Consider the following 115,343-nt stretch of genomic DNA (forward strand, 5'->3'; position numbering starts at 1 on the left):
TGCCGCCTGCTTCAAAGCAGATCAAACGAAAGACAAATACTTGGCCAATATTTACGCCTTGGCGCGCATTGCCCTTAACAATGTGGGAATTGTGAATGTTGAAGGCGGTGATCTGGATACCCTTACGGATTCCCGCTGGTTTTCTCATCGGCGGGGGCAGCATCAGGGGGTTCCATCTGGCCGTTTTGCGACGCTAATTCGGCTTCTTCCCTCGCAAGTCGCTTGATCCGCCTCGATTTTGTTCCCATCAAATAAGCCAGCACACCACAGGGAAAAGCCCCGTAAAACAGGAAAGTGACCACACCTGCAACGAAGTTTGTTTCGGTGGCAGCCATCAGGGTGACTACGTACATCCAACCAATGATAACTATGTACATCTTTGCTAACTCAAGGGTGAAGCGAATACACTGGGATGGTGCATGATATTTTCGGCTTCAGCAAACGGTAAGGGTCAGAGGCATACAATTATTTGACAACTGAAAATGTTGCAATGCACAATATAAGGATAAGGCCGACGAGCCAAGGGTGCACAAAGCACCCAAAAAGGAGAGGAAGGTGAACAAACAAATACCAGACTTCAATGAAGTCTTCGGTCAGCTATTGCCTGTTGCTGAACAAATGCAACAGCAGATGCAGGCCCAGTTTCAACAAGCCATGGGCGCATTTGGGCAGCCAGCTCCTATGCCTTCAATGGGTCAGTTTCCAGGCTTCCGGTCCATGGCCCCGCTTCAAAATGCGGCCATGGGTGCAATTCAGCCGTTTATGAATTCGATCATGGGTGCCTGTCAGTCTGCACTCAGCCAAATACCCATGCATTCCCTCACGCAGATTCAAACCGAGTACACAGCAGAATTGTCTGCATTGATGGCATCTGCATTTTCTGCAATACCCAACCCGGATGGCAAACCCACTCAGCCAGTTCCGCTTGAAACCTGGATTCAGGGCGACAAACGATTCGCCGCACCCGACTGGCACGATCACGGTGTGTATGAATTTACAGCCGCCATGTATTCCTTGAATGCGAGATTCACCAAACGCATCGTTGAGTTGGTGCCTTCTGAAAACCCGGACAAGCGCAAGGTGGCCTACGCCGTTGAACAAATGGTCGATGCGCTAAGCCCTTCGAACTTTTTTGTGACCAATCCCGAGGCGCAAAAAAAGCTTCTTGAAACCAAGGGTGAAAGCCTGACCCAGGCCATGCAAAACCTGATGGCCGACATGCAAAAAGGCCGCATTTCGCAAACCGACGAAAGTGCTTTTGAGGTCGGTGTGAATGTGGCGACTACGCCCGGTGATGTGGTGTTCGAATGTGAGTACTTTCAACTGTTGCAATACAAACCCACCACCGAGAAAGTGGGCAAACAGCCCATGTTGTTCGTGCCACCGTGTATTAACAAGTACTACATCCTTGATTTACAGCCTGCCAATTCGCTGGTGAATTTTGTGGTTGGGCAAGGCCACACGTTGTTTCTTGTTTCATGGAAAAACCCCACCGAAGCCGAAGGCCATTTTAGTTGGGACGGCTATGTGGAAGAGGGCGTGATCAAGGCCATCGAGGTGGCAAAGGCCATTTCCAAACAACCTAAGTTAAATGTGTTGGGCTTCTGCGTGGGTGGCACTTTGCTGGCCACGGCGTTGTCTACATTGGCCAATCGCGGAGATGACAGCGTTAACAGCGTTACTTTCTTGACTACATTGCTTGATTTTACCGACACCGGTGCGCTTGGCGTGTTCGTGGATGAATCTCAGGTCAAAGCCCGCGAAGAAAGCATAGGCAAGGGCGGCGTGATGCCGGGCAAGGATTTGTCGAGTGCGTTTTCTTCCCTGCGGCCAAACGACTTGATCTGGAATTACGTGGTGAACAATTACCTGAAAGGTGAAAAGCCACCCGTGTTCGACCTGCTGTACTGGAACAGCGACAGCACCAATTTGCCTGGTCCCATGTTCGCTTGGTACCTGCGCAATACCTACCTTGAAAACAAGGTGTGCCAGCCCGGTAAATCGGTGGTGTGCGGCATTCCGGTGGATTTGGGTTTGATTGATGTGCCTGTTTACATTTTGGCCACCCGTGAAGACCACATTGTGCCGTGGACCAGTGCATTTCAAACCAGTCATTTGGTCAGCGGTGATTCACGGTTTGTATTGGGTGCCAGTGGTCACATTGCAGGGGTAATTAACCCGGCCAGCAAGAACAAACGCAATTATTGGGTGTGCGAAGGGGACATTCCCGACACGCCGGAAGCCTGGTTTAAGAAAGCCAAGGAAGTACCGGGAAGCTGGTGGAATGATTGGGCACAGTGGCTAGAGCCAATGAAGGGCGGCGAGGTAAAAGCACCCGCCAAACCTGGCAATGCCAAGTTCAAACCGATTGAACCTGCACCCGGACGATATGTAAAACAACGTGCTGTATAAAAACTTAAAATAGGAGAGTCGACATGACTGAAGTTGTAATTGTTGCTGCGGGACGTACCGCACTTGGAAAATTTGGTGGTTCTCTGGCCAAAATTCCAGCCCCTGAACTGGGCGCCCATGTCATCAAAGGTTTGCTTGAAAAAACCGGCGTCAAAGGCGAGCAAATTTCTGAGGTTATTCTGGGCCAGGTATTGACTGCCGGTTCAGGTCAAAACCCAGCGCGTCAAGCCGTGATCAAAGCCGGGTTACCCGTGGGTGTTCCAGCCATGACCATCAACAAGGTGTGTGGTTCAGGCTTGAAGGCAGTGATGCTGGGCGCACAAGCCATTGCCTGTGGCGATGCTGAAATCGTGATTGCTGGTGGCCAGGAAAACATGAGTGCTTCCCCGCACGTCATGATGGGTAGCCGCGATGGTGTTCGCATGGGCGACGCCAAGCTTGTAGACAGCATGATTGTTGATGGTTTGTGGGACGTCTACAACCAGTACCACATGGGCATTACCGCCGAAAACGTGGCCGAAAAGTACAGTATCAACCGCGCAGAGCAAGATGAATTTGCAGTGAAAAGCCAGAACAAAGCGGAAGCTGCAATTCAGGCCGGAAAGTTCAAAGACGAAATTTTTCCGCTGACCATTCCCCAACGCAAGGGCGACCCGGTTGTGTTTGACACCGATGAATTTCCACGCCTTGGCGCCACTCTGGATAACATGACCGCGTTGAAGCCCGCCTTCAAAAAAGACGGCAGTGTAACCGCAGCCAATGCGTCTGGTTTGAACGATGGCGCAGCGGCAGTCATGTTGATGAGCGCCGCGAAAGCCAAAGAATTGGGCTTGCCTGTGCTGGCCAAAATTCAGGCCTATGCCAGTGCTGGCCTGGACCCGACCATCATGGGCATGGGTCCGGTGCCTGCATCGAAGAAGTGTTTGGAAAAAGCAGGCTGGACTGCTTCTGAGCTTGACCTGATGGAAATCAACGAAGCCTTCGCAGCTCAAGCGTGCGCGGTTAACAAGGAAATGGGTTGGGACACATCGAAAATCAATGTGAATGGCGGTGCAATTGCGCTGGGCCATCCAATTGGTGCTTCGGGTTGTCGTGTGCTGGTAAGCTTGATTCATGAAATGAACAAGCGCGATGCCAAGAAGGGTTTGGCTTCCTTGTGTATCGGCGGTGGTATGGGCGTGGCTTTGGCCGTGTCGCGGTAAGTTTGAATTTATATAAATAAAGAAGGGATGTGAATCATGAGTGAACCAAAAGTAGCGTATGTAACAGGTGGTATGGGTGGCATTGGAACGGCCATTTGCAAGAAGTTGTGTGAGTCTGGTTACCGCGTAATCGCGGGCTGTGGCCCCAATTCACCACGCAAGGAAAAATGGCTGGGCGAAATGCGCAGCGCAGGCTACGAAGTGTATGCCAGCGAAGGCAATGTGGCCGATTGGGACAGCACAGTAACCGCGTTCGAGAAAGTGCGCGCCGAGCACGGCACTGTTTCAATTCTTGTGAACAACGCGGGTATTACCCGCGACGGCACCTTTGTAAAAATGAGCCGTGACGATTGGTCTGCCGTGATCGACACCAACCTGAACTCATTGTTCAATGTGACCAAGCAGGTTATTGGTGGCATGGTTGAGCAAGGCTTTGGCCGCATCATCAACATTTCCTCGGTAAATGGGCAAAAGGGTCAGTTTGGTCAAACCAACTACTCCACAGCCAAAGCGGGCTTGCGCGGTTTCACCATGGCATTGGCACAAGAAGTGGCGTCAAAAGGCGTGACAGTGAACACCGTTTCCCCCGGCTACATTGGTACAGACATGGTTCGCGCCATTCGTCCCGATGTACTGGAAAAAATTGTCAGCACCATTCCGGTAAAACGTTTGGGCACGCCTGAGGAAATCGCTTCCATTTGCGCATGGTTGGCTTCTGAAGACTCTGGTTTTTCAACCGGCGCTGACTTCTCGTTGAACGGCGGCTTGCACATGGGTTAACACCCGGCGCATTTTTGGCAACGAAACGCCAAAAAGACGGTATGATGTTGCACTGCACGTTGAAAAGCGTGCAGTGCTTTGTTTTTTGTAAGTGCTTGTTTGTGCAAGATTGTTTGCTAGTCTTTGGAACAGGTAAGCACCTGCAACCAGACCGCACACCCACGCAGGTGCGGCGGCGTACAACACCATAAAAAAGAGATGAGAGGCATGGCTGAAGCAACACGACTGATCAAAAAGTACCCGAATCGACGTTTGTACGACACCCAGACCAGCAGTTACATCACCTTGGGCGATGTCAAAGTACTGGTGCTTGAAAACGAAGGCTTTCAGGTCGTGGATGCGAAAAGCGGTGACGATTTAACCCGCAGTATTTTGCTCCAGATTATTCTGGAAGAAGAAACTGCTGGCGTGCCAATTTTCACCTCACCCATGCTGTCGCAGATCATTCGGTTTTATGGCAATGCGATGCAGGGCATCATGGGCACGTTTCTGGAAAAGAATTTGCAAGCTTTCATGGACATTCAGAACAGCTTTCAAGACCAGGGCAAAAATGTGGCCGACGGCAGCCAGTTTGCCAACCCGGAATTGTGGTCACAGTTCATGAGTGTACAAACGCCTGTCATTCAAAGCATGATGAGCAATTACATTGAGCAAAGCAAAAACATGTTTGTGCAAATGCAGGACCAGTTTCAAAACCAGACCCGCAGTATGTTTACAAACTTTGGATTTCCAAACCCGGGCGAATTTCCCGGCATGACGGGTATGCCAGGCATGCCCGGAACCCCCGGCGCTTCGAAAGACAAACCGGACCCCACCAAAAAATAACACTGAACATGCAAGACGACACCTTTACTGCCAAGCGCCCACCGAGTGTGGGCTTTGTTTCTTTGGGTTGCCCAAAGGCCCTTGTGGATTCCGAGCGAATTCTGACCCAGTTGAAGGTAGAGGGGTACCACGTGTCCGCTTCCTACGAAGGAGCAGACTTGATCGTGGTGAACACCTGCGGTTTTATTGACAGCGCCGTGCAGGAAAGCCTGGACGCAATTGGCGAGGCCATGCACGCCAATGGCAAAGTGATCGTAACGGGTTGCCTGGGTGCCAAAAACGGCAACGAAGGCAAAGAGCTGATTACCAACCTGCACCCCAAGGTGCTGGCGGTAACTGGCCCGCATGCCACCGAAGAAGTGATGCAGGCAGTGCATATTCACCTGCCCAAGCCACACGATCCCTTTATTGATTTGGTGCCCGACCATGGCGTGAAGTTGACGCCCAAACACTATGCTTACTTGAAAATATCGGAAGGCTGCAACCACCGTTGTACTTTCTGCATTATCCCGAGCATGCGTGGCGATTTGGTCTCTCGCCCAATTGGTGAAGTCATTCGCGAAGCGGAAAGCCTGAAGAAATCAGGCGTGAAGGAACTGCTGGTTGTAAGCCAAGACACGTCTGCCTATGGCGTTGATTTGAAATACCGCACCGATTTCGTGAATGGCCGCCCTGTAAAAACACAGTTTCAGCAACTGGCTGAAGAACTGGGCGAGTTGGGCATTTGGGTGCGCATGCACTACGTGTACCCATACCCCCATGTAGACCGTGTGGTGCCGCTGATGGCCGAAGGCAAAATTTTGCCGTACCTTGACATTCCCTTTCAGCATTCACACCCCGATGTTCTGAAGCGCATGAAGCGCCCCGCCAGTGGCGAGCGCAACATTGAACGTATTCGTGCCTGGCGCGAAACCTGCCCCGATATCACTTTGCGCAGCACCTTTATTTCTGGCTTTCCCGGTGAAACGGAAGATGAGTTCAAGCACCTGCTCGACTTCATTGAAGAGGCGCAGCTTGACCGCGTCGGCGTGTTTGCCTATTCCCCTGTAGATGGTGCAGTGGCCAACGCATTGGACAACCCGGTGCCTGAAGAAGTGAAGGAAGAGCGCCGCGCACGCTTGATGGAATTGCAAGAAAAAATTTCACTGAGCCGGAACGTTGCCAAGTTGGGCAAGGTGATGCAAGTGTTGGTTGATGAAACCGACGAAGAGGGCATTGTGGCGCGCAGCAAAGCCGATGCGCCTGAAATTGACGGCAATGTGTTCATACCCATGCCAGAAAACCCAGCCCAGCAGCCTAAGCCGGGCGATTTTGTGAATGTGCTGATTGACGATTGTGACGAGCACGACCTGTGGGGTCAGATCGTTCCTTGAAATATAAGCCAAGAGTTTCTAATTAAAATATGGAGATAGAGCAATGACACGTGAAGTCGTGGTTGTAGCCGGTGTACGCACCGCAGTAGGTGACTTTGGTGGAAGTTTGAAAGACTTTTCCCCAACGCAGTTGGGCGCCATGGTTGTGAAAGAAGTGGTGGCCCGCGCAGGCGTTAGCGCCGACCAGGTGGGCCATGTGGTGTTCGGCCATGTGGTGAATTCCGAGCCGCGCGACATGTACTTGTCTCGTGTAGCTGCCATTGAAGGTGGTTTGGACAAATCCACACCAGCACTTACGCTGAACCGCCTTTGTGGTTCTGGCCTGCAAGCGATTGTGACTGCTGCGCAAAGCATTATGCTGGGCGACGCCGATGTGGCCATTGGTGGCGGTGCTGAAAGCATGAGCAAAGCCCCTTACATTTTGCCCGCCGCCCGCTGGGGTGCACGCATGGGCGACATGAAAGGCATTGACATGATGGTGGGTGCACTGCACGACCCGTTCCATGTGATTCACATGGGCGTGACCGCTGAAAACGTGGCCAAAGAATTCAATGTAAGCCGCGAAGACCAAGACAACCTGGCTGTTGAAAGCCACAAGCGCGCGGCCAACGCCATTGCAAATGGTTATTTCAAAGAGCAAATACTGCCGATCGAAGTAAAAACCCGCAAAGGCCCAGTGGTGTTCGATACGGATGAACACGTGCGCGGCGATGCTACAGTGGAAGGCATGGCCAAACTAAAAACCGTGTTTCAGAAAGACGGCACGGTGACCGCAGGCAATGCTTCAGGTTTGAATGATGGTGCCGGTGCAGTGCTGTTGATGGAACGTGGGGCTGCCGAGAAGGCTGGAAAGAAGCCCATGGCGCGTTTGGTGGCTTATGCCAACACGGGTGTTGAGCCCACCATCATGGGAATTGGCCCTGTGTCTGCAACCAAAAAAGCTTTGGCAAAAGCTGGCTTGAAGATTGAAGACATGGACGTGATTGAAGCCAACGAGGCTTTTGCTGCGCAAGCTTGCGCAGTAACCAAGGAACTGGGCATGGACCCCGCCAAGGTAAACCCCAATGGCTCAGGCATTTCAATTGGTCACCCCATTGGTGCAACTGGCGCCATTATCACTGTGAAGGCGCTGTATGAATTACAGCGTGTTCAGGGCCGCTATGCGCTGGTCACCATGTGTATTGGTGGTGGTCAGGGTATTGCCGCGATTTTTGAGCGGATGTAAAAATGAAAAGGGCATTTGAATTTCAAATGCCCTTTTGTTTGTCCGCAATACCAACCCAGCCTCACCAGCGCAGTACCGCCGGCCTAGTACAACCAACGGTCGTTTTCCCAGCGACCAAAGTAGGGGTAGTCATGGGACCAGTAACGCTGCGCATTTTTGCGCCAGTACTGCTCGTTTTTCCATTTTATTTGTTTAGCCCGTTTGGCTCTGCGTGCTTCCATGGCAAGTGCCGCTGATTCTTTGTCGCCTGTAGATGCAGCAATTTTCAGCCATTTTTCCGCTTCAGCAGGATTCGCGGCTATTTCACTCAGGCCCGTAAGGTAAAGAAGTCCCAAGGCTTTTCGCGCTTCAAGTTGCCCCTGTTCGCCTGCCTGGCGCATCCACTTTAAAGATGTCTGGGAGCTTTGCACAACGCCGTCCCCCCTGAAATACCTTAGCGCCAAATCGTAGGCTGCTTTGGGATTGGTGCGAGCCAAACCCTCAAGGGCATCAATTTTGTTTGGAATTTGAACAGGCACTGGCTCGGCGATCGGAATGCTGGTTTGGGCTGCTGACGGTTCTTCACAGCCCTGGCGTTCGCATGAATCAGCAACTTCCTCCTTGGGCGTAAGTAAGGCGCAGGAGGCCAGGGTAGCAAGTGCTGCAAAAGAAATGAAAAATTTGAAAATCACGACACGATTGCCTTTGATTAGAAAGCAATCAGTTTATGTGTTTGATTTCCATGGTGAGAACGCCGCTGGCAATGTGTTTTCACTGGGTCGGTTCTGGGAGATTTAACCGCATTTTTACGTGAAAATACCTCTAGGCGGAGTGATACCACCCCTTGCCCTAGGTAGCAGAATGTAAGGGGTGTGCTGCTAATGTTGAGTATTAATTGCGAGCGTCAAACCACTTGCAAATCGTATCCAGCCCGCCATGGTTAATGCAGAAATCAGTTTTCTCCTGCACCACTGGCTTGGCATAAAATGCCACGCTGGCGCCCGCAATTTCCATCATCTTCAAGTCGTTGGAACCATCGCCGACAACGATTGCTCGGGCTGGGTCGCAGCCCAACAGTTCGCAGGTTTCCAGCACGGTTTCACGCTTTACATCGGCGTCAACAATGGTGCCCAGCACCCGGCCTGTTAAATGACCATCAACAATTTCAAGCGTGTTTGATCGGGTGTAATCCAGTCCCAGCACTTCTTTCATTTTGTCGGTGAAGAACGTGAACCCACCGCTGACCAGCAAGGTTTTCCACTTGTTTGCCTTGGCGTATGCAATCAATTCTTCAGCGCCGGGCGACAAGCGCAAGCGTTCTTCAAACACAGCATTCAAGGCACTTTCAGGAACACCTTTAAGCAATGCAACCCGGCGATTCAAGCTTTCAGAGAAATCTTTGATTTCGCCACGCATGGCTGCTTCGGTAATTTCAGACACCTCTTTTTTTTTGCCTGCGAAATCAGCAATTTCATCGATGCACTCAATGGTGATCAAGGTGCTGTCCATGTCCATGGCCAATAGCTTGAATTCGCTGGCTTGAAACTCACTTTCCAGAATGGCGAAATCAAAGTGGTGCGTGTGGCTCAATGGGCGAAGCACATCGGTAATGGCCGCCTTTGGCAATGTGTAGGCTTCTGGAATTTCAGCGCAATATTGACAATCAATCACCTCTACACCCAGCGTAGGCAAATTCAGGGCTTCCATTGCGGAGTGCACCTGTGCGGTGGTCAATGATCTGGAAGAAAAAAACAGTTGGCTCATGGTGTGCTCTCGGGTTCTGGATTGCTTTCGGCGGGCGATTGAATCTCTGCCAAAAGTTGCTTTGACGGTTCATAACCGCGGTTTGCTGCAAGGTTAAGCCATTGTAAGCCCAGTGGCTTGTTGACTGGAAAGCGGGTGCCCTCATGCAGCAAAGTACCCAGCATGTGCATTGCTTCGACAACTTCCTGCTGTGCCGCCGAGCTTAATAAGGCAAGTATTGCGGGGTCTTCCGGCAGTAGGGCGGCTTCGTTGTTGAGCACTGAATCAGCCAGTTCATAGCTGGCCTGGGGGTGGGCAAGCCGGGCGGCACGGCGAAGCCAAAACATTCGGTCTTCACCCTCAAATTTGCTCAAGCGGTATCGGGCGTTTGCGTCTTCTGCATTCGCCAAGGTGTACAGCAGTCGCTTCTTTTGTTCGCACAAATCGGTTGTGGGGCAATACACTTCAATCTTCCCTTCATCGAGTCGATTCAACGCGTACTGCGTGCAGGGCAAATGAATTTCTGCGCACGCATCCAAATGCTGCTGGGCTTCAACTTTACTGTGCCCAAAAGGGCTCTCCATTTGGCTTTCCAGCACTGTTTTGGCATACAAAAACTGCGAGGGCTGATGTTGGTCGCGGGAAGCGCGGCGAAGCCAGCCCATGCCTTCCATCAGTTGTTTATTTAAGTCGGCCTTGTTGGCATCAAATACATCAAGTAGCAGGAGTTGCCCCAGGTAGTACTGCGCAGGGGTGTGGTTTTGAACGGCGGCCTTGCCAAGCCAAATACGTGCAATTTTAAGATCACGCTCAACCGCATCGCCGCGAAGTCGCATCAAGCCCAATGTGGTTTGAACTTCAGCATTGCCCGCTTCAGCCTGCGGTAGCAAGGCTTTGTAAACAGGCAATCCTTCGCTTTTTTTGTCGATGGGCAATGCCTGCGTTTGAGCAATGGCGTTTGAGGCTAGGCAAGCGCAGCCCAGCACCCACAATGTGATTGTGAAGAACTGGCGAGTCCGTGTGTTCAATGCGCTTGCTGCTTGCTTCATGGATTTAAGCGAGTTGTTTTATTAAGCCTTTCAAGAACTGTACACGGTCGCTGACTTTCGGGAAACTACGCGTAATTCTTAAGCGCTCAGCTCCAGCCAGTTTCATGTCTTTTTCTTTTTGAATCATCAAAATGATTTTGCCTGCATCCACATTCGGTTGCGCATCGAACTGCACTACCGTGGCATCGGTTGAGCTGTCAATTTTGGCAATGCCCAAGGGTTTGGCCAGAATGCGCAGCCGGTGTGTTTCAAGCAGCGCTGTGGCTGCTTCCGGCAGCTTTCCAAAGCGATCAATCAACTCTTCTTGTACTTCTGAAATGAAGTCCATTTCTTCGGTGCTGGCCAGGCGTTTGTACAGGGTCAGGCGTTCATGCACATCAGGGCAATAATCTTCAGGCAATAGCGCTGGCGTGTGCAGGTTGATTTCCACTGTGGCATTTAGCGGTGCAGTTAAATCGGGTTCTTTGCCTGCCCGCAAACTGCGCACGGCGTGGTTCAGCATGTCGGTGTACATTTGAAAGCCCACTTCGTGCACATTGCCGCTTTGGTTCGCGCCCAGTACTTCGCCTGCGCCGCGAATTTCAAGGTCGTGCATGGCCAGGTAAAAACCGCTGCCCAAGTCTTCCATCATGGTAATCGCTTCAAGGCGGCGTTCTGCATTCTTGCTCAAGCCGTCTTCGTTGTTCACCATCATGTAGGCATAGGCCTGGTGGTGCGAACGGCCTACGCGGCCTCGCAATTGGTGCAACTGCGCCAAGCCGAATTTGTCGGCGCGGTGAATCACAATGGTGTTCGCGGTGGGCACATCAATGCCAGTTTCAATAATGGTGGTACACAGCAGTACATTGAAACGCTGCTGGTAAAAATCGCGCATGACGCGTTCCAGATCACGTTCATTCATTTGCCCATGGGCAATGCCGATGCGTGCTTCCGGCAGAATTTTTTCAAGTGCTTCGCGTCGGTTTTGAATGGTGTCGACTTCGTTGTGCAGGTAGTACACCTGCCCGCCACGCTTCAGTTCACGCAACACAGCTTCACGAATTACGCTGTCTGTTTCGCGGCGAACGAATGTTTTAATCGACAAGCGGCGTTGTGGCGCGGTAGCAATTACCGAGAAATCGCGAATGCCTTCCATGCTCATGGCCAGTGTGCGTGGAATGGGTGTGGCCGTTAAGGTCAGCACATCCACTTCAGCACGCAGGTTTTTTAGGGCTTCTTTCTGGCGCACACCAAAACGGTGTTCTTCATCAATAATCACCAAGCCCAGGCGCGAAAATTCAACATCTGAACTAAGCACTTTGTGTGTGCCAATAATTATGTCGGCTCGCCCGGTGTTGATTAATTCAACTGCGTCACGAATTTCCTTCGGCGATTTGAATCGCGACAACTCAACCACCTTCACCGGCCAGTCTGAAAAGCGGTCCGAGAAGGTTTGAAAGTGCTGTTCGGCCAGCAAGGTGGTGGGGGCCAACAGCACCACCTGTTTGCCGTCCATGACACTGACAAAAGCTGCACGCAACGCCACTTCGGTTTTACCAAAGCCCACATCGCCGCACACCAGGCGGTCCATGGGGCGGGGTGATGTCATGTCGGCAATCACTGCCCGAATGGCAGCAGCCTGGTCTGCAGTTTCTTCGAAACCGAACTTTTCAACAAAGGCTTCGTAGTCGCCAATGCTTAGTTTGAATTCATGGCCTTTGCGTAGCGCGCGGCGGGCATACAGATTCAACAATTCTGCAGCAGTGTCGCGCACCATCTTGGCGGCTTTTTTCTTGGCCTTTTCCCACTGGCCGGAACCCAATGCATGCACGGGCGCGCTTTCAGGGTCGGAACCGCTGTAGCGTGCAATCACATGAAGTTGAGCTACAGGCACGAATAGGTTGGAACCATTGGCATATTCAAGATGCAGGAATTCAGAGGCACCTTCGCCAAGGTCCATGCTAATCAACCCTTTGTAGCGGCCAATGCCGTGCTGTTGGTGTACCACTGGGTCGCCAATTTTCAGTTCAGACAAATCGCGAATCATTGATTCAACGTTGCTTTGCCTTTCCTGCTGCCTGCGTGCGCCACGGCGGCGTGGCGACAATGAAAACAATTCAGCTTCAGTTACAAATGCAACTTGGGCCTCAAGCCCGCGGTGCACGCCAAAACCTTGGTCCAGAATGGCGGTGCACAGCACGAACCGCTCACCGCTTTCCAATGCACCTTGCAACGTTTCGGTTTGGTGGGGCTTTAATTTGTGTTCCAGGAAATACTGGTTCAGTGTTTCTCGACGGCCATCGCTAGGCGCCACCATAATCACTTGCTTGTAGCTACCTGCACCGCTGCGTTCAACCAGATTGCGGAACTTGAAAATTGGGTCGTCCGCCTTGCGGTCTGCTGCCAGATCGGGTAGCAATGCACCGCTGTATTCAGGCACCAATGCATTTTTGGATGCAGACAAACTTACGCGTGCAGCATTCTCAAAACTGCTGAAAAACTCAGTTGCATTCAGGTAAATTTCAGAGGGCCGAAGAATAGGGCGCTGAATGTCTTTCGATAAAAAATCAAAGCGGCTTTGCGTGTCGGCGGCAAATGTTTGCAGGGCTTGGTCGACGTCGCCATGTTGAATAAAAACCATGTCCTTATTGGGCAGGTAGTCGACCAGGCTTGCGGTGTTTTCGAAAAACAGTGGCAAATAATATTCAATGCCTGCGCTTGCTACACCCGTGCCCATGTCTCGATAAATGGATACCTTTGATGGGTCGCCTTCAAAACGTTCGCGCCATTTGCTTCGGAACTGCGCGCGGCTTTGTTCGTCCATCGGGTATTCACGGCCGGGCAGCAAGCGCATTTCTCGCACCGGGTATAGGCTGCGCTGGGTATCCACATCGAATGTTTTAATGGATTCAATTTCATTGTCAAACAAATCAATGCGGAATGGCAGAGTGGTGCCGGTGGCAAACAGATCGATAATACCGCCGCGAATGCAGTATTCGCCGGGGGTCATCACCTGCGAAACATGGCTGTAACCGGCAATGGTTAATTGCTCGCGCAGCTTTTTCTCATTCAGCTTGTCGCCGGTTTTGAAGAAAAAGGTGCTGCCCGCCAAAAACGAGGGCGGTGCCAGTTTTTGAATCGCGGTGCTGGCAGCTGTAATTAACACGTCGAGGTCGCCTTGCTGGGTTTGGTACAGCGTGGCCAAGCGTTCAGACACCAAATCCTGGTGGGCCGACAAACTGTCGTAAGGCAGTGTTTCCCAGTCGGGTAGGTAGTGCACTTTCAGGGTGGGTGCAAACAAAGCAATTTCTTCTTGCAAACGGGTGGCGTCGTGCGGGTTGGCGCAGGTAATCAGGCACAGGCGGTCCTGTTGCTGGGCCTGGGAACACAGCTGGGCCAGTAAAAAGGCATCGGCGCTGCCGGGCGGGTGCGCCAAGCTGAGCCTGTGGCCACCGGTTAACTGAAAAGAAGAAGTAAAATATGACAGCATAAAGTTTGCCCGCTTGGATACTGCAACCATGCTGGTTTTCCAGTGGGCGTCAAGTTCGGGTTGTGGGTCGGTGAATCAAGGCCCGTATTATACGGCGGCAAGTGCCCGCATAGGAACAGGCTTTCATGGCAAGAACTGCCAAGTATTTTGGATTGGTGCCCGCTGGCGGTGCCGGGCGTCGTTTTGGGGGCAAAACTCCGAAGCAGTACGCCATATTGGGTGCGCACACTGTGCTTGAGCACAGTGTGCAGGCTTTGCTGGCTGATCCACGTGTGGAGAAAGTGTTTGTTGTGGTGGCCCAAGGCGATTCAACCGCTGAAAGTCTGTTTGAAGGCAACTTGCAAGTGAAATGTTTGCCTGTGGCTGGCGCTGAGCGAGCCAACACTGTGCTGAATGCCTTGAACCACCTGCTTCAAAATTTTATGGTAAATGAAACCGATTGGATTTTGGTGCACGATGCGGCACGCCCCGGTTTAAGCCCCATTGCACTTAAAACCTTGATGGACCAAGCCAGTGAACATGTGGTGGGTGGCTTGTTGGCTGTGCCGGTTGCAGACACTTTGAAGAGAGTAGTTGTGGCGGAAGAAGGTGAAGTGATCGCCCAGCACACGGTGCCACGAGACCAACTTTGGGCAGCACAAACGCCGCAAATGTTTCGGGCACAGGCCTTGAACATGGCAATTTCTGAATGCCTGTACAAAGGATTGGCACTGACTGACGATGCCAGTGCCATTGAGACCATGGGAATTGGCCCCTTGATTGTGCCGGGGCATGTCGAGAATATGAAGATTACACAGGCCGATGATTTGCGGATTGTTGCCAAATTGTTGGGGTTGAATCAGGAGAATCCACAATGACCGACAATATGACGCGCTTGCGCGTGGGGCAGGGCTACGATGTGCACCGCCTGGTTGAAGGCCGCAAGCTGATTTTGGGTGGGGTACACATTCCCTCTGAACTGGGCTTGTTGGGCCATTCGGATGCAGACGCCCTGTTGCATGCGGTTACCGATGCTGTATTGGGTGCTTGCGCCATGGGCGACATTGGCACTCATTTTTCCGACACCGACCCGCAGTTCGAAGGGGCGGATAGTGGCTTATTGCTGAAGAATGTAATCGAAAAAGCGCGTGTCAAAGGATTCAAGCTTCTGAATGTGGATTCAACCCTGATTTGCCAAAGCCCAAAGCTTGCACCGCACATGGCGGCCATGCATCAAAGCTTGAGTACTTTGTGTGGCTTGCCGCTGGATGCCGTCAACATCAAAGCCAAAACCAATGAGAAGTTAGGATACCTGGGTCGCAAAGAAGCGATCGAAGCGCAGGCTGTGGTGTTGATGGTGAAGGGCGCTTGATGACAGCACGTTTTATTTTGGCAATCAGCACCAGTTCAGGCGTTGCCAAAGTGGCTGCCGTATCTCAAGAGGGCGCTGAGCTGTTCAGCTTCGACATTGTGGATTACAAAAGCCAGTCGGCGCAGTTGTTGCCGCTGATTCAGCAGCACATGCAAAAAGCGAATGTCGACCCAAGCCTATGCGCCGCAATTGCAGTCGACATTGGCCCGGGCGGATTCACCAGTTTGCGCACGGCCTGCGGCATTGCGCAAGGCTTGGCGGTAGGCTGGAGTGTTCCTACAGTGCCCCTGACCAGTTTTGAGTGCATGCTGCCCGCGCTGATGCAGGCCGAGCCAATTACGGTGTTGATGGACGCACGCTTGAATGAGATTTATGCCGCAAAAGTTCACCGCACTGGTCAGGGCACACAGTGGGACTTACCGCCTTATTTGTTGCCAATCACCGAATTGCAAAACGTGAGTGGTCTGGCAGTGTGCGATGCGCATTTGCACCCGCAGTTTCCTGTGCCACGGGCAGGCGTTTTTTTGGGGGCAGTGTCTGCAGTCCGCTTGGCGCAATTGGCGTGGCAAGAATTTGAAGCGGGGCGTGTATCTGCGCCATTTGATTGCCAACCCCTTTATGTACGCGACAAAGTTGCACAAACCACTTCTGAACGGCAGGCGTTGAAACATGGCGCTTTTTAGTATTCGACCCATGACCGAGGCCGATGTGCCCGCTGTTATTCTGGTCGAGAACCAGATCTATGAATTCCCCTGGACCGATCGAAATTTTTTGGACTCCCTGCGCGCCGGGTACCACATGCATTGCATGTGGCTGGATGAACAACTTGCCGGTTACATTGTGATGATGCATGTGGTGGACGAGTTTCACCTGTTGAACATTTCAATACGAACAGACCTTCAAGGTTATGGACACGGAAAGCACTTGCTGGAATGGGGAATTGGGCAGGCAAAAATGGCCAATGCCACGGGCATGTTGCTGGAGGTTCGGCCCAGCAACACCTCGGCAAAAGCCCTGTATGAGAAAGAGGGGTTCAAGTTGATTGGCGCGCGCAAGAATTATTACCCCTCGCACATGGGTCGAGAAGATGCGTTGGTGATGTTAAAAAAATTTACAGGCAGTTTGGAATGACACAATCAAAAAGCAAGGCTGAACTGTTCACTGCCATGGGCATTGGGCCTGTGTGGGAATTGAAAAATTCGCCCCTGGCGCAGGCCGATTCTCATTCTGATTCACATATCAAGCCAACCAGCGCGCAGCCTTCGCTTGAAAGTTTGCGCAGCACTGTGGCCAGCTGCCGAGCTTGCGACCTTTGCGAAACAAGAAAGCAAACTGTGTTTTCGGATGGTGTGGCGCAGTCGCATTTGATGATTGTGGGTGAAGCGCCGGGCGCAGAAGAAGATGAAACCGGCATGCCTTTTGTGGGCCGAGCCGGGCAGTTGCTGGATCGCATGCTGAATGCAGTGGACCGCAGTCGAAAAAGCAATGTGTACATTGCCAACGTGTTGAAATGCCGCCCGCCGGGTAATCGGGATCCACATGTGGGCGAAATCGAAAAGTGTTCTGACCATCTGTTTCAACAGATTGCACTGAATAATCCGAAGGTACTCTTGTTGGTGGGCCGATTCTCAATTCAAACCCTGTTGAATACCAAGAAATCCGTGGGCGAACTGCGCGGGAAGGTACACCACGTTACTTTGAATGGGCTGAACATTCCTGCAATTGTGACTTACCACCCTGCATATTTGCTGCGGCGACCGGAAGAAAAATCAAAGGCCTGGGACGATCTATTGTTGCTAAAAAAACTGGGTATTCAATGAAACAAACTGGGACGTGCTTACTGAGGCATTCCCACTGGGCGGTCCTCACCAATGCGGGCTTCAACGTTGTACAGGCGCTGATTGCGACGGTGCCACACAATCACCAGGAACATGGTGGCCATCACAAATCCGCCAAACATCAAGATCACATTGTTCACATGCACGTCAAAGCTGATCAGCACAGCGTAAACCGTCAACATGGTAAGCACTGATATATTTTCATTGAAGTTTTGAATGGCAATTGAACGCCCGGCGCTCATCAGCACGTGGCCCCGGTGTTGAAGCAATGCATTCATGGGTACCACGAAAAATCCGCTGAGTGCGCCAATCACAGTAATCAGCACATAGGCCATGCCCTGGTTGTTTACCAGCACCATCGCCATGCACACCAAGCCCATCATGATGCCCATGGGCAATACCAACATTGATTTTTTAAGGGGAATCATCTTTGCTGCCGCCACGGCACCCGCTGCCACACCAAAGGCGCATACACCTTGCAAAATTGCACCTTTGTCCAAAGGTAAGCCCAAAGCACTTTCAGCCCATTTCAGGACAATGAATTGCAGCGTAGCGCCAGCACCCCAGAACAGGGTGGTCACAGCCAACGAAATTTGGCCTAACTTGTCGCTCCACAGTTGCTTCACACACCCGTAGAACTTGCGGGTCATAACAATCGGGTGGTTTAATTGGGGTTCATAGCGTGCGCCAGTATCGGGAATCTTGAAGTTGAAAATGGCCGCTATCAAGTAGCCGAAGGTAATCACGAAAATTGCAGCCTCGGCAGCGGTACTGTTTTCATCAAGCACCCCGGGGACCCGCATTTGCATCAGGTATTCGCTGGTGCCAGGCGCTATCAAGACACCACCTAACACTGTTCCCAGAATAATTGACAACACAGTCAGGCCTTCAATCCAACCGTTGGCTTCAACCAGACGATCATGCGGAAGAAGCTCAGTCAGTATTCCGTATTTGGCTGGTGAGTATGCCGCCGCGCCCAAGCCCACCACTGCGTAAGATAGCAGCGGGTGAATGCCCGCGAACATCATTAGGCAACCGACCACCTTGATGGAGTTGGTGATCAGCATCACTCTACCCTTGGGCAAAGTATCGGCAAATCCGCCCACAAAAGGGGCCAGCACCACATACGACACCACAAAAAATAGTTTGAGCAGGGGCGTCATCCAGTCGGGCGACTGAATTTGAAATAGCAATGCGATTGCCGCAATCAATAGTGCGTTGTCTGCGAGCGACGAGAAAAACTGCGCCGCCATGATGGTGTAAAAGCCGGGTTTCATTCAACTGTGAATTGAGCGAAATCCATTTTCTGCGATTTCGCCGTTTCGCTGCTCGTTCAACGGTGTTGTGGCGTTATATCATATCCAGGCGCTTGGCGTATAAAGCAATGTCCTTTTTACGACCTTCAAGCCAACCCTTCAACCACCATTCTTAAGCCCATGCCACGACCCATACGTGCAGTGGTTAATCCCACCGCAATTTTAGGCAATGTTAACAAAATCAAGCAGTTACTGGGTGCAGGTCAAGTTATGCCCGTGGTGAAAGCCAATGCCTACGGGCATGGTCTGGAGCGTGTTCTGGAAGGTTTGAAGAATTCAGATGCATTGGCCATTCTTGAAATCGATGGAGCAGCGCGTTTACGGCAACTGGGCTGGACCAAGCCAATCGTCTTGCTGGAAGGCTGTTTTGACGAAGCCGATTTACACAAAGCCACTGAACTGCATTGCGACTGGGTGGTACACAACCAGGCTCAGCTTGAAGATCTTGAAAAGTTGGCGGCGCTCAATAATTCTTTCAAACCCAGAATTTTTTTGAAAATGAACACTGGCATGAATCGATTGGGTCTTCAAGCGCCTGAAATGCCTGCTGCGATCACTTGGCTTGATGAGTTCACAAGCCGGCTTGGCTGGCCCACCCCAGTGTTGATGACCCACTTTGCCAATGCTGATGAAGCCGAGCCGCGTACGCGCCAGCCAATGGCCCAGGCTCAATTCAATAACTTGATGCGCTTTAAACCTGCCCACTGGCAAAGCAGCTTGGGTAATTCTGCGGGCAGCCTGAATTTTCCTGAACTGGCTGGCGACATTGCGCGCCCCGGTATTGCGGTTTACGGCGCTACACCCGGTCCCCATGCGGCAGCCAATTATGGTTTGAAACCAGCCATGACCTTTATCAGCCAGATTATCGCCATTCAACACATCGAGGCTGGTGATCGGGTTGGTTATGGTTCTCGCTGGCAGGCCGATCGTGCGGGTCGAATCGCAGTGGTGGCCTGTGGCTATGCCGATGGTTACCCACGCCATGCCCCCGACGGCACCCCAACGTTTGTCGAAGGGCATGTCGCCCCCGTCGTAGGCCGGGTGTCCATGGACATGATGACCATCGACATTACCAGTATCCCCGATGCGCGCGTGGGTAGCGCCGTTGAATTGTGGGGCGAACACATTCCAGTGGATGTCGTGGCCGACCGCTGCGGCACGATAGGCTACGAGTTGTTGTGTGCCATTGCGCCCCGCGTGCCTTTTCAAGTTGTTTCAAAGGACTAGCCGTTTTGGCCAAAAGTAAAAGTCAGTATCAATGCACCGAATGCGGTTCTGTATTCCCCAAGTGGCAGGGGCAGTGCACCGATTGCAACAACTGGAACACACTGGTTGAATCTGCTGTTTCCACCACCGCACCGCCCAAGCACAGCCGCTTTGCTGCACTTGCTGCGCAAAGCAGCAGCGTGATCAAGCTTGCCGACATTCAGGCGCAAGACCACCCGCGTTTTAGCAGTGGCGTGCCTGAATTCGACCGCGTGCTGGGCGGTGGCATGGTGCCCGGCATGGTGGTGCTGTTGGGTGGCGACCCCGGTATTGGAAAATCCACTTTGTTATTGCAGTCCATGGTCACTTTGGCCAAAACCACTTCAGCCTTGTATGTCAGTGGTGAAGAATCTGCCGGGCAAATTGCACTGCGCGCTCAGCGCATGGGGCTGGAGCACACCAATTTAAATGTACTCACTGAAATTCAGCTTGAGCAAATCGTCGCCCAGCTGGAAATACTCAAGCCCGAAGTGCTGGTCATCGATTCCATTCAAACCCTCTACACCAGTGAATTGAGTGCGGCACCAGGCTCGGTTAGCCAGGTGCGTGAATGTGCAAGCCAACTGACCCGGCTTGCCAAAGCCTTGGGCATCACCACGATTCTGGTAGGCCATGTCACCAAAGAAGGTACCCTGGCAGGCCCGCGCGTGCTTGAACATATTGTGGACACCGTGCTGTACTTTGAAGGCGATTCGCAATCGTCGTTTCGCTTGGTTCGCGCATTCAAAAACCGTTTTGGCGCGGTGAATGAATTGGGCGTGTTCGCCATGACCGATCGCGGATTAAAAGGAGTGAACAATCCCTCGGCCCTCTTTTTGTCGCAAACTGCTGAATGGGTGGCGGGGTCTTGTGTCATGTGTACTCAGGAAGGTGCCCGGCCTTTGCTGGTTGAAATTCAGGCCTTGGTTGATGCCTCACATTCGCCAGCACCCCGCCGCTTGTCAGTGGGTCTGGAACAAAACCGCCTGGCCATGTTGCTGGCCGTGATGCATCGCCATGCAGGTTTGCAGTTTTTTGATCAAGATATTTTCATCAACGCAGTGGGTGGTGTTCGAATTTCCGAGCCAGCCGCCGACTTGGCGATTGTATTGGCCATGGTGTCTTCCTTGCGAAACAAACGCCTGCCCAAAGAACTGGTGGTGTTTGGTGAAATTGGTTTGTCTGGTGAACTACGACCAGCACCCCGAGGGCAGGAAAGGCTGCGAGAAGCTGCCAAGCTGGGGTTCACGCACGCCATAGTTCCTGCCAGCAATGCGCCCAAACAGCCAATCGAAGGCATCGAAGTGATTGGCGTGGATCGAGTCGAGAAGGCTTTGGCTGCGCTGCGCGACAAGCTGGATTGTTTTTGACTGATTTTTGACTTCCCGTTTGTTTGCACCGACAATTGCGCTGATAACAAAAAACTCACTCCTTCGAGCGATCCATGTCCAAAAGCCGTTTGTTAATGCCTGTTGTTTGGGCTGCCCTAGGGTCGCTCTTGCTCGCGTCGTGTTCCCGCCCCGAAATTGACACTTCAGAAATTATTCGCCCGGTTCGAGTTATTGAACTTCAATCCAGCAACAGTACTTTCGAGGAAAGTTTTCCGGGCCAAATTGAACCTCGCTTTCAGGCCAACTTGAGTTTTCAGGTGGGAGGCAAGCTGGTTAATCGTTTGGTCGATGTGGGTGATCGGGTGCAAAAAGGGCAGGTGCTCGCCAAGCTCGATCCTCAAGATCTAAGTTTGGCTCTTCAAGCCGCGCAGGCCCAGTTCAATGCAGCCAGCACTGAACAGGCCCAGTTGAAAACTGACCTGGAGCGTGCAAAAACCCTTAAGCAGCAAAATTTTATCAGCCAGGCGGAACTCGATCGCCGCCAGCTCGCCATGGACGCGGCAACAAGCCGGCTTTCACAAGCCCGTTCCCAACTCAATACACAATCAAACCAGCGTCAGTATGGCGATTTGCGCGCACCCGACAATGGTGTTGTGTCCATGGTGTATGCCCAGGCGGGGCAGGTACTTTCCGCTGGGCAACCCGTTGTGCAATGGGCCAACGAGAATGAGGTCCAGGTTCGAATGGCGGTGCCGGAAAGCCGGGTGTCCGACATCAACGTGGGGCAGCCTGCTTCGGTGTTGTTGTGGTCGGGCAAAGAAAGCTTGAAGGCTGAAGTGCGTGAAGTATCGCCTGTGGCCGACCCCGTTACGCGAACATTCGATGTGCTGCTGGATGTTAGCGACAACAACAAACTGTCACGCTTTGGCATGAGCGCCACCGTCCAATTCAGCAAGGCAGCGCAAACCGATGTATTCAAACTGCCTATTCAAGCTTTGGTGGCCGAGCAAATAGGCGCATTTGTTTGGGTGTTCGACGAAACCAAAGGTGTTGTCACCAAGCGCATGGTGCAACCTTACGAGGTATCAGAAAGCAATTTTCTGGTGAAAGAAGGTCTAAACAACGGCGAGTTGATCGTAACTGCTGGCACCCATGTGCTGAACGACGGGCAAAAAGTGCGCCGCTTCATTGAAACAAGCGACTTGGCTCAATGAACAAAATCAATTTATCCCGCTGGGCGCTGGAAAACCAGCCGCTGGTTCGCTACCTGTTGGCGGTGTTCATTTTCGCAGGCGTAGCCGCCTTCTTTTCTTTAGGGCAAGAAGAAGACCCGCCATTTGTGTTTCGTGGCATGGTGGTTCGTGCTTATTGGCCTGGTGCCACGGCCATGCAAATGGGGCAACAGGTTGCCGACCCCATCGAAAAAACCATTCAGGAAATTCCATACGCTTACAAAATTCGCTCGTATTCCAAGCCGGGCGAAACAGTGATCTTCCTGCAACTCGACGACAGTGCTCCGCCGCAACAAGTGGCTGACATTTGGTACACCACACGAAAACGGGTGGGCGACATGGCAGGTGCCTTGCCGCGCGGGGTGGTGGGCCCGTTCTTCAACGATGAGTTTGGTGACACGTTCGGCGTGTTACTGGCCTTCTCGGCCGATGGTTTTAAATACGCTGAGCTGAAAGACTTTGTAACCCAGGTTCGACAGGAAATGCTGAAAGTGCCAGATGTTGCAAAAGTGCAATTGTTTGGCGTGCAGCCCGAAAAAATATTCATCGATGTATCGCATTACAGGCTTGCGCAGCTTGGTATTTCAGCGCAAGACATATTCAACCAAATCAATAGCCAGAACGCAGTCACATCCCAGGGCGTACTCAGCCTTGAAGATCAAAAAGTGTGGTCACGTGTGGAGGGCCAGTTTGAATCACTGGAAGAAATTGCCAACACGCCCATACGTGCAGGCAACAACACTTTGTTGCTGAAAGACATCGCCACCGTGCACCGCGGCTACCTTGACCCGCCGGTCTCGAAAATGCGCTTCAACGGCAAGGAAGTAATTGGCCTGGGCATTTCAATGGTGAATGGTGGCGACATTATTCGCCTGGGTGAAGAGCTCGCCAAAGTTGAGCGCCGGGTGCTGGCGGAATTACCGGTTGGCATTGAACTCCAGCGCGTGGCCGATCAACCCGAATCGGTTCGAACTTCCGTAAATGAATTCGTGAAGGTGCTGATCGAAGCTATTGTCATTGTACTGGCTGTCAGCTTCTTAAGCCTTGGTCTGCACAGTAAGCCGTTCCGTGTTGACACACGGCCTGGCCTGGTGGTTGCGCTTACCATTCCCCTGGTGCTGGCGCTCACGTTTCTGGCCATGTCGTTTTTCAATATCAACCTGCATAAAATTTCACTGGGGGCTTTGATCATCGCCTTGGGTTTGTTGGTGGACGACGCCATCATCGCAGTGGAAATGATGGTGCGAAAGCTTGAAGAGGGCTATTCACGCTTCGACGCTGCTATTTTTGCTTACGACTCCACAGCCATTCCCATGCTGACAGGCACACTGATTACGGCGGCCGGCTTTTTGCCGATTGCACTGGCTCAATCAGCGGCGGGTGAATACACCTATTCAATTTTCGCAGTCACTGCACTTGCACTTATTTTGTCGTGGTTTGTTGCGGTTATTTTCGTGCCCTACATTGGTTACTGGCTGCTGAAAAAACCCAAGGATGGGGAAGGGCATGCAGAGGTGTTTGACACACCTTTTTACCAGCGTTTTCGCCGTTGGATTGAGGTGTGCGTGAACCACCGCTGGATTACGATTGCAGTCACTGTGGTGGCTTTCGTCGGTGGCGGGTATTCATTCAAGTTCATTGAACAGCAGTTTTTCCCCGATTCCAACCGACTGGAAATCATGGTCAATCTGTGGCTGCCTGAGGGCACTGCATTCGAGGAAACGGAGAAGCAAGCCATCAAACTTGAGCAATGGCTGGCGCAGCAGCCTGAAGTGGCGGGCTATGCCAGTTTTGTGGGTGATGGTGCACCACGCTTTTATTTGTCGCTTGATCAAAAATTTGTGCAAAGCAATCTGGCTGAATTGATCGTAATTCCCAAAACATTCAACGACCGCGAAATTCTTCGTATCAAGTTGAAAACTCACCTTGAAGGCAATTTCCCCGACATACGCCCCCGTATCACCTTGTTGCCAAATGGTCCACCTGTCACCTATCCAGTTCAGTTTGTGGTGCAAGGGCCAGACCCCCGAGTGGTGCGTGTGGTGGCCGACAAAGTAAAAGAAGCAGTGGCTTCCAGTGAATACACACGCGGCACGCACGACAATTGGAATGAAAACATCAAGGTGATGAAGGTTGAAGTGGACCAGGCCCGGGCGCGTGCCTTGGGAGTGAGTAGCCAAAGCATAGCCGAGTCTTCACAGGTCATTTTGTCGGGTGCAACTATTGGCCAATACCGCGAGAACAATCGCCTGATCGACATAGTTTTTCGCAACCCGGAAAGCGAACGCGATACGCTGGCCGAGCTCATGAATGCAAACGTGCCAACAGCCAGTGGGGCTTATGTGCCTTTGTCTCAGGTGGGCAAGGTGAACATGACCTTCGAGCCGGGCGTTATTTGGCGCGAGGGCGGTGAATTTGGCATTACGGTCAAGGCTGATGTGGTGTCTGGTATTCAAGGCACTACAGTGGCTTTGGCGATGGACAAGGCACTTGATGAGTTGCGCAGCCAGCTTCCTTTGGGCGTCAGTGTGAATCTTGATGGCTTGGCGGCCGATTCCGGCAAGGCGCAAGAGTCGATTATGGCCAATGTGCCTTTGATGCTGTTTATTGTGCTCACCTTGCTGATGCTTCAGCTGAAAAGCTTTGGTAGAACACTGTTGGTGTATTTCACAGGCCCCTTGGGAATTATCGGCGCTGCCTTGGCGTTGATTATTACTGCACGACCATTCGGTTTTGTGGCGCAGTTGGGGGTTATTGCCCTGTTCGGCATGATTATTCGGAACTCGGTCATTCTGGTGGATCAAATTGAGCAAGATCGTGCTGCGGGAGTTGATCCGTTTGAAGCCATCATAGGTTCTACTATTCGCCGTTCTCGCCCAATTTTGCTGACTGCCGCGGCGGCGGTGTTGGCCATGATCCCCCTGATGCGTTCCCAGTTCTGGGGACCCATGGCGGTGGCCATTATGGGTGGCTTGATTGTGGCAACCTTGTTAACCCTGTTTTTCCTGCCAGCCTTGTACGCTGCGGCTTATCGAATCCGAAAACCAAAGCACTGATCTCGCCTGCGTGTTACCACCGTAATACCTGCGTGGTCCATGCGGTACTGAACTTTCGAAATGGAGTCACCAGCTTTTGTTCAGTCAGTAACTTGTAATGGCTGGCCTTGTGCAAATGAAGTTCAACCGCCCGCATACGGAACAGGGCCCTCAATGGCCGGGCAAACAGGCGCTGTTCCAGTGGAACTGTTGCCCAAGCTTGCTCCGCATGTGCCACCAGCAAGGCACTGGTTTGAGTGAATAAGGCGTGGCTGGCGTCGTTGTGTTGCCGTTGCTTGATTTGCTCTGCAGTGACTCCATGTTGGCTCAACAATTCGATAGGCAACGGCTGAAAGCCTTGGTCAAGGTATTTCGCCAGCCTCAACAGTTGGCAAAGCCGGGTTGATTCTGTCCAGAAATTCAACAAGCCATTAAAATCATTGCTGGCCTCGCCAAAACGCGCCTTGATCAGCTTTACCCACGGCTCTGCTTCGGCGCGCACATCGTTGTGCCAATCGTTCATGGTGTTGTAGCGTTTGGGCTCGCAACTGCTGGCCACACAGTTGATCAACTCAATCCAATGCTCGGCGGGAATTTTTGCCAGCACTGGTTTGGAAATGGCTGTGACCACCGGGTGCGCATTGGTTTCCTGGGTCGCATTCGCCAGCGTGTTGCGCCACCAGCCCAGTTTCACCTGGGTAAGCCCGGCTTCCATCTGTTTCAGGCAGGCCTGGCGTAGCTCGTGATTTAGCGTGAAGCAACCTAGCCAGAATGCCTTGAATTCATCGGTCAGAAACAGGGTCGCGTAATGCAGCGAAGCGGTTTCACCGCTGACTTTTTCGCGGCAATAGGCCAGCGGGTTTTCCAGAGATACGAGCATGTCACCTTCAAAATTTGGGGCAGAGCGTACAATAAGTAATATTGTACGGGCTGCGCGAGCAAAATCACGCTATAATGCGCCCCTGCATGCGGATGTGGCGAAATTGGTAGACGCACCAGATTTAGGTTCTGGCGTAGCAATACGTGAAGGTTCGAGTCCTTTCATCCGCACCACCATTCCAATGCCCTGAAGTGAATCGCTTCCGGGGCTGCCTAGTTTTACCAAACCCCCGCCAAAGCACCTTCATACTTGTGTAAGATATCGGCAATTGTAGAACCTTTGCGGCATTGCACTGCACAAAGATTTCTCACCCATTAACCACCCCTTGGGCCGCATGTCCAAGGCAACTAGTTCAAGAGTTACAAATGACTGAAACAACCACCACTGCAAGCTCGCTAGAGAAAACGATTTCCCTGAAGCTTTCAGTTGAAAAAATCAATGCTGAAGTTGAAAAGCGCCTGCAAAAGGTTGCCCGTACAGCTCGCATGCCCGGTTTCCGCCCAGGTAAAGTGCCCATGAAAATGGTGGTGCAGAACTACGGTCCTCAAGTGCATTCTGAAGTATTGAGCGACGAAATCGGCCGCACTTTCAGTGAAGAAGTTCAAAAGCAAGACCTGCGTGTGGCTGGCCAGCCCCGCATTGAAGCTGCGAAAGACGCGGCTGATGACGCTTTTGAATTCAATGCAATTTTCGAAGTGTTCCCAGAAGTTAAATTCGGCGACTTCGCCACTCTGGAAATCGAAAAAACAGTGGTTGAGGTTTCTGACGCCGAAGTTGACAAAACAATCGAAATTTTGCGCAAGCAACGCGCAAGCTTTGCTGAAACTGATCGTGCTGCCGCTGAAGAAGACAAAGTAACGCTGGATTTCGCTGGCAAAATCGACGACGTGCCTTTTGATGGTGGCTCAGCCGAAGACTTCTCATTTGTAATTGGCAAAGGCCAAATGCTGCCGGAGTTTGAAGCAGCAGCGAAAGGCTTGAAGAAAGGCGAAGAGAAAACCTTCGACCTGGCATTCCCTGCTGACTACCACGGTAAGGATGTGGCGGGTAAAACTGCCCAGTTCACGATCACCATCAAGAAAGTTGAAGGCCCTCAACTGCCTGAATTGAATGAAGAGTTTGCCAAGTCCATGGGCATTGGCGAAGGTTCGCTGGAAAAGCTGCGTGAAGACGTTCGCGTTAACCTGAGCCGAGAAGTCAGCAACCGCACCAAGGCACAAACCAAAGAATCTGTGATGAACGGCTTGTTGAAAGTGACCGAGTTTGATGTTCCCAAGTCGCTGATTCAGTCTGAAACAACCGAGTTGGCATCGCGCGCCCGTCAAGATTTGAAAGCACGTGGCATGCAAAATGTTGAAGAAATTCAATTGCCTGAAGACATTTTTGCGGCGCAAGCAGAGCGTCGTGTTCGTTTGGGTTTGATTGTGTCTGACCTGGTTAAGACAAATAACTTGCAGGCCAAGCCCGAGCAAGTGCGTGCCTTCATTGAAGAGCAAGCGCAGAGCTATGAAAACCCCGCTGAAGTAATGCAGTGGTATTTTCAGGATCGCGCCCGTTTGGCGGATGTAGAAGCGGTTATTCTGGAAGACAATGTGGTTGAATTTGCTTTGGCCAAATCCAAAGTGATCGAAAAGAAATTGTCCTTTGACGAACTGATGGGAAATAAATAAATGATGTGGAACCCTCGCTCTATGACTAGCAATATGAACAATTCTGGCGCTCAAGACACACAGGGCAATATGTATGTACCCATGGTGATTGAGCAAAGTGGTCGGGGCGAGCGGGCCTATGACATTTATTCGCGCTTGCTAAAAGAGCGTGTGATTTTCCTTGTTGGCCCCATTAACGACCAAATGGCCAACGTGATTGTTGCCCAAATGTTGTTTCTGGAAAGTGAAAACCCTGACAAAGACATCGCGCTGTACATCAACAGCCCCGGTGGCTCAGTGTCCGCCGGTATGGCCATTTACGACACCATGCAGTTCATCAAGCCCGATGTGTCTACGTTGTGTACAGGTCTGGCGGCCAGCATGGGCGCGTTCTTGTTGTCATCTGGCACCAAAGGCAAGCGCTTTTCTTTGCCCAATAGCCGCATCATGATTCACCAGCCTTTGGGTGGTGTGCAGGGTCAGGCTTCTGACATCGAAATTCATGCTAAGGAAATCTTGTATCTGCGTGAGAAATTAAACGGAATACTTGCTGAGAACACAGGTAAGTCGATTGAAGAGATTGCGCGTGACACAGATCGTGATAACTTTATGGGTGCAGACTCGGCAAAGAACTACGGCTTGATCGACGATGTGCTGAAGCACCGTGTGGCACCTGCAGACAAGAAGTAACGGTAGTAACAACCTGGATTGCTTGATTGCCCCCTAAGGGGCTTTCCAGAGGAAAAATAATGTCAGAAAAGAAAGGCTCCAGCGAAAAGCTGCTTTATTGCTCCTTCTGCGGCAAAAGCCAGCATGAGGTGAAGAAATTGATCGCAGGGCCCTCTGTGTTCATCTGCGATGAATGCATTGAGTTGTGCAACGACATCATTCGAGACGAAGCCGCAGAAGCCACGGCAACGGGGGGCGGTGACAAACTGCCAACTCCACAAGAAATTCGTTCTATTCTTGACCAGTATGTGATTGGTCAAGACAAAGCCAAGCGTGTGCTGGCAGTAGCGGTGTACAACCACTACAAACGCCTGCGCCACATGGGCAAAAAAGACGACATCGAACTGACGAAAAGCAATATTTTGCTGGTGGGCCCAACAGGTTCAGGCAAAACTTTGCTGGCGCAAACACTTGCCCGTTTGTTGAACGTGCCATTTGTTATTGCAGATGCAACCACTTTGACTGAAGCGGGTTATGTGGGTGAAGACGTAGAAAACATCATTCAGAAATTGCTGCAAAGTTGCAACTATGAAGTGGACAAGGCCCAGCGCGGCATTGTTTACATCGATGAAATTGATAAAATTTCGCGCAAATCCGACAACCCATCAATTACGCGTGACGTATCGGGTGAGGGTGTACAGCAGGCCTTGTTGAAGTTGATTGAAGGTACAGTTGCTTCTGTTCCCCCGCAAGGTGGTCGCAAGCACCCCAATCAGGATTTTGTCCAAATCGACACTACCAATGTACTGTTTATCGTGGGTGGAGCTTTTGAAGGTCTTGATAAAGTAATTCGCAACCGCTCAGAGCGTTCCGGTATTGGCTTTGGCGCAACCGTGAAAAGCAAGCAGGATGAAAACGTTGGTACATTGTTGGCCGATGTAGAACCTGAAGATTTGATCAAGTTCGGCATTATTCCTGAATTGGTTGGTCGTTTGCCGGTTATCGCTACGCTGGAAGAACTCGACGAGCCAGCATTGATCGAAATTTTGACCAAGCCCAAGAACGCCATGGTGAAGCAGTTTGAAAAGCTGCTTGAAATGGACGGTGCTGAATTGGAAGTTCGCCCATCGGCCCTTAGCGCAATCGCCAAAAAAGCGATACAAAGAAAAACTGGTGCTCGTGGTTTGCGTACCATTCTTGAGCAGGCATTGTTGGGCATCATGTACGACCTGCCAGGCGACACCAACGTGAAGAAAGTGGTGGTGGATGAAAATGCAATCACCGGTGTGGGTCAGCCTTTGCTGATCTATGAAGACCAGCCCAAGGTGGCAGGCAGCAAAGACAAGTCCTGACACCAATTTGCAAATCAAAACAGATTGCAAAATGATTAAAAAAGCCCAACTCCACGGTTGGGCTTTTTCTTTTAAGTGGTATTGTTAAATTGGTTAGGAAATAAAGCTTGAATAAGCGCGTTTTAGCCCCACTGTAGGGTTATGCATTTAATAGGTGATTCATATGTCAGCAACTAACGTGCTTCCGGAACAACCCATCGAATTGTCATTGCTTCCATTGCGAGATGTCGTCGTGTTCCCGCACATGGTCATTCCATTGTTTGTGGGTCGTCCAAAATCGATCAAAGCGCTGGAAATCGCGATGGAGACAGGCAAAAGTATTCTTCTAGTGGCACAAAAGTCAGCCACTAAAGATGAACCCAGCGACAAAGACATTTACAACATCGGCTGTGTGGCCAATGTGCTGCAAATGCTGAAACTGCCCGACGGCACTGTAAAGGTGTTGGTTGAAGGTGTTCAGCGTGCGCGCCTGACCCAGGTTACAGACGAAGGCAGCCACTTCGCAGCCACCGCCATGCCCCTGTTGCCCGATCCTTCGCAAAGCCCGGAAACTGAGGCGATGAAGCGCGCCGTAATGGCGCAGTTCGATTCCTATGTGAAACTGAACAAGAAGATTCCACCGGAGATTCTTACTTCACTGGCCAGCATTGAAGACACCGGTCGCTTGGCCGACACCATTGTTAGCCACCTGCCCCTGAAGCTGGAGCAGAAGCAATCCATTTTGGAAACCTTCAGCATTTCCCAGCGTCTTGAAGCATTGCTGTCGCAACTCGAAACCGAAATCGACATTCTTCAGGTTGAAAAGCGCATTCGTGGCCGCGTGAAGCGCCAGATGGAAAAAAGCCAGCGCGAGTACTACTTGAATGAGCAAGTTAAAGCCATCCAGAAAGAATTGGGTGAAGGCGAAGACGGCGCAGACATGGAAGAGCTCGAAAAACGCATCAAGGCCGCACGCATGCCCAAGGAAGCGTTAAAGAAAGCAGAGGCCGAGTTGAAAAAACTCAAGCTGATGTCGCCAATGTCGGCTGAAGCCACGGTAATTCGTAACTACATCGATGTGCTGGCGACACTGCCTTGGAAAAAGAAAACCAAAATCAACAATGATTTGGCGAATGCAGACAAAGTGCTTGATGAAGACCATTACGGTCTTGAGAAGGTCAAAGAACGCATCGTTGAGTATCTCGCTGTGCAACAGCGCGTGGACAAATTGAAGGCGCCAATACTTTGTTTGGTTGGCCCTCCCGGGGTTGGTAAAACATCGCTGGGTCAATCTGTGGCCAAGGCCACGAATCGCAAGTTTGTGCGCATGGCTTTGGGGGGTGTGCGTGATGAAGCCGAAATTCGCGGCCATCGCAAAACCTACATTGGTTCCATGCCGGGCAAGGTGCTAAACAGCATTACCAAGGTGGGTGTTCGCAACCCGCTGTTCTTGCTTGATGAAATCGACAAGATGGGGCAAGACTTCCGCGGCGACCCTGCGTCAGCTCTGCTTGAGGTGCTTGATCCTGAACAAAACAGCACATTCGTTGACCACTATGTCGAGGTGGAATACGACCTGAGTGACGTGATGTTCGTGGCCACTGCGAACTCTTTGAACATTCCACATGCCTTGCTGGATCGGATGGAAGTCATTCGCTTGAGTGGTTACACGGAAGATGAAAAAGTAAACATCACGCAAAAGTATTTGTTGCCCAAGCAGTTGAAAAACAATGGTGTGAAGGACGAAGAACTCAGCGTTTCTGAAGCTGCTGTGCGTGATGTGATTCGCTTCTACACCCGTGAAGCAGGTGTGCGTGGTCTTGAGCGTGAAATGTCCAAAATCTGCCGCAAGGTAGTGCGCCAAATGGTGTTGGGCAAGAACGAAAAGAAAGTCGTTGTAACACCCAAAAATCTGGACAAATTTTTGGGTGTACGCCGGTTCAATTTCGGTATGGCTGAAAAAGAGAATCAGGTCGGGCAGGTTACCGGTTTGGCATGGACGGAGGTGGGGGGTGAATTACTGACCATTGAAACTGTTTCAATGCCAGGCAAGGGCAATGTAATACGTACGGGTTCGCTTGGCGATGTCATGAAGGAATCGGTTGAGGCAGCCAGGTCGGTTGTGCGTGCGCGTGCAAACCGGCTGGGTATTCGAAACGACGCTTTCGAGAAGCGCGACATTCACGTGCACGTTCCAGAAGGCGCAACACCCAAAGATGGACCGTCTGCGGGCATTGCAATGACCACCGCATTGGTGTCTACATTGACCAATATTCCAGTGAAATCGGAAGTGGCCATGACTGGTGAAATAACACTTCGCGGCGAGGTTTTGGGCATTGGCGGTTTGAAAGAAAAGCTGTTGGCTGCGCACCGTGGCGGCATTAAAACTGTGCTGATTCCCGAGGAAAACGTGAAGGATTTGGCGGAAATTCCAGCCAATGTGAAGAACAGTTTGGAGATTATTCCGGTGAAATGGATCGATCAGGTGCTTCAACATGCGCTGGAATCGCTTCCAGAGCCGGTTTCCGAGCCTGCAGAAGTGATTGCAGGCAAAGCTGATGAGACGGCTGCAAACCCAAGTGTAAAGCACTGATATCAATCGTTATTTTTAAAGAGCCCTTGATGGAAATATCAGGGGCTTTTTTTTGTGCATCGCGGAAAGCCTTAGCTGGCTTGAATAATAAGGGTTATCCACCCGCAAAATGTGTTGACAGCTAGGTTTCAGGCATGTCTAAATTAATAACTGGAAGCAACGTGGTGCCTGATCTTGGGCACTTTTTATTTGTCACCATGAGGGGGCTTTTTACATGAATAAAACTGAACTGATCGATCAAATTGCTGAGTCAGCAGAAATTTCCAAAGCGGCCGCTGGTCGCGCACTGGACGCAATGATTGCTGCTGTAAAAACTACTTTGAAAAAAGGTGGTTCAGTAACTTTGGTTGGTTTTGGAACCTTTGCTGTTGGTAAGCGCGCTGCACGTAGCGGTCGCAACCCACGCACTGGCGCAACAATCAAAATCAAGGCAGCCAAGGTGCCCAAGTTCCGTCCAGGCAAAGCCCTGAAAGACGCTTTAAATTAAATTTAAAAAGTTTTTTGGCAAAAGGTATTGCAGGCCGCGCTTATTTGTATATAATTGCGGTCTTGGCTGATTCGCATCAAGACAATCACTAGAAAAACAGTGAACGTTGGGTGCTTAGCTCAGTTGGTAGAGCGGAGCCCTTACAAGGCTTAGGTCGGGAGTTCGAGCCTCTCAGCACCCACCAACAATGCGAAACAGCAACCAACTTTGGAGTGGTAGTTCAGTTGGTTAGAATACCGGCCTGTCACGCCGGGGGTCGCGGGTTCGAGCCCCGTCCACTCCGCCAGCAGTAAAAAAAGCCCTTGAAATTTTAACGTTTCAAGGGCTTTTTTCTTTTCTTATCTGTGTTGTGTTTCACCTCAAGCCGCGCGCCAGCAAGCTCTGTACAACGCTCTCAAACTGGCCGTACACCGGCATTCAAGCTTGTTCATTCAGGTATAGTAATCGCTTGTTGTTTAACACCTAAGCCAACCACACACCATGTTTGAATTCATCCGTAACAATCAGAAGATCATGCAGTTCGTGTTGCTGCTGTTTATTGCACCAGCTTTTGCCCTGTTTGGACTTGAGGGATACAGTACAGCCAGTGCAGATGCAAATGCATTGGCCATTGTGGGTGATTATCCGATCAGTCAGGAAGAGTTTGATCAAGTGAAGCGTGAGCGCATTGAAGAGGCACGTGCGCAGTCTGGCGATAACTTTGACCCCAAGGTGTTCGAGTCGCCTGAAATCAACCGGCAGCTGTTGGATACGCTGGTGTTGCAATATCTCTTGCAGCAATCCGTACAAAAGCAGTACTTGACCGCGTCTGACAAAGCCTTGGCGGAGGACATTGCTCGCACTCCATTGTTCCAGGTGGATGGTAAATTCGATCTGGATACCTACAAGCGTGAATTGGCGGCTCGGGGTTTGACTCCGAATCAGCACGAGGCCAATGTGCGTTTTGGTTTGGCACGCAATCAGGTATTAGACCCGGTGTTGCGCGCATCCTTTTTCCCGGAAACATTAAAAACCCAACTGGATGATGTGCAGTTGGCGGGTCGTGTCGTACGGGTAAAAAGCATAGACTTGGCCCCGTATGCTGCGAAAGTAGACATTACGGATGAACAGATTGCAGCGTATTACGATGCCAACAAATCGCAGTTCATGGCGGCACAACAAGCAGATGTTGAATACGTGGTGCTGTCACCAGAAACCATCAAGTCAAAAATTGTAGTTGGCGATGCCGACATTGCGTCTTACTACGAGCAAAACAAGGCACGCTTTTCAACGCCAGAGGAGCGCCGTGCACGTCATATTCTGATGGATGCCGAGAAAGAAGGTGCTTCAGAAACTGAGTTGAAAGCCGCTGCCGAAAAGGTGCTTGCTGAGTTGAAAGCCAATCCTGGCAAGTTTGCAGAGTTGGCGAAACAATATTCTATTGATCCGGGTTCTGCCGCGCAGGGCGGTGATTTGGGTTTTTTCAACAAAGGTGCCATGGTGCCCGAGTTTGAACAGGCCGTGTTCAGTCAAAAGACTGGTGCATTGAGTGATTTAGTGAAAAGCCAGTTCGGTTATCACATCATTGAAGTCACCGACATTCGTGGTGGCGAGGTACAAAGTCTGGATGAAGTGAAAGACCAAATCGCCAATGAGATCAAAGGCCAGAAAATGACTGCGCAATACGCAGATGCGCAAGGCCGCTTCGCTGAACTGGTTTATGAGGGCGGCCAATCGTTTGACAATGTGGTGCAGGCGTTGGGTGTGAGTACCTCGAGTTTCAATGGTCTTACCCAGGCGGCACCCAACGCACCAGACATATTGAAAGATGCGAAAGTGATGGCTGAGATTTTCTCTGCCGACTCAATCGAAAGCAAGAACAACACCAAAGCTGTGCAGGTTGGTGAGTCCATGGTATCCGCCCGCATTGTGAATTTCACTCCTGCGACCGCCCGACCTATCGAGGAAGTTCGCAACGGCATTGTGACCCGTTTAACTCAGGATGAGGCCACTAGGGCGGCCTTGAAAGATGCGGACGCGCTGGCTGCGAAGCTGGATGCTGACAAGCCAGCAGAAGGATCGGAAGTTTTGGCTGATTTCTCCGATGCCAAAACGGTGTCTGCCCTGGGCGCAGAAGGTTTGCCGGGCTTGGTGGCGCAATCGGTGTTGAACACAGGTGTATCGGAGTTACCAAAAGCCAAGGTGATTGGTTTGGGCGCGGCTGGATATGCTGTGGCTTGGGTGCAAAACAGTGCGCCATCATCTGAAATTAAAGCCAAGGCCGATCCGCAAGTGGTGCAATACTACGAAAACATTGCCGGGCAGGTTTACCAGGAAGCGCTGCTGTTGGCTGCACGTGACGCGATGAAGAAGCGAGTTGAAGTCGAGATCAAGAAGACGTTCTAATGTGAATCGGTGTTGCGTTTGCAGAATGCAACACCACTTTGCCTTGCTCAAGGCGAAATCCCCGTTGTTGATTCTGGCTTTAGGGCCTGCGAAACGCTCACGCGTCTTCGCATCGACCTGCGGTCGCCCCTCGCTTCGAATCAAACCGGGCGCCTTGACCTTGAATCGGCAAAGTGACGTTGCAATTCTGCAAACCTGAAATACGCCAGCCGAGTTTTAGCATTGCGAAGTTCGTTTTGCCGTCTCTTCACCTTCAAGAAAGCCTGCCCGTTTGTTTAATTCCCGTCCGTTCGGCACAGCCGAAAGCGCGCCCCGCCGCTGTATTAGCGGGTGCGCTTAGGATGGTGAATTCAACAAAAAGGGAGTTTTCAGGTTTTCGGGTGAAGGAGGGCATGCGACTTCGCAGATGCTTCTGAACCAGGCATGCGACTTCGCCAACATCACGAAGTTGCGTATCACTCACTTCAAAGTCGCTGAAAAAGTTGGCCAAATGTTTTCAAGAATCTTTGGTTGTGCACCTGCATTTGGATGAATGCCGTCCGCTTGAAATGCAGTGGGGTCCAGTGCAAATCCATCGAGCATGAAGGGCACCAAAGGTACCTTTTGTTTGCGGGCCACGTCAGCGAAGGTGTCGCTGAATCGGCGTGCGTAGGCTGGGCCGTAGTTCGATGGAATCATCATGCCGATCAGTACTGCCTGGGTTTCATTTCTACGGGCAGCCACCAGCATATTGGTCAGGTTGTCTTTCATGGTGTCGAGTGACAAACCACGCAATCCATCATTCGCACCCAGTTCCAGAATCATGTGGGTGGGTTTGTGTTGTTTAAGCAAGGCTGGCAGGCGGGTTTTGCCACCTGCCGTGGTTTCGCCTGACACCGATGCATTCACCACCGCGCAGTGCGGGAACTTTTGGTCCAAACGGGTCTCCATCAACGTAACCCAGCCTTGTTCTTTGGCCAAGCCGTATGCGGCAGAAAGGCTGTCGCCCATCACCAGAATTTTGCACTCCTTCGTGGAGGTAGCGGCAAAGCTGGATACACTGGTGAACGTTCCCATTGCGATCAGGCCAAGTGCCAAGGCGTTTTTAATTTTTTTTGCAGTAAAGGCAAACATGAGTCGTGCAATCCTCGAAGTCGAAGGTTTAAATCAGTTGGTTCAAGACGGGCAAAGCAGTTTGTCCATTCTTGAAAACATTTCGTTCACTATAAATCAAGGTGAAGCGGTTGCCATTGTGGGGGCGTCCGGTTCGGGCAAGTCCACCTTATTGGGCATGCTTGCAGGGTTGGACATCCCTTCTGGCGGAGCAGTTCGCTTTTTGGGGCAAGACTTAACACAACTTAACGAAGACAAGCGCGCAACGCTTCGCGCTGAGCATGTCGGTTTTGTTTTCCAGTCGTTTCAATTGCTCGACCATTTAAGTGCGCTGGAAAATGTAATGTTGGCCACAGAGCTAACCCCCATGCAGAATCGCGAGAAAGCGTGTAAAGACATGTTGCAGCGGGTGGGGCTGGGTGATCGCCTTAACCACACCCCCAAAACCTTGTCGGGTGGCGAACAGCAACGCGTGGCTTTGGCCCGCGCCTTCGTGCGCAAACCCACCATCGTGTTTGCTGACGAACCTACCGGCAGCTTAGACTTCGCAACGGGTCAGCGCATTATCGACCTGATGTTCGATCTGCAAAACGAGCAGGGCACCACCTTGATATTGGTTACCCACGATGAAAAGCTGGCCACGCGTTGTTCACGGCAACTGACGATTGCGGCGGGCGCTTTGGTTCAAGAGATGGTTTAAGCAGGTTTTCATGCGCTGGGCTATTTCGCTGGCGTGTGAAATGAACAGCTCATCGCGTTCACTGGGGCGTGGCTCAACAGCCATGCCGTGAAGATGCACCGCGAAAGCTGCGGCATCAATTCCGGCCAAGCCTTGCCCCAGCATGGCGGCGATGGCACCGGCCAACACATCGCCGCTGCCTGCGGTGCCCAAGGCGGGGCCACCGGTGGTGTTAATTTCCATGTGGTTGGCATTGCACACAAGGCTACCTGTGCCTTTTAACACCACTGTGCACTCAAACTGCGTGGCGATTGAAAGTGCGGCACGGGGGCGATCGGCCTGAACCATTTCCGTGGTGCTTTGAAGCAGTCGGGCTGCTTCAAGTGGATGCGGTGTCAGCACCATGGCCTTGGCGGGGTGTTTTGCGCGGTACTGTTTGAAACGGGCACGCAAGGCTGAATTGCTGGCCAGCAGGTTCAATGCGTCTGCATCCCACACCATGTTCAATCCCTTGTCATGTTCCAGCAGCTGGAACAGCATTTGCAATGCGCTGTCGCTTTGACCCAGGCCGGGGCCCACAATGGCGGTGTCTGCAAACTCCAGATTGTTTTCAATTCCCTTGTTCATGATTTCAGGAAACAGGGTGTCAAGAAAGGGCGTTTGGCCTTGCATTTGAACATCGGGCAGGTGCATGTCGATCTCGCAGAGCAAACTCAAGGCCACTCGACCGCAACCCAGCATCAAGGCTGTTCTGGCACTTAGCACACAGGCCCCCACCATGCCTTGCTGCCCGCCCAGAACTGCAATGCTGCCAAAGCTGCCTTTGTGGTGTTCATGGCTGCGGGTAGGCAAGCGCTTTAACTGGTCTGGTTTCGAAACCGCCTGAATGATGGCCCCAATTTCCGTTTCATTGATCAAGGTCCCACAGTTCAAGTCATCGATCCACAATTCACCCGCCAAGGTTTTACCCAGCCCGGTTAGCAAACCATGTTTGCACGACAGGTAACTGAAGGTGGTGTGCGCCTGAATGGCCGCGCCGGGCGCACGCCCGGTGTCGCAATCCAGTCCGCTTGGGCAGTCCAGTGAATACACACGCACTTGCCTGTGCTGGGTGTGCGTGTTGATACGCGCTACGGACTCATTCACATGATTAATCAGCAATTCGATTGGCCCAGTGGGTGCACGGTCGCAGGCAATGCCCAACAAGCCATCAATCACCACGGTGTTGGGTGAAATGTCGGGCAAGTCTTCACCTTCCTCGAACTCAACAGGTTGAACCCCATGGGCCAGCGCCCACAACACCGCTTGCATGCGATCTTTAGACCCGCTTTTTCCTTCAGTAATTTGAAACAACTCAACGCGCAGGCCTTGGCGCTTTAATTCACCAGCCACAATGCAGGCGTCGCCACCATTGTTCCCCGGGCCTGCAAGTACCAGGCAATGGTGGTTGTGGGGTTCGCTGTGCACGATTTGATCCACAATTTTTAATGCAGACCGAACGCCGGCCGCTTGCATCAGCAGGAATGAGTCAGTTTGTCCAAATGCCTTGTTTTCAACGGCGCGTGTTTGCTTGACTGTAAGCACTGCAACGGTGTTTTGGCCGGGCTGCTGCCAGTTGGCACAGTTCAGGTTGTCGTGGTTCAGGGCATTCAATTCAGGCATGTGAAATCCATGGAAATTCAAGGTGGTTTATCAAGACTTTGGCGGTAGTTTGAGGGCTATAGCACTTATAATTCAAGATTACCTCAACCACCCCCGCTGCTGTTATGTCTCTTGCCCTGTCTTCGGCTGATCAATTCGATGTGAATACCTTCAACGGCGCCTCAGCCCTTTCTGCATTCCGTGCTGAAGGTCTGCTAAAACGCCTGCAAGCACTCGATTCGAATGTGTCGGCTGTCCGCGCACATTTTGTTCACTATGTGGCCACGCGCGGTGCCTTGGAAGGTGCGCAGCGCACAGTGATGGAAGGGCTGCTTGATTATGGTCACGCCGCGCCAGCGCTGGATCGGGTTGACGTAAGCTGCGTGGTGGTCCCCCGCTTGGGTACGGTTAGCCCATGGGCCAGCAAGGCCACTGACATTGCACACAATGCAGGCCTTGCACAGGTGGTACGCATGGAACGCGGCATTGAATTTCAGCTCACTTTCAAGAAAGGTTTGCTGGGTGGCAGCAAATTGCCTGAAGGGCAGGCTTTACAAGCCTTGAAGGCCGCGCTTTACGACCGCATGACAGAAACCGTATTGCCCGATGGATTTGACGTGAAAGGCTTGTTTTTGCCACTGCAAGGCAAAACTCTGCAAATTGTGGAGCTGAGCGAAGGGCGCAATTCACTGGTGAAGGCCAATACCGAACTGGGCCTGGCCTTGAGTGAGGATGAAATTGATTACCTGTTGGACGCCTACACGGCCATGGGCCGTTCCCCCACTGATGTAGAGCTGATGATGTTTGCGCAGGCCAACAGCGAACACTGCCGCCATAAAATTTTCAATGCCACCTGGACCATCGACGGGCAAGCGCAAAGCGAGACCCTGTTTAGCATGATCCGCAACACCCACAAAACCACACCGCAGGGCACAGTGGTGGCTTATTCAGACAATGCCGCTGTAATAGCGGGTGGCAAAGCCGAACGATTTTTTGCAGATGAAGATGGCGTCTACCGCCCGCATGAAGAAGCCACACACTTCGTAATCAAAGTTGAAACTCACAACCATCCCACTGCCATTTCACCCTACGCGGGCGCGGCCACGGGTTCGGGTGGTGAAATTCGCGATGAAGGTGCAACTGGCCGTGGTGCCAAGCCCAAGGCGGGCCTGTGTGGCTTTACCACATCGCACTTGCGTTTTGATGGTGGCAGCGAAAGTTGGGAAAGTGGGCAAGATGCATTGGTGCCTTTGGAACAACGCGCTGAGCAACCTCAAGCCGTAGGCATTCCGACGCGAATTGCAACGCCTGAACAAATCATGATTGATGGCCCGATTGGTGCGGCTGCTTTCAACAATGAATTTGGGCGCCCGAATCTGGGAGGTTATTTCCGCACTTTCGAGCAGCGTGTGGGTGACAGGGTTTATGGCTATCACAAGCCCATCATGATTGCGGGTGGCTTGGGCAATATTCGTGAAGTGCACACGCACAAATGCGATTTGCCCGCTGGCAGCTTGCTGATTCAACTCGGTGGCCCCGGCATGCGAATTGGCATGGGTGGAGGTGCGGCGTCATCAATGAACGCCGGTACCAACACCGAGTCACTCGACTTTGATTCCGTGCAGCGCGCCAACCCTGAAATGGAACGCCGCGCACAGGAAGTGCTGGACCGTTGCTGGACCTTGGGTGAAGCCAACCCGATTCTAAGTATTCATGATGTGGGCGCAGGTGGCATTTCAAATGCATTCCCTGAGCTTGCTGATGCATCGAACAAGGGTGCTGAATTTGATTTGCGCAAAGTGAATCTGGATGAGAGTGGATTAAGCCCAGCTGAAATTTGGTGCAATGAATCGCAAGAACGCTATGTGATGGGCATTGCGCCAGAATCGTTGGAACTGTTCACGCAATTGTGTGAACGTGAACGTTGCCCTTTCTGTGTGGTGGGTGTGGTCACTGACGTGCGCCAGTTGAAAGTACTGGACGCTGAAAGTGCAAGCAGCCCTGTAGACATGCCGATGGAAGTGTTGTTGGGCAAGCCACCCCGCATGGAACGCGACGACACCCGCGTTGAGACGGTAAAGTCAGAAATGGATTTGACCCAAACTGAGTTGGGTGAAGCCATTGAACAAGTGTTGAAATTCCCCGCTGTGGCCTCCAAGCGTTTTCTGATTACGATTGGCGACCGCACAGTGGGTGGTTTCACTGCGCGCGACCAAATGGTGGGCCCGCACCAGGTACCCGTGGCCGATGTGGCTGTAACCATTGACGATTACACCGGTTACGCAGGTCAGGCCATGGCCATGGGCGAACGCACTCCACTGGCGGTGTTGAACGCACCCGCTTCAGGCCGCATGGCAATTGCCGAAAGCCTGACCAACCTGTTGGCTGCCCCGGTTGAAAAACTTGAAGACGTGAAGCTAAGTGCGAACTGGATGGCCGCATGCGGCACGCCAGGGCAAGACGCTGCGCTGTTTGACACGGTAAAAGCCATTGGAATGGAACTGTGCCCGCAGTTGGGCTTGGGCATTCCAGTGGGCAAAGATTCTTTGTCCATGCGCACGCGCTGGAATGAAGGCGATGTGCAAAAGGAAGTGTTGTCGCCAGTTAGCCTGATCGTAACAGCGTTCTCAAAAATTAATGATGTACGCGGTACGCTGACACCGGTGTTGAACACAGCAGAAGACACTGTGCTGGTACTGGTTGATTTGGCACGCGGCAAAATGCGCATGGGCGCCAGTGTGCTTGCGCAAGTGACCAACCAGCTGGGCACAGAAGTGCCTGATGTGGAAGACGCCAGCGACTTGAAAAACTTCGCGCAGGCGATGAATGCACTGCGCGAGAAAGGTTTGGTGCATGCTTACCATGATCGTTCCGACGGTGGCTTGCTGGCTGCCCTGGCAGAAATGAGTTTTGCAAGCCGAAGTGGTTTGTCAATTAATCTGGATTTGATCACCATCGACCCTTATTCAGCCGATTGGGGCGACTTCAAAATTCGCCCAGAGCAGGTTAGCGTTCAGCGTGGTGAACTTACACTGAAAGCCCTGTTCAACGAAGAACTGGGTGTGGTGCTGCAAGTGCCAGCGGCCCAGAAAAGCGAAGCCATGCAAGTGCTGCGCGATTTCAATTTGAGCAAACACAGCAACATCATCGGCAAACCCAACGACCGTGATGTCATTGAGTTTTACCGCGACGCCAAATGCATTTACACGGAAAGCCGCGCCAAGCTGCAAAGCATTTGGGACGACACCAGTTACCAAATCGCCAAGCGTCGAGACAACCCGGCTTGCGCTGAAAGTGAACACAAGGCGGCGGCTGAATTGCCCAACGCATTGGTGTGGCAACCCAGTTTTGACATTACTGAAAACCCGGTAGCGCCATTTATTGCAAAGGGCGTAAAGCCACGCGTTGCAGTGTTGCGAGAGCAGGGTGTGAATGGTCAGCTTGAAATGGCGGGTGCGTTTACATTGGCAGGGTTCGATGCCGTGGATGTGCACATGAGCGACCTGCTGAACGGCAAGCGCAAGCTGGCTGATTTCCAAGGTTTGGCAGCCTGCGGTGGTTTCAGTTATGGCGACGTGTTGGGTGCGGGTGAAGGCTGGGCCAAAACCATTCGTTACAACGGTGTGCTGGCTGACCAGTTTGCAGAATTTTTTGCCCGCGAAGATGTATTCGGTTTGGGCGTGTGCAATGGTTGCCAGATGATGGCCACGCTGGCTGATTTAATTCCAGGCGCTGGGCACTGGCCCAAGTTGATGCGCAACGAAAGCGAGCAATACGAGGCCCGTTTGGTGAATGTGAAAATCAACAAGACACCGTCTATTTTGTTAAGCGGTATGGAGGGCTCGGTGGTGCCTGTGGTGGTTGCGCACGGTGAAGGCCGCGCAGACTTTTCACGTCAGGGTAATCACGGCAAGTTGAGTTCTGAAGGTTTGGTGGCCGTGCAGTATGTGAACTCGCAAGGCGAGCCCACACAGCAATACCCCTACAACCCCAATGGCAGCCCTGAAGCGCTGGCGGGTTTCACCACGCCCGACGGTCGTTTCACGATCATGATGCCGCACCCTGAACGCGTGTTCCGTAATGTGCAAATGAGCTGGGCACCGAAAGACGCTGGCGAGTTTTCACCCTGGATGCGTTTGTTCTACAACGCACGCAAGGCCTTGGCTTGATGAGTACACACAGTACTCGAAAAGAATGGGAAGACAAATCCGTTTTGGTGTTGCAAGGTGGCGGAGCCTTGGGGTCGTATCAAGCCGGTGCCTACGCGGCTTTACACAAGGCGGGGTACGATCCCGATTGGTTGGCTGGCATTTCGATTGGATCGATCAACGCTGCAATTATTGCGGGCAATGCTTCTGAGGATCGCGTTGAAAAGTTGCGCGAATTTTGGGAGCTGGTTTCATCAAGTCCGCAAATGCCCCAAATGTTTGTGGGCACTCGCGGTCGGGAAGTGTACAACCGGGTCAATGCCGGTTTGGTGGCCGCTTGGGGTGTGCCTGGCTTTTTCAAGCCACACAGCCCGCTGACTTTTTTAAATCCTTTCCACACTGAAAGTCATCACAAAATCAGCGTTTACGACACGTCACCATTGAAAAAGACCTTGCTTGATTTGATTGATTTTGATCGACTCAACAACGGCGACATTCGATTGAGCGTTGGCGCGGTCAACGTAAAAAGTGGCAACTTCATTTATTTCGATTCGGACAAAATCGAAATCAAGCCTGAGCACATCATGGCCAGTGGCGCACTGCCAGAAGGCTTTCCACCGATTGAAATTGATGGTGAATTTTATTGGGATGGTGGCCTGGTTTCCAACACGCCTTTGCAGTACGTGATCGATGAACAGCACCAAGGCGGTATGTGTATTTTTCAGGTGGATTTGTTCAGTGCGGAAGGCAACATGCCGGAAGATCTTTTTGATGTTGCACAGCGGGTCAGCGACATTCGCTATTCAAGCCGAACCCGTTTGAACACCGAAGTGTTCAAGCAAACGCAAAAGGTGCGACACACCATTGCACGCCTTTTGAAGGCGCACCCAGACCAAACATTTTTAAGCGATGCCGAACTGGAGTTGCTTGAGCATTGGAGTTGCGATTCCGCTGTAACCATTGCGCATTTGATTTACCGCCAACGAGAATATGAAGCGCATTCTAAGGGTTATGAGTTTTCGAGATTGTCTGTGAATGAACATTGGCAGTCGGGTGTAGACGATGTGGAATTCACAATTCGTCAACAAGAGTGGCTTGAACGTGCTAAGCCAGTGGGTGGGGCGCAAGTGTTCGATTTCAAGCACAAAAGAACAGCCTGCTCGGGAAAAATGAAATGAGCAAAGCACAGAAAGGCTTGGCGTTCATCGACCCTACCCAGCAATGGGAACCCTTGAAAATGGACCAACACTGGCCTGCCCAGGTGTTCGATGTGCAATGCACGGCTTGCCCGCGTTTGTATGCATTTCATGAACAGAACCGGCGGAAGTTTCCAGACCATTTCAATGGCCCGGTGCCACCGTTTGGTTCTGCAAACGCAGAGTTGTTGATTGTGGGTTTGGCCCCAGGCTTGCACGGTGCAAACCGAACGGGCAGGCCGTTCACTGGCGACTATTGTGGTGACCTGCTGTACAGCACATTGCACAAATATGGATTTGCAAACAAGCCGGTTTCAATGGCCGTGGGCGACGGCATGGCCTTGGTGAACGCGCGGGTAAGCAATGCGGTGAAATGTGTACCACCCGAGAACAAACCCACACCTGCCGAAATTAAAACCTGCAATGTCTACATTGCGCATGAATTCAAAATCCACCCGCCCAAAGCGGTGTTGGCGCTGGGTTTGGTGGGGCACCAAGCTGTATTGAAAGCCATGGATCAAAAACAGAGTGCATTCAAGTTTGGCCATGCGGCCGAACATGATCTGGGCGCGTTTCGCTTGTTCGACAGCTACCACGTTAGCCGCTACAACACGCAAACTGGCCGCCTGACCACGCCCATGTTTGAATCGGTGCTTGAATCCATCCGTCATTTCCTGAAGGCTTGAGGGCAGGGCGATGACGGAACACGAACAGCCGCAAGAGACCTTCGATATTTCGGCTTTTCTGAAAGACCTGACCACACGACCTGGTGTGTACCGCATGATTGATGCGAATGGCACTGTGATGTATGTGGGCAAGGCGAAAAATCTGAAAAAGCGTGTGTCATCGTACTTTCAGAAAACCCACAGCAGTCCCCGCACCGGGCACATGGTTGAACGCATCGTGCGCGTCGATGTTACGCCCACACGTACGGAAGCCGAAGCGCTGCTTCTTGAAAACAACCTGATCAAGTCACTTAGTCCACGCTACAACATTTTGTTTCGCGATGACAAAAGCTACCCTTACCTTCGGCTGACCAATCACACTTATCCGCGTGTGGCCTACTACCGCGGCGCAGTGGATAAAAAATCCCAGTTCTTTGGGCCTTTCCCGAACGCTTGGGCGGTGAAGGAAAGTATTCAGGTATTACAACGCGTGTTTTTACTGCGCACCTGTGAAGACACCGTATTTGCGCACCGTTCTAGGCCTTGCCTGCAGGCGCAGATTCAGCGCTGCAGTGCACCGTGTGTGAAGTGGATTAGCCCGGAAGATTATGCAAAAGATGTTGAAGCGGCATCGCGATTTTTGCGGGGCGATCACAAATCGGTGCTGGCCAATCTGGAAGATAAAATGCTGGAAGCCAGTGGCCTGCTGGAATTCGAAAAAGCCGCAATGTACCGCAACCAGTTGGGCGCATTAAGCCGTGTGCTGCAAAAGCAATCTGTGGACACCACCGGTGGCGACGACGATGCAGACATTGTTGCGGTGGTAATACAAGGCGGTGCTGTGTGTGTGAACGTGGCCATGGTGCGGGGCGGGCGGCATTTGGGCGACAAACCCATGTTTCCCACCGTGGCACAAGCTTCAGAGGACATTGGCCCTGAAGTGCTTGAGGCGTTCTTGAGCCAGGCCTATGTAGACCGGCCCATTCCGAATTTGCTGATCGTGAATCAAGACCTGGATGCACCTGAATTGATGATGGCTTTAAGCCAGCAAGCGGGCAAGAAAATCAATTTGATTCGTCAGCCGCAAAGCGAGCGGCGTAAATGGCTGGACATGGCCGTGGACAACGCACAGATTGCCATTTTGCGTCGAATTGCAGAGCAGGGTTCCGCCCAGTTCCGTACCCGTGCCCTTGTTGAAACCCTGGTACTAGAGCCGCGCCTAGAAGAAGCCTTTCAGGCAGGCGAGGCCAGCAGCATGTTGGGTGGCACGATCAAGCCATCGACTGACTCTACAAGTGATTCAGCCTTGCCACCCGGCACTGAACAGGCGGTTGAAACACCGCCTGAAGAAATTGATTTGCTGGCCACCTTGCGCGTGGAATGCTTTGACATTTCACACACAGCGGGCGAGGCCACACAGGCTTCCTGCGTGGTGTTTCATAACCACGACATGCAAAGCCGCGAATACCGGCGTTACAACATTGAAGGCATTACACCGGGCGACGATTACGCGGCCATGCGCCAAGCCGTTACGCGCCGTTACCAGCGCGAGGGCAAAACCCCGATTGTGATGCCCCATGTGGTGTTGATCGACGGTGGCAAGGGGCAAATTGAAGTGGCGCGGCAGGTGTTTGAGCAATTGGGTTTGGACATCAGCCTGATTGTGGGTGTAAAGAAAGGCGAGAACCGCAAAGTGGGCCTTGAAACACTGGTGTTTCCCGATGGCCGCCCCAGCCTGGAACTGGGCCCAGGCCACCCGGCGCTGATGTTGATTGCACAAATTCGAGATGAAGCCCACCGCTTTGCCATTACCGGCATGCGTGCCAAGCGCGCCAAGGCTCGGCAGGCTTCTGAACTGGATGAAATTGAAGGCATTGGCGCAAGGCGAAAACAAAAACTCCTGACCCGGTTTGGTGGATTGCGGGGTGTTAAAGCGGCGAGTATTGAAGACCTGCAAACCGTGGAAGGCATTTCAAAAACGTTGGCCGAAGAAATTTATCGGCGCTTGCACTGAAAAAGGGCGCCTCAATTGGCGCTCACGCTGATATATTCTGTACCTCTATCGAGTGTAATTTTTACTTAACAGAAGAACAACAACCATGCCAATGAACCTCCCCATGATCCTGACCTGGATCCGGATTGTTTTAATTCCTTTGGTTGTCGGCATCTATTTTCTGCCAGAAACCGTAATGTCCCTTTCCATGCAGAACTGGGTGGGCGCCTGGGTTTTTGTGTTTGCAGCAACTACTGATTTTGTAGATGGCTATTTGGCACGGCGTTGGAATCAAATGTCGGCTTTCGGCGCTTTTCTTGACCCAGTGGCAGACAAGCTTATGGTGGGTGCAGCGCTAATTGTTCTGGTTGACCTCGGCCGAATCGGCCCATTCATTGCGCTAATCATTATTGGCCGTGAAATCACCATTTCGGCCCTGCGTGAATGGATGGCCAGTATTGGCGCACGCAACAGCGTGGCGGTGAATTGGCTGGGCAAATTCAAAACCATTGCGCAAATGGTAGCCATTCCGATGCTGCTTGCGCATGAAACCTGGATGGGGATTAATTTTCAGCTGCTCGGCACACTCGCCATTTATGTAGCCGCCGTATTGACCGTGTGGTCCATGTGCTACTACCTGATGAAAGCTTGGCCTGAACTTCGTGACCGAAGTTGAAGGCACTGCAACCCCGCGCATTTCAATTCCGTACTATGAACAAAAGCAATCTATTGCCCGAGCCTTACCCATTGCGGCAGGCGCTGAACGACGAAGTCCATTCACGACCCACCGAAGCACTGTGGCCTCAGGAGCGTGTTTCTCATATTGCCTTGCTGGTGCAGGGCAATGTGACGCCCGACTTGGTTGCGCAATTGCAGGTCCTGGTGGACTACTGCGGATCCAAACCAGTTTTAAACGATGAGCTGGCAGCTCCGCAGGTCAGCTTGAGCCTGTGTGGTGGTGAATCTGCGTTGCGCCTGCGGGTTGAACGCCACAATGAATTCATTACCCTGACATTTTTCGAACGTGCCGACCACGCCATTGTGTTCGACAGGCCAGTTACCCGCCGTTTGCCGCCCAGCTGGATGGCATCGCTGCCGGGCATCATGCTGGTGGCGATTGAACTGTTTGTTCAGAAAACCGACAGCCCCCGCGAGCCACGCAGCGTGGCAGGTTATTTCGATGGCAATACCTTGATTGGCGGCATGATCGCCAACGGGGCAGGGCAAGTATTTTCTGATCTTCGAATTGCTGACCGGGGAGCAACCCGCATTCTGATTTGCAATCTGAAAATGGGTTCGCGTCAGTTGGGCCGAGTGGTACAACGCACCATCGAGATGGAAACATACCGCATGATGGCGCTGCTGAGCTTTCCGGTGGCGCGTGCCACCTTACCCAAGCTTTCCTCGTATGAAGACCGCTTGGTCAAATTGGCCACGGAAATGGCCGCGACCAGCAAATCTGAGGATTTGGCTGAAGTCACGAACGAAGATGTGGAACTGGATCGAAAATTATTAAGCCACTTAACCGACCTGGCTGCCAAGGTAGAACAACTCAGCGCTGAAAACCGGGTGCGATTCACCGCGGCTGAAGCCTACACCGACCTGGTGAAAAAGCGCATCACTGAACTCAAAGAAATTCCCATGGTGGGCATGCAAACTTTTGGTGAATTTATGGATCGCCGGTTGGGCCCAGCGATGAAAACCTGTACCTGGACTGCGCGCAGGCAAGATGAATTGGCCGCGCGTATTTCACGCGTGACGCAGTTGTTGCGAACACGTGTTGAAATTGAACGCGAAAGCCAAAATCAGCGCTTGTTGACCAGTATGGACAAGCGGGCCAAGGTGCAGCTGCGCCTGCAAGAGACCGTGGAAGGTCTTTCAATAGTTGCTATTTCCTATTACGGTGCCAGTCTGATTGGCTATTTGGCCAAGGGAGCCAAAGAACTTGGCGTGGCTGTGTCGCCCGATTTGGCTATTGCAGTGGCCATACCGACCATTGCAGTGTTTGCTTATTTCAGCATGCAAGCCATGAAAAAGCGCATGGGCTTGAAAGCCTGAAATGAAAGCAAATGCAAATATTGCACCCGGGTTCCCAAAACCCGGGGTTTGTGGTTATAATTGCGGGCTCGGAAGCTTGGCAGAGCGGTTGAATGCACCGGTCTTGAAAACCGGCGAAGGTGAAAGCCTTCCGTGAGTTCGAATCTCACAGCTTCCGCCAAAAACATTGAAACCCGCCCTAGTGGCGGGTTTTTTGTTTTTCCGAGTTAGGCGAAGAATTGACATGACAATACCCTTGAATACCGGCGAATGGCGCATACACTGATTTGTTAAGGTATGTTGACTATAAAAAGAAAGCTTTTTCGCCTTCACAAGGGTTTGACCATGAGCAACAAGTTCGACGCTATTTTGCAGACAGCACATCTAATTCCAGCCATACCCAAAGCAGTTCAAGATGTGTTGCTGCTATTGAATCAAAATGATTTAAGCATCAATGACCTTGCTGATGCAGTGAGGCTTGACCCGGTTATCTCTGCCCAGGTATTAAAGATGGCCAACTCGGCTTATTTCGGTCGTCCGAAACAAGTTGACTGTATTGAAGACGCTGCGTTGATTATTGGCATTGATGCTATTCGAACGATGGTGCTTGCCTGCGGCTTGATGGGTTCTTGGGAAAACACAAAGAACTTTGATTTGCAGCGATTCTGGCGTTTGTCGCTTTTGTCGGCTTACATCGCCAAAGACATTGCATGGTTGTACGGGCATGATGCGAACAGGGCTTACACCGCTGCCTTGATTCACGGATTGGGCGTGCTGGCCATACACAGGGCTGTACCCGAAATTGCATCTGAAATTGACCAAGCCTGTGGTGATCATTTCCCTTATGACAGGGCCGATGCGGAAAGTCAGTTGTTGGGTTTTGACCATGCAGAGGTTAGCGCAGCAATTGCACATGAATGGAATTTGCCGTCGGTGATTGGCGATTCAATTCGAAACTATCCACATCCCGGAAACAATCATTCCCGTGAGTTGAGTGCCTTGATTCATTTAAGCGTGGCTTTGGCCATTAACCTTTCGGACGATATTCCCAGTGATGAGTGGAAATACAATCTGGATGTGGATGTGGAAGATTCGCTCGAAATTTTGATGGTGGAACTTCCTGAATTACAACCGAAATTTGACACCGCCCTGAGGTTCGTGAACATGATGGTGACTGGTCGTTAGCGGCAAGTGTCCAAAATACAATAGCTGCGGTTCTAATTTGCTTGAACTTAACTTGCGCCAGGGTTACCTAATTCTCCTTAACTGTGCACGAAGTGTCGGTAATTCCGGAGTTTTAAATGATTCACGAGCTGTCAGGTTCAAACACGGGTTCGAGTAGCCACTCGGCCAGCACCGGCTTGCAAAATCAGCCCCAAAGTCAACAAGCCGCTATTTTGCCAGCTGTGAAAAACGCAGTTGAAGAACTTGCAGGTGCGTTGAAGAGGACCAAGTTACCAGCCCCGTGTACCGTAATTGACAAGTCAGATTTACTGCGACTTGTTGGGTTGAAATTTGCCGACTTTCACATTTACAACCCGCTGATGCAAAGCCTTGGCTGTAGTTTGAAAGAGGCTTGTCGTGCCCCGCTAAGCCAATTTTATGCAGCAAAAACCATTGATGAACTTCCAGAAGTTGGCGAGTTAATGCAACACATCAAGCCAATGCTTACACGCCGAGCGATGCTTCAGCGCGTCGTCAAAAACAGTTACGTGGACTTGATGCAGCATGTGGTCGATGTTTTTGTAATTCCTCGCCCCGTTAAGTTAGGTGCCAATCTTGCCAAATCAAACCAAAAACTGGCTAACTTTTGTAAGCAATTGCTGGCCATGGGCCACACTGAAATTCAGCCCCGCCACTTGGCGATGTTACGTGCTAACACCTTTAACCCGCTCAGGTCATTTTTGATTACGGCTGAAGTTGATCCCGAAACGCAAATTGAAAATATTGCTGCCATCGTCACCGCATTTCAAAAAGCAGGCATGATAATCGGGATTGAAGACGGCGAAGTTGATTTCCATGAGCATTTGTCAATCAGTGACAGAGTCGATCCAGATTTTCAACTGGCGGTCATCAATCCTGAATATCAAAGGGATGTTACTCCCTTGGACCACACACCTGTCTCGCTTCTAGACAATGAAGTGTTCATGATGGAAGCTTGCCAGCGCAACGGCTTTTCACTGGCGCGCGCAAGTGCACGCCTTCGAAATATGCCAGCCGTAGTGCGCTGCGCTTTGGTGGTAGAAGCTCGTGCACTTGAATTTGCCAGCGACGAATTGAAGGATCGACGTGACATTGTGGAGTTTGCGCTAGAACAGAATTGCGGTGAGGCTTTGCAATTTGCAAGTGAGCGACTGCGGGAAATGGCAGATGTCGTCGAACTGGCCGAGGAAAACAACAATGGAGAGGAAATAATTCAGTATGCCGGGCCGCGTTTGCGGGATAACTTTGATTATATGGTGGAGGGATGTCAGGACGGTGGTTTTGATTATTACGAACATGCCAGTGAGCGACTCAAGAACGATATTGAGTTTGCAACCTTGGCGATGAGTAGTGTTCCAGCTGACGTATTTCGCCGATTGCCAGAGGTTTTCAGAAACCGTTTCGATTTCGCCTTCGCAGCAGTCACTGAGAGGGGGGAAAACCTGAGGTATGTTGGGCCAGAGTTAAAAAATAACGAAGACATCACACTTGCGGCGGTAATGGAAACGCCACACGCAATTACTCATGCAGGTTCCGAATTAATGGCTAATCAAGCCTTTTTACTAAAAGCGATTCAGCAATCACCCAATGTTTTTGGATCCTTGCCCGAAGCCCTGAAAAGCGATGTTGTTTTCGTAAGCCAAGTGCTTGAATTGAATCTTGAACCGTCTCAGCGTGCTCGTGTGGTTTACCACTTGCAAAATATGGGAAATATGGATCTAACGCAAATCTTCTAAGCAAAAAAAACCCGCACCAATGGGCAGGAGTGCGGGCAGTGCAGTGTGGGCTGCAAATTGCAGAATGCCAGTTAGGTAAAGTATCCTCTGTCTGCTAGCCCACATTGAATGTACGAAAAAAAAGCACCCCTTAGGGTGCTTTTTTCTTGTTGTGGCTGTTGATGTTATCTGTACAACACACTTGGCAGCCACATGCCGATTTGTGGGAACACATATAACACAAACATCGCGAAGATCTGGATGAACATGAAGGGGATCATGCCCATGAAAATCTGGTTCAATGTAACACCGGGTGGCGATACACCTTTCAGGTAGAAAGCTGCCATGGCCACAGGTGGCGACAGGAACGCGGTTTGCAAGTTCAACGCAACCAGCAATCCGAAGAACAATGGATCTATGTCAAAGTAGGGCAGCAGTGGAATGAAGATTGGCATGAAAATTACGATGATCTCTGTCCATTCCAAAGGCCAGCCCAACAGGAAAATGATGACCTGCGACAGCAAGAGGAATTCAATGGGGGTCAAGCCCAGTGACAGCACCCAGGTTTCCACAAGTTCCTGGCCACCCAACAATGCAAACGCTGCCGAGAAAATGGATGAACCCACGAACAACCAGCACACCATGGCAGTGGTTTTGGAAGTGAGGAAGGCGGATTCACGCAGCACAGGGAAGCTCAGCTGGCGATAACCGGCAGCAAGCAACAAACCACCAAATGCGCCCAATGCAGCTGCTTCCGAAGGTGTGGCCAAACCCATCACAATACTGCCCAACACAGCGGCAATCAAAAACGCCAGAGGGAAGAATGAAGTGAGCAGCATTTTGAACACTTCAAGGCGCTCAAAGCTGAGGCGTGAATAGTAATACCCCAATACAGCCACAATCGCCAGTAACCAGATCCAGAAGTTCATGGGTGCTGGAGTTGATTCAGGCTCCGCAACAGCTTCTTCTGCTACAGGTTCTTCCAAAGCAGGTGCTGGTGCAGCTTCAATGGTTTCTGCACCCGCTGGTTCTTCCAATCCAAAATCGTAATTGCTGCTGCCTGAGCTTTCATAGCTGGAGCCGAAGGATACCAAGCCAGACGTATCAAATGCTTTTTCGGGGGGCGCAGTCACTGAGGAGTACACCAAACCCAAAATAAAGGCAGCGAAGATGGCGGGGATCATCGCCACGAACAACTGGCCGGCAACTTGTCCACTGGTCAGGTTGCCTTCACGGCGCCCTTTCAAGCCATTCACCAAGGCAGACACCGCACGGCTACTGCCGTACGTACGCTTCAATGAATCAAGAACAGGGCTTAGTGGCACACGGCGTTCTTCTTCCGACAACGGGGGCGCACATTTTGGATTAATCTTGGCGCGAATGATAATGTAAGCAATGTACATTGACGTCAACATCAAGCCAGGAAACAAAGCGCCTGCGTACAATTGCACCACTGAAACACCGGCAGTTGCGCCGTAAACGATCAACAACACGGAAGGTGGAATCAAAATACCCAAACAGCCGCCCGCAGTAATTGCGCCAGCAGCAATTTTTGTGTCGTAACCAGCTTTCAACATGCTGGGCATGGCCAGCAAGCCCATCAAGGTCACGACTGCACCCACAATGCCTGTTGCAGTCGCAAAGATTGCACAGGTGATCAAGGTTGCAACACCCAGCGCACCTGGCAAGCGTGCCATGGCCAAGTGCAGTGACTTGAACAGTTTCCCAATCAAGTTAGCGCGTTCCACCAAGTAGCCCATGAACACAAACAATGGCACCGAGATCAGCACATCATTGGTCATCACCTTGTAGGTGGATTGCACCATCAGATCAAGGGTTTTTTGTATGTCTTGATCGTAAGCGAAGAAAGTGAAAATCACACCCATGCCCATCAGGGTAAAGGCGGTTGGAAAGCCCAGCATGATGGCTACAACCACCAGTGATAGCATCAACAAACCCAAGTGACCGTTGGTCATCTCGGAAGGTGCGGGCATTGCAATGGCGACTCCGATCAGGATCATCGCCATGATGGCAATACCAAAATACAGTTCTTTTTTCATGATGAATCCTGTTAATTCTTGCCAAGCGAAGCTTTCAGCTTCTCTACGTCCACTTCTTCCACGTCGTCTTCACGCTTGGGCCATACACCGTCTTTGATGCACATCACGCAGCGAATAACTTCCACAATGCCTTGAAGCAGCAGAAAGAAACCAGCCAGTGGAATGAAGGCTTTGAACGGGTAAATGGGCGGGCCATCTGCAGTGATGGACGACATTTCCTTGATGGCCCAGGCTTCGTCTGCGAATGTGTAACCTGCGTAGGTCAATGCGATGATGCCGGGGAAGAAGAAAACAAAGTACAAAATCAAATCAAGAATGGCCTGTGTTCTGGGCTCTAAAAAGCCGTACAGAATGTCGCCACGCACATGGCCATTGGTGGCCAATGTGTAAGCACCTGCCATCATGAACAGGATGCCGTAAAGAATGTAGGATGCGTCGAAAACCCATGGGTTTGGGCTGTTTAGCACGTACCGTGTAAACACTTCGTACACGATAACTCCGGTCAACAACACGATGGTCCAAGCAAACAGGTGACCAATCTTGGTTGAAATTTTGTCGACCAAATGAAGAAAAGCTAACATGGGGTGAACCTCTGGTTCGGTTAAAAAAAAGCCAACACCCGTTGTGCAGGTGCTGGCTTTTTGTCTTGGGGTTAATTACTTCTTTTGTGCGTAGAATGCCTGTGCCATCTTGAAGTCGACTGAAGTGTCGGCTTGCCACTTGGCAGCACGTGCGGCAAATGCACGCTGTGATTCAAACACTTTCTTGAACATGGGGTTGGCCGCCGATTTTTCTTTGGTGACTTCATCCCATGCTTTCAACTGCGCCTTCAAAATGCTGTCAGGTGTCTTGAAGAATTTGACACCGTCTTTGCTCTGCATTTCAGCGTAGTCTTTGGAGTAACGATCAACTGCTTTCCAGCTCATGTCGGCAGACGAAGCTTCGGCCGCGTTTGCAATAATCGCCTTGATTTCAGCTGGCAGCTTGTTGTACTTGGTCTTGTTGAACATGATTTCAAACTGTTCTGAAGACTGGTGGAAGCTTTGCAACATGCACACTTTGGATACATCGGGGAAGCCAAGCAAACGATCAGAAGATGCGTTGTTGAATTCAGCAGCGTCCAGCAGGCCACGGTCCATCGCTGGAACGATTTCACCACCTGGCAACGCGTTAACCGCAACACCCATTTTCGTGAACATGTCTACAGACAATCCAACGGTACGGAACTTCAACCCTTTCAGGTCCTCTGCCTTGGTGACAGGCTTCTTGAACCAGCCCAGTGGCTGTGTTGGCATTGGGCCGCTCATGAACGAAACCACGTCCATTTTTAGATCACCGTAGATTTCATCCAGCAATTCCTTGCCGCCACCGTATTTGTGCCATGCCAGCAACATGTTGGCGTCCATGCCGAAAGAGGGGCCTGAACCCCACAATGCCACGGCTGCATTTTTGCCGTACCAGTAAGCGATCACACCGTGACCACCGTCAAGTGTGCCCTTGCTTACTGCGTCCAGCAGGTCAAATGCCTTAACCACGGAGCCAGCTGGCAGCACTTCAATTTTCAGGCGGCCACCAGTCATGCTGTTCACTTTGTCTGCGAAGTCAACGGCGTATTCGTGGAAGATGTCTTTTTGTGGCCATGTGCTCTGGAAGCGCATGCTCACGGTCTGCGCTGTAGAGATCATGGGGAACGCCATGGCGCCAGCACCTACTGCAGCCACTGATGTGCCCTTGATAAAATCACGGCGCTTTTGGTTGTTCACTGAGTCAGTCATTTTGCCTCCTTAAATTGATGTAGCTTTCGACTGTTGTTATTCGTTTTACTTTTCGAACCTGCATTGTGATGGGGTACCAAGGCTAACTAAATAGGAGCAAACCCTTATGACTCGGTACTATCCCTAGGCTCGAAAAAAAACCGCCAGATGTTGGTCTGGCGGCTTTTCAGGGGTGGGGAAGGTAGGTCAGGCGTTTGCGCTAACCTTGCTTGCCAATTTGGCTTTGACTTGGCGGTGTTTGTCGATGGCTTCCACCTTGCGTTGTTTCTCATGCAGAAAGCTGAGCACTTCGTGGCGGTAATGGTTGTAGGTGGGGTTATCGGCCAAAGCGAGCCGATCGCGAGGCCGGGGCAGGTCGATCTCAAGAATTTGCCCGATGGTTGCGGAAGGGCCATTGGTCATCATCACGATTCGGTCTGAAAGCAGCACCGCTTCGTCCACATCGTGAGTAATCATCACTACCGTGTTCTTTAACTCGCCCTGAATTCGCATTACCTCGTCCTGAAGGTGCGCGCGGGTGAGCGCATCCAAGGCGCCAAAGGGCTCGTCGAGTAGCAGCACTTTCGGTTCCATGGCTAGCGCACGGGCAATACCCACGCGCTGTTTCATGCCACCGGAAATTTCAGAGGGAAGGCGATCAAGCGCGTGGCTCATATTGACCATGTCGAGATTGTACAAAATCCATTCACGTTGTTCAGCCTTGCTTTTTTTGCCACGGAAAATCTTTTCTACTGCCAACTCAACGTTTTGGTAAACAGTAAGCCAGGGCAGCAGGGAATGATTTTGAAACACCAATGCGCGGTCCGGCCCCGGTGCATTGACCTCTTTGTTGTCCACAATCACCACGCCTTCGCTGGCGGTTAGAAGGCCGGCAATAATATTTAACACCGTGGACTTGCCGCAACCCGAGTGCCCAATCAACGAAATGTATTCACCCCTGTTCACTTCCAGGTTGATGTCTTTGAGCACCGGGTTGACTGTGCCATTGCGCTCGAAACGCATTTGGACCTGAGAAATACTTAAAAAACGATCGCTCATTTTTTGCTCCTTAATTTATCGAATCTGGACACTGCTCGCGCAGTCATTCAAGCTGCTGAAGTTCCGCGGGTTATCTTGTTGCCTACCCAGGCCACGCATCGGTCAAGAATGAAACCGACGATGCCCACGTAGACCAGTGCCAAAACAATGTCGCTGATCAGAGAACTGTTCCATGCATCCCAGATAAAGAAACCAATGCCCACACCACCGATCAACATTTCGGCGGCAACAATCGCCAGCCAACTCAAGCCAACACCGATTCGCAGGCCCGAGAAAATGTAGGGCGCTGCGGCTGGCAGCATGATTTTCCAAAAGTACTCCACGCCGTTGTGCTGAATAACTCGGGACACATTGCGGTAGTCTTCAGGAATGTTTCGAATGCCGACAGAAGTATTGATGATGATGGGCCAAATGGCTGTGATGAAAATCACGAAGATCGCGGACGGGTTGCCGTCTTGAAAACCCGCGAGCGACAGGGGCAGCCATGCCAGTGGTGGTACCGTACGTAGCACCTGAAAAAGGGGATCCAAACCCCGCAAGGCCCATGTGGATTGCCCCACCAACACACCCAGGGCAACACCCACCACCACAGCCAAGCTATACCCCATCGCCACGCGTTGAAGACTCGCCATGATTTGCCAACCCATGCCGACATCAGACCCACCGTTGTCGTAAAACGGGTTGATAATCAGCTCCCAAGTGTCGGTGATCACTTTGCTGGGGGCAGGCAGGCGAGCGCCTTCTGCGCTGCACAAAATTTCCCAGATCAGCAGCAAAACACTCATGATTACGATAGGCGGAACAAGCTTGGCCAGGCTCTCTTTCGCTCGCTTGTAGGCGGCTGTTTCGATAAATGGTTTGCCTTTTACCTTGGGGGTGGTTTGCAAACGCTCTAGTGTGTCAGTGTTCATCATGATTTCATCGCCTTAATGGTCAGGCTGTCGAGGTAGGCTTTGGGGTTCTTCGGATCAAATACTTTTCCATCAAAAAACTTTTCGATGCCGCGCGATGTGCTGGCCGGAATGTCTTTGGCAGCCACGCCAAGCTCCTTGGCTGCGGCTCTCCAGATGTCTTCCCGATTTACTTTCTTGATCAGCGCGTTGGTGTCCAGTTTACTGGGCAGGTAGCCCCATCGCTGATTTTCTGTGATGAACCACAAGTCATGGCTTTGGAATGGGTAAGAAGCCTGATTATTCCAGTACTTCATCAAGTGTTTGCTGTTGTCTTCCATGCGGCCAGTACCATAATCGAATTGACCTTTCATGCGCTCGATGATGTCGCCCACTGGCGCGTTGATCCAACGGCGCTGTGAACAGATTTTTGCCACTTCATCTTTGTTGGCGGGGTCGTCGCAGAACATCTGCGCTTCCATTACAGCCTTCAAGATTGCTTTGGTTGCATTCGGGTTCGCTTTCACATAATCGGCTCGCAGGCCCAATGCTTTTTCCGGATGGTTGTTCCACAATTCGCCCGTAGTTACTGCGGTGTAACCAATTTTTTGATGGATCAACTGTAGATTCCAGGGTTCGCCCACACAGAACGCGTCCATGCTGCCCACTTTCATGTTGGCTACCATTTGGGGAGGAGGAACCACAATCGTGGACACGTTGCTGTTCGGGTCGATGCCGCCTGCGGCCATCCAGTAACGAATCCACAAATCGTGCGTGCCGCCAGGGAAGGTCATGGCCGCACTGACTGGCTTGCCAGCGCCTTTTTTTGCCGCCAAAGCTGCTTTGAATTCCGTGGCGTTGGTACCCACCTTCAAGTCTTTGTACTCATTGCTGACTGAAATGCCCTGACCGTCCAGATTCAATCGACACAGAATGACCATGGGTACTGGAATGTTATTGGTGGTTATGGCGCCGGTGGTCAGTAAATAGGGCATGGGGGTCAGAATGTGAGCACCATCAATGCCGTTGCCAGCAGAGCCAAGCACCAGGTTGTCGCGGGTTGTACCCCATGACGATTGTTTTAGCACTTCCACATCGGTCATGCCGTGTTTCTTGAAAAACCCTTTTTCGTCAGCAACAAACAGGGGAGCCGCATCAGAAAGTGCGATGAAGCCAAGTTTTGCTTTGGTAGTTTCAAGCTTTGTCGATTGCGCCATCACGATGGAGGGTGCGCCAAAGCCCGCCAGCATGGTGGAACCCCAAACCGCCGCAGATTGTTTAATGAAGGTACGGCGTGTTTCAGACAATTCAGGTTTGTTGTCAGTGGGTTTGTTGCTCATGTTCGTGAATCCTCAAAAATTCAAGCCAAGAAAAAACGGCGCACATCACCAAACTTGCCAAGCAGATTTGGGATGGACGCCGTTGTCCGGTACTTCTTTGTTTCGATACTTCAATACATTTGACCTGTCCATCGTTGGCGAAGGTCCTGTTTCAACTAAAGCAGAATGTGTGCCAGGCAGGAAAGAGGTACTTTGAGGTGAATTGCAGTCAGATAAACGCAAAGTTGGGCGTTAATTTTGGTGCATGTGATGAATTTGGTGCGGTGCATCAAGTAAATGGGTGCGTGACTGCAGATTGAATTGGTGCATGCACCTGTTTGATGTGTTTCTTGAGAGAGGCTACGTTATACTCTGGACCCGAGGAGAAGTGCGAGAGCGGCTGAATCGGCCTGACTCGAAATCAGGTAAGGGGGCAACCTCTTCGAGGGTTCGAATCCCTCCTTCTCCGCCAGTCAATCTCTCCATTGAGGCTGAAAGGAAACGCCTTGGTTTCATCTCATCGTGATGTTTCGTATGCAAAGGACGTTGAGACAGCTATTAACTGTGGAGGAGGGTAGAGGCTGGGTAGTCCAGTCATCTTAGACCAGTGTGCAGCAGGGGTTACAGGGCCAGTAACTTCTCAGGGCTAATAGGTTTAAACATTACTTCGTTCATACCTGCATCTAAAGCACTTCTGCGATCTTCCTCCATTGCAGCGCCAGTCAGGCCGATGATTCGAACATTGTTAATTGGGCCATGAAGGCCTCGAATCTCCCTTGTTGCTTGAAGACCATCCATTTGAGGCATATGAACATCCATGAGCACAAGTTCAATATCAGGATTCCCGATAAGACTCTGAATTGCCTCTAGCCCGTCATTCGCTTTTGTGACCTTTGCACCATTTAGCGACAACACGTTTTCTAACACAAGAAGATTAAGTTTAGCGTCGTCCACTATCAGCACATGACGGCCAGACCAGTTCTTCGTCGGTGGTCCAACTGTGGCCGAATTTGTGACATTTGCAGCACATACTTTCAGTGGCAAGGACACCCAAAAAAGACTACCCGTGCCAAGTTTAGTTTTAACGCCATACTGCCCACCCATGTTTGTAATCAGACCTTTCACAAGTCCGAGTCCAAGTCCTGAACCTCCGTACTTTGAAAAAGTATTATTCTCGGCCTGTTCAAAAACTTCGAATATCTTTTCTAGCTTTGCCTCGGCGATACCTACCCCAGTGTCTTCGACCTGAAAAAGGACTTCTGCATCACTGAGCACTCGCTTACTTAGTCGACAAGACAATTTTACAAACCCGGTTTCTGTAAACTTCACTGCATTGCTAAGCAAATTGACCAGTACCTGCTTTAATCTAACTTCATCAAATAACGCCGATTCAGGCAATCGTTTATCAAATTCATAGCGAATTTCAAGCCCCTTGTGGGATGCTGCTTCCCCAACTATGCCCAACGACGTCTCGCAGACTTCCCTAAGGTTGCTTGGTTGAATGTTAAGTTGTAAGCGACCTTCTTCAATTCGACCCATTTCAAGAACATCAGAGACCAGAGAGTTCAGGTGCTGTGTCGCTTTGCTTAACTGATTTAATAAAGTCCTAGCTTTCTCAGGATCGGAGGTCAATTGAAGAGAGTAGGTTAGCCCAGAAATACCGTTTAGAGGGGTTCGGAGTTCATGACTGATTGTCGACAAAAATCTTGACTTTGCAAGTGATGCGGCCTGAGCTTTCATTTCGAGGCTTTCCGCTTGTTTTTTCTGCTGCTCCGCAAGCTCTAACGATTGTTTTAACGCTTCGGTCTTTTGAGCAACTTCTCTTTCTAATCTAACCTTGTAATCAATTGAGTCTTGAATATCCGTGTTTGAACCGAACCACGCAATGATGTTCCCGAGTTCATTTTTCAGTGGGAGCGCTCTCGTATCAAACATCCGATAAATACCATCCTTACCAAGGATCCGAAAATCGCACTTAAAAGGCTCACCTGTTGTAACACTCTGTTGCCAGCTAGAAGCTAGTCTTTGTTTGTCATCAGCGTGTACGAACTCGAACCACTGTGCACCGAGAAGCAGCGATCGAGTCGCGCCTGTATAGTCGGTCCAATTAGGACTCAAGTAGTCGCAATCACCTTTAGCTGTGCAGGTCCAAGTTAATTGAGGAAGTGTTTCCGCGAGGCCACGAAGACGGCGCAGCTCTTCAGCTGAAGTTTTAATTTCTTGTGCTTTTATCTTTTCGGTTAGGTCTGTGTGAAGTCCTAGAACCCTGTATGGCTTTCCTGTTTCGTCGAGAATCGCTTGGCCAGTGCAACGAATATATCTTACATCACCATCAATTGTCTTATAGCGGACAACTTGATCATAGCGAAACTCAGGGTTAAGCGGCGCTTGAAGATGTTTACCAATATTTACTTTCGCAAGTTCTAAGTCTTCTGGAAAAATTAAGTCTTGCCATTCGCTGGCGAGGTGTTTTTTACTGCTCGGCTCATAACCGAAGGTCGTCCAAAACTTCGGACTCATCCATTCGCTATTTCCTTCCTTAATGTCCCAGAACCAAATCCCATCCAAAGCCCTTTCCAATACATCAAGGAATTCATTCGCGTGTGACGTGACGAACTCGATCAACTCCCTGTAGAGTCGGTGCTCATCGGCTGCTTTGTTAGCCCAGTTAACAACTTGATGGTTTTTTTGCACCTAAGCTCCAGCGAAAGAATTCGTATCCCGTCGGCAATTCCCACAACTATATTAAACAGGTATCAGCAGTAGCAATCATCGAATAAGAAACGAAAAAAGGTAACATTTTTGGAATTGAATCAGTCAAGACAGTGGATTCGATAACGCAAACAGCATCGATGCTGCTGATGTATTGCCTGATAACACGTCTCTATATATATGAAAATTTGCTAAGTTTCCTGCTAAGATAGTATCTCGGAATTTTGGTAAGCCACTGAAAATAAAAGGAAGTTGGTTTTGATTAGGCGAATCCCTCCTTCTCCGCCAAAAAACAAAAAGGCCCCAAATGGGGCTTTCTTGTTTTTTGGATCAATGTTTAAACCAAGTTACTCGACCAGATTCAGTCGCATCACGGCAGTGGTGCCGCTCACTTCGCTAGTCACTACCAATAAAGGTTCGCCATTTGGTGAATCAGAGGCTTTGATAAATGTCAGACCTTCAGGTCCCAAGTCACCTACCTGTGCCAAGTTCGCGGCTTCCGGATCCAGCAAAAAGTTATCGCGTGTATTCAGGTAATCAACCATTTCCGGCGCTTCGGGGTCCGTGATGTCGTACACAAAAACACCACCCATTCTTTCCAGACCAATAAACGCAAAAGTTTTCTCGCCAATCTTGCCCAGTACGATGCCTTCTGGCTCGGATCCTTTTGCATCGCTGCGGCTGTCCAGTGCGTCGCCTTCATCATGACCGGTGTTGAAGAAGTCTTTACAAGGAATGTCGCGGTTGCTGCCTGCCATGCATTCGTCGCTGGCCAGGAATTTTTCGAATTGTGCGCCTGAGTCGAATACCAGTGTGCCGTCTTCGTCAAAAATCGAGAACGAGCGACCACCGTAGGCGTACAGGTTGTCGTACATAATGCGGGTGCCTGCAGGGTCTTCTACACCTTGGGTGTTGAACAACACTGGGGTGCCATCGGCGTTTGTGCGGTAGCCCATGGTCCAGCTAATATTCAGACGGCCTAACATGGCTTCATCGCGGCAGGCACCGGGACTCGTGGCGATGGCGCCACAATAGCCAAACACCATCGGATTTAACAACGCGCCGCCAATGTCTGCACCCTGGTTGGGAACCAATGCATCCAATTGTGGAGGCAAGTCATCACCCACACGGCTAGCCCAGCCGTTTGTGTTGGTCATGGCGCGCACACGGAATTCTTCGACAAAACCCAGGTTGGCGTTGCCATCGAAGTAAGCTTGGTTGTTTTCACCCCAGGCACGTGCATCGCCTTCATTGGCCGTTACGATGTAGTTTTTGCCATTCACCGCATAGGTGGCGATGGAATCAGGCATGTACATGCCGAGTACTCCAGGCCATGTACGGATGTCGATGGTGTCGTCTCTGTCGGATACATCAAGTTCATTGCCCTCTACGCCATGGTCTTTGAAACCCATGGGCAGTACAGACAACACATTCGCGGTGGCAATGTCGATTTTTGCGATTGCATTATTTTCCTGCAATGATACAAAGGCTGTTTTTCCGTCTTCGGTAACCGCAATGTATTCAGGTTCAAAGTCTTGTGAAGCCGATGCGCCGGGGCCATAAATTCGAATACCACTTTCGCGCAGGGCCTGTTCCTGACCTGTAAAGGCACCAAAACTGGCTGTACGTACCACCGGCATGGTTGGATTGCGCACGTCGATAATGCTCACGCTGCCTTCCGGGTCAATTTGGTAGTCGTCGCTGGGTTCGCCTTCGTTGGCGCTAAGTACAGTGTTGCCATCGGGTGTAAACACAACCATGTCTGGCATTGCGCCCACAGTGGGCGAGCTCAACAATTCAAGCGTGCTGGAGCGATACAAGGCCACACGGCCCAAATTGGTTTTAGGTGATGCCTCAATGGCTACAGCAAGAATACCGTTTGCAACAGCCACGCTGTTAACCGTTGCACCTGTCAACACGTCGTTGGCAGGCAAAGATTGGAGTAGTACCGGATTTTCTGGATCAGCGAAGTCAAAAACATCGATAGCCCGGGTTGAGGCGTTGCTTACAAACAGCCTGTTGGTCGACGGGTCAAACGTGGCAATTTCGGCTGCGCTTTCATCGAAAATTCCAGTTGATGTGCCACCGATTTTTTCAAGCGTTAAGCTGCTTGGCGTAACTTCACTTGGAGCGACGCTGACTGCCGCAGGATTGTCGCCGCCACAAGCAACCAGCGTTGCAGCAGCAATTGCGGAAATCGCAAACAGTTGAATTTTTCTTTTGTTCATGAAAATAGGCCCATGTCTAGGTAAAGCCCATGAGCCTATTTGTGTTCTATTAAATCCTGATGACATCAACCGGGCAAAGCGGGTTTACCCCAGCAAACCATCAGTCGGCAATCCGCCGCCGAGCTGTTCACTCAGGGCATCGGCACCCGATGAAATGCCTGAGCTCAAAGTACCCAGCAAATCACCTTCAGGGATTTCTGGCAGGCCTGAACCGTTGCCCGCACCTTCCAGCGCGATTTGCAGGGTGTCTGCGCCGCCCAGAATGCCATCCACCAAGGTATTCAGTCCCCCGTCCACTTCAACGGCCACAGTGTGCAAGCCGTCCATTAGCTGGTCCACTGGCTCCACTTGTTGGCTCAAAGGTTGTGTAATGTCATCGACCAAATCCACCACGCTGGTAACCAGGCCACCATCGGCAGGGTTCACATTCGGTAGTGCAGACACCAGCATGTCCAGTCCAAGGTCTGTGTTTACCGCATCAACCAGTGGGTTTGTGATCGGGCTCAATGGCTCGCCCAGTGGGGTTTCGTTAAGGCCATCCACCAGTTGTTGAACCAGGTCGGCTTGGGGTGTGCCCTCACCTGTGATAGCCACCAGCGCATCGTGGACATTTTCCAGGCCGGCAAATGCAAGCTGTTCACCTGCCACCGCAATGTTGTCTGGGGTGGATTCCGGATTGGCCTGGCTGTTTTCGATTGCCGTTTGAATTGGCTCAACGATACTTTCCTGAAGATTGTCCTGAGTCAGGTTTTCATTGACGAATTCTTCAATGCTTTGTGGGCTGTCTTCTGAAGAAAATTCACCAGCGCTGACACCGATCAAGCTGCCATTGCCGCCGCTTGCACCCGTGCTGGTGCCCACGCCACCAATATCGCCGCCGGAGGAGTCACCTGACCCACCACCCAAGAATGCGCCCGCCGCCAATGCGCCTGCTCCCGCTACAGCACCGCTGCCTGCGCCTAGCATGCCTGCACCAAACAGACCGGCTACGGCACCGCCCTCGGCAGCAGCAGAGTTCTCTGCCAATTCGGTGGTGAATTCAAAACATTCGCCGTCTTCCAGTACAACAATTTGTTGCTGACCATTCGCACCAGGTTGCTCGCCCAGGGTCAATTTGCCGTTCGCAGTCATAACGCCTGCAGCGGGAATTTGTCCGTCGCTGCCCGGAAACTCAAGGGCCAGGCGGCCGGTCGCGCCCGTGGCTACTTCATCACCGGGTAACAGGAAATCGCCTGCTTTCACGGTTACTACTTCGCCGTTGCGGGTTACGCTGACTTCACCTTCGAGGTCTTTGATTAATGCTTGGGGTGCGGCCATGGGTTTGCTCCTTGATTATTCAATTGGTGTGTTTAACAGCTTTCAATTCTGCGAGGGCCGCTTGATTTCAATCCTCCAATTAGGGGGAGGGTTCTACCCTCTATTGATCATTTTGCAATTGACAATGTTTATTGTCAGATATACATTCATGAAAGCAAAAATTTCTTGAAAAGGTCTGTGGCATGAATGAGTACACGGTGGTAATTATTGGCAGCGGTTTTGGCGGGCAGTGTGCTGCAATCAACCTTAAAAAGCGCGGTATTGAAGATTTCATCATGCTGGAAAGGCGCGATTTCATGGGCGGAACCTGGTGCCAGAACTCTTATCCCGGTGCAGCAGTCGACGTTCAATCGCTCTTGTATTCAATCGAGTCCGAACCCTACGACTGGAGCCAAATGTTTGCTGAAGGGGCCGAGTTGCAGCAATACACCGAGCATGTCATCACCAAGCATGGTTTGCGGGAAAAAACCCGCGTGAACAGCAATGTTGAGCGCACTGAATGGCATGAAAACGAACAGCGCTGGTCGATTCATCTTCAAGGTGGTGACGTGTTGAAAGCGCAGTTTGTGATCAATGCGTCTGGCCCCCTAAGCACACCGGTGATTCCAAATTTCAAGGGCCGCGACACTTTCAAGGGCAAAACTTTTCACACCAATGCCTGGGATCAAAATTACGATCACCAGGGCAAGCGCGTGGCCATAATTGGCAGTGGCGCCAGTGCAGCGCAGGTTATTCCCGCCATTGCACCTGAAGTGGGGCATTTGCATGTATTCCAGCGTTCGCCCCATTGGGTATTGCCGCGCCCAGACCGCGTTTTCAAGCCATGGCAGCGTACTTTGTTAAAAATTGAGCCGATTCGAAAGTTGGCCCGCGCTGCAATTTACTGGGGATTGGAAAGCCGCGTAATCGCCTTCAAGTATTCAGATTTCGCATTGAAGAACATTGCCCAGCGTGAAGCACTTCATCACATCAAGAAGCAGATCAAAGACCCAGTGTTGCGCAAGAAAGTAACGCCTGATTTCACCATCGGTTGTAAGCGCATCATTTTAAGCAACACCCTGTACCCCGCCTATTGCCGCCCCAATGTCAGCTTGCACGACAAAGCAGATGGCATTGCCGAAATTAATGAAACGGGTATTAAGACGCTGAGCGGTGAACAAGTTGATCTGGACTGCATTGTTTACTCCACCGGTTACGATGCAACCGACGGCGTAATTTCTTATCCCGTTGTTGGCAAGAACGGCGCCAAACTGGCGGATGTGTGGAATGAATTTCCGCGCGCCTATTTGGGTACGACAGCGCCTGGTTTTCCTAACCTGTTCATCGTGACAGGCCCGAATACCGGCATTGGCCACACCAGCGCAATTTTTGTGATTGAAGCGCAAATGCACTACATCATGCGTGCCATTGCAGAAGTGAAGGCTAACAAAGCCGCTGCCATAGAAGTAAAGCCCCAGGCCGAAGAACGCTACACCACCCACATTCACAGTGAAATGGAAAAAACCGTCTGGAAGCGGGGCGGTTGCACCAGTTGGTACAAAAGCAAAAGCGGGCATGTCGTGGCTATGTTTCCGGGCTTCAGTTACACCTATCTGCGCATGGCCAGAAATTTCAAAATGAATGACCATGTGTTACAGGCGCCATTGAGCAGTGCTCAACCTGATTCCGCCGCCGACATTGATCAACTGCAGACAGAAGGAGCCTCCGCATGAAGAACTTTAAAAACAAAGTCGTGGTGATTACCGGTGCAGCTTCCGGCATGGGCCGTTCCTACGCACTGATGTTTGCCAAGTTGGGCAGCAAAATTGCAATGTGCGATTACGATGAAAAAGGCCTGCGAGAAACTGAAAAGTTGATCATGCAAAGCAGCGATGTGCCTGTATATGTCGAAAAGCTGGACGTGTCGAACAAAGCTGGCGTGTATGCATTTGCCCAAGCTGTAAAGGCCGAGCTTGGCAATACCCATGTGATAATCAACAACGCAGGTGTTAGCGGAGAAGGGCGGCCAGTTTGGGCAATGAGCGACGACAGTTACGAACGCGTAATGGGTATCAACTTTTGGGGGGTGGTACACGGCACGCGTGCATTTTTGCCACAATTGTTAAGCAACGGTGAAGGTGCGGTTGTAAACGTGTCCAGCATTTTCGGCTTGGTGGGCACACCCAGTAATTCCGATTACTGTGCAAGTAAATTCGCGGTGCGCGGTTTCACTGAATCGTTGATGGTCGAACTTTCCAACAGCAAAGTACAGGTGCATTTGGTTCACCCGGGTGGAATCAATACAAACATTGCCAGCAAACCCGAACACGAGAAATTTGCCAAAAAATTCTTGACCACGCCGCCTGATGAGATTTGCGAGTTCGTACTGAAATGTATTAAAAAGAACGAACCACGCATTGTTTATGGCAACAACGCAGCCCGTGTTTGGCTGGGTTCACGTTTCCTGCCATTCAAGCGGATGCGCCACATTCTTTGGCAACAAATGGGGCGCACGCTGGCCGAAGAAGATTACAAGGGCATTCAGATCAAGTAAAGCTCAAGCCACAAGATAACCACCGTCCACATTAATGCAGGAGCCCGTGGTGTAGCTGGAAGCCTCTGACGCCAAATACAGCACCGTGCCAGCCATTTCACTGGGCTGTGCAACACGATTCATGGGCACATGCTGAAGCAGGGCGCTTCGAATGGCATCGTTGTGCACAAGGGCGGCTGCAAATTTCGTGTCGGTTGCGCCAGGCAGCAACGCGTTTACGCGCACTTTCATGGGTGCGCATTCTTTTGCAAACGCTTTGGTCATTGAGATGACAGCTGCTTTGGTGATCGAATAAATGCCTTGATACAGGCCAGGAATTACTCCGTTGATTGAAGCCACATTAATAATGCTTCCACCGCCATTTTTGGCCATTAATTTGCAGCCATGGCTGCTCATGTAAAAGTAGCCGCGAATGTTCACATCGCAGGTTTTCTGGAATGCGGCCAAATCGGTGTCATAAATTGGGCCAAAGTGCGGGTTCGTGGCACCATTGTTCACCAAAATATCAAGCCTGCCGAATTTGGCCTCAATTTGTTGGTACAACGCCTCAATCTGATCGATTTCGCCCAAATGACAGGCCAAGGGCACCGCCTTGAATCCATCTGCTTGAAATTGCGCAGCAATTTGTTCGCAAGCATCTTGCTTTCTGCTGGAAATAATCACCGTCGCGCCTTTGGCGGCCAGCAATTCAGCACAGGCCAAACCAATTCCACGCGTTGCACCCGTGACCAAAGCCACCTTATCTTGTAAATTGAATAAATCGTTGCTTGTTTTCACATTGTCTCCTTGCAGGCATTTTCTAATCGTTGTTCGTTTGTAAAGGTAACATCGCATGAGCCAGAAAATTCAGCAAGAAGGTACACATGTTTTTGTGTATGGCTCTTTGATGTATTTGCCTGTGTGGGGACAAGTGGTCAAAGGTGTTTACCCTTGTTTGAATGCGATTGCGAAAGGCTTCCAACGCCACGCCGTACCTGGTGAAACCTACCCGGCTATGATTGAAAATACGGCTGCGCAGGTTCAGGGTTTGGTCTGGTTGAATGTATTGCCCGAGGATTTACAAAGCCTGGACAAGTTCGAAGGCCCGGAATACCAGCGCCGTGAAATTGAAGTGGTGTTAAATACCAGTGGCGAATCAATGATGGCAAGCACCTACATTTGGTTGAATCCAGATGTGTTGAATGATGAACTGTGGAGCGTTAGTCGTTTTGAGGCTGAAGGAATGCAAACATTTCTGAACAATCACGTGGGTAACTGGAACAGCACCGGACAAAGAAAATAAAAACAGGAGATAAACCCATGGGTTTCATTTTGGCATTGGACCAAGGCACCACCAGTTCTAGAGCGATTGTGTTTAACGAAAACGCCCAGCTGGTGGCCAGCTCCCAACAGGAGTTTGAACAGATATTTCCAAAAGCGGGCTGGGTTGAGCACCGCCCCGAAGACATCTGGAACACTCAACTGGCCTGTGCGCGTTCGGCGATTGAGAAAGCAGGCTTGAAAGCCAGCGACATTGCCGGCATTGGCATTACCAACCAACGTGAAACCACTGTGGTGTGGAACCGCAAAACAGGTAGCCCGATTTACAACGCAATTGTGTGGCAAGACAGACGCACTGCAGAGTATTGCGACAAACTGCGCGGACAAGGCAAGGCTCCTCTGATTCGACGCAGCACCGGCCTTGAACTTGATTCCTATTTTTCAGCCACAAAAATTAATTGGATATTGACACATGTCGATGGTGCCCGCGCGCTGGCCGAAGCGGGTGAGCTTGCCTTTGGTACGGTCGACAGTTGGTTGATCTGGAACCTTACAGGTGGCCAAACGCATGCCACAGATGTAAGCAATGCATCGCGCAGCATGTTGTTGAATATCAAAACATTGGCATGGGACAGCGAATTGCTGGCCTTGTTCGAAATCCCGGAGAGCATGTTGCCCACTGTGTGTGAATCGAGTGGCGTGATTGCAAAATGCAAGGCCTCTGTGTTGGGCGCCCCCATCCCTATCGCAGGTGTGGCGGGCGATCAGCAAGCGGCTACATTTGGTCAAACAGCCTTCAATCCTGGCGAGGCAAAAAACACCTACGGCACAGGTTGCTTTATGTTGATGAACACGGGTCAGGAGGTGGTTGAAAGTCACAATCGTTTGTTGACCACTGTGGGCTGGAAGGTAAATGGCAAAACCAGTTACATGCTAGAGGGCAGTGTGTTCATGGGTGGTGCGGTGGTGCAATGGCTGCGAGATGGCCTTGGCATTATTGAAAAATCATCTGATGTACAAGCGCTTGCGGGGAGTGTGCACAACACCGATGGCGTGTGTTTGGTCCCCGCATTTGCGGGCCTTGGCGCGCCGCATTGGGACCCGTATGCTCGCGGTACTTTGGTGGGTATGACCCGTGGCACGAACAAAGCACACATCGCGCGTGCTGCGCTGGAAAGCATTGCCCTGCAAACTGTGGACCTGGTGCAGGCCATGCAGCGCGATGGATCAAAACCGCTTTCCGAGCTTCGAGTGGATGGTGGTGCATCCAATAACAATTTGCTGATGCAGATTCAAGCCGATTTGCTGGGTGTGCCCGTGGTGCGCCCTACAGTTACCGAAACCACCGCCCTGGGCGCAGCGTATCTTGCTGGCCTGGCGGTGGGCGTGTTTGAAAGCCAACAAGGCTTGTTGGCCAACTGGCGGGTGGATGCCCGGTTTGAACCCAAGATGAGTATTGATGAACGCGGTGCTTTGCTTGATCGTTGGCACCGCGCGGTAGAACGTTCCAAAGGATGGGCAAATGCTTAGTCGTAAAAACCACCTTGAAACTCTAAGGGTCAAGGCAGAAGAACAATATGTATGGGACGTGATTGTAATTGGCGGTGGCGCCACCGGACTGGGTAGTGCTGTGGATGCTGCAAGCCGGGGCCTTAAAGTGCTTTTGCTGGAAGGGCATGATTTTGCAAAAGGCACCAGCTCGCGCGCCACCAAGTTGGCCCACGGCGGCGTACGTTATCTGGCGCAGGGAAATTTCAGCCTGGTACGTGAAGCGCTTGAGGAGCGTGGACGCATGTTGTTGAATGCCCCCAACCTGGTCAAGCCGCTCGCGTTTGTCATACCTGTGCGCAACATATTTCAGAAACTGTTTTACTGGTTTGGTTTGAAAATGTACGACATGCTGGCTGGAAAGCTGGGAGTTGGTCCAACCACCATGTTGAAAAAGAATGAGGTACTGCGCGCTGTGCCCACAATTTCACAAAACGGGCTAAAGGGCGGGGTGCGATACTTCGACGCACAGTTTGATGATGCACGTTTGGCCATCGCTTTGATGAAAACACTTCACAAGCTGGGTGGCATGGCGATCAACTACATGCCTGTTGAAGGGTTCACCAAAGACGGTGAGAAGATTTGCGGCGTGCAGGCGAGAGATGAATTTAGCAGCCATTGTTTTACTTTTAAGGCCAAGGCCGTGATCAACGCTACAGGGGTGTGGGTCGACGAAGTCCGCAAGCTCGACTCTGTGGATTCCAAGCCCATGCTTAGCCCAAGTCAGGGCGTGCATGTGGTGGTTGATGAACATTTTTATCCAGCAAAAGAAGCGCTGCTGGTGCCCAAAACCAGCGATGGGCGGGTGCTTTTCGTTGTTCCATGGTTGGGTAAGACCTTGATTGGTACCACAGACACCCCGCGCAAAGATGCGCCATGGGAGCCTGATGCCTTACCCGAAGAAGTCGATTTTATATTGAATACCGCAGCCCAATATTTGGCCAATGCACCAACGCGAGCCGATGTTCGCAGTGTTTTTGTAGGTTTGCGGCCTTTGGTTAGTGCGGGGGGCGAAAATCAAAGCACCAAAAGCATTTCTCGTGAACACACTGTGATTACTGCGCCAAGTGGTTTGGTGACTATCACCGGGGGGAAATGGACCACTTACCGCAGCATGGCCGAAGAGGTGATTGATTTGGTCTGCGAACAGCAAGGGTGGCTTAACAAGCCAACCCGCACGCGCCATTTGCGGCTGGAAGACGACCTGCCTGCACGCAAGCCGGGCTCGGCGCTGCATGAAAAGCTGGATTTGAATCTGGCCGAAATTGCACAAGCCGTGCTGGAAGAAATGGCAGTGACGATTGAAGACGTGCTGGCAAGGCGCAGTAGGGCATTGTTCCTGGACAGTGCAGCCGCATTGGAATGCATGAACGAGGTTCGTTTTGTGCTGCAAAACGAGTTGCGCTACAGCGATCAGGAATTGGACCGACAGGAGACGGAGTTCCGAAAACTGGTGGCCCAGTACGGTCTAAAAGAAGAGCAAAAGTTTGCCCAAAGCCTTGCCATGCAATGAATTCACAAAAAATGCGGCGGTGGTCTTGCACTACATTAATGTTTGCGGCATAATCTCGCTTCTCTACAGCGGCTGTAGCTCAGTTGGATAGAGTACTTGGCTACGAACCAAGGGGTCGTGGGTTCAATTCCTGCCAGCCGCACCATATTAAAAAAAACCCTCGCTCAAAAGGCGAGGGTTTTTTGTTTTTAATCGAGCATTCAAGCTTTCGATTCAAGGGCTTTTACCGAACTTTGAATATCATCCTGAAGATCAAATAGTCGGTCCATTCGAGTTAACTTGAATAAACCGACTACCGCTTTACTTAATCCGCACAAAACCAATTGACATTGCTGGCCATTCAAGAATTTGTGCAGCATTACAATGCCAGCCAACCCGCCGCTGTCCACAAGATTTGTTTGTGACAAATCCAGGACAAATTGGCGATTCTGCGGCACCATCTCCGCAATCGTTTCCCTAATGGCCCCCGCAGTTTTTGCATCCACGATTTTTGATTCCACAGAAACAATTTTGATGGCGTTATTTTCCGATACGGTGATCATTTTTTAAAAATTGTCCGAAAAAGTTAATCCGATTGGTCATTAAACAGGTATCAAAATCGAGAAGACGCTAGACACATGGTTTGACTTCAAATATTGTGGTGTTAACTACATATAGGTAAGCATACCTGCAGTCGCATCCTTTTTGCGAACTGAAATTCACAAAGGCTATGAATGACGGAATTCAACCAAGACTACAACTTGAGCAAGGTCCGTGAGTTTGTAACATTCAGTCGCAACAAAACCTTCATCTTATTGTTCACTACGCTGGCTTTTTTTAGCCAGGCCGCTTTCGCACAACCCATTCCAGAACCATCCAACAGCTGGGCTTTGAAGTTGGAAGATGTTCGCATTGACAAAGCACTAAAGCGCTGGTCGAAAGAAGCGGGTTATTCCTTCCGTTGGGATGCTGACCGATATGTTTTGATTGCGGCGCCTTCTGTTTATGAGGGCACCTTTCTTGACGCGGTTCGGCAAGTACTTGAAACCCCGGGCATTGTCTATTCCGAATATCCCCTTGAAGCTTGCGTTTATGCAAACAATCCACCTTTGCTTCGAGTGACAAGGCTTGGTGACCAGGCAGAGGAGTGCAAATAATGCGAAAAACTTACAAGCACTGCACCCTCGTCGTGGCGTTGGCCCTGTCTGGTGTCTTGGCGGGTTGCGCAACATCTCCAGAAGCAGCGCAGGCCGACAACAAAGTTACAGAGGCTGAGCAGAAACGTGACAGCGTCGTGAGCCCGTTGGATGGCAATGCAGAGGTTCGTGGCGGTGTAAACGCAGCCAATCGATCGGCAGAAATTCAAAAAAAACCCAATGTTTTAAGACAGGCCAGCCGAAGCTGGGTTGGCTCAGTCATGGTGCCGGTGAATGCGGATGACAAACTGCCGGCAGCTTTTTCGTCCGATTATGTGATGAATTTCGCGGATGGCCGGGCGTCGTTGCCCTTGCCGGTCGTTGCTGCTCGCCTCAGTCAAATCGTCGGCATTCCCGTTCGAATTCAGCAAGATGTATTTTCTTCGCCAGACTCAGGTTCAAATCTTTTGTCCACTGGGTCCCCAGACTCAGGCGGCGCTGCAATCAGTGCCATCAAGTCTTCCACACTAAGCGCAGCCAACATGAACTGGTCGGGTAGTTTGAGCGGCTTTCTCGACAACCTGACAGATCAACTGGGTTTGTCGTGGGAATATCGTGATGGCAGCATCATGATTATGCGCTTCACAACAGAAACCTATGAGATTGCGACGTTTCCAAATGGATACAACTACAGCATCAACTCAGGGGCCAGTGGTTCAACGACCGGTGAAGGTGTAACCACGACTTCCCAGCTTAACGTGACTGAAGAGGGCGTATTAAACGGACTCGAAAGTATTGTGGCCGTTGTTCAGAAAATGGTGGAAAGTACACCTGGATCGGAAGTCATTATTGCAGACGGATCTGGTCGGATGGTTGTTAAAACCAGTCGGGACATGCAGTCACTGGTGAGGGAGTTCATACGTGCAGAAAATGCAAACATGCTGCGTCAGGTCCAGGTTCAACTTGATATTTATTCTGTAAGCACAAGCAATGCAGACGAGTTTGGCGTGGACTGGTCGGCTTTTTATCGCAGTTTGGCGGGGAACTACGGAATCGATGTGACTTCCCCTACCACATTGACAGGAATCGACGCCGGTTCGATCAGCGCGATCATTCTGCCCGGCGGCACTTCGGCCAATGCAAGACGATTTGCCAACTCTAACGCAGTGATCAATGCGCTGAACGAAATCGGTGACAACGTTCAACACAGGCCGATTTCACTGGTTGCCTTGAACCGGCAATGGGCGCGCAAGGCCCGCTTGAATACAACCGGGTATCTGTCCGAAACAACGCCTTCGGTGAGTACGGGCTTGGGCGGCGGTTCGGGGGTCCCAGGCCTTACGACCAGTTCAATCACGACAGGTGATCAATACGCAGTAATGCCGTTCATTCTCGAGAACAACACTGTGATGTTGAAAATGGGTTTGAGTTTGTCAGACCTGCTCGATCTTTTCGAGGTCACCACGGGCAGTGGCGAAACATTGCAGCGCGTGCAAACCCCCAACACGAGTTCAATTTCAGATCAGTACACAGTGGCTTTGCGCCCTGGCGAGGTGATGGCGGTGACAGGCCTGTCTCGCGATGTTTCGACGAACAGCAACAGAACCTTGGCTTCAGGGATCAGTTTATTGTTTGGAGGATCACGGGCGGCTAGCAACACGCGAGAGAACTTCATAGTTTTCATTCGTGCCGTCATTTTGTGATTAACCAATGAAAGACCAAACCAGCGTCGTCTACATCCAGTCCAAACAGGGTCTGGTTGCTGGGCTTTCCTGGCAACCATTGTTGTCCAAAAGTATTTTCCAGCGCATGTCGGAAGTGCGAAGAAATGCCTTGATGATCGATTGCGATTTGTACGCGTTGGTCAAATCGGGTAAACAGGCCAGCGGCGGGTTCGATGATTACGATGAGGGTTTGGCCCAAGAAGAGCGCAAGTTAAAGCAATACAGCTTTGCTGCTGCCATGTGCAAGGCTTACCAGGAAACAGACACCATCGTTGCATGGCGCGTGCGCACTGGGCAACGGATTGGTGAAATTGCGCTGGTGGTCATCGAAGGCGGAATGCCCACGCTCGACATCATCGTGAGCGAAAGCGAAGCCATTTCGATGATGGAGTACTACCAACAGTCCAGAGACCGGGCCCAACTGTTTCGGATCGTGAGTAATGACACTTCATTGTGGGTTGCCGATGAGTTTATTGAAAATGAAGCTGAATTCACCAAGAAGCACACGACCGGTGATGCGCGAATCAACACCATTCCGCTGGACTATAAAACCTTGCTGCAGGCCACCATCGGTGTGTTTTTGCTGCTCGGGTTTTTGATGGGTTACGACTACTACCTGGCTGAAACAAAAAAAAGGGAACTGGCAGCGCAGATCGCGTCGCAGGACAACTCTGCTCAATACGCTACTGAACTGGACAGCCGGCTTGGGCAGGTGGGGCTTAATACCGAGAGTTACATTCGCTTGTTGAATGCGGTGTACGACCTGCCTTTTTATATCAACGGCTGGGCGATGCGCAGTATTGATTGCAGTTTCTCTGTTTGCACCATGCAGTGGTCATCCGTGGGGGGCTACACCGATCAAATTGCCGCCGCCTTTGATGCCAAGGATGGTTATGTGGTGCAGATCAACCGTACGACCCCTTCCGAGGTTTCAATTGTGAAGGATTTTAAAATTAACCTGACTGGGCCTTCTACCTGGGTTGATTTGCCCAACAAGCCAGATACCGATCAGTGGGTATTGAATCAACGCCAGGTGTACGAACGTTCGCGTGTTGACATCAACATGTTTTCAGAACCGGAGATTTGGCCCACTGGTTACACCAACATACCGATGGAGCAGGCAGTGACACGTTACAGATTCAACATGAGCGGTGGTGTGGCAATTGCTGAATCGTTTATTACTGGCCAGAAGCAGGCGATGTATTGGGACAAGCTTGGCATGACAATCACGAATCTAGAGGCCGCAGGCCCCCGAATTCAGCTGAAACTGGAAGGGGCTTACTATGCGTATTAAGCAAAATCGTCTGTCTTTCCTGGTGCTTGCAGGGTGGGTGGGGCTCGCTGTGTTGCCAGCCGGATTGAATGTGGCCCACGCCCAAAATTTGTCGGTGACAGAGGGGGCCATCTCGATCCGGGCGCTTGCAGATCGCCAACGACGTTTGGAGCAGCTTGAATTTCTGAACAACATCAATCCTGAAAATACTGCGCCCCGAATGATTGATTCTCAGTCGCTGCAAGTCGGTGGGGAATCTGTCCAGATTCTTCCACCGTTGGGTATGCAAGCAGCGCCCGTTGTGGAACAAGAGTTCGAGCCAGTCAATACCGTGTTGTCGGTGTATGGGCCAGAGGGTAAGTTGATCGCAGAAGTTGCTGCAAGCCAGGGTGCCATCAAGCAATATCAAGTGGGTAGCGCATGGGCTGGCTACCGGATCACCGACATTTCACGCGAGGGCGTTACGGTGGTGCGTTCCGGAAAAACTCGCTTGATTCCTGTGGGGGGTAAATTGTGAGTAACGCCCTTCCTGTATCGGATGAAATTCGTGTCATCACCAGCTTGTCAGAACTTCCGCTTTATACCAATTTGCTGAGTGGTGTTTCATCGGCATCGATGATTATTTTTCCCGCTGCCATTGCCCACCATTTGGTCGTGATTGAGACGGGCATCAAACGAGCCATGCTCCTGTTCAATCCGGACAGCCCCATCCCTTTGACGCCGTTTATTGCTCAGGCACGTGGCCGATTGGTGACAAGCAAGTACCAGATCGAACGAAAGGACCAGCCTTGCTCGCTCAGCGTTCTTGAACATTTGAGTGAACTTGCAAAGTCGGGCAGCGATGGACTTGGCTTGGGCGATGAGGCCGGGTTTTCGCAAAGCCAGGCGAAGGATGTGTTCGAGTCCTGGGTTAATACGGCAGTGCGTGAAAAAGCCACTGACATTCACGTTCGGGTTTCAAACAATGTTGCGCAGGTTCACCTTCGCGTAGATGGTGATCTGGAAGCGCTGCGCGATGGTCAAAATGGAATTTACACGCCCTTGCAGGCGGAACGGGCAATGGCGTGGGCCTACAACAACGCCTCTGGAAAAGGCTCGAACAGCGAGTCGCAGTTCTCAACAACCGAGAATTTGTATTGCATGATCGAGCCCCGCGAGATCGGTGGTCAGCGTGTTGCCTTGCGTTATCAAAGCATTCGCGGCTGGGCTGGAACCAAACTTGTTTGTCGATTGTTGTATGTCGATGTCGATGCGCCGACTTTGACTTATGAGCAATTGGGTTATGCCAAATCGCAGATTCAGGAATTGGTCGCTGCCTCTAACACGCCATCGGGTCTCATTATTTTTGCCGGGGTTACTGGTTCCGGGAAAACCACATCTCTAAAAACATTCATTGAAACCCATCCACACCTGGGCGCTGACGCTTTTTATTCTTTGGAAGATCCGGTTGAATATCCATTGAAAGGTGTTCATCAAATTCCGATTCAGCGCGATCTGATTGATCGTAAAGCTTCGATGGCCAAATATTCCGAGGTTGTGGCAGCCCTGATGCGGGCAGACCCTGGTTGCGTCATGATGGGCGAGGTGCGTGACGCTGCAAGTGCCATGTCAGCCCAGCAAATTGTTGAGACCGGTCACATGGCGTGTGCCACGGTCCACGCGCATTTGATTTCAGGGATCATTCCGCGACTGACCAATGATGAAATCGGCATGAGTCGGGAAGTGTTGACCAACCCCAATATGTTGACTCTGTTGATCTATCAAGCACTGGTACCGAAGCTGTGCACCAATTGCCGCATCAATGGGTCAGTTTATTCAAAGGTTTATTCAGATTCTGGTTATGTGTTCCAGTTGTTGGACACTGCAGACAAAAGATTTGGTTTGACGCGCGACCGCTTCTTTTTCAAGAACCCAAAAGGATGCGGTCGCTGCAGGGGGCGGGGCACTGCTGGCCTGACTGTGGTTGCCGAGGTGTACAGCCCCGACAGCACCTGGCTCACCATGATTCGTAATTCCAGCGATTACGAGGCCATGCGATATTTTCGTGCCAAAGGTGATCATGTTTATGATTCGCCCGACATGACCGGCAAAACCGTTTTCGAACATGCCTTGTATAAAGCTTTGACGGGTGTGATAGACCCAAGAATGTGTGAACGTTTTGACAGTTTCACACGATTTGAAACCATGCATGCGATGGACACAAAACCTTGACCCTTCTAGAACGCATCAGTCAACTTTGGACCAGCATTCAGCTGATGGACTTTCGCGGAAAACGCGATGAGTTCTATTTGCAGTTGGCCAAATCGCTTGAGCGTAAAGAGCGTTTGCGAACATTTTTACTGGAAGAGCAGAAAATCTCCAAAGCCAAGGCCACGCGCGACAGTTCAAGAGAAATTGCATTGAACTTGATGTTGCAAAAGCTAAGCCATGGGCAGGAATTCAAAATGAGTCAAATTTTGAGCGATGTGGTGCCCAAAGAAGACCGTTTGTTGCTGTCGTCTGTTGACTTTTCCAAAGACAAACCTGAAACACTGCGAGCCCTGGTGTCTGCGATTCGCGAGCAGAAAGAGGCGAAATCACTGCTGATCAAAGCCTTGGTGCCACCTTTCATCATGTTGCCAGGTGTATTCATTTTTAGTTATATCCTGGCCACTCAGTCGATCCCTGTGATTGCAAAAATTGCACCTCCCGAGGTGTGGACGCCATTCAATGCATCGGTTCGCAATTTCTCTGAAGGAGTTGCAGATTACGGTTTTCTGGTGATTGGGGCCATGGCCTCATTGGTGCTTTTTTTCGCCTATCAAATGCCTCGGTGGAGCGGAAAATGGCGTGGACGCATTGAGCGCATTCCCCAAAAAATGGGTTTGCTGCTTTTCCCGGTTTTTCCCATCGCATTGCCGCTGTCGATTTATCGGGATTTTCAGGTGACCTTGCTGCTGACATCGCTGGCTGTGTTGTTGAAAAGCGGTGCAAGTTTAACGACCGCCTTGGACAGTTTGCGATCAAATTCGCAACCCTGGATGCAGTGGCATTTGCGCCGCGTGACCAAGCACCTCTACATTGCGCCCACTGAATATGTTGAGGCGTTTGCAGAAGGCCTGCTCAGTCCCAAGCTGTTGGCGAGACTGGCCACAACCATACGCAGCGACAGTCGTTTCGACCGTGTGCTGATTGAACTGGGAACGCAAGGCGTCATTGAAGTTCGAAAAGAAATTCAAAGCTCCTCAAAGGGTTTGAATACGTTGCTAATGATCGCATCGGCAGCGTGTGTTTTGTTTTTGTATGTTGGACAGCTTTCTATTGCGCAAAGCATGACAGAGGCACTGGATCCAGTCAGCAAAATGAAGTCGTATCAATAATGGCGGGTTTCTGGATCGCGTTGTTCAAGAACGATTTTGATGTTGTTTTTAAACGGCCCAATAAAACGGGTGTAGTACTTTTTTAAACTTGAAATACAGGAAATATCATGAAAACTATGCAACAGAACTTCCAGGCCCGTAAACAGGAAATGGGTATCACATTGATCGAAGTATCGATCGGATTGATCATCGCCGCCGTGGTTGCGGCTGTGGCTTTTATCGCGTTTCAAAACAACGCACGTCGAAATGAAGTGCGTGAAAACACCATCGTAATCACTGAGATTATTGCTGAAGCCAAACAAAAGTTTGGTCGTACCAATCAGTTCACAGCGTTGACAGGTACTAACAACGCAACTGATCCAGCGATTGTTTCACGCACGATTCCTGCGGCGATTGCAACCGGTGGCAACAGCTACGGCGTGCGCCCAATTCTTTATGGCAGCACCAACGTTGCGGTGGCTGAAACCACAGCGGGTAACTTTGCAACTCTGGCGTGGGGCGGTATTCCACCCGAGCAGTGCTATGACCTGGTCACCTCACTGGCTCAGGCCACTACTGGCATGTTCATTTCCAATGCAGCGCCCGTTACAACAGGCCCAGGCAACACCACTTCACTGGTAAGCACCACAGGCGTTATCAATGCAGTTAACGCAACAGCTGCGTGTAACGGCATTACCGCCACAGGCACAATTTATTTTGTTTTTGATCGCATCTGATTGTTTGATGCAAGATAAGAACTTCCCGGTGCGCGTCGCATCGGGAAATTCTTGGCGTTTTTAGGCTTGATCATGACAAAAATAGTGTTTTACATGAGAAACAGGCGTGTGGCTGAAGGCTTCACACTGATCGAAATTACTTTGGCACTGATTATTTCCGCATTGGTGGCCTTTGCTGTGTTCCGATCGACCTTGACCGAATCCACGCAAATGAGTGGGAAGGTTCAGGCAGACCAACTGCTACAGGTTAAATCAGCGCTTGAGAGCTACATGAGTGCTCATGGAACGGCTTTGGTGAACGGGACTGCGATAGCAGGTGTGGCTGTTCCCTTGAGGCCCACAATTGCTGAACTACAGAATTTACAGATGTTGCCTGCCCAGTTTAACGGCAATGCAACATTGAACAGAAGCCCGTTTGTGACCCAACTGAGTGTTCTTCCGGCTGGTTGCACCTTGGGAACTTGCGTGGTTAGCGGCTACGTCTACATTCGCGACCCAATTCTTGACGCCGGGCACGACGCCACGCGCGGTGAGTACGACGGGGTAGCAATCAGTGCGCTGTTGTCCCGAATCGGTGGCGATGGCTTCGCACGCGTTGTGGCCAACGGCAGCCTGGTTGCATCGGGCGGCGCGTTTTCAATTCCAAATTCGGCCAGTGTGGCCCACCCATCAATTACAGTGAACGGCCAGCCTTACCCCGCGGGTGTAGCGGGTGTTCGACTTGAGTCAGTGTCGCCTCCAGCTCCGCCACCACCTGCAGCCCCCGCTGGAGGCGGCGGAACTACCCCGCCTGCCGCTGGCGCTGGGCCGGCTTGTGCTGCTGGCAGTGTAAATAATGTGGCTGCTGCTGGCACTTTAGGTATTGGAAACGGCAATCAGTGCAACTTTGCCTATCCAAGCTTGGCCAGTGGGCAATCCTTGTCTGTCGACAATTCCAATTCTTCGACCGATGGCACTTTGGTCGTGAGGTGCAATACACTTCTGGGCCTTTCAGCAATTCAAGTGGTCAGCATGACATGCACAAAGTAGGGGCCAAATCAGACTTTGGATTAAGGCGCAAATTGCTGGCTGCCTTTTGCACAGGTGCGCTGTTGCCCAAACTTAGTTGGGCTGGCGCCCCTGCGTCAAGCCCCCTGTTGCTCGACCTTCAACGCGATGGCCAGCGTGTTCGGGTCAATGTGTTGACTCCCGAAGGTTACAGGGCCGCTGCCTGGATGCTGCGCGACATCAAAGCTGGGAACGTGATCGGCTGGCCTAGCCTTACTTTGTTGGTGTGGGCAGCCCAATTGCAGGAAGCGCTGAACACACACCATGCTTACACTGTGTTCGCAGTCACATCAGGTTTGCGAACCCAGCAAACCAACCGCCGAATTGAAGGTGCCGCCCAGCATTCCCTGCACTTGCCCGACGCCAACAACCAGTTTCATGCAATGGACTTCAAACCGCTTGGCGCCACGCTTGATCAACTGGAGTTGATTGCAACCCAGATGCCTGCGGGCGGTGTTGGGCGGTACAGCAGTCACTTGCATTTGGACGTCAGAAATTCACCGGCGCGTTGGTAAATGCAGAACCTGGCTCAAAGCGACGCTGACCAACGCCTGAAACGCCCCTTGAAGGCCATGATTGTCAACGACAGTTTGCTTGAGCGCCTGTCGCTTGGAAAGATGTGTGCGCTTGCCGGGTTTCAGGTGTTGGAAGCCACTTCCGAAGACAACCTGATCGATTACATTGAGCGTGAACAAGTGGATTTGGTGGTTTGTGATTCACAGGTCGGCGAGCTCGATGGAATGGAAGTGTGTAGTCGTGTGCGGGCCGCGAAACTGGAATTTTTTGTTTATTTTTTATTGCTTTCCTCCGATGACTCAGAGACTTTTACCATCCGTGCACTGGAATCTGGTGCCGATGAGCACCTGAGCAAACCGCTGAGTAAACCTGCTTTTTCAGCACGCATTGCCAGTGCGTACCAGTCGGTTTCGCGGCAAAAATCTTACTACTCCACGCGTGCTGACTTGCCTGTTTCCTTGCAACACTTGTACCGCGACATGCGGGCCATGTCGAGCTTTCAGCGATCTCGTTTGCCCAAGCGGCGGTCGCTTGTTCAGGGCTTGAAAGTTGATTATTTGTGGATTCCCAAAGTTTTTGTGTCGGGCGATTTGTTCGATGTGTTCCAACTTGACGACCAATTCGTCGCCTTTTATGTACTGGACGTGGTGGGGCACGGTGTGCCGTCCGCACTGCGCGTCATGGACTTGTCTCATCTTTTGTCGGCAAATCCCAAAGAAGGTATCTTGCTGGAATCGTTGTCCGGCGGCTACGGGCACCGGGTGCGCAGGCCCGCCGAAGTGCTGGGGCTGATGAACCGCCGTTTTCAAATGCGTCCGGGCAACGAAGTTTTCTTTTCCATGTTTTACGGCTTGTTTAATCTGCACACGGGGCAAGTCACCGTGTCCATGGCGGGAAGCCCGATGCCCTGGATTCAGGCTCTTGATGGAGAACTGTCGCAACTCGGACAACCGTCATTTCCGATTGGTGTGATCGAGGATGACAGTTACGAAGATTACAGCCACAAGCTTGAAGCAGGCATGCGCTTGTTTGTCTGCTCAGACGGATTGACGCAGATTAGGGATGCACAAGACACTGAACTCGAAATCGATGGGGTTGCCCACCTGATCCAAGAGGGAGCGCATAAAACTCTTTCGCAGCAAATTGATGCAGTACAAACTGGATTGACCCATTGGGTCAGTGGAAAAATTACCGATCGCTTGTACGAAGACGACTCGACTCTTTTGGGATTGCAGTGGCGAAACAAGGGCGATGACGATCTGATTGAAGAGAATTCCGCTGACAAGGAAACGGGCGATGAACAAGAGACCGAAACTGATGAGTCTGCAAAGCTTCAGGAATTAGTTCCGGAATTCAAGTTTCTGACACGCAAGGAACTGAGCCCAGTATTGCTGCTGCATGACGGAAAGTCGCCGCAAAATTTGATGCCTTGGTTGAATGAGTGGGGGTATTTGCCTGAACAAAAGCAAAGTCGTGAGAGTTGCATCGAGGCTTGCCAAAAAAGCTTTTATGCCTTCCTGCTAATTGATCTGCAAAACATTCACCCAATCGATGAAAGATTTTTGTCTGCAATTCGAAGTGGTTTAAACCCTGGTATTTACGTGTTGGTTTTGTCCAATGCGTCGAATGCCGAAGGACTGTCAGCGGCCTTGCGTGCAGGCGCAGACTGTTGCACCCACTCAGATTACTCGCCCCGGGAAATTTACACGCGGTTGAACACGGGTTTGAAGTTGGCCACCATTCATCGGTCTATTGTTCAAGAAAGTGAGTCAGCAAGCGAGTTGCGCGCAGACATTGAAAAAGATCTTCAGCGGATTGCCGCCATGCAGTTGGAAAATTTGCCAGCACCGCTCGAAGAACAAAGCGAGTTGCAGTTTGAGCTGTTCTTTAAGCCAGCAGGGCTTTTGTCGAACCATTACATGAATGTCATGGTGATGGCAGACGGTTGTGTTGCTTATTTCCATTTGACCTCAGAGGGTGAAGGTTTGGTGGGGGCCACGCGGGGTCTGTCACTTTACAGGCAACTGACCAACGCGGCCTTTGATAGAACATCGGCCCTGAGTCAATACATGGGCGATCAGTTTTCACCTTCCACAATTTTGCGTGAGTTGAATTCCCAGTTGCTGCAAAGTGACCTTCAAGGTGAAACCTGTGCACTTTGTTACGGTTTGATTGATCCCTCAAACCGGACTGGTCGTGTAGCGCATGCCGGGTATCCCTTGCACCTTCTGTCACGAGCCAAGGGACAAATTGAGCAATTGGGTGCCTATGGCTCAAGCTTGGGCGTGTCAGTTGACAGTCAATATCAGGATGTTATTTTCACCATGAACCCTGGTGATCGTTTGTTTGTATTGCCACCAGCATCGAGTGCCAATGCCGCATTAAATGGAGGCGTTTACGAGAATCCGCTCGCTTTTGTCAGTACCACCCTTAGTCTGGAATGCAGAGAGGTGATTGCACAGCTAGAGCAATTGTCGGGTGCCTCTGACTTGTTGGTTGAAGATCAATCCATGCTGATTTTTCAGTTGGGTCACTACGTTGCACTCGAAGTGGAACACATGGCTGCGTTGCACCTTCAACAAGTCTGCATGAATCTTGCTGTTGCATTGCAAGAACCAGTGGAGGCACATCACGCATTCCGAATCGTGATACCCAATCAAATCGATGTGGTGCCTGAAATGATTGAAAAAATCGAACACTCCTTGGCACATTGGTCGATTGACTCCGAGTCGTTGGCCAGTGCACCGCTTGTGTTGTTCGAGTTGGCAAGCAATGTGTGTCGTCATGGCGGCATGGGAAGCGACGCCACATTTGAGTTATTGGCATTGTCTGTGCAAGGCTTTGTTCTTTTTGTCATTGTGGACGCAGGTTCTGAAATGCCGGCCTGGTTGCTTGATTCAGCGCGTGAACACGACTACGATTTTGACACCGAAGTGGAATCTGAAATTCCTACTGGCGGGCTTGGCTTGCCCTTGGTCAACAGCCTGAGTACTCGCTTTGTGTATCGTCGCCACGAAAACACCAATTACGCTTTTGTGTGGTTCGAAGTTTAATGCGTTGGCCTCCCCTCCCGGTACTGATCGTTTCCGTATTTTTCGTTGGTGCAGGAATCTTGCATTTTGTATTGCTGGAATTTTTCAGCAGCATAGTGCCCCCGTATTTGAGCGATCCGGATGCATTGGTGAAGGTGAGTGGTGTGTTTGAAATACTCGGTGGCATTGGCATACTGATCGAACGCACTCGCAAATGGGCCGGCTGGGGCCTGATTGCTTTGTGCATGGCAGTGCTGCCAGCCAATATTCACATGGCCATGAATCCAGATCAGTTTTCTAATATTCCAGTGGCACTTCTTTATTTGCGCTTGCCATTGCAAGCTCTGATAATCTGGTTCATCTGGAAAGCCGCATTCACAAGCAGGCTGGCCGAATAGGCATGCAACTCCGCTTCTCTGGGTTACACTTTAAAAAAAAGTTAATTCAACAAGAGAGGAGATAAAAAAGATGTTGAAACCCGGTTTGATGATGAAGCAAGACATGTTGCTTTCGTCCATTTTGGTACATGCTGAACGATTCCACGGTGGGCAGGAAATTGTTAGCCGCCGCGTTGAAGGTGACCTTCATCGAATTACTTTTAAGGCCATGGCTGCGCGTACCCGTCAGTTGGCGAACGCGCTTCATGGTTTGGGTGTGGGGCAGGGCGAGAACATCGCCACCATTGCGTGGAACAGCCACCGACACATTGAAATTTATTATGCTGTGGCTGGCATGGGCGCAGTAACCCACACACTAAACCCCCGTTACACCCCCCAGCAGTTGATCTACATCATCAATCATGCACAAGACACCACAATTTTTTTCGACCTTACTTTTTCGCCATTGATCAAGGCGATTGCGCCACATTGCCCAAGTGTAAAAAACTGGGTGCTGTTGATTGATGAAGACAAAATGCCTGCCGAATCGCCAGTGCCACGTTTGTTGAATTATGAAGCCCTGTTGAACGTTCAAAGCAGCAACTACGTGTGGCCAGAATTTGATGAAAACTCTGCGTGCACGCTGTGCTACACATCGGGAACCACCGGGAACCCCAAAGGTATTTTGTATTCGCACCGGTCGACCATGTTGCACGCCATGATGTCCAACTGCGCAGATGCGATCGCATTGACGCGCAAAGATACGGTGTTGCCAGTGGTTCCCATGTTTCATGTGAACGCATGGGGTTTGCCTTATGCAGCGCTCATGACCGGCTGCAAGCTGGTCATGCCCGGCCCGCAACTGGATGGGCCGTCCATCTACAGCTTGCTTGAAAACGAAAAGGTGACCGTAGCGGCGGGTGTGCCCACCATTTGGTTGGGGCTGATCAACCACATGAAGCAAAACAAGTTGGAATTCAGCACGCTAAAGCGTTCATTGGTGGGTGGTTCGGCCGTGCCCGTCAGTTTGATTCAAGCCTTTGATGAAATGGGTGTGGAGTTGATGCAAGGCTGGGGTAGTACGGAAATGTCGCCACTGGGTACTGTTTCAAAGTTAAGCGGCGATGAGCGCGATTTGCCCAAACAAGAACAATACGAAATTGTCGCCAAGCAAGGCCGCACCATTTTTGGCGTGGACATGAAACTGCTTTCAGAAGATGGCGCTGAGTTGCCTTGGGATTTTGAGCAAAGCGGGGAGTTACATGTTCGCGGACATTGGGTGTTGAGCGAATATTACGGCGGCGACGGTGCAAAAGCCTTTAGTCATGATGTGACAGGAAAGCGTTGGTTCGCCACAGGTGATGTGGCTCGGATGGCGCCCGACGGACTCATGCAAATCACCGACCGCACGAAAGACGTGATCAAATCGGGTGGGGAATGGATCAGCTCAATCGACCTTGAAAACATTGCAATGTCGCACCCGGCAGTGTTGCAGTCTGCCGTTATTGCAATACCGCATGAAAAGTGGAATGAACGGCCCTTGTTGATTGTGGTGAAACGACCCGGTGCAGAGGTAAGCAAGGCAGATCTGCTGAAATTCTACGAAGGCCGAATCACCAAAATGCACATTCCCGATGATGTCGAATTTGTGGATTCCTTGCCGATTGGTGCCACCGGCAAGGTACAGAAGTCTGAACTTCGAGAAAAATTCAAAGGCCTGACTTTCTGACCCAGTATTCTGTTGTTTATCTAGCCGCCTTGGGGCCCCACAACTCCTCAAGGCGCTTGTCGCGGCCACAGCCATTGCGGTAATAACCATAGCGAATCGGGTTTTTCTTGTAGTAATCCTGGTGATATTCTTCGGCGGGGTAGAACTTCACAACCGGCGCCACCTCGGTGTAAATCATTTTGAATTTCCCGCTGGCCTGCAGTTTCGCCTTGCTGGCCTCCGCAATCGTTTTCTGTTCCTCGTTCAAATAGTAGAACCCACTGCGGTAGTGTTTTCCGCTGTCGCAGAATTGCCTGTCCTTCACTGTGGGGTCAATGGTTTTCCAGAAATACTCCACCAGTTGGCTGTAACTAACCTTGGTGTCGTCGTAAGTAACCTCGACCGCTTCAGTGTGATCGGTGCGCCCGGCGCTAACCACCTTGTAATCCGGGTCTTTGTATTGTCCACCCGCATAACCGGAAATGGTTTTTAGTACACCGGGCACTTTGTCAAAGTCGGCTTCGGTGCACCAAAAACACCCACCAGCGAATACAGCAGTTTTTGTTTCCGCCTGTACCGTTGTTGTAGCCAGCAGTCCGAGTGAGATGGCAATTGTTGCTTTCAATTTCATGAGATAAGTCCTGCTTGTTGCTTCTATGGTTTTAAGCTTTGCGAATCGCGGGTATGGCTTGGCCTTCAGGCACGAAAGCCAGTGCCAGTCCATTGTTGCAATACCGTTTTCCAGTGGGAGCAGGGCCATCATCGAATACGTGGCCCTGATGCCCACCACAATTGCTGCAGTGGTATTCAGTGCGCGGCAAAATCAGCTTGTAATCTGTTTTGGTGTTCAAACTGCCTTTGTTGGCATCGAAAAAGCTGGGCCAGCCTGTGCCGCTGTCGTATTTGTATTGTGACGGGAACAAGGGCAGGTTGCACGCCGCGCAAACATAGGTTCCCTTGCGTTTCTCATCATTCAAAGGGCTGGAAAAAGGACGTTCAGTGGCCTCTTTAAACAAGACGTTGTATTGGTCTTTGTTGATGATTTTCAGCCATTCGGCCTCTGATTTTTTCAGTTTGTTCATGCTGGCAATTGAACTCATGGGTTTTGCGATGTAAAGACCCGCACCCAGTGCTGCAATTCCGGCCAATAGTGTGCGACGTTTCATGGTGTGTTTCCTTTCCTGATTTACTGGCAAAGGCCAAGGGCCTTCGGTGCATTCAATGCTTGCAATACTGTATTGGATTCATTGTTGTCAACTATCACGCCAATTCCTACATTTTCTTGATTCCAGTCCGCGGGAATTGTGTATCGAAAAACATGGGTTGGCTTGTCGGTTGAAACCATTTCGGGTTTACTGAAATAACGCACAACGCGATCATGGCGCAGTGTTTCCCCATTGTTTTCTCCTGCGTTTACCTGCTGACTCAAATTGTCTTCATACAAAGCAAGCCACATTCGTCCTTTTTTGTAGCGATCATCCAACCAGCTTGTTTTCACACTGATTTCGACCGAGTTTGGTGATTTTCGTTCCAAGCTGGCGTGAAGGGCCAAAGGCGATGTGTCTTGTTTCATGGCTTCCAAACGTTGTGGAATAACACTGGCTTGGCTCCACCGTCGAACCTCCTGGTTTGAGAACACAAACTGGGGTGTGTAGACTTGGCCAATGTTGCCCACGCGTTTGTGGGCGTACTGCCGTTCTGAATACTGTTTGTTTGAATACGGGTCTGCCCAACCAATGTAATTCCAGTAATCCACATGAAATGACAAAGCCAAAATTCGTGATGAACGTTCTGCGCTTACCAGTTGTTTGCTTAACCAGCGATCAGCGGGTGGGCAACTGCTGCAACCCTGCGATGTGTAAAGCTCCGCGACAATCATTCTTTCTGCGGGGCTGGTCCAGGCGCAGGTTTTAGCATGGGCAAGTCCTGGCGCACCGAAGGTGCCAAACAGTGCCCAGAGGCCAGCTTGTTTAAGGTAGTTCAAGCTGCTTGTCATACGGTCCCTTGCTTGATGCGTTCTAAGTATGGAGGTATTCGCCATGGAGCTTTCAAAAGTTACATGGCCAGCCTTGCTCTTCCATAATTAAAAGGAGATTGTGATGAAATTCAAAACCTTGTTGGTGTCAGCCTTGCTGACCACCTCTGTCGCTGCGCATGCTCAAGAAAAGCCGGTGGTGCAGTTCTTGGCCACGGGTGGCACCATTGCCATGAAAATTGATCCAGTGAAAAATGCGCCAGTGCCGGCCATTTCTGGCGAAGATCTGCTTGCAACCGTGCCAGATGTGGGCAAGTACGCCAACATCCAGGTAAAAAGCCTGTCGAACGTACCTTCCGATTACATGGACCCGCCCCGCTGGGTGCAACTGACCCAAGAAGTCAAGGCTGCGCTGGCCCGCCCGGAAGTGGCAGGTGTGATTGTTTCTCATGGTACTGACACGCTGGAAGAAACTGCTTATTGGCTTGACCTGACTGTGGGCTCCGATAAACCTGTTGTATTGATCGGTGCGCAACGCAATGCATCGTCTTCTGACTTTGATGGCCCACGCAATTTGTTGAATGCGGTACGAATCGCTGTTGACCCACAGTCGAAAAACAAGGGTGTGATGCTGGCCATGAACAACCAGATCAACGCAGCGCGATATGTCACAAAAACACACACCCAGAATGTTGAAACATTTCAAAGTGGTGCTTTTGGTTTGATTGGTGAGGTGTACCCAGACCGTGTTGTGTATGCCACCACGCCTTTGCGTCGCCAAACATTCCAACTAGTCAATGGCCCGATGCCTGAAGTTGAAATCATCGCGATGTATGGCGGTGCCACAGGTGCAGGGTTGCGCAATGCCGTAGACCGTGGAGTGAAGGGCATCGTGGTGCAGGCGCTGGGCATGGGCAATATGAATGTGCCGATGTTCGAAGCAGTGCAATATGCCTTGTCGAAAAATGTTCCGGTGGTTATTTCAACCCGTGTGCACCAAGGCCGCGTGATGGCCAACTACGGCTTTGTGGGTGGTGGTAAAACCACCTTCGATGCAGGTGCAGTTATGGCAGATGATTTGTCGCCACAGAAAGCGCGCATTTTGTTGATGTTGGCCTTGCAATCGGGCATTGGCCAAAAAGCGGATTTACAACCTTTGTTTGATCGCTAACTGAAAACCAAAAACTCCTTGCGCAGTGCCCTCCGCGCATGGAGTTTTTACGCAATTTCCGCAAGGGGAAAGGTCATTTGGAATTGGGTAATTTCAAGTGCGGTCAACACATCTGCAATCTCCAGGTCTGGAAATGCATTCCCCAAATTCTGCAATACATGCACGTTTGCGAAACGCGCCTTGCCTTTGGCACTGGGGCTGTACATGAATTCTTTGCCGCCCCAGCGCTGGCCAAGTGTTTTCATGAAACCAGGTACCAAGCCAGTGTTGATCGGGAAGGTGAATCCCTTTCCCCGATAAGCAAGCTCAAATTGCGGCACGCCTTCGTGATGCAGGCTGACTACCTGAGTATTGTTTGGACCCAGCGCAAGGTCAAAGCTGCACAGGTTTTTAGGAATGCCCCAGTTGATTCGACCATTTTTCACACTGCTGGCGCTGCTCACCACAATGTTGCTGATGGTCAGCAAACGTTTGTTACCCAGCTTGTTGCTGAATTGAGCCGTACCCGGAATGTAGAGCAATTCCTTGTAGGGCCCAGCGTTGGAATGTGTGTAGTCCACATACATTAATACGCTGACAGGCGTTTTCAACGTGTCGCGGATGTCCAGTGGAATACGCTGGTCAGCCAACAGTTTATCCGCCTTGCTGCGCAGCACCACAATCAAACCTTTTCCGTTCAGGGTCCAAGGTGCGGGCACTTCTTCGATGCCCACAAACTCGTCATCGTTTAAATCAATCGAATTCAGTTGGGTATTCAATTCATCAGCCCATTTTGAAAATGTTCATTTTGTGACCGTCTGGCGTACGGAAGTAGGCCGCATAGAAACCAGGCATGCGTTCGCCGGGTGCGCCTTCACAGCTGCAGCCGTTTTCTTTGGCGTGTGCATAGAAGGCGTCCACCTGCGCTCGGTCTTTGGCGGCGATGGCGACCATGGTGCCATTGCCCACATTCGCGGCATTGCCGTTTGCAGGCTTCATCAAACCCAGAAATGGCTCAGCCAAACTGGTGCCCCAGAAAATACCGTGAGGCAGGTCCAGCACCCGCTTTGCACCCAGTGGTGCCAGCAGTTTGTCAAAATATTCACCACTTTTTGGCAGGTCGTTGGTACCCAGTGTTACATATCCAATCATCGTACTTCTCCGTGGATTTGATGGTTTTTACTGTGTTCAGGTTCTTGCAGGCAGGAATTGCCCGAAGCCCATTTCTTTACCGAGCGCGGGCATCACAGCCTCGTTCTCGACTGCTATCTTGCCATTAATCAATACGTGTTTCACTACACCCGGGTTTCTGTTCACCAAGCGTTGCAATCCAAAGTTCTCCATTTCGCCCCAGCTAACCTGTTCAAGATTTTGGTTCAAGGCATCGGGATTCAGCACCACCACATCAGCGCGGTCGCCCACGCGAATTTTTCCAGCTTCAATCCCCAGCCAGTCGGCCTGCTCGCCAGTCAAGCGCCACACAGCATGTTCCATGCTCATGATGGGTTGGTGTTCATCAATGGTTTCCTGAATCAGCTTCAGGAAGCGCAAGGGCAGGTTGTAGAAGGCCATGTTGCGAATGTGCGCACCCGCGTCGCTGAAAGTGATCAGGGTGTTTTTGTCTTGAACCAGTTCACGAATTACTTCACGCTTGTGGTTACCCACTGTGGTGTACCAGCGAAGCTGGCGGCCAAATTGCACCACCAAGTCCAGGAACAAATCGACCACGTGAACCTTGCGAGCTCGGGCCACTTCATCAAAGTTTTTGCCCACCAAATTTGCATCAGGGCATTCCAAAATAACCGCATCGCCAAAATCGCGTTGCCACACCCGCGGGCTTAACTTCTGCCCGTAAAACTTGCGGAACTGGCGGCGATAGTCTTCGTTTTGCAGCAGGCTGTTTCGCTCAATTTGCGTGCGCAAATCAAGGGCCATTTCGCCGGCACCAAATTCTTCGAAAAACACCACATCAATACCGTCTGCATACACGGTGAAAGGTGTCGGCAGAAGCTGCCAGCGGAATGCACCACCCAGCCAGTTCACCACCTTGCTTGAAATTTGCGCCATGGGCCGAACTGTTTTGTTGCCCTTCAAATCGATCAGTGCAATCAATGTGGTTTTCAGTGGCTTACGTATCCAGCCCAAGGTTTCAATCAGGTATTCAAAAATCTGCAGCGGGTTGGCTGCGTTGGGTGCGCCTTGGTGCACGCGGCGATACTTGCGCAGAATCTTGTTCAGGCGGCGAAGTTCGCTCCAACGTGCGTAGGTACTGGGCAGGCTCTTCGACCAGGCCCGGTCGCCATCAATTTTGTCCCATTTCAGGCACATGGTTGAAAGGCCCAGAAAACCGGCGTCAAGCGCTTCGGTCAGGGTGGCTTCCATTTTCTGCATTTGGGCTTCAGTGGGCTTGATTTTCCGGTCAGTTGAATCGAGCAGCCCCATGGTGCCCACGCGCAAATCGCTGTGACCCAAAAATGAAATCAGGTTTGGGCCCAAGGGTTGCTTTTGCACAAACTCGACCCACTGGCGCGGCGTGTTCCAGGTTTTTTTCTCTTGCAGAATTGGGAGCACTTTCTCGCGGGGCACAGTTTCTACACGCGTGAAAATATCGGAAGCATCCTCGGCTTCGCTGCAAATCATGCTCAACGAACAACTGCCCACCAGCACGGTGGTCACGCCATGCCGCACCGATTCCGACAGGCTGGGCGCCACAATCATTTCTGCATCATAGTGGGTGTGCGTGTCCAGAAAACCGGGGGTGACCCAATGGCCCGCAGCATCAATTACTTTGGGCGCGCCCTCGTATTGCAAAGGCGAGTCGCTGACGGCTGCAATTCGACCGTCTTTAATTCCTATGTGGCGAATCGCCGATGGACCACCCGTGCCGTCAAAATAACGTCCGCCCGTGATGACGACGTCAAAGGTTGATGCTGCCATTGCTTGTCTCCAATTCTCATTTTTTTCAAATGTAACAAGAAATCTTGTCGAATTGGGAAAAAGTTTTATCGTTGGCTGTAAATCACCTCTTTGCTGCCGGCGGGCAGGGTGATGAAATCGCCGTCTTCACCAATGCGAAAGGGGCCTTTGAACATTTCTGGTGCCTTGCCCAGAAAGATTTCCCGCAAGGGCGCCAGGGGCAGGGGCGGTACAATGTGGCTAAGCACCACATGCCCAACCTGCGCTTCTTGAGCCAGCACGGCCACATCCATTGGGCTGGCGTGGTAGTTGGGTATGTCGGAGAAAATCTTGGCCAGCTTGCTTCGGTTGTTCTTCAACGCTGTTTCTTGAAGTGCAGCCACCAGTTCCGGGCTCAGGGCCTCATGAATCAACAGGTCTGCGCCTGTCGCGGCGTCTTTCACCTGTTCATCGGAAGTGGTGTCGCCACTTAGCACAACGGTGCGGCCTTTGTAGGCTATTCGGTAGCCCACAGCTGGGTTGATGGGCTGGTGGTTCACGGCAAAGGCCTCAACCCGTAAATCGCCTTGTTGCAGCACTGTGGTGTAACTGCCTTTTTGCACACTGAATTCATTCACATCAGCACCAGCCAATTCAGGGGGCATGGTGGCTTCGCCGTGGTGTGCCGTGCGGTATCCGTTGTCGGCTTCATAAGCGGCCTTAAAACCGTTCAATACCCCTGAAACGCCGGTGGGGCCGTGCACGGTCAGGCGCTCGCCTTCGGTGTGTTGCGCCCAGCGTGTCATCAGCACTTCGCCCAGGCCATCAATGTGGTCGGAATGAAAATGCGTAATGAACACGCCCTTCAACTGTCCGGTTGAAAATTGCATGGTGGAAATCTGTTTGGCAGCGGCACTGCCTGCATCGAACAAAAACATGTCCTTGCCAGCAATCACGATGGTGCAGGGCGCTGCGCGGTCGGGGTCGGGGAAGGGCGAGCCAGTACCACACAGGCCTACGTGCAAACCATCGGCCAAGCCATCCAGCGGATTCTGCATGCGCTGCGTGGCGATTTTCTCAACCAGTGTCAAGGCGATGTTGGTGCGTTGAATGTAGGCAATCGAAGCACCCAACGCGATGAATATCACCGCGCCAGTCAGCAGTTTTTTCATGGTGTTATTTCCTTTTTATTGAATGCTGCTTTCAACCCAAATGGGAGAACTCCAGGCGCGTTCTTGCTGAGTAATGAAGCGGAAATCGCCCCGGAAGCTGCCGGGCTCGCCTTCAATGCGACAGCAGCCTTCAAACCCTGCAAAACCGCTTTGTGCGGAAAACAATCCATTGCCTGGTTGCAGCGCCGCACATTGCACGCCTTTGTCGGCGCACATTTTTGTGGTCCAGCGGCAGGAATTGTTTTCCAGTGCCCGAGCGAAATAGCTTGCGCCCGTCGCAGCATTGAACTGCGTGTCATGAAAAACCGCGCACATTTGCTCCGGACCTTTTTGTTGCAGGCTGCAGTCGGAATTCGGTTGCGGGGCGTTGGCATTCTCCGCCAGCTTTAATACCTGCTGTTTCAAATTACCTTGGGTGTCAGCCCAGGTCTTGATTAATTCCAGCCTTTGCAAAGGAATACCGGCTTCTTCGCCGCCCGGGTCTTGAAGGGCATACGCCACAATGTAGGGGCCGCGGTTATTCACTGTCAGTGTGCCGCCCATTGGAACGCCACTCATCAAGCCTTCTTCAATCGGGCTTGCCCCGGAAGCCAATTGTTCACAAATATTCGCAGGAAAAGGTTCGCTCGAAGCCAGTGTTCGAATTCGCATGCGTGACCCTGATGTAGCGAATGTTTCCCGACGCTTTAAGGCCGCGAAAATTTCTTTTCTTGTGTTTTCTCGTGCCCACACACCAGCCAGTCCACCCGGTGTGAAGTTGGATGCAACCGGATTGAATACGCGATCTGCGCAGTTGTTCGGGTCAGCCGCAGATTCGGTACTGAATGGCAATTTGAAGCCTGTGATCGAGTCGGTGGGCAAGGGCGGTTGCTTGCATTCCCAATTGCCCAGTGCTTCATTGGGTTCATCATCTAGCACGCCACCGTGGCCGGAGTTTTTCGCGAATTTGTTTTTGTCAGTGTTGCCCGCAATACCGTTGTGTGTGTCGCTTGATCCAATAAAGCCATACTGATACGGATTCACACCCAGTTTGCGCTGAATGAAGCTGCCCTCCGGTAGCACATTGCGTGCGTAGTCCAGTGGGGTGGTGCAGTCTGCTGGGGTGGATCCACCAATGTTGCTGCCGGTGCATTGTTCAACTGCGTGAATGCTTTTGCCCTGGCCTTGGTTGCTGTTTACTTGGCAAAATAGTGGGTCAGTGGCCTTGCCTGTGCATACCCTGGCGCATTCGGCGGGGTCGTCAGCATTTCCCTTGCACAGGGTTTTCCATTCTTCAAAACCGCAGCCCGATTCTTCCCCGCCTGTGAGGCCTTGATTAAAACCGGTGATGCATTCGCTGGCACCTTTGTGCTGAACAATTTCAAAAAGGCGATCAAAAGTGTTTCGAAGTGTTGCGTCTGCCGCTGTCAAGGTTGCGTTGTTACGCGCCAGTGGCAGTCCTGTGTCGGCTTGGCGTGCGCGGGCAAAACGCCCATCGCTTTGATTGGTGCTGTGCGGAATGGTGACTACATCACAGCCATCCACGTCCAGGCATTCTGTTTTTAATCGATCAAACAATCCCCACTCATCATTTGTGTTGTCGGTGGTCGGTATCAGGGGGGTTGAACTGATCACGTCGGCGGGCACCTTGGTACCTTCGAATATCACATTGCGATGGAGTACCTGCCCACCCTTGTTGGATGAGAACTCATAGCCATTGAAAGTAGTGAATTTGCAGGGCTGATTTTCTGCATTGGCAATGGATTGAATTTCTTCCCAAGTACGTGTGCTGGGTACCAGGCTGCCCGCACCGGTCACCACTTGCAGATAAAGAGGAACATTGCCCGTGATGAAAACAGAGACATTGTCGCGGATTACTTGGCCGAGCACACCACACGCCGGGTTTGTGCCCGCAGGCAGGTTTCCTTGAAGTTCACAAATATTGGAGAAGGTTCCCAATTGCTCAGCGTGCTCGGTGACCGCAGCAAAATCAAGTGGACGGCCGATGTTGATTTGTCGCATGGGCATGTCAGGGTCTTCGCCCGACGGGAGGAACGCGTTTTCGCCTTTGGCGAATTGGTAGGCCTCGCGTGGTCCATTGATGGAATTGAAGAAATAAGCGTCGAACGACAGTTTGGTGTGAATGTGTAGGTCACCAAAAAATGCCTGTTTCCTTACACTGCTGCCCAGGCATTCCACATCATCAGGTCGTTCGGCTGGGGTCACAGTATTGGGCCCGCCGTTCTGCACAACTTCACCCTCTCCGGAACCAGAACATCCCAAAAGCCCAAAAGTGATCAGCACTGAAACCAAAAGTGGCCATCGTTGATACGAATTAAACATAGCTGTGGATCCTTTCAATGGTCCAGTACAATGCAGCACCGCCAATGCTCAGAGTCAGCACGTTCTGCGCCAATCGAGTGAACGTTGGGAAATGGGCTTTTTCAAGCAATGCGAAGGTGCTTGCCAGCAGGGTGACTATCCACAACTGACCGAGCTCTATGCCCAAATTAAACAGCAACAGCGTGCTTAGAAGTGCTTGGTCAGGAAAACCGCGTTCTTCCATTGAAAGCGCGAATCCTGAACCATGAAGAAGGCCAAACGCTGCTATCAGAAGCAGATGCGGCCAGTTTGATGTTGGTACCGTTTCTTTTCGAATCAATTCCCAGGCCAGCCACAATACACTCAGTGCAATCCAGGCTTCAATGGCGCGAGTGGGTACGGCTATCCAGCCCAACACCAACATGGCCAAAGTCAAGCTGTGCCCCACCGTAAAAAGTGTGAACTGACCCAGTAGTTGTTTCACGCTTTGCTCGCGCTTTCGCCACAACAGATACAGGCCAGTCACAAACAGCACATGATCCCAACCAAACACAATGTGTTCAATTCCAACGATGAGGTATTGAAGTGCGGGGGTGTTGTTCGCTTCGGTGTTTAAGGAAATACTGCCCGAATTTGGCGTTAACACTGCGTGAATGCGGTTTGCATTCAGGGGCGTGGCCAGAACAATTAGTTCAGGTGCAAGGCGTGTGAAACCGTCGGCCGCAACATGATGGGCATTCAATAACGCTGAACAAAAGAAATTGCCGCGTTGAATAACTTCGGTATCGCCTTCCCATTCGATATTTACATTGCGCAGTTCACAGGCGGGTTCAAACTTGAAGTCGATGGGAGGTACTTTGCCATCGGCGCCCACTGTTCTTTTAAAGACAAATAATCCTGTTCCGCTCGCTGTTTCCTGCACAATCAGCGCCGAAGTGCCCATCTCATGGGCGTGAGCACTTTGTACGCCAATGGGCAAATCCAGTTTCAAGATAAGAATGAACGCAAGCAGGAAGGCAAAGATTTTCACGGGCCATCCTTAATTGTGTAAGTGGCTCGCAAAGCCGCCAAGCCTGCGTCGTTGACTGCCTCGCGCTGTGCAGCGATTAAATCAGACATCAGCTGAGTGCCTGCCTCTTGCAGTGTCATGATTCGACCTTCATTTCTTTCATCCACTTTAAAAAGGTGGACTCCCAGAGCGGACTGCACAGGATTTGACCATTGTCCAATAGGCAATTCGAACAAAATCGATGCGGCTTTGTTTCCGAATTCTTTGATGACCTGATCGCGACTTAACAGCGCTTCGCTTGTTCGCAAAGGAAACGGGTCAGAAACGATTTCTTTGCTGGCGCTTAAGTCGATCAGTGCGGTCTCTGCGTGATAAATTGATTCATCACCGCGTTTTCCCCTACTAAAAAAATGATGTTGAAATTGAATGGATTGCTCGGTTTGATAGCGCTCAGGATTCTGATCCAGCCATGTTTGAAGCTGTGCCTCTGTGGGTGTTGCAACAGGGGTCATGTCCTCCAGCAAAAACCGCATTTTTTGAACAACGCGGCGTTTTACGATTAGATCGTCCTTCTCAAGGCCCAGCTTCAAGCCTTCCCGATAAAGAATTTCTTCATCAATGTACAAAGCCATGGCCTGTTCGTAATTTGCGTTGTTCTGGTCCTGAGCACGGGTTTGCAGCACCTGTTCACGCACAAATGCACGCTGCGCATCAGTGATGATCAGTTCATTGCGACCTGTCGACTCAACGCTGCGCCATTCAAGCAAACCAATCAGGGCGGCCACTACCAGAAAGCCAAACGCGGCATGTGAAGTATTCATGTGGCGTTTATTTCATGTAGCGCCACACGCCGGTGGGCATGTTCGCCAATAATGGTTTCAACAGCTTCCAGGGGTAGCCAGGTACCACGCCCAAGCTGTGTCCCTTTTCAATGTGGTTGGCCATTTCCTTTGCCGCCTTTTCAGCGGATACCAGGAAAGGAAATTTGTCCATGTCATCGACAATGTCAGTTTTTACAAAGCCGGGTAAAATTTTCGTGAAGTTGATTTTGTATTTTTTTAGCTCAATGGCCGCGGCATCCAGGTACATTGAAAAGCCCGCCTTCGTGGCGCAATATGCGGCTTGTTTTGGAATGGGGGTAAGCGATGCCAGCGAGGATATGCCCACCACATGGCCGCCACCGGCTTGTTTGAACCACTCTACTGCTGCATTCACAGTCGCGATCGCGCCCAGCAAGTTTGTTTGCATCAAACCCAGTTCATCGGCCAGCTGACCCTTGCCCACACCAGTCAGTTTGTTAACACCAGCATTCACAATTACCACATCAACTTTCTTCAAGTCGTTGAATAACGTGCGCAGTGCAGGCCCAACTTTGTCAGTTTCATTCACATCGAGTTCAATGATTTCAATCTGCAAATTGATGCAGCCGGGCATCGAGTTGATTTCTGCACGCAATGCCTCAAGTTTGTCGAACCGCCGAGCTGCAAGACCCAGCCGGTAGCCGCGTTTTGCAAATTCAAGGGCAAGCGCCTTGCCAATTCCTGATGAGGCCCCTGTGATCACTACTGATTTGCTCAAGCCAAATTCTCCATGTGTTGTTTGGGTAGCGCTGTGACTGCCACTGTAAGGGCCCTGCGTTCAACGCGGGGCAAATTCATGTTCAGCAGGTGTTCAGCTTTGTGAGTTCGCAGCCAGACACGCACGTCATGTTTGTCGCTGTCGGCCATGTGGGTGTAGCAGTCCAGTGCACGCTGAATCATCCAAATCATGTAGGGAAGTGCACCGCGCTTGAAGGGCTTGCCGCCCATGGTTGTGCAAACGTCGCCAAGTCGGCGAGGCAATCGCTTGTTCAATCCATTTTCCTTGGCGTACTGCGTGGCCATGTCACCCACTTGCACCACCATTGGAATGAACTCATTGAAAATGGAATGAAACACTGGGCCCAATGTGTCGGGAATTCCGTCATTGGGTATCAGCATTTCGCCAGCGAACATGGCGGGGTTTTTCATGCGCTCAATCCACGCCGCCAAATGGGTGCGGGGTGCAATTAATTCACGCTTTGGCCAAGGGTCGCGGGCTAGGTGCCCATACATGGTGCCCACCAGGCCAAAATCACCCAGGCTTGGTTTGTTGCCCAACAGGAACGGAAAGGTTTGAAAATGGCGATCAAGTGCATCGAGCATGTGCTCGGTCCATTCGTTCATAGTGGAATGTTGCTCGGGAACAATGCCCACATAAGGCAACATGCTGCGAAGCATGTTGGCTGGGCGTTGCGCCACTTTTCTTTGTAAAAATCGGGGTGCCCAGGGCAGGAGTGCTTTACCAGCATCATGCTCGAACAAGGCAAAGTTTTCCGGATAGCTCCATCGGGTGTGCATGGCGATGGGTACCCACCATTCATCGCCCCATGCTTCAAGCAACATGGACGCAAATTCTTGCACAGGTGTATTGGGTGTCACCGGGTTTTCATGATGAAGCGACTCGATGTAGTCGATTATTTCACTGGTGTCTTGAATCCACTCGCCCGACGCAGTTTTCAGAACGGGCATGACTGCCGCACCTGTTTTTTTCTTGATGGTCCGCGTCAAGGTGAACAGGTTGACGGGTTTCAGCGTGTGCTCTACTTGTTTGTATCGCAGATAGCAAATGGCTTTGCCCGTGAAGTAAGACAAGTGCCAGCCGTAAAGTGTGTAGTTCTGTCTCATATTGACCCATTTAGGGGTTCTAGTAAGCGATTAAAACATTAAAATTTACACTATGTCAACTTTGCAAAAAGTGTGTCACACTTCATGGGGTTTCACAGCAGTACCAGGATCAAATGAACACAGCCAACATCACAGAAAAGCGTCCTTATCTGGGCAAAGACGATCGTAAAAAGGCCTTGCTGCTCAGTGCTGCTCAACTGGTTGAGCAGGCCGGGTGGGGCGTATTGAACATGAGTGCACTTGCTGAAAAAGCAGGCGTAAGCCGCCAACTGGTGTATCAACATTTTCCCAACCTGGAAAGCCTGTTGGGCGCAACGGCATGGGTAATTTTCACAGACACAATGCAAGGTACTGCCCAAGCGATTTCCAATCATCCAGATGATCTGAAACTGGCCATTCGATCCGCAGTGCTTGTTTCTTTGGACATGCCTGTGGGCAAAGGCGATGCCTTGTGGCAGTTGATTGCAGGCTCTGGATTGAATTCCCCAGAACTTGAAACGATTCGATTGGGCATTCGTGATGTGGTGCTTAAACTTTGGGTTCCGACGCTTCGTAAAACACTGGCCTTGGATGAAGCGGCAGCCACAGCGCAAGTGTGGATGGTGATCTTGTCGTTCTGGGGGGTTCGTCAGCTTATTCGAGACGGTTTGCTTGGGCGCGAACAGGGTATTGCGCAGTTCGACGCTTTGCTGGACCGGATTTTTTAAAGCATCCTGGCTCGCTTATTTCAAAAGTTGTTCAACACTGCGTTGTAATACCTTCTTGGCTTGATTGAAGCTCAGTTTTTGATCGCGTCTAAGCCGAAGCCAACTTTCGAAACTCATGACCAGGTCAAGTGCCTCAAACAGCAGTTTGTCCTTGACCACTTCAGTCGGCAAGAAGGCACGCAGCAGGTATCTCTGTAAATCAATGGCCTGGGCTTGTCGAGTGCGCAAAAATTCCGACTCATGCAGGTGCACAAGGCTTGCGGCTTGCAGTGGCGCAAGTTGTTCAAACATGTCGGCCCGCCGCTCGATCGAATGCATCAGCTTTTCTTTTGTGGTGCTTCCTTGAACGGGTGTTGCCAAGACAGGCGCAACAATGGCGTCGACTTCGGTGGTCATTTCCCTGTACAGGGTTTCCATGTCTTTGAAATGCCTGAAGACCGTGCGCAGGCCAACACCTGCTCGGGCTGAAACCATTTCAGCTGTGGGTGCCACATGTCCTTCGCGGATCAATTCGATCAGCGCTTGAACAATCTGCTTTTTGTTTTCCTGTCCGCGTGTGGTGCGGCCATCGATTTTTACCATGTTCTGCTTGTCATTGTTGCGGGGTTGGTAATGGGCAAGCTTTCGATTCTTGCTGCGATGGGTGATGTTACAGGCTTGAACAATGCCGTGCCCAGTTCGGGAAAATACGTGCCTAGTTCTGCCTTGACTATGCTGGGCAGTACAGCGTACCGGAATCGCAAGCGCTGATATCTCCACGCGCGGTAGCGTTGGGCTGGTAGTTTGAACAATGTTCCTTTGCTGTTGAACTCAAAATGCCGTCGTTGTTCTTCGATGGCTTGCTCATTGGCCTGCATGTAAGGAATGAACTCTGAACAAACAATGTTTATTAGTGGTTCGAGGTTGTCCGCTGGTGCAGCCTGAAATTCAGCATTGCTGTAGTCTGCGATTCGGGTGTTCCACATGCGGGCAACCCATTCATGAACGGCTGGCGCACGCGTGCGCATGATTTGCGCGGGTGTTGGGTCGCAGAAGAAGTGCCGGAACATGCTGCCGTACAGACCGTAGTCAGCCAAGGTGGGACGTTGGCCCAAGATGAAGGGCTGCCTGTTTAAAATTTGTTCCAGCGCATCGAGTGTTTCAATGTAGTGGGCTTGAACGCGTTTTGCGGTATTTGGCCTTACACCATCCATCCACAAAAAATGAAACCGCTGCCTGTTCAAAATGGCCCAGCGCCGTGCAAACCAGGGCAGTGGCACATCGCGCATCATCCCATTGGCTAATCGGTGGCTCATAAGCCTTGCGTCTTGCGCATGGGCCCAGCGGTAATACAGCGCAGGCCGCCACAGCCATTCATCGCCGAAATCTTCCAGTAGTTGTGCGATGAAATGCATCGCTGCGTGTGGCGGCATGATGGGAGTTTGTGGCAATAAATTCTCGAAAAATTCGATGATCAGTGTGGTGTCGCTGAGCCATTGGCCATTGGCCCACTCCACCTGGGGCATTTGCGCCACGCCGGTGGCTTTGCCACATCGTTTGAAGTCGCCCGTGTCCATCTCGATCAATTCATAAGGAATCTGCTTATTTCGCAGATAGGCCTCAAGCTTTCCCGTGAAGTAGGAAAGATCAAGTCCATGAACTTTCAAAATTTCCGGCATCGTCATAAGCAGGATTCCTTGTGATTCAAAATTGTTTTGTATATAGTGACACAAATAGTGTCACTAGTTAATAAAGATAAAAAAGACACATCAAATTCAAATTTGGGGACCAACATGGCACAGCAAGATGACAACTACAACAATGGGAAACAAGAAGAAGGCTTGTCCCCCAAGCGCTTGAAGAGACGCGCATTTTTATCGGGCTTAGCCGTTGGCGCAGCCACTGCCGGCGTTGCTGCCACAGGCGCACATGTAGCCAATAACAAAGCCCGTTCCTTGATGACCCCAAAGGCTCTGCCGCAGGGTGAGCCTGCACAGGTGGCCTTGTCCTTTCAGGACTCAAGGCCCGCCACCAACGCCAAACCCAAAGCCAAGGAAGGCTCGCCCAATATTGTGGTAGTCATGCTGGACGATTGTGGGTTTTCTGATCTGGGTTGCTATGGCAGCGAGATCAAAACACCAGCCATCGATAGCCTGGCAAGGCAGGGTTTGCAGTACACAAATTTTCGGACCTGCTCCATGTGTTCCCCAACACGAGCGTCGTTCCTAACGGGTTTGAATCATCATTCAGCGGGCATGGGTTGGCTTGCCGACATTGACGCTGGTTATCCTGGCTATCGTGGCGATTTGACCCACGAGGCCGCCACCCTGGCGGAAGTGTTGCAAGGTGCAGGATGGTCCACGTTCTTAAGTGGCAAATGGCATTTGAACAACGCCCACACCACTGGCGCCAATGGGCCATACGACAACTGGCCCACCCAAAGGGGTTTTGATCGTGCCTACTGGTTTCAGGGCCATTCCACCGATTATTTCAAGCCGTCTGAACTGTTCGACGGCGTTGCGCCCGTCGAGCCACCCAACACGCCCGATTATTTTGTTTGTGATGATTTAACTGACCGTGCCATCACCTACATTCGAACTCAGCAAGCACTGGAACCCGGCAAACCCTTTTATTTGCACTTGGCCTACCCCGGCCCACATTCTCCTTTACAGGCCCGTGCGCGTGAACGCGATGCTTACAAGGGGCAATATGACAAGGGATGGGACGTTGTGCGTGCGGAACGGCTTGCTCGTCAGAAGGCACTTGGCATCATGCCCGACACCGTGGAGTTGCCGCCGCTTTCATTCGGTTCAAACAACTGGGAACAGCTACCCGAAGGCCACAAGAAAATCACCGCGCGCTACATGGAAGTGTATGCGGGACTCATGAGTAATATGGATGCGAACATCGCGCGGTTGTTGCAAAGCCTTGATGACATCGGTGTGCGTGAAAACACAATAGTTGTTTTGTTTTCAGACAACGGCGGTTCGCCTGAAGGCACGCCAACTGGGACGCCGAATGTATTCGCCCCTGCATTTGGGCGCTCGATTCCGGTGGAGGAAGCGACCAAGCTGTACGACATTCTGGGCGAAGAGGGCACGTTTCCCCATTACCCCATGGGCTGGGCCAGCGCGTCAAACACTCCATTCAAGATGTACAAGCAGTACGCTCACCTGGGTGGTGTTGCGGACCCCTTGATTGTGAATTGGCCCACGGGCATTTCTGCAAAGGGCGAAATACGGAATAACTTTGTCCATGTGGTGGACCTGTTTCCCACCTTGCTTGAAGCTGTGGGCATAGAGCGCCCTAGTGTTTACAAGGGAATGCCGCTGAAACCGGTAGAAGGACAAAGCGTTCTGGCCACGTTCAGCAAGCCGGACAGCCCAACCCGCACCGAACAGTATTTTGAGTTGGGGGGAAATCGAGCGTATCGTGAAAACAATTGGCGTGCCGTGGCAAGGCACACACGGGGCAAACCATTCGAAGAGGATGTCTGGGAACTTTATGATTTGAGTACCGATCCTGCCGAGGGTGTTGACCTGTCTACACAATTTCCGGAAGTCGTTGAACGTTTGAAAAACAAATGGTTGCAGGCGGCAGTGCAATACAATGTGCTGCCGCTTGACGATCGAAACCTGGTGCTTCGCCTTGTTCAAGACCGACAGGAAAAGGGTTTGCGCGCTCGATGGGATTTTCACCCACCCATAGAACGATTGGCCAGGGACGTGGCGCCCATCGTGTGTGGTTTGTCGCACACCATTGAGCTGGAATGCGAGCGCAGCAATGCTGCTGGTGATGGCGTATTGGTGGCGCAAGGTGCCAAATATGCTGGCTGGGTTTTGTACATTGAAAATGGCAAACTCTGTTATGAACAAAGCCTTGTGCCTTATGTGGAACGAATTGAGTCAGCTGCAGTGTTGCCTGAAGGAAAACTAAAGATCAGTTACCAGCAGCGCATGACTGGGCGCCCCTTTGACGGCGAAGGCATGCTGTATGTGAATGGTCAGCAGGTGGCCAAACACACATTCAAGCGGATCCTGTTTTCAACCAGTTACGATGGGTTCACCCTTGGGGCCGATTTGGGCAATCAAGTATCAAGCCGTTACACCGGCCCAAATCCTTTTCAGGGAATTTTGGGAAAGGTAACTATTGATGTGGACACCAGTAAAATCAATCCAGTCGAAATGCTGCGGTTTTTGAGCAATATGAATTTGAATGTTTAGATCGACTGCACGCATTGCGGGTGGCGAATTCTTGATGGGATCAGATCGCCATTACGCAGAGGAACGACCACAGCGACTGGTGTCTGTGGATGCGTTCGACATCGATGTTTACCCGGTGCTCAATTCTGATTTCGCGGCGTTTGTGAAGGACACTGCCTACTGCACATGGGCTGAAAGATCCGGACACTCTCATGTGTTTTTGATGGCCCCCCATCCCGTTCCCTTGAAAAACCCCAGCCTGTGGTGGAAGGCGGTGCAGGGCGCCTGCTGGCGCAACCCACGGCCAGGTGTTGAATTGCCCATCGATTTTGATCAACACCCTGTGGTTCACATCGCTTTGGAAGATGCCAAGGCATACGCCGCGTGGGCGGGTGGGCGCCTGCCCAGCGAAACTGAATGGGAGTTTGCAGCTTGTGGTGGATTGCAAGGAACACAGTTCGCCTGGGGAGAAGAATTTGCACCGGAGGGCCAGCGCATGGCACAGGTGTGGCAGGGTGCATTTCCTTGGTACTACACGCTGGGCGACGCACCCGCCACCGTGGCTGTTGGGCAATTTCCCGCCAATGGCTATGGCCTGTTTGACATGATTGGTAACGCGTGGGAATGGACTGCTTCAACATTCAGTGAAGCGGCGAACTGTTGTTCGTGCAGTCCTGCTCAAGATGCACAAACTTTGTTTGCCCTCAAAGGTGGTTCGCACTTGTGCGCTGCTGAATACTGTTTGCGTTACAGGCCGGCTGCCCGCATTGGCGTGGCGGGCGCCAGCAGCACTTCCCACATTGGATTTCGTTGCGTTTACGATGTGTGAGCCGATTCCAAATTGAATTTTTTTGATTGTGTTTGGTCCATCTTGTTCGAAAACAAGAAACCGGAGCACTGAATGAATTCAAAAAGCCTGATTGATCAACTGTTAAAAGCTGGAACCGGCATGATGCAGGGCGGTGGAAAGACCGTTGGTGGCATGCAGGTCAAAGACATGCTGGTTGGTGCAGGCGGCGGCGCTGCGGCCACAGCGGCCTTGGGCATGTTGCTAGGTAACAAACGCCACAAGAAAATGGGTGGCAAGGTATTAACCTACGGTGGTTTGGCTGCGCTAGGCGTGCTGGCTTACAAGGCTTATGGCAATTGGCAACAACAGCAAGGCAATATCGCAAACAGTGGAACACCCCAAACGGTCGACAGATTGCCAGAGCCTTTGGTGGAACAGCACAGTCAGGCAATTTTGCGAGCCCTTATTGGCGCTGCCAAGGCCGATGGCCACATCGATGCCAAAGAGCGCCAGCTAATTGATGGCGAGATTGCCAAACTAACGGATGATCCTCAGCTTCAGCGCTGGTTTGATCAGGAAATGAACAAACCCTTGGATCCGCTTGAAATAGCTGGCTATGCCACAACGCCTGAACTGGCTGCCGAAATGTTCTTGGCCAGCGTGTTGGTTGTGGATGAAGAAAGTTTTATGGAGCGCAGCTACCTTCAGGAACTGGCAAAACAGCTTCGACTGGATCCTGCGTTGGAACAAGAGCTGCGTGTACAAGTTGAACAGGCGAAAAAAACGGCCGCATAAAGCGACCGTTCCAAGTTACTGCATCAAGGGTGTTTTTATCAACACTTAAAACTTTTGAATCAGGCTGAACGACACGAAGTCGGCATCCAGATCCGCGATGCCTTTGAACTCCCCACCTGAAACTTCAACCGGGGTTACTTGGGTGTTGTTGCCGACTTCGCCGGCGTCAACGTCAATAATGCCGTATGCCACTGAAAGGGTTGTGTCACGGCTTGGCGTAAAGGTGGCACCAATGCCGTAAAAGCGACGGTCGTTGTCGGGCAGAATTGGGATACGCAGGTCATCGCCCACCACACCATTTTCCATGCCGTAGCCTGCATGCAGAGTCAGGCGTTTGTACGCTTTGTAATTCAAGCCAATGCGATAGGCATGCGCCACCTGGAAGTTCTGCGGCACATCTTCAATCACGCGGCCATTGCTGGTGCGTTCGTAGCGCAGAAAGGTGCTGGTGTAATCCTGGTAGGTGTAAGTGGCCATCAGGTCCAGCCTTGGGCTGTAATGGTGGAAAATTGACAGCCTAAATTCGTCTGGGAAAATCACGCTTTGGCGAGCCCCCTGTTCTGGTTCCAAATCGCCTGCGGCCTGAGGGCCATTTACACCAAGAATAGGACCGCCCAGGCCAATCAAGGGACTGGTGCTCAAAAAGTTTCGGAAGGCTGCAGTGTCTTCGTTTTCATTGATGGTCAGCTTACCCTGATTGCCATTAAATCTTGTTTTTGGGCGATACGACATACCCACGCGAGTTGTTTCTGAGGGTTCCCACAACAAACCCGCCTGGGCGTTCAAGGCCCAGCCCAAAATTCGAAGTTTGGCGTCTGTTTCGCCTGGAATGGGTGGCGCTTGGCCCAAAGTATTCAAACCATCCAGCAGTGCGGTTGTTCCTGGTGGACCAAGTTTGCTTACCGCATCACGGAAATTCACGCGCAGTTTAATCGACTGAAAGTAACGCTCATAGGAACCATTGGCGCCGACAGACAGAGTGGGTGTCAATTTGTAACCAAAGCCCAAGTTCAAGCGGGTAACTTTCAAATCACTTTCACGACCAGAGCCACGGCCGGGAAAATCTTCGCGGTAACGGGTCAACAAGCCATGCGATCCCGAGGCGCTGAAGCCAACCACCAATTTTGGTGAAATCGGTACTGCGACGAACAAACCAGGAATGAACAAAGCCGAATCGGTGCCATCTTTTCTTGAAAAGAACTCGCCAGCCGAACCCTGGTTACCAGCATCAGTTGGGGGACCATCATTGTTTTGTCGGGATGTGTAGTCGTTGTCAAAGGTGGCAATGCTGGCCACGTTCAACACTTCAATCCGTTTGAAACGGGTTAAAGCCGCTGGGTTGAAGAAGATCACCGATGCATCCGAGGCTTCAGCGGCCTGGCCTGCACCAGCAGTCGCAATACCCATTGTGCTTTGGTTGTCGTTGGCTGTGCCGCCAGCGAATGCTTGTTGGCTTAAAGTGAATGCCGTCAATGAAAAAGCGACGGCACAGGCCTTCACAAGAAGGCTTTGCTGCAAAAACACCATTGGTCTGTCTCCTGGCTCCGACGTGTCGGGTCGCAGTGCGCCCGACTTCGAGTGTCGTGAGTAATTGGCTGGTTGTTTTTAAAAAATTCATGCTGGTTGGCGGCTTGTGTTTTTGTTCCAGAAAACCAGCATGTTTACAACAATTAACATTGATACTGACGGAAATGTAACTCAGATTCAATCAATCGTTCAAATTTTTTTTAGTAATTGCGTTAAGCAATTTGGAAACCAGCCAATCAAGACCTAAGCAAGTGCCAGCCTCTCTTTCCAAAGCCGCATGGGTTCATCCATATTTGCCTGCATCGGGTGAAAGCCTGGTTTATAAAACTTGGCCAGATCGGGAATCATTTTCCGGAAAATGCCTTTGCGGCCAAAGTACAGGTCGGCAAACTTCAACCACGATTTCACGTTGTACAGTTCGCCATCCTGTTTCATACAGCTCAACATGGCAGCCAGCACCACTGGCCCAATGCCAACCGACACAATGGTCATCGCTATGGCGCGCTGTGCGTAGGTGCCACCGACCGCCTTGTGAGTATCAAAGGCCACGGCGCGGTGTTCGCTTTCTTCCATGGCGTGCCAGAAAATCAGATTTTTGATCTTTGGGTCCACAATCATTGTGTGGAAGCTCTCGCTTTTCATTAAATGTTCAGCCATCACTGCCGTGTAGTGTTCCACTGCGGTGGTTCCCGCCAAACGCGCCTTAATGGGCAACAATTTATTCAAGCGTTTTCGCGCCCAGCGTGCGCGAGCATCCCAGCCATTCACATTCACACCTTGGCGCTTCAGCTCCGCATTGGCCTCCAAATGTTCTTTACCGTGCATGGCTTCCTGACCAATAAAGGCACTGATTTCGCGAAGCAAGGCCTCATCTTTCACCCATTTTCTGGCGTCGCGAACCGAGTCCACGAAAAACTGTTCACCTTCAGGAAAATAAGCTTGAAAGGCTGTCCAAACATGGCTGCTTGCTGGGTCGTTGTTTACAAAGTGGCGGTTGATGCCTGTGAAATCAAAATCCATTCGCCGCACCGGAAAGCTTGATCCTTTCTGGTGGATTGAGGTGGGTGTGTGCATTGCGACCTCCACAGTGTGGTATTCATCATTGTCATCAATGATGTTGACAGTTGTGGATGTAATATTACAGGTATGGAATTAAAAGTAAAGAGTTGTAATGACGTGGTTTTCTAGATCAATTCTTCGTCTTTCAAAATACGCAACTGCAACTCGCGCCACACGCGCGTGCCGGTTTCATCAAAGCGCAGCACGCTTTCGAAGAATTGCTGCCGTGCAGCAGCATTGATCCATTCTGCTGGAAGCAGGGGGTCGCGTCGCACTTCGTAGATGGCCTGGCTGCCCACCAAATAGGCGTCTCGAGCTGCTTTTTCCAGTTTCATGCGTGAATAACCCTGCATCCAATCATTCAGTTTTTTGGTGTGTGTTGTGTAATGCCTTTCAAGTTTGCGCAGGTCCCACAGCTTTTGGAGTGCTTTCAGTTGCGCAGCATTGGCCGGCACCAATTCAAAAGTAAGTATTTCTTTTTCAACGCCTTGGGCTATTAGTTTTTCCTGCACGCCACCCAAGCCCATGCTTAAGTTTGCAGGGCGCACAAACAAGCCTTGTTCGAATTCACGAAACCCCATCAGTGCCAGTGCCTTTTCCCGGGTTTGCAATTGTTTGCGGTCACTTCGACCCAGGTGGGGTGTGAATACCGCGTAAAAATTGCCATTCCATTCGCAGCTTGCCGTCAGTCGGTTACTCCAGCTTTGAATGTCCTGGCCAGTGAATACAGCCTGTTTGCCTAGGGTGTACACGCCACGGCCTGCAGACTTTAATTGCCCCTCGGCAGCCAGCCTTGCCATGGCGACACGTGCGCTGTTCTCGGATACACCAAACAGATTACAAGCCATGACCATGTGTGCTGCTTTTACTTGGCGACCTTTGCCAGCCAACATCAGGCCTAGAATTAATTGTTTGGGGGAAGCGTTTGTTTTCACGATGTTTTTTAAAGAATTGGAGGCATTAGTCTAACTTGTTGCAGGACGCAGTGGTTGTAGCAAGCTCCGCCTTCCAGCAAATTCGTTATATTGAAGAAAATAACAAAACCAGCGTAAATTGCATGACGCTGTAACAATCGGAGACCCTGTAACAATGAATCCCATTCAGCTCGTGGCAGAGAAAGCCGTGCGTACTACATTGCGTGGCACCTTCAAGGCACCCGGCAAGTTACCGATTCCACTGAAGTGGCTGGCCAAAACAATGAACGCGGGTGCGCCGTTGTTCAAGGTTCGCCATGATGCTCGTGTTGAATTTCTCGAATTGGGGACCTGCATGTGTGCCCTTGTGCGCCCTGCCAATTCCCACACAGATCAGGTGCTATTGCACATGCATGGGGGTGCGTTTTTCGCAGGGTCACTGGAAACCCATTTGCCGTTGGCCAGTGAACTGGCGGTTCGATGCAATGCGCGTGTTTTTCTGATCGATTACCGATTGGCGCCGGAACACCCTTACCCAGCAGCGTTAGAGGACGGTATTGCTGCTTACCAAGCCCTGCTTGATCTGGATGTAAATGCCAAGAATCTTACTTTGGTGGGCGATTCGGCCGGTGCCGCCCACATTCTGGCCATGGCCATTTATGCCCGCAACGAAGGCATTCCATTGCCGGGCGGCATGGTCATGATTTCTCCTTTCGTTGACATGACCTTGACATCTGAATCCATTCAAAGCAAAGCCAAAGCAGACCCCATGCTCAGTGTGGTGCCGCTTCAACGTGGTGTTTCCGCATACTGTGGTGATGAGTTGGCAACTGACCCCAAGGTGTCACCGGTGTTTGCCGATCTGGAAGATTTACCGCCCATGTTTATTCAAGTGGGCAGTGATGAAATTTTACTGGACGACGCTTTATTGCTGGAGCGGCGTGCCAAAGAGGCCGGGGTGCAAGTAAGCTGTACCGTTCACGAAGGCATGTGGCACAACTTTCAAATGTTCAGTGCCTATGTTGAGAAAGCAGACAAAGCCTTGTGGGCAATTGCTGATTTTGTAAGAAGAGGGGAATGAAAATGAAGCAGTGGGCATTGGTAACGGGCGCGTCGTCTGGTATTGGTTTGCATCTGGCAGAATGTTTTGCGAAAGACGGTATCTCATTGTTGTTGAGTGCCCGAAATGAAGCCAAGCTGGCGGAATTGGCTGCCGATTGGATGGGCAAGTACAACGTCAAGGTGCTTGTGCTGGCCTCAGATTTATCCAAGCCGGGTGCCGCAGCCGAACTGGTCGACAAGGTGAAAACACAGGGTATTGAATTAAGTTATCTGGTCAACAATGCGGGTGTGGGCACCTATGGTTTGTTCAAAGACACACCTGTGGAAGCAACAAGCAGCATGTTGCGCCTGAACATGGAAGCCCTCACCGTACTTTGCAGTGGTTTTATGCCCGACCTGTTAAAGAACAAAGGCAAAATTCTGAATGTGGCCTCCACAGCTGCATTTCAGCCTGGCCCCTACATGGCTGCGTATTACGCCACCAAGGCTTACGTGCTCAGTTTCAGTGAGGCGCTGGCCGAGGAGCTTGCCGACAGCGGTGTGGCGGTGTGTGCGCTGTGCCCAGGTCCGACTGCTTCTGGTTTTCAAGCCGAGGCGAATATGCAGAAATCTGCTTTGGTTCAAGGCAAACGCATGCCCACTTCAGAAGACGTTGCTGTGAAGGGCTACGCCGCCATGCTACGTAATCAGCGCGTTTACATTCACGGCGCGCTGAACTGGACCATGGCGCAAAGCATTCGCTTCACTCCCCGCAGTTGGGCCACCAAGGTGGTGAAATTCATTTCCAAGCCAGTGGCTTAAATAACGAAATGGTAGTTCTCAACGAAATGCACCTGCTGCCCATGCCGGGCGGCGGGAATGTCGCTTTGCACCGAACCAAGCCGACCAATTCAAATGGGTTGCCCGTGGTGGTTGCGCACGGCACCTTGTCCAATAAAAACGCGGTTGAACATTTGGGTGAATACCTTGCGGAACAAGGGTTCGACACCTGGCTGCTTGAATGGGGTGGGCATGGCGATGCAAAATCTGCAAACCGCAAACAGAACTTCGAATATCCGGCCTTGAATGATTTGCCGGTGGCCATTGATTTTATTGCGCAGTACACAGGGCATGAACAGTTGCACTGGACTTCTCACAGTGGTGGGGGATTGCTGGCATTGATGCTGCTGGCCAGGCAGCCCGAACGCATGCATCAAATAAAAAGCCTTAGCCTGATTGGTGCGCAAGTAACAGACGCTGCCCCCAGCCTGAAAGAAAAAATACGTGTTGCTGCGCTGGGCACGCTAACCTTGCTATTGGGGCAAACACCGCAGCGACTGGTGCCCATTGGCCCGGAAGGCGAGCCCACCTTGTTGCTGCTGCAGTGGTGCAAGTGGAATTTAAGCCAGCGATGGACTGGCGCTGATGGCTTCGATTATCTAAAGGCCCTTGAACATATCACCGTGCCTTCACTTGTGATTGCGGGTGGGAATGATGACGTTGCACCAATTAAAGGCTGTCGCCGAATTTATGAGGCGCTTGGCGGTTTAAAAATATGGCATGAATGCGCAGAGCATCATGGTTTCAGTAAAAACTTCACTCACAGCCAGATGATACGCGGGGCTGCGGCGCGTGCCGAAGTGTTTCCACTGCTGCACGGCTTCATTCAACGCGTTTGAGAAATCTTGTTACTTTCGGATCAGGAACACTTCAAAATGCTTTGCAATTGGGGGGCAGCTTTCTTCCTGAATGTGTGGTGGCAACTTTCTCAGCGTATGTTTAAATAGCCTGTGCAGCACGTTGATGACACCGTTGATTGTCTTGCTGATTACGAAGTTAAAGCCCATGAGGTCTTTCGGCGTGTAAACCAGAGGCACCAATGCAGTTTCAATGGCCTCTATCAACAATTCAACGCCTTCGTTAAGTTTTTCGCTTTCCTTGTTGGCCAGGGCAAACATTACATCGCTGGCACTTTCCGCGTAGGTTGAAGTGACAGGAATCACAATGTAAGGGTGTGTTTGACCATTTAAATTCAATACGTGCACCATGTCGTGAAAGTGGTGAATAACGGGCGGTACGCGTTTGTTCGCGATGAACTTGACTAGCCAGCCGATGTAATGTTGTGCTTCACTTTGAACCTTGTGAATCACCTTTGATGCGTCTTGCAGCATCTTGTCAGCTTGTGTTTTATTCAGTTCGTCCAGCAAATGGGTAAAGCAGGTGTCCAGTAGCTGCACATAGGTTTGTGCCAGCAGATCAGCACCCAGTGCTTTGTCTTCATCGCTAATTGGCTTGGCTGCACGCACGTGAAGGGCCTTCATTTCCGTGTATACATTTTCTGTAATTTGAATAGCAATATAAGGTGTGTTCATGTTGGAATCAGAATGGGTTATTCGAGGTATCTTACACAGTAAAATCACGGCTTGAACAGTCCACGGGCCACACGCCATGCAATCTCAACCACCTGTTGAATTTACCGACGAAATCAAATCGCTGTTCGTCGAGAAGAATTTACTCAAGGCGCGCGAACGCCTACTTGATACCCTGGCCAACAACTGGAACGGGCACAACAATTTGATTGCCTTTACTTATTTGTATGCCGGCGATCGCAGCGAAGACGATTGCAATCAGGCCATGCACTGGCTGGAAAAGGGCGTTCTTGCAGGCGAGGTGGATGCCAAAGTGATTCTTGGGCGCTTGTTGATTTCAGGCGAGTTGGGGCAATCCGATTTTCAGCGCGGCAAGTTGTTGCTTGAAGAGGCAGCAAACAACAATGTGTTGATGGCTGTGCTTACCCTGGTTCAAATACACCACGGCGGAGTGGAAGGGCATTTGGAAGCCGACACCGACAAGGCCATGCATTACACAAGGCAAGCCGCGGAATTGGGCGATCCGAATTCAGCGTATCGCTTGGCATTGGAACTGGAGCGCGCAGAAGCCCCCGACCTTGCCAACGCCTTTAAATATTTCGACAAGGCTGCGCAGGGAGGGTTGTCGCAGGCCATGCACAATGTGGGTGTTTACTACCTGCACGGCAAAGGTGTTTCAAAAAGTGTGACCCTAGCCCTGGCTTATTTGGCTGAGGCAACGAAACTGGGTTCCCCTTTGTCGATGCTGACTTTGGCGTTGCTGTATCTGGATGGTGTTGAAGTTCCGAAGGACCGTGGTGTGGCCTTAAGCTGGCTTTACATCTATCAAATACTTTTTCCGGAAACCGACATTCCTGAGCAACTTCAGTTGCTTCTTGATGAAGTATCTGTCGAAGAACAAAACTTCGCACGAGCAGCGGCTCAGAATTTTATGACGCATCAACTGAATAAATCCCCTACCGGAACCTTGCACTAATCTGCAATACTGCACTTGGGAGTTTTCCCTTAATCCGTTACGAGGACCGCCATGACTGTTTGCCCGATTGCACTTGCTGTTGGTTGTCAAAAATGTCCTGCATTTAAAATCTGCCCGGCCAAATCTATCCTGGGTGATCAGCCCAAGGCCAGTGAAAAGCAGCCTGAAAAGAAAAAGTAAGTTGCGATACTTTTTCTGAAAAACCCCGACTAGTTCGGGGTTTTTTTACGCCGATAAATTGCGAAATTTGTAAAACAAGGTTTCTTGGGCACGTTGTTTGCGTAATAAACTGCAAATTCGCCTGTGTAGCACCAACTTGGCGCATCGCTTTTCACAACAAGGAGAACAATGCATGGAAGCACTTACGCAGTTTGTTAACGCAATCAATGGCATCGTATGGGGTCCCCCCATGTTGATTGCCATCCTGGGGACCGGCCTGTTTCTGCAACTCCGTCTGAAATTCATGCCCATATTTAAAATTGGGATGGGCTTTCGTTGGGTCTGGAAAAGCAGAACTCCTGAAGCGGGTGCCAAGGGCGACATTACCCCGTATGCGGCATTGATGACAGCGCTGGCGGCCACCGTGGGTACAGGCAATATCGCTGGCGTGGCCACAGCCATCGCACTGGGCGGGCCTGGTGCCTTGTTCTGGATGTGGATGACCGCGCTTGTTGGCATGGCCACCAAATACGCTGAAGTGTTGTTGGCTGTGCATTATCGCGAAACGGACGCACGGGGTCAGCAGGTGGGTGGTCCCATGTATGCCATTAAAAATGGTTTGGGCAAGAACTGGAAATGGCTGGGTTTTGCATTTGCCTTGTTTGGTGGTTTGGCCGGTTTTGGTATTGGCAACATGGTGCAGTCCAACAGCGTGGCAGATGTGTTGAATGTGACATTCGGAATCGAAAAATGGATTTCCGGCATTGTCATGATGGTGCTTGTTGGCTTT

General features: G+C 51.2%; 95 protein-coding genes and 6 tRNA genes (2 of these 101 cut by a window edge). 64 read left to right on the plus strand and 37 right to left on the minus strand.

Annotated elements, in window-relative coordinates:
* The 7 genes from pgeF to bktB all read left to right on the plus strand — a co-directional run.
* Positions 1 to 226: the 3' portion of a peptidoglycan editing factor PgeF gene (pgeF, locus tag NSP04_RS12920; RefSeq protein ID WP_257512769.1), read on the plus strand. Its footprint begins 575 nt before the window's first position; only the last 226 of its 801 coding nucleotides appear in the window; the start codon falls outside the window, past its left edge; it ends in the stop codon at positions 224 to 226.
* Positions 227 to 555: 329 nt separating this feature from the next.
* Entirely contained in the window at positions 556 to 2,412 is a 1,857-nt protein-coding gene (locus tag NSP04_RS12930; RefSeq protein WP_257512771.1) for a PHA/PHB synthase family protein, read from the plus strand.
* Positions 2,413 to 2,435: 23 nt separating this feature from the next.
* Positions 2,436 to 3,614, plus strand: coding sequence for an acetyl-CoA C-acetyltransferase (locus tag NSP04_RS12935; protein ID WP_257512772.1), 1,179 nt, complete (start codon positions 2,436 to 2,438; stop codon positions 3,612 to 3,614).
* A 36-nt stretch (positions 3,615 to 3,650) separates the two neighbouring features.
* A complete protein-coding gene (phbB, locus tag NSP04_RS12940; protein WP_257512773.1) occupies positions 3,651 to 4,394 on the plus strand; it encodes an acetoacetyl-CoA reductase in 744 nt (247 codons plus the stop codon).
* A 207-nt stretch (positions 4,395 to 4,601) separates the two neighbouring features.
* Positions 4,602 to 5,219 (plus strand): polyhydroxyalkanoate synthesis repressor PhaR, encoded by a 618-nt coding sequence (gene phaR, locus NSP04_RS12945; protein WP_257512774.1) that lies wholly within the window; start codon positions 4,602 to 4,604, stop codon positions 5,217 to 5,219.
* Positions 5,220 to 5,227: 8 nt separating this feature from the next.
* On the plus strand, positions 5,228 to 6,592 hold the full coding sequence (gene rimO, locus NSP04_RS12950; RefSeq protein ID WP_257512775.1) for a 30S ribosomal protein S12 methylthiotransferase RimO: 1,365 nt from the start codon (positions 5,228 to 5,230) through the stop codon (positions 6,590 to 6,592).
* 43 nt (positions 6,593 to 6,635) lie between these two features.
* On the plus strand, positions 6,636 to 7,817 hold the full coding sequence (bktB, locus tag NSP04_RS12955) for a beta-ketothiolase BktB (protein ID WP_257512776.1): 1,182 nt from the start codon (positions 6,636 to 6,638) through the stop codon (positions 7,815 to 7,817).
* An 83-nt stretch (positions 7,818 to 7,900) separates the two neighbouring features.
* Here the strand turns inward: bktB and NSP04_RS12960 are convergent, their stop codons facing one another.
* From NSP04_RS12960 to mfd, 4 genes are all read right to left on the minus strand, one after another.
* The gene (locus NSP04_RS12960) at positions 7,901 to 8,488 is read right to left on the minus strand and encodes a tetratricopeptide repeat protein (protein ID WP_257512777.1); all 588 of its coding nucleotides are present in this window, start codon (positions 8,486 to 8,488) and stop codon (positions 7,901 to 7,903) included.
* A 199-nt stretch (positions 8,489 to 8,687) separates the two neighbouring features.
* Positions 8,688 to 9,560, minus strand: coding sequence for a phosphoserine phosphatase SerB (gene serB / locus NSP04_RS12965; RefSeq protein WP_257512778.1), 873 nt, complete (start codon positions 9,558 to 9,560; stop codon positions 8,688 to 8,690).
* Positions 9,557 to 10,588: a tetratricopeptide repeat protein gene (locus tag NSP04_RS12970; RefSeq protein ID WP_257512779.1), complete on the minus strand. Its 1,032-nt coding sequence runs from the start codon at positions 10,586 to 10,588 to the stop codon at positions 9,557 to 9,559. The genes serB and NSP04_RS12970 overlap by 4 nt, the downstream gene beginning before the upstream one ends.
* Positions 10,589 to 10,592: 4 nt before the next feature.
* Positions 10,593 to 14,057, minus strand: coding sequence for a transcription-repair coupling factor (mfd, locus tag NSP04_RS12975; RefSeq protein ID WP_257512911.1), 3,465 nt, complete (start codon positions 14,055 to 14,057; stop codon positions 10,593 to 10,595).
* Positions 14,058 to 14,182: 125 nt separating this feature from the next.
* Here mfd and ispD point away from each other — a divergent pair, with 125 nt between their 5' ends.
* Genes ispD through NSP04_RS13000 form a run of 5 tightly spaced genes read left to right on the plus strand, consistent with a single transcriptional unit; the run spans position 14,183 to position 17,228 of the window.
* Positions 14,183 to 14,914 carry a 2-C-methyl-D-erythritol 4-phosphate cytidylyltransferase gene (ispD, locus tag NSP04_RS12980; protein WP_257512780.1) on the plus strand — a complete coding sequence of 244 codons (732 nt, stop codon included), beginning with the start codon at positions 14,183 to 14,185 and terminating at the stop codon, positions 14,912 to 14,914.
* Entirely contained in the window at positions 14,911 to 15,408 is a 498-nt protein-coding gene (gene ispF, locus NSP04_RS12985; protein ID WP_257512781.1) for a 2-C-methyl-D-erythritol 2,4-cyclodiphosphate synthase, read from the plus strand. Before ispD ends, ispF begins: the two co-directional genes overlap by 4 nt.
* Entirely contained in the window at positions 15,408 to 16,091 is a 684-nt protein-coding gene (gene tsaB / locus NSP04_RS12990; RefSeq protein ID WP_257512782.1) for a tRNA (adenosine(37)-N6)-threonylcarbamoyltransferase complex dimerization subunit type 1 TsaB, read from the plus strand. The genes ispF and tsaB overlap by 1 nt, the downstream gene beginning before the upstream one ends.
* Positions 16,078 to 16,539 (plus strand): ribosomal protein S18-alanine N-acetyltransferase, encoded by a 462-nt coding sequence (rimI, locus tag NSP04_RS12995; protein WP_257512783.1) that lies wholly within the window; start codon positions 16,078 to 16,080, stop codon positions 16,537 to 16,539. The genes tsaB and rimI overlap by 14 nt, the downstream gene beginning before the upstream one ends.
* Positions 16,536 to 17,228: a uracil-DNA glycosylase gene (locus tag NSP04_RS13000; RefSeq protein WP_257512784.1), complete on the plus strand. Its 693-nt coding sequence runs from the start codon at positions 16,536 to 16,538 to the stop codon at positions 17,226 to 17,228. Before rimI ends, NSP04_RS13000 begins: the two co-directional genes overlap by 4 nt.
* A 17-nt stretch (positions 17,229 to 17,245) precedes the next feature.
* Here NSP04_RS13000 and lplT read toward each other — a convergent pair whose 3' ends face one another.
* Positions 17,246 to 18,523 carry a lysophospholipid transporter LplT gene (lplT, locus tag NSP04_RS13005; RefSeq protein WP_257512785.1) on the minus strand — a complete coding sequence of 426 codons (1,278 nt, stop codon included), beginning with the start codon at positions 18,521 to 18,523 and terminating at the stop codon, positions 17,246 to 17,248.
* Between the two features lie 159 nt (positions 18,524 to 18,682).
* On the opposite strand from lplT, the gene alr reads away from it, so the two are divergent.
* The 4 genes from alr to NSP04_RS13025 all read left to right on the plus strand — a co-directional run bounded on the left by alr (position 18,683) and on the right by NSP04_RS13025 (position 25,426).
* A complete protein-coding gene (alr, locus tag NSP04_RS13010) occupies positions 18,683 to 19,789 on the plus strand; it encodes an alanine racemase (RefSeq protein ID WP_257512786.1) in 1,107 nt (368 codons plus the stop codon).
* A gap of 5 nt (positions 19,790 to 19,794) precedes the next feature.
* Complete coding sequence (radA, locus tag NSP04_RS13015) at positions 19,795 to 21,177, plus strand: DNA repair protein RadA (protein WP_257512787.1); 1,383 nt, start codon at positions 19,795 to 19,797, stop codon at positions 21,175 to 21,177.
* Positions 21,178 to 21,251: 74 nt separating this feature from the next.
* On the plus strand, positions 21,252 to 22,352 hold the full coding sequence (locus tag NSP04_RS13020; protein ID WP_257512788.1) for an efflux RND transporter periplasmic adaptor subunit: 1,101 nt from the start codon (positions 21,252 to 21,254) through the stop codon (positions 22,350 to 22,352).
* Positions 22,349 to 25,426, plus strand: a complete 3,078-nt coding sequence (locus NSP04_RS13025; RefSeq protein ID WP_257512789.1) for an efflux RND transporter permease subunit — start codon at positions 22,349 to 22,351, stop codon at positions 25,424 to 25,426. The genes NSP04_RS13020 and NSP04_RS13025 overlap by 4 nt, the downstream gene beginning before the upstream one ends.
* A 13-nt stretch (positions 25,427 to 25,439) precedes the next feature.
* Here the strand turns inward: NSP04_RS13025 and NSP04_RS13030 are convergent, their stop codons facing one another.
* Entirely contained in the window at positions 25,440 to 26,285 is an 846-nt protein-coding gene (locus NSP04_RS13030; protein ID WP_257512790.1) for a squalene/phytoene synthase family protein, read from the minus strand.
* An 88-nt stretch (positions 26,286 to 26,373) separates the two neighbouring features.
* Between NSP04_RS13030 and NSP04_RS13035 the strand changes: the two genes are divergently transcribed.
* The 9 genes from NSP04_RS13035 to NSP04_RS13075 all read left to right on the plus strand — a co-directional run bounded on the left by NSP04_RS13035 (position 26,374) and on the right by NSP04_RS13075 (position 35,399).
* Positions 26,374 to 26,458 (plus strand) — tRNA-Leu (locus NSP04_RS13035).
* Positions 26,459 to 26,650: 192 nt separating this feature from the next.
* Positions 26,651 to 27,955, plus strand: coding sequence for a trigger factor (tig, locus tag NSP04_RS13040; RefSeq protein WP_257512791.1), 1,305 nt, complete (start codon positions 26,651 to 26,653; stop codon positions 27,953 to 27,955).
* 21 nt (positions 27,956 to 27,976) lie between these two features.
* Positions 27,977 to 28,624 (plus strand): ATP-dependent Clp endopeptidase proteolytic subunit ClpP, encoded by a 648-nt coding sequence (gene clpP / locus NSP04_RS13045; protein WP_257512792.1) that lies wholly within the window; start codon positions 27,977 to 27,979, stop codon positions 28,622 to 28,624.
* 59 nt (positions 28,625 to 28,683) lie between these two features.
* On the plus strand, positions 28,684 to 29,955 hold the full coding sequence (clpX, locus tag NSP04_RS13050) for an ATP-dependent Clp protease ATP-binding subunit ClpX (protein WP_257512793.1): 1,272 nt from the start codon (positions 28,684 to 28,686) through the stop codon (positions 29,953 to 29,955).
* 163 nt (positions 29,956 to 30,118) lie between these two features.
* Positions 30,119 to 32,527, plus strand: a complete 2,409-nt coding sequence (gene lon / locus NSP04_RS13055; protein WP_257512794.1) for an endopeptidase La — start codon at positions 30,119 to 30,121, stop codon at positions 32,525 to 32,527.
* 214 nt (positions 32,528 to 32,741) lie between these two features.
* On the plus strand, positions 32,742 to 33,014 hold the full coding sequence (locus NSP04_RS13060; RefSeq protein ID WP_257512795.1) for an HU family DNA-binding protein: 273 nt from the start codon (positions 32,742 to 32,744) through the stop codon (positions 33,012 to 33,014).
* 108 nt (positions 33,015 to 33,122) lie between these two features.
* Positions 33,123 to 33,198: transfer RNA gene (locus tag NSP04_RS13065), tRNA-Val, on the plus strand.
* Between the two features lie 25 nt (positions 33,199 to 33,223).
* Positions 33,224 to 33,300: transfer RNA gene (locus tag NSP04_RS13070), tRNA-Asp, on the plus strand.
* A gap of 194 nt (positions 33,301 to 33,494) precedes the next feature.
* Positions 33,495 to 35,399 (plus strand): SurA N-terminal domain-containing protein, encoded by a 1,905-nt coding sequence (locus tag NSP04_RS13075; RefSeq protein WP_257512796.1) that lies wholly within the window; start codon positions 33,495 to 33,497, stop codon positions 35,397 to 35,399.
* 459 nt (positions 35,400 to 35,858) lie between these two features.
* On the opposite strand, the gene NSP04_RS13080 is transcribed toward NSP04_RS13075, so the two are convergent.
* Positions 35,859 to 36,512, minus strand: a complete 654-nt coding sequence (locus NSP04_RS13080) for an arylesterase (protein ID WP_257512797.1) — start codon at positions 36,510 to 36,512, stop codon at positions 35,859 to 35,861.
* Between NSP04_RS13080 and NSP04_RS13085 the strand changes: the two genes are divergently transcribed.
* A complete protein-coding gene (locus NSP04_RS13085) occupies positions 36,511 to 37,191 on the plus strand; it encodes an ABC transporter ATP-binding protein (RefSeq protein ID WP_257512798.1) in 681 nt (226 codons plus the stop codon). The two genes, NSP04_RS13080 and NSP04_RS13085, sit on opposite strands and share 2 nt — an antisense overlap.
* On the opposite strand, the gene NSP04_RS13090 is transcribed toward NSP04_RS13085, so the two are convergent.
* Complete coding sequence (locus tag NSP04_RS13090) at positions 37,141 to 38,832, minus strand: NAD(P)H-hydrate dehydratase (protein WP_257512799.1); 1,692 nt, start codon at positions 38,830 to 38,832, stop codon at positions 37,141 to 37,143. The two genes, NSP04_RS13085 and NSP04_RS13090, sit on opposite strands and share 51 nt — an antisense overlap.
* A 104-nt stretch (positions 38,833 to 38,936) precedes the next feature.
* On the opposite strand from NSP04_RS13090, the gene purL reads away from it, so the two are divergent.
* The 9 genes from purL to NSP04_RS15055 all read left to right on the plus strand — a co-directional run bounded on the left by purL (position 38,937) and on the right by NSP04_RS15055 (position 51,789).
* Positions 38,937 to 42,980: a phosphoribosylformylglycinamidine synthase gene (purL, locus tag NSP04_RS13095; RefSeq protein WP_257512800.1), complete on the plus strand. Its 4,044-nt coding sequence runs from the start codon at positions 38,937 to 38,939 to the stop codon at positions 42,978 to 42,980.
* The gene (locus tag NSP04_RS13100; protein ID WP_257512801.1) at positions 42,980 to 44,137 is read left to right on the plus strand and encodes a DUF3734 domain-containing protein; all 1,158 of its coding nucleotides are present in this window, start codon (positions 42,980 to 42,982) and stop codon (positions 44,135 to 44,137) included. Before purL ends, NSP04_RS13100 begins: the two co-directional genes overlap by 1 nt.
* On the plus strand, positions 44,134 to 44,841 hold the full coding sequence (locus NSP04_RS13105) for a uracil-DNA glycosylase (protein WP_257512802.1): 708 nt from the start codon (positions 44,134 to 44,136) through the stop codon (positions 44,839 to 44,841). Before NSP04_RS13100 ends, NSP04_RS13105 begins: the two co-directional genes overlap by 4 nt.
* A 10-nt stretch (positions 44,842 to 44,851) precedes the next feature.
* Complete coding sequence (gene uvrC, locus NSP04_RS13110; RefSeq protein ID WP_257512803.1) at positions 44,852 to 46,834, plus strand: excinuclease ABC subunit UvrC; 1,983 nt, start codon at positions 44,852 to 44,854, stop codon at positions 46,832 to 46,834.
* Between the two features lie 85 nt (positions 46,835 to 46,919).
* On the plus strand, positions 46,920 to 47,489 hold the full coding sequence (pgsA, locus tag NSP04_RS13115) for a CDP-diacylglycerol--glycerol-3-phosphate 3-phosphatidyltransferase (protein ID WP_257512804.1): 570 nt from the start codon (positions 46,920 to 46,922) through the stop codon (positions 47,487 to 47,489).
* Positions 47,490 to 47,524: 35 nt separating this feature from the next.
* Complete coding sequence (locus NSP04_RS13120) at positions 47,525 to 48,871, plus strand: DUF3422 family protein (protein WP_257512805.1); 1,347 nt, start codon at positions 47,525 to 47,527, stop codon at positions 48,869 to 48,871.
* A 70-nt stretch (positions 48,872 to 48,941) separates the two neighbouring features.
* Positions 48,942 to 49,031 (plus strand) — tRNA-Ser (locus tag NSP04_RS13125).
* A 164-nt stretch (positions 49,032 to 49,195) separates the two neighbouring features.
* The gene (locus NSP04_RS13130; RefSeq protein ID WP_257512806.1) at positions 49,196 to 50,035 is read left to right on the plus strand and encodes an HDOD domain-containing protein; all 840 of its coding nucleotides are present in this window, start codon (positions 49,196 to 49,198) and stop codon (positions 50,033 to 50,035) included.
* Positions 50,036 to 50,256: 221 nt separating this feature from the next.
* A complete protein-coding gene (locus NSP04_RS15055; protein WP_257512807.1) occupies positions 50,257 to 51,789 on the plus strand; it encodes a DUF4116 domain-containing protein in 1,533 nt (510 codons plus the stop codon).
* A gap of 164 nt (positions 51,790 to 51,953) precedes the next feature.
* Here the strand turns inward: NSP04_RS15055 and NSP04_RS13140 are convergent, their stop codons facing one another.
* The 6 genes from NSP04_RS13140 to NSP04_RS13165 all read right to left on the minus strand — a co-directional run bounded on the left by NSP04_RS13140 (position 51,954) and on the right by NSP04_RS13165 (position 58,871).
* A complete protein-coding gene (locus NSP04_RS13140) occupies positions 51,954 to 53,828 on the minus strand; it encodes a TRAP transporter large permease (protein ID WP_257512808.1) in 1,875 nt (624 codons plus the stop codon).
* 11 nt (positions 53,829 to 53,839) lie between these two features.
* Positions 53,840 to 54,409, minus strand: a complete 570-nt coding sequence (locus NSP04_RS13145) for a TRAP transporter small permease subunit (RefSeq protein ID WP_257512809.1) — start codon at positions 54,407 to 54,409, stop codon at positions 53,840 to 53,842.
* Between the two features lie 75 nt (positions 54,410 to 54,484).
* On the minus strand, positions 54,485 to 55,603 hold the full coding sequence (locus NSP04_RS13150) for a TRAP transporter substrate-binding protein (protein WP_257512810.1): 1,119 nt from the start codon (positions 55,601 to 55,603) through the stop codon (positions 54,485 to 54,487).
* Between the two features lie 186 nt (positions 55,604 to 55,789).
* Positions 55,790 to 56,641, minus strand: a complete 852-nt coding sequence (locus NSP04_RS13155; RefSeq protein WP_371825026.1) for an ABC transporter ATP-binding protein — start codon at positions 56,639 to 56,641, stop codon at positions 55,790 to 55,792.
* Positions 56,642 to 56,688: 47 nt separating this feature from the next.
* Positions 56,689 to 57,555, minus strand: coding sequence for a nitrate ABC transporter permease (gene ntrB / locus NSP04_RS13160; protein ID WP_257512811.1), 867 nt, complete (start codon positions 57,553 to 57,555; stop codon positions 56,689 to 56,691).
* On the minus strand, positions 57,552 to 58,871 hold the full coding sequence (locus NSP04_RS13165) for a CmpA/NrtA family ABC transporter substrate-binding protein (protein ID WP_257512812.1): 1,320 nt from the start codon (positions 58,869 to 58,871) through the stop codon (positions 57,552 to 57,554). The genes ntrB and NSP04_RS13165 overlap by 4 nt, the downstream gene beginning before the upstream one ends.
* Before the next feature lie 361 nt (positions 58,872 to 59,232).
* Here NSP04_RS13165 and NSP04_RS13170 point away from each other — a divergent pair.
* Positions 59,233 to 59,322: transfer RNA gene (locus NSP04_RS13170), tRNA-Ser, on the plus strand.
* A 149-nt stretch (positions 59,323 to 59,471) separates the two neighbouring features.
* Here the strand turns inward: NSP04_RS13170 and NSP04_RS13175 are convergent.
* From NSP04_RS13175 to NSP04_RS13185, 3 genes are all read right to left on the minus strand, one after another.
* The gene (locus NSP04_RS13175) at positions 59,472 to 61,544 is read right to left on the minus strand and encodes a PAS domain-containing hybrid sensor histidine kinase/response regulator (protein WP_257512813.1); all 2,073 of its coding nucleotides are present in this window, start codon (positions 61,542 to 61,544) and stop codon (positions 59,472 to 59,474) included.
* Between the two features lie 365 nt (positions 61,545 to 61,909).
* Positions 61,910 to 63,790, minus strand: coding sequence for a choice-of-anchor I family protein (locus NSP04_RS13180; protein WP_257512814.1), 1,881 nt, complete (start codon positions 63,788 to 63,790; stop codon positions 61,910 to 61,912).
* An 84-nt stretch (positions 63,791 to 63,874) separates the two neighbouring features.
* Positions 63,875 to 65,107, minus strand: a complete 1,233-nt coding sequence (locus NSP04_RS13185; RefSeq protein ID WP_257512815.1) for a FecR family protein — start codon at positions 65,105 to 65,107, stop codon at positions 63,875 to 63,877.
* 182 nt (positions 65,108 to 65,289) lie between these two features.
* On the opposite strand from NSP04_RS13185, the gene NSP04_RS13190 reads away from it, so the two are divergent.
* Complete coding sequence (locus NSP04_RS13190; protein WP_257512816.1) at positions 65,290 to 66,819, plus strand: flavin-containing monooxygenase; 1,530 nt, start codon at positions 65,290 to 65,292, stop codon at positions 66,817 to 66,819.
* Entirely contained in the window at positions 66,816 to 67,640 is an 825-nt protein-coding gene (locus NSP04_RS13195; RefSeq protein WP_257512817.1) for an SDR family NAD(P)-dependent oxidoreductase, read from the plus strand. The genes NSP04_RS13190 and NSP04_RS13195 overlap by 4 nt, the downstream gene beginning before the upstream one ends.
* A 3-nt stretch (positions 67,641 to 67,643) precedes the next feature.
* On the opposite strand, the gene NSP04_RS13200 is transcribed toward NSP04_RS13195, so the two are convergent.
* The gene (locus NSP04_RS13200; protein ID WP_257512818.1) at positions 67,644 to 68,417 is read right to left on the minus strand and encodes an SDR family oxidoreductase; all 774 of its coding nucleotides are present in this window, start codon (positions 68,415 to 68,417) and stop codon (positions 67,644 to 67,646) included.
* A 55-nt stretch (positions 68,418 to 68,472) separates the two neighbouring features.
* Here NSP04_RS13200 and NSP04_RS13205 point away from each other — a divergent pair, with 55 nt between their 5' ends.
* From NSP04_RS13205 to NSP04_RS13220, 4 genes are all read left to right on the plus strand, one after another.
* Complete coding sequence (locus NSP04_RS13205) at positions 68,473 to 68,922, plus strand: gamma-glutamylcyclotransferase family protein (protein WP_257512819.1); 450 nt, start codon at positions 68,473 to 68,475, stop codon at positions 68,920 to 68,922.
* A gap of 17 nt (positions 68,923 to 68,939) precedes the next feature.
* The gene (gene glpK / locus NSP04_RS13210) at positions 68,940 to 70,430 is read left to right on the plus strand and encodes a glycerol kinase GlpK (RefSeq protein ID WP_257512820.1); all 1,491 of its coding nucleotides are present in this window, start codon (positions 68,940 to 68,942) and stop codon (positions 70,428 to 70,430) included.
* Positions 70,423 to 71,961, plus strand: a complete 1,539-nt coding sequence (locus NSP04_RS13215; protein ID WP_257512821.1) for a glycerol-3-phosphate dehydrogenase/oxidase — start codon at positions 70,423 to 70,425, stop codon at positions 71,959 to 71,961. The genes glpK and NSP04_RS13215 overlap by 8 nt, the downstream gene beginning before the upstream one ends.
* A 68-nt stretch (positions 71,962 to 72,029) precedes the next feature.
* Positions 72,030 to 72,106, plus strand: a tRNA-Arg gene (locus NSP04_RS13220).
* 55 nt (positions 72,107 to 72,161) lie between these two features.
* On the opposite strand, the gene NSP04_RS13225 is transcribed toward NSP04_RS13220, so the two are convergent.
* Positions 72,162 to 72,503 (minus strand): STAS domain-containing protein, encoded by a 342-nt coding sequence (locus NSP04_RS13225; protein ID WP_257512822.1) that lies wholly within the window; start codon positions 72,501 to 72,503, stop codon positions 72,162 to 72,164.
* 171 nt (positions 72,504 to 72,674) lie between these two features.
* Here NSP04_RS13225 and NSP04_RS13230 point away from each other — a divergent pair, with 171 nt between their 5' ends.
* The 12 genes from NSP04_RS13230 to NSP04_RS13285 all read left to right on the plus strand — a co-directional run bounded on the left by NSP04_RS13230 (position 72,675) and on the right by NSP04_RS13285 (position 86,849).
* Positions 72,675 to 73,097 carry a TcpQ domain-containing protein gene (locus NSP04_RS13230; protein ID WP_257512823.1) on the plus strand — a complete coding sequence of 141 codons (423 nt, stop codon included), beginning with the start codon at positions 72,675 to 72,677 and terminating at the stop codon, positions 73,095 to 73,097.
* Entirely contained in the window at positions 73,097 to 74,779 is a 1,683-nt protein-coding gene (locus tag NSP04_RS13235) for a hypothetical protein (RefSeq protein WP_257512824.1), read from the plus strand. Before NSP04_RS13230 ends, NSP04_RS13235 begins: the two co-directional genes overlap by 1 nt.
* 7 nt (positions 74,780 to 74,786) lie before the next feature.
* On the plus strand, positions 74,787 to 76,094 hold the full coding sequence (pilO2, locus tag NSP04_RS13240) for a type 4b pilus protein PilO2 (RefSeq protein WP_257512825.1): 1,308 nt from the start codon (positions 74,787 to 74,789) through the stop codon (positions 76,092 to 76,094).
* Entirely contained in the window at positions 76,084 to 76,590 is a 507-nt protein-coding gene (locus NSP04_RS13245; RefSeq protein WP_257512826.1) for a hypothetical protein, read from the plus strand. The genes pilO2 and NSP04_RS13245 overlap by 11 nt, the downstream gene beginning before the upstream one ends.
* Positions 76,587 to 78,284 (plus strand): GspE/PulE family protein, encoded by a 1,698-nt coding sequence (locus NSP04_RS13250; protein ID WP_257512827.1) that lies wholly within the window; start codon positions 76,587 to 76,589, stop codon positions 78,282 to 78,284. Before NSP04_RS13245 ends, NSP04_RS13250 begins: the two co-directional genes overlap by 4 nt.
* The gene (locus NSP04_RS13255) at positions 78,281 to 79,432 is read left to right on the plus strand and encodes a type II secretion system F family protein (RefSeq protein WP_257512828.1); all 1,152 of its coding nucleotides are present in this window, start codon (positions 78,281 to 78,283) and stop codon (positions 79,430 to 79,432) included. Before NSP04_RS13250 ends, NSP04_RS13255 begins: the two co-directional genes overlap by 4 nt.
* Positions 79,433 to 79,539: 107 nt before the next feature.
* The gene (locus tag NSP04_RS13260; protein ID WP_257512829.1) at positions 79,540 to 80,148 is read left to right on the plus strand and encodes a hypothetical protein; all 609 of its coding nucleotides are present in this window, start codon (positions 79,540 to 79,542) and stop codon (positions 80,146 to 80,148) included.
* Between the two features lie 72 nt (positions 80,149 to 80,220).
* Positions 80,221 to 81,177, plus strand: a complete 957-nt coding sequence (locus tag NSP04_RS13265) for a type II secretion system protein (RefSeq protein WP_257512830.1) — start codon at positions 80,221 to 80,223, stop codon at positions 81,175 to 81,177.
* Complete coding sequence (locus NSP04_RS13270) at positions 81,165 to 81,710, plus strand: YcbK family protein (RefSeq protein WP_257512831.1); 546 nt, start codon at positions 81,165 to 81,167, stop codon at positions 81,708 to 81,710. The genes NSP04_RS13265 and NSP04_RS13270 overlap by 13 nt, the downstream gene beginning before the upstream one ends.
* Positions 81,711 to 84,764, plus strand: a complete 3,054-nt coding sequence (locus NSP04_RS13275) for an ATP-binding SpoIIE family protein phosphatase (RefSeq protein ID WP_257512832.1) — start codon at positions 81,711 to 81,713, stop codon at positions 84,762 to 84,764.
* The gene (locus tag NSP04_RS13280) at positions 84,764 to 85,141 is read left to right on the plus strand and encodes a DoxX family protein (protein ID WP_257512833.1); all 378 of its coding nucleotides are present in this window, start codon (positions 84,764 to 84,766) and stop codon (positions 85,139 to 85,141) included. The genes NSP04_RS13275 and NSP04_RS13280 overlap by 1 nt, the downstream gene beginning before the upstream one ends.
* A gap of 70 nt (positions 85,142 to 85,211) precedes the next feature.
* Positions 85,212 to 86,849 (plus strand): 3-(methylthio)propionyl-CoA ligase, encoded by a 1,638-nt coding sequence (locus NSP04_RS13285; RefSeq protein ID WP_257512834.1) that lies wholly within the window; start codon positions 85,212 to 85,214, stop codon positions 86,847 to 86,849.
* A 16-nt stretch (positions 86,850 to 86,865) separates the two neighbouring features.
* Here NSP04_RS13285 and msrA read toward each other — a convergent pair whose 3' ends face one another.
* The 3 genes from msrA to NSP04_RS13300 are packed head-to-tail and all read right to left on the minus strand — an operon-like array spanning position 86,866 to position 88,824.
* Complete coding sequence (gene msrA / locus NSP04_RS13290; protein WP_257512835.1) at positions 86,866 to 87,459, minus strand: peptide-methionine (S)-S-oxide reductase MsrA; 594 nt, start codon at positions 87,457 to 87,459, stop codon at positions 86,866 to 86,868.
* Between the two features lie 31 nt (positions 87,460 to 87,490).
* The gene (gene msrB / locus NSP04_RS13295; protein ID WP_257512836.1) at positions 87,491 to 87,994 is read right to left on the minus strand and encodes a peptide-methionine (R)-S-oxide reductase MsrB; all 504 of its coding nucleotides are present in this window, start codon (positions 87,992 to 87,994) and stop codon (positions 87,491 to 87,493) included.
* 20 nt (positions 87,995 to 88,014) lie between these two features.
* Positions 88,015 to 88,824: a DUF1223 domain-containing protein gene (locus NSP04_RS13300; protein WP_257512837.1), complete on the minus strand. Its 810-nt coding sequence runs from the start codon at positions 88,822 to 88,824 to the stop codon at positions 88,015 to 88,017.
* Positions 88,825 to 88,927: 103 nt separating this feature from the next.
* Between NSP04_RS13300 and NSP04_RS13305 the strand changes: the two genes are divergently transcribed.
* Positions 88,928 to 89,974, plus strand: coding sequence for an asparaginase (locus tag NSP04_RS13305; RefSeq protein WP_257512838.1), 1,047 nt, complete (start codon positions 88,928 to 88,930; stop codon positions 89,972 to 89,974).
* A 47-nt stretch (positions 89,975 to 90,021) separates the two neighbouring features.
* On the opposite strand, the gene NSP04_RS13310 is transcribed toward NSP04_RS13305, so the two are convergent.
* The 9 genes from NSP04_RS13310 to NSP04_RS13350 form a co-directional block, all read right to left on the minus strand.
* Complete coding sequence (locus NSP04_RS13310; RefSeq protein WP_257512839.1) at positions 90,022 to 90,732, minus strand: acetoacetate decarboxylase family protein; 711 nt, start codon at positions 90,730 to 90,732, stop codon at positions 90,022 to 90,024.
* A 4-nt stretch (positions 90,733 to 90,736) separates the two neighbouring features.
* A complete protein-coding gene (locus NSP04_RS13315; protein ID WP_257512840.1) occupies positions 90,737 to 91,105 on the minus strand; it encodes a VOC family protein in 369 nt (122 codons plus the stop codon).
* A 36-nt stretch (positions 91,106 to 91,141) separates the two neighbouring features.
* Entirely contained in the window at positions 91,142 to 92,890 is a 1,749-nt protein-coding gene (locus NSP04_RS13320) for an N-acyl-D-amino-acid deacylase family protein (RefSeq protein ID WP_257512841.1), read from the minus strand.
* A gap of 65 nt (positions 92,891 to 92,955) precedes the next feature.
* The gene (locus NSP04_RS13325) at positions 92,956 to 94,020 is read right to left on the minus strand and encodes an MBL fold metallo-hydrolase (RefSeq protein ID WP_257512842.1); all 1,065 of its coding nucleotides are present in this window, start codon (positions 94,018 to 94,020) and stop codon (positions 92,956 to 92,958) included.
* 15 nt (positions 94,021 to 94,035) lie between these two features.
* Positions 94,036 to 96,342, minus strand: a complete 2,307-nt coding sequence (locus NSP04_RS13330) for a DUF3604 domain-containing protein (RefSeq protein ID WP_257512843.1) — start codon at positions 96,340 to 96,342, stop codon at positions 94,036 to 94,038.
* The gene (locus NSP04_RS13335; RefSeq protein WP_257512844.1) at positions 96,335 to 97,351 is read right to left on the minus strand and encodes a HupE/UreJ family protein; all 1,017 of its coding nucleotides are present in this window, start codon (positions 97,349 to 97,351) and stop codon (positions 96,335 to 96,337) included. Before NSP04_RS13335 ends, NSP04_RS13330 begins: the two co-directional genes overlap by 8 nt.
* Positions 97,348 to 98,151 carry a peptidylprolyl isomerase gene (locus tag NSP04_RS13340; RefSeq protein WP_257512845.1) on the minus strand — a complete coding sequence of 268 codons (804 nt, stop codon included), beginning with the start codon at positions 98,149 to 98,151 and terminating at the stop codon, positions 97,348 to 97,350. Before NSP04_RS13340 ends, NSP04_RS13335 begins: the two co-directional genes overlap by 4 nt.
* Before the next feature lie 7 nt (positions 98,152 to 98,158).
* Positions 98,159 to 98,908 (minus strand): SDR family NAD(P)-dependent oxidoreductase, encoded by a 750-nt coding sequence (locus tag NSP04_RS13345; protein ID WP_257512846.1) that lies wholly within the window; start codon positions 98,906 to 98,908, stop codon positions 98,159 to 98,161.
* Entirely contained in the window at positions 98,905 to 100,035 is a 1,131-nt protein-coding gene (locus NSP04_RS13350) for a glutathione S-transferase family protein (RefSeq protein ID WP_257512847.1), read from the minus strand. The genes NSP04_RS13345 and NSP04_RS13350 overlap by 4 nt, the downstream gene beginning before the upstream one ends.
* A gap of 113 nt (positions 100,036 to 100,148) precedes the next feature.
* Here NSP04_RS13350 and NSP04_RS13355 point away from each other — a divergent pair, with 113 nt between their 5' ends.
* A complete protein-coding gene (locus NSP04_RS13355) occupies positions 100,149 to 100,742 on the plus strand; it encodes a TetR/AcrR family transcriptional regulator (RefSeq protein ID WP_257512848.1) in 594 nt (197 codons plus the stop codon).
* Between the two features lie 15 nt (positions 100,743 to 100,757).
* Here the strand turns inward: NSP04_RS13355 and NSP04_RS13360 are convergent, their stop codons facing one another.
* Together NSP04_RS13360 and NSP04_RS13365 are read right to left on the minus strand one after the other, a co-directional pair.
* Positions 100,758 to 101,324 carry a TetR/AcrR family transcriptional regulator gene (locus tag NSP04_RS13360; protein WP_257512849.1) on the minus strand — a complete coding sequence of 189 codons (567 nt, stop codon included), beginning with the start codon at positions 101,322 to 101,324 and terminating at the stop codon, positions 100,758 to 100,760.
* On the minus strand, positions 101,318 to 102,406 hold the full coding sequence (locus NSP04_RS13365; protein WP_257512850.1) for a glutathione S-transferase family protein: 1,089 nt from the start codon (positions 102,404 to 102,406) through the stop codon (positions 101,318 to 101,320). The genes NSP04_RS13360 and NSP04_RS13365 overlap by 7 nt, the downstream gene beginning before the upstream one ends.
* Positions 102,407 to 102,514: 108 nt before the next feature.
* On the opposite strand from NSP04_RS13365, the gene NSP04_RS13370 reads away from it, so the two are divergent.
* The 3 genes from NSP04_RS13370 (at position 102,515) to NSP04_RS13380 (ending at position 106,508) form a co-directional block, all read left to right on the plus strand.
* Positions 102,515 to 104,944, plus strand: a complete 2,430-nt coding sequence (locus NSP04_RS13370) for an arylsulfatase (protein WP_257512851.1) — start codon at positions 102,515 to 102,517, stop codon at positions 104,942 to 104,944.
* Complete coding sequence (locus tag NSP04_RS13375) at positions 104,937 to 105,752, plus strand: formylglycine-generating enzyme family protein (RefSeq protein ID WP_257512852.1); 816 nt, start codon at positions 104,937 to 104,939, stop codon at positions 105,750 to 105,752. The genes NSP04_RS13370 and NSP04_RS13375 overlap by 8 nt, the downstream gene beginning before the upstream one ends.
* 72 nt (positions 105,753 to 105,824) lie before the next feature.
* The gene (locus NSP04_RS13380) at positions 105,825 to 106,508 is read left to right on the plus strand and encodes a tellurite resistance TerB family protein (RefSeq protein ID WP_257512853.1); all 684 of its coding nucleotides are present in this window, start codon (positions 105,825 to 105,827) and stop codon (positions 106,506 to 106,508) included.
* Positions 106,509 to 106,553: 45 nt separating this feature from the next.
* Here the strand turns inward: NSP04_RS13380 and NSP04_RS13385 are convergent, their stop codons facing one another.
* From NSP04_RS13385 to NSP04_RS13395, 3 genes are all read right to left on the minus strand, one after another.
* The gene (locus NSP04_RS13385) at positions 106,554 to 108,035 is read right to left on the minus strand and encodes an OmpP1/FadL family transporter (protein ID WP_257512854.1); all 1,482 of its coding nucleotides are present in this window, start codon (positions 108,033 to 108,035) and stop codon (positions 106,554 to 106,556) included.
* Between the two features lie 243 nt (positions 108,036 to 108,278).
* Positions 108,279 to 109,109: a metal-dependent hydrolase gene (locus NSP04_RS13390; RefSeq protein WP_257512855.1), complete on the minus strand. Its 831-nt coding sequence runs from the start codon at positions 109,107 to 109,109 to the stop codon at positions 108,279 to 108,281.
* A gap of 110 nt (positions 109,110 to 109,219) precedes the next feature.
* Entirely contained in the window at positions 109,220 to 110,029 is an 810-nt protein-coding gene (locus tag NSP04_RS13395) for a PaaX family transcriptional regulator C-terminal domain-containing protein (RefSeq protein ID WP_257512856.1), read from the minus strand.
* 154 nt (positions 110,030 to 110,183) lie between these two features.
* On the opposite strand from NSP04_RS13395, the gene NSP04_RS13400 reads away from it, so the two are divergent.
* The 3 genes from NSP04_RS13400 to NSP04_RS13410 are packed head-to-tail and all read left to right on the plus strand — an operon-like array spanning position 110,184 to position 112,728.
* Positions 110,184 to 111,089 carry an alpha/beta hydrolase gene (locus tag NSP04_RS13400; RefSeq protein ID WP_257512857.1) on the plus strand — a complete coding sequence of 302 codons (906 nt, stop codon included), beginning with the start codon at positions 110,184 to 110,186 and terminating at the stop codon, positions 111,087 to 111,089.
* Positions 111,086 to 111,871 (plus strand): SDR family NAD(P)-dependent oxidoreductase, encoded by a 786-nt coding sequence (locus NSP04_RS13405; RefSeq protein ID WP_257512858.1) that lies wholly within the window; start codon positions 111,086 to 111,088, stop codon positions 111,869 to 111,871. The genes NSP04_RS13400 and NSP04_RS13405 overlap by 4 nt, the downstream gene beginning before the upstream one ends.
* Before the next feature lie 8 nt (positions 111,872 to 111,879).
* Positions 111,880 to 112,728 (plus strand): alpha/beta hydrolase, encoded by an 849-nt coding sequence (locus tag NSP04_RS13410; protein WP_257512859.1) that lies wholly within the window; start codon positions 111,880 to 111,882, stop codon positions 112,726 to 112,728.
* A gap of 9 nt (positions 112,729 to 112,737) precedes the next feature.
* Here NSP04_RS13410 and NSP04_RS13415 read toward each other — a convergent pair whose 3' ends face one another.
* A complete protein-coding gene (locus NSP04_RS13415) occupies positions 112,738 to 113,421 on the minus strand; it encodes a hypothetical protein (RefSeq protein WP_257512860.1) in 684 nt (227 codons plus the stop codon).
* 76 nt (positions 113,422 to 113,497) lie between these two features.
* Between NSP04_RS13415 and NSP04_RS13420 the strand changes: the two genes are divergently transcribed.
* Positions 113,498 to 114,394: a tetratricopeptide repeat protein gene (locus NSP04_RS13420; RefSeq protein ID WP_257512861.1), complete on the plus strand. Its 897-nt coding sequence runs from the start codon at positions 113,498 to 113,500 to the stop codon at positions 114,392 to 114,394.
* A 352-nt stretch (positions 114,395 to 114,746) separates the two neighbouring features.
* On the plus strand, positions 114,747 to 115,343 hold the 5' portion of the coding sequence (locus NSP04_RS13425) for an alanine/glycine:cation symporter family protein (protein WP_257512862.1). It continues 747 nt past the right edge of the window; only the first 597 of its 1,344 coding nucleotides appear in the window; it begins with the start codon at positions 114,747 to 114,749; the stop codon falls past the right edge of the window.

This window comes from Limnobacter parvus (assembly GCF_024623725.1).
Lineage (GTDB): Bacteria > Pseudomonadota > Gammaproteobacteria > Burkholderiales > Burkholderiaceae_B > Limnobacter > Limnobacter parvus.

What these genes read in the sequence shown, in the direction of transcription:
- NSP04_RS13225 (WP_257512822.1), bottom strand. Translation starts at nt 72,503, where the DNA reads ATGATCACCGTATCGGAAAATAACGCCATCAAAATTGTTTCTGTGGAA.
- lplT (WP_257512785.1), bottom strand. Translation starts at nt 18,523, where the DNA reads ATGAAACCCGGCTTTTACACCATCATGGCGGCGCAGTTTTTCTCGTCG.
- clpX (WP_257512793.1), top strand. Translation starts at nt 28,684, where the DNA reads ATGTCAGAAAAGAAAGGCTCCAGCGAAAAGCTGCTTTATTGCTCCTTC.
- NSP04_RS13215 (WP_257512821.1), top strand. Translation starts at nt 70,423, where the DNA reads ATGCTTAGTCGTAAAAACCACCTTGAAACTCTAAGGGTCAAGGCAGAA.
- NSP04_RS13185 (WP_257512815.1), bottom strand. Translation starts at nt 65,107, where the DNA reads ATGGCCGCACCCCAAGCATTAATCAAAGACCTCGAAGGTGAAGTCAGC.
- NSP04_RS13155 (WP_371825026.1), bottom strand. Translation starts at nt 56,641, where the DNA reads ATGAGCGATCGTTTTTTAAGTATTTCTCAGGTCCAAATGCGTTTCGAG.
- NSP04_RS13180 (WP_257512814.1), bottom strand. Translation starts at nt 63,790, where the DNA reads ATGAACAAAAGAAAAATTCAACTGTTTGCGATTTCCGCAATTGCTGCT.
- NSP04_RS13305 (WP_257512838.1), top strand. Translation starts at nt 88,928, where the DNA reads ATGAAATTCAAAACCTTGTTGGTGTCAGCCTTGCTGACCACCTCTGTC.
- NSP04_RS13105 (WP_257512802.1), top strand. Translation starts at nt 44,134, where the DNA reads ATGAGCAAAGCACAGAAAGGCTTGGCGTTCATCGACCCTACCCAGCAA.
- NSP04_RS13320 (WP_257512841.1), bottom strand. Translation starts at nt 92,890, where the DNA reads ATGGCAGCATCAACCTTTGACGTCGTCATCACGGGCGGACGTTATTTT.
- NSP04_RS13330 (WP_257512843.1), bottom strand. Translation starts at nt 96,342, where the DNA reads ATGTTTAATTCGTATCAACGATGGCCACTTTTGGTTTCAGTGCTGATC.
- NSP04_RS12970 (WP_257512779.1), bottom strand. Translation starts at nt 10,588, where the DNA reads ATGAAGCAAGCAGCAAGCGCATTGAACACACGGACTCGCCAGTTCTTC.
- NSP04_RS12935 (WP_257512772.1), top strand. Translation starts at nt 2,436, where the DNA reads ATGACTGAAGTTGTAATTGTTGCTGCGGGACGTACCGCACTTGGAAAA.
- NSP04_RS13355 (WP_257512848.1), top strand. Translation starts at nt 100,149, where the DNA reads ATGAACACAGCCAACATCACAGAAAAGCGTCCTTATCTGGGCAAAGAC.
- phaR (WP_257512774.1), top strand. Translation starts at nt 4,602, where the DNA reads ATGGCTGAAGCAACACGACTGATCAAAAAGTACCCGAATCGACGTTTG.
- NSP04_RS13415 (WP_257512860.1), bottom strand. Translation starts at nt 113,421, where the DNA reads ATGAACACACCTTATATTGCTATTCAAATTACAGAAAATGTATACACG.
- NSP04_RS13235 (WP_257512824.1), top strand. Translation starts at nt 73,097, where the DNA reads ATGCGAAAAACTTACAAGCACTGCACCCTCGTCGTGGCGTTGGCCCTG.
- NSP04_RS13060 (WP_257512795.1), top strand. Translation starts at nt 32,742, where the DNA reads ATGAATAAAACTGAACTGATCGATCAAATTGCTGAGTCAGCAGAAATT.
- NSP04_RS13075 (WP_257512796.1), top strand. Translation starts at nt 33,495, where the DNA reads ATGTTTGAATTCATCCGTAACAATCAGAAGATCATGCAGTTCGTGTTG.
- NSP04_RS13140 (WP_257512808.1), bottom strand. Translation starts at nt 53,828, where the DNA reads ATGAAAAAAGAACTGTATTTTGGTATTGCCATCATGGCGATGATCCTG.
- msrA (WP_257512835.1), bottom strand. Translation starts at nt 87,459, where the DNA reads ATGAAATTGAAAGCAACAATTGCCATCTCACTCGGACTGCTGGCTACA.
- NSP04_RS13090 (WP_257512799.1), bottom strand. Translation starts at nt 38,832, where the DNA reads ATGCCTGAATTGAATGCCCTGAACCACGACAACCTGAACTGTGCCAAC.
- serB (WP_257512778.1), bottom strand. Translation starts at nt 9,560, where the DNA reads ATGAGCCAACTGTTTTTTTCTTCCAGATCATTGACCACCGCACAGGTG.
- NSP04_RS13410 (WP_257512859.1), top strand. Translation starts at nt 111,880, where the DNA reads ATGGTAGTTCTCAACGAAATGCACCTGCTGCCCATGCCGGGCGGCGGG.
- NSP04_RS13080 (WP_257512797.1), bottom strand. Translation starts at nt 36,512, where the DNA reads ATGTTTGCCTTTACTGCAAAAAAAATTAAAAACGCCTTGGCACTTGGC.
- NSP04_RS13030 (WP_257512790.1), bottom strand. Translation starts at nt 26,285, where the DNA reads ATGCTCGTATCTCTGGAAAACCCGCTGGCCTATTGCCGCGAAAAAGTC.
- msrB (WP_257512836.1), bottom strand. Translation starts at nt 87,994, where the DNA reads ATGAAACGTCGCACACTATTGGCCGGAATTGCAGCACTGGGTGCGGGT.
- mfd (WP_257512911.1), bottom strand. Translation starts at nt 14,057, where the DNA reads ATGCTGTCATATTTTACTTCTTCTTTTCAGTTAACCGGTGGCCACAGG.
- NSP04_RS13365 (WP_257512850.1), bottom strand. Translation starts at nt 102,406, where the DNA reads ATGACGATGCCGGAAATTTTGAAAGTTCATGGACTTGATCTTTCCTAC.
- NSP04_RS13100 (WP_257512801.1), top strand. Translation starts at nt 42,980, where the DNA reads ATGAGTACACACAGTACTCGAAAAGAATGGGAAGACAAATCCGTTTTG.
- ntrB (WP_257512811.1), bottom strand. Translation starts at nt 57,555, where the DNA reads ATGATGAACACTGACACACTAGAGCGTTTGCAAACCACCCCCAAGGTA.
- NSP04_RS13405 (WP_257512858.1), top strand. Translation starts at nt 111,086, where the DNA reads ATGAAAATGAAGCAGTGGGCATTGGTAACGGGCGCGTCGTCTGGTATT.
- NSP04_RS13385 (WP_257512854.1), bottom strand. Translation starts at nt 108,035, where the DNA reads ATGGTGTTTTTGCAGCAAAGCCTTCTTGTGAAGGCCTGTGCCGTCGCT.
- NSP04_RS13230 (WP_257512823.1), top strand. Translation starts at nt 72,675, where the DNA reads ATGACGGAATTCAACCAAGACTACAACTTGAGCAAGGTCCGTGAGTTT.
- rimO (WP_257512775.1), top strand. Translation starts at nt 5,228, where the DNA reads ATGCAAGACGACACCTTTACTGCCAAGCGCCCACCGAGTGTGGGCTTT.
- NSP04_RS13025 (WP_257512789.1), top strand. Translation starts at nt 22,349, where the DNA reads ATGAACAAAATCAATTTATCCCGCTGGGCGCTGGAAAACCAGCCGCTG.
- ispD (WP_257512780.1), top strand. Translation starts at nt 14,183, where the DNA reads ATGGCAAGAACTGCCAAGTATTTTGGATTGGTGCCCGCTGGCGGTGCC.
- NSP04_RS13300 (WP_257512837.1), bottom strand. Translation starts at nt 88,824, where the DNA reads ATGACAAGCAGCTTGAACTACCTTAAACAAGCTGGCCTCTGGGCACTG.
- NSP04_RS13380 (WP_257512853.1), top strand. Translation starts at nt 105,825, where the DNA reads ATGAATTCAAAAAGCCTGATTGATCAACTGTTAAAAGCTGGAACCGGC.
- pgsA (WP_257512804.1), top strand. Translation starts at nt 46,920, where the DNA reads ATGCCAATGAACCTCCCCATGATCCTGACCTGGATCCGGATTGTTTTA.
- NSP04_RS13420 (WP_257512861.1), top strand. Translation starts at nt 113,498, where the DNA reads ATGCAATCTCAACCACCTGTTGAATTTACCGACGAAATCAAATCGCTG.
- NSP04_RS13205 (WP_257512819.1), top strand. Translation starts at nt 68,473, where the DNA reads ATGAGCCAGAAAATTCAGCAAGAAGGTACACATGTTTTTGTGTATGGC.
- NSP04_RS13275 (WP_257512832.1), top strand. Translation starts at nt 81,711, where the DNA reads ATGCAGAACCTGGCTCAAAGCGACGCTGACCAACGCCTGAAACGCCCC.
- NSP04_RS13150 (WP_257512810.1), bottom strand. Translation starts at nt 55,603, where the DNA reads ATGACTGACTCAGTGAACAACCAAAAGCGCCGTGATTTTATCAAGGGC.
- NSP04_RS13270 (WP_257512831.1), top strand. Translation starts at nt 81,165, where the DNA reads ATGCACAAAGTAGGGGCCAAATCAGACTTTGGATTAAGGCGCAAATTG.
- rimI (WP_257512783.1), top strand. Translation starts at nt 16,078, where the DNA reads ATGGCGCTTTTTAGTATTCGACCCATGACCGAGGCCGATGTGCCCGCT.
- NSP04_RS13120 (WP_257512805.1), top strand. Translation starts at nt 47,525, where the DNA reads ATGAACAAAAGCAATCTATTGCCCGAGCCTTACCCATTGCGGCAGGCG.
- NSP04_RS13280 (WP_257512833.1), top strand. Translation starts at nt 84,764, where the DNA reads ATGCGTTGGCCTCCCCTCCCGGTACTGATCGTTTCCGTATTTTTCGTT.
- NSP04_RS13360 (WP_257512849.1), bottom strand. Translation starts at nt 101,324, where the DNA reads ATGGTAAAAATCGATGGCCGCACCACACGCGGACAGGAAAACAAAAAG.
- phbB (WP_257512773.1), top strand. Translation starts at nt 3,651, where the DNA reads ATGAGTGAACCAAAAGTAGCGTATGTAACAGGTGGTATGGGTGGCATT.
- purL (WP_257512800.1), top strand. Translation starts at nt 38,937, where the DNA reads ATGTCTCTTGCCCTGTCTTCGGCTGATCAATTCGATGTGAATACCTTC.
- NSP04_RS13370 (WP_257512851.1), top strand. Translation starts at nt 102,515, where the DNA reads ATGGCACAGCAAGATGACAACTACAACAATGGGAAACAAGAAGAAGGC.
- NSP04_RS13325 (WP_257512842.1), bottom strand. Translation starts at nt 94,020, where the DNA reads ATGAAAAAACTGCTGACTGGCGCGGTGATATTCATCGCGTTGGGTGCT.
- tsaB (WP_257512782.1), top strand. Translation starts at nt 15,408, where the DNA reads ATGACAGCACGTTTTATTTTGGCAATCAGCACCAGTTCAGGCGTTGCC.
- NSP04_RS13000 (WP_257512784.1), top strand. Translation starts at nt 16,536, where the DNA reads ATGACACAATCAAAAAGCAAGGCTGAACTGTTCACTGCCATGGGCATT.
- NSP04_RS13350 (WP_257512847.1), bottom strand. Translation starts at nt 100,035, where the DNA reads ATGAGACAGAACTACACACTTTACGGCTGGCACTTGTCTTACTTCACG.
- NSP04_RS13390 (WP_257512855.1), bottom strand. Translation starts at nt 109,109, where the DNA reads ATGCACACACCCACCTCAATCCACCAGAAAGGATCAAGCTTTCCGGTG.
- NSP04_RS13145 (WP_257512809.1), bottom strand. Translation starts at nt 54,409, where the DNA reads ATGTTAGCTTTTCTTCATTTGGTCGACAAAATTTCAACCAAGATTGGT.
- uvrC (WP_257512803.1), top strand. Translation starts at nt 44,852, where the DNA reads ATGACGGAACACGAACAGCCGCAAGAGACCTTCGATATTTCGGCTTTT.
- NSP04_RS13315 (WP_257512840.1), bottom strand. Translation starts at nt 91,105, where the DNA reads ATGATTGGATATGTAACACTGGGTACCAACGACCTGCCAAAAAGTGGT.
- NSP04_RS13190 (WP_257512816.1), top strand. Translation starts at nt 65,290, where the DNA reads ATGAATGAGTACACGGTGGTAATTATTGGCAGCGGTTTTGGCGGGCAG.
- NSP04_RS13285 (WP_257512834.1), top strand. Translation starts at nt 85,212, where the DNA reads ATGTTGAAACCCGGTTTGATGATGAAGCAAGACATGTTGCTTTCGTCC.
- NSP04_RS13165 (WP_257512812.1), bottom strand. Translation starts at nt 58,871, where the DNA reads ATGAGCAACAAACCCACTGACAACAAACCTGAATTGTCTGAAACACGC.
- NSP04_RS13375 (WP_257512852.1), top strand. Translation starts at nt 104,937, where the DNA reads ATGTTTAGATCGACTGCACGCATTGCGGGTGGCGAATTCTTGATGGGA.
- NSP04_RS13265 (WP_257512830.1), top strand. Translation starts at nt 80,221, where the DNA reads ATGACAAAAATAGTGTTTTACATGAGAAACAGGCGTGTGGCTGAAGGC.
- pilO2 (WP_257512825.1), top strand. Translation starts at nt 74,787, where the DNA reads ATGAAAGACCAAACCAGCGTCGTCTACATCCAGTCCAAACAGGGTCTG.
- NSP04_RS13020 (WP_257512788.1), top strand. Translation starts at nt 21,252, where the DNA reads ATGTCCAAAAGCCGTTTGTTAATGCCTGTTGTTTGGGCTGCCCTAGGG.
- glpK (WP_257512820.1), top strand. Translation starts at nt 68,940, where the DNA reads ATGGGTTTCATTTTGGCATTGGACCAAGGCACCACCAGTTCTAGAGCG.
- NSP04_RS13340 (WP_257512845.1), bottom strand. Translation starts at nt 98,151, where the DNA reads ATGAATACTTCACATGCCGCGTTTGGCTTTCTGGTAGTGGCCGCCCTG.
- NSP04_RS13400 (WP_257512857.1), top strand. Translation starts at nt 110,184, where the DNA reads ATGAATCCCATTCAGCTCGTGGCAGAGAAAGCCGTGCGTACTACATTG.
- NSP04_RS13130 (WP_257512806.1), top strand. Translation starts at nt 49,196, where the DNA reads ATGAGCAACAAGTTCGACGCTATTTTGCAGACAGCACATCTAATTCCA.
- NSP04_RS13245 (WP_257512826.1), top strand. Translation starts at nt 76,084, where the DNA reads ATGCGTATTAAGCAAAATCGTCTGTCTTTCCTGGTGCTTGCAGGGTGG.
- tig (WP_257512791.1), top strand. Translation starts at nt 26,651, where the DNA reads ATGACTGAAACAACCACCACTGCAAGCTCGCTAGAGAAAACGATTTCC.
- ispF (WP_257512781.1), top strand. Translation starts at nt 14,911, where the DNA reads ATGACCGACAATATGACGCGCTTGCGCGTGGGGCAGGGCTACGATGTG.
- alr (WP_257512786.1), top strand. Translation starts at nt 18,683, where the DNA reads ATGCCACGACCCATACGTGCAGTGGTTAATCCCACCGCAATTTTAGGC.
- lon (WP_257512794.1), top strand. Translation starts at nt 30,119, where the DNA reads ATGTCAGCAACTAACGTGCTTCCGGAACAACCCATCGAATTGTCATTG.
- NSP04_RS13260 (WP_257512829.1), top strand. Translation starts at nt 79,540, where the DNA reads ATGAAAACTATGCAACAGAACTTCCAGGCCCGTAAACAGGAAATGGGT.
- NSP04_RS13085 (WP_257512798.1), top strand. Translation starts at nt 36,511, where the DNA reads ATGAGTCGTGCAATCCTCGAAGTCGAAGGTTTAAATCAGTTGGTTCAA.
- bktB (WP_257512776.1), top strand. Translation starts at nt 6,636, where the DNA reads ATGACACGTGAAGTCGTGGTTGTAGCCGGTGTACGCACCGCAGTAGGT.
- NSP04_RS13195 (WP_257512817.1), top strand. Translation starts at nt 66,816, where the DNA reads ATGAAGAACTTTAAAAACAAAGTCGTGGTGATTACCGGTGCAGCTTCC.
- clpP (WP_257512792.1), top strand. Translation starts at nt 27,977, where the DNA reads ATGACTAGCAATATGAACAATTCTGGCGCTCAAGACACACAGGGCAAT.